110 protein-coding genes and 1 other RNA gene (2 of these 111 running past the window's edge) are annotated in these 111,146 nt (G+C 63.4%); 41 read left to right on the forward strand and 70 right to left on the reverse strand.

The window, feature by feature from the left end:
• The 4 genes from CSQ92_RS19850 to CSQ92_RS19865 all read right to left on the reverse strand — a co-directional run.
• Window positions 1–191 carry the start of a patatin-like phospholipase family protein gene (locus tag CSQ92_RS19850; protein WP_034751717.1) on the reverse strand. Its footprint begins 979 nt before the window's first position, so 191 of the gene's 1,170 nt are visible here — the first part of the coding sequence; it begins with the start codon at window positions 189–191; its stop codon lies off the left edge, out of view.
• Between the two features lie 39 nt (window positions 192–230).
• The gene (gene ggt, locus CSQ92_RS19855) at window positions 231–2,006 is read right to left on the reverse strand and encodes a gamma-glutamyltransferase (RefSeq protein WP_099395160.1); all 1,776 of its coding nucleotides are present in this window, start codon (window positions 2,004–2,006) and stop codon (window positions 231–233) included.
• Between the two features lie 84 nt (window positions 2,007–2,090).
• Window positions 2,091–2,849, reverse strand: a complete 759-nt coding sequence (locus CSQ92_RS19860; protein ID WP_034782099.1) for a 3-hydroxyacyl-CoA dehydrogenase — start codon at window positions 2,847–2,849, stop codon at window positions 2,091–2,093.
• Between the two features lie 172 nt (window positions 2,850–3,021).
• Window positions 3,022–3,435, reverse strand: coding sequence for a hypothetical protein (locus CSQ92_RS19865; protein ID WP_143450405.1), 414 nt, complete (start codon window positions 3,433–3,435; stop codon window positions 3,022–3,024).
• 300 nt (window positions 3,436–3,735) lie between these two features.
• On the opposite strand from CSQ92_RS19865, the gene CSQ92_RS19870 reads away from it, so the two are divergent.
• A complete protein-coding gene (locus CSQ92_RS19870) occupies window positions 3,736–5,793 on the forward strand; it encodes a TonB-dependent receptor domain-containing protein (RefSeq protein WP_083300026.1) in 2,058 nt (685 codons plus the stop codon).
• Window positions 5,794–5,903: 110 nt separating this feature from the next.
• Here the strand turns inward: CSQ92_RS19870 and CSQ92_RS19875 are convergent, their stop codons facing one another.
• The 8 genes from CSQ92_RS19875 to CSQ92_RS19910 all read right to left on the reverse strand — a co-directional run bounded on the left by CSQ92_RS19875 (window position 5,904) and on the right by CSQ92_RS19910 (window position 12,918).
• Window positions 5,904–6,338 (reverse strand): hypothetical protein, encoded by a 435-nt coding sequence (locus CSQ92_RS19875; RefSeq protein ID WP_099395162.1) that lies wholly within the window; start codon window positions 6,336–6,338, stop codon window positions 5,904–5,906.
• A gap of 190 nt (window positions 6,339–6,528) precedes the next feature.
• Window positions 6,529–8,652 (reverse strand): sodium-translocating pyrophosphatase, encoded by a 2,124-nt coding sequence (locus CSQ92_RS19880; RefSeq protein WP_034782095.1) that lies wholly within the window; start codon window positions 8,650–8,652, stop codon window positions 6,529–6,531.
• A 179-nt stretch (window positions 8,653–8,831) separates the two neighbouring features.
• The gene (adk, locus tag CSQ92_RS19885; RefSeq protein WP_034782090.1) at window positions 8,832–9,488 is read right to left on the reverse strand and encodes an adenylate kinase; all 657 of its coding nucleotides are present in this window, start codon (window positions 9,486–9,488) and stop codon (window positions 8,832–8,834) included.
• A gap of 320 nt (window positions 9,489–9,808) precedes the next feature.
• Window positions 9,809–10,567: a 3-deoxy-manno-octulosonate cytidylyltransferase gene (gene kdsB / locus CSQ92_RS19890; RefSeq protein ID WP_099395163.1), complete on the reverse strand. Its 759-nt coding sequence runs from the start codon at window positions 10,565–10,567 to the stop codon at window positions 9,809–9,811.
• Between the two features lie 2 nt (window positions 10,568–10,569).
• Entirely contained in the window at window positions 10,570–10,746 is a 177-nt protein-coding gene (locus tag CSQ92_RS19895; RefSeq protein ID WP_010395789.1) for a Trm112 family protein, read from the reverse strand.
• On the reverse strand, window positions 10,727–11,782 hold the full coding sequence (gene lpxK / locus CSQ92_RS19900; RefSeq protein WP_099395164.1) for a tetraacyldisaccharide 4'-kinase: 1,056 nt from the start codon (window positions 11,780–11,782) through the stop codon (window positions 10,727–10,729). Before lpxK ends, CSQ92_RS19895 begins: the two co-directional genes overlap by 20 nt.
• Window positions 11,783–11,875: 93 nt before the next feature.
• Window positions 11,876–12,316 carry an ExbD/TolR family protein gene (locus CSQ92_RS19905; RefSeq protein WP_034782086.1) on the reverse strand — a complete coding sequence of 147 codons (441 nt, stop codon included), beginning with the start codon at window positions 12,314–12,316 and terminating at the stop codon, window positions 11,876–11,878.
• A complete protein-coding gene (locus CSQ92_RS19910; RefSeq protein ID WP_099395165.1) occupies window positions 12,313–12,918 on the reverse strand; it encodes a MotA/TolQ/ExbB proton channel family protein in 606 nt (201 codons plus the stop codon). The genes CSQ92_RS19905 and CSQ92_RS19910 overlap by 4 nt, the downstream gene beginning before the upstream one ends.
• Before the next feature lie 1,328 nt (window positions 12,919–14,246).
• On the opposite strand from CSQ92_RS19910, the gene xseA reads away from it, so the two are divergent.
• Entirely contained in the window at window positions 14,247–15,608 is a 1,362-nt protein-coding gene (gene xseA / locus CSQ92_RS19915) for an exodeoxyribonuclease VII large subunit (RefSeq protein WP_099395166.1), read from the forward strand.
• Window positions 15,609–15,701: 93 nt separating this feature from the next.
• On the opposite strand, the gene CSQ92_RS19920 is transcribed toward xseA, so the two are convergent.
• The 6 genes from CSQ92_RS19920 to CSQ92_RS19945 form a co-directional block, all read right to left on the reverse strand.
• Window positions 15,702–18,152, reverse strand: a complete 2,451-nt coding sequence (locus CSQ92_RS19920; protein WP_099389392.1) for a TonB-dependent receptor — start codon at window positions 18,150–18,152, stop codon at window positions 15,702–15,704.
• Window positions 18,153–18,259: 107 nt separating this feature from the next.
• Window positions 18,260–19,312: an ABC transporter ATP-binding protein gene (locus CSQ92_RS19925; protein WP_070253514.1), complete on the reverse strand. Its 1,053-nt coding sequence runs from the start codon at window positions 19,310–19,312 to the stop codon at window positions 18,260–18,262.
• Window position 19,313: 1 nt separating this feature from the next.
• Window positions 19,314–20,678: a GH1 family beta-glucosidase gene (locus CSQ92_RS19930; RefSeq protein WP_099395167.1), complete on the reverse strand. Its 1,365-nt coding sequence runs from the start codon at window positions 20,676–20,678 to the stop codon at window positions 19,314–19,316.
• Window positions 20,679–20,713: 35 nt separating this feature from the next.
• Window positions 20,714–21,562: a carbohydrate ABC transporter permease gene (locus tag CSQ92_RS19935; protein WP_070253512.1), complete on the reverse strand. Its 849-nt coding sequence runs from the start codon at window positions 21,560–21,562 to the stop codon at window positions 20,714–20,716.
• Window positions 21,559–22,557, reverse strand: a complete 999-nt coding sequence (locus tag CSQ92_RS19940; RefSeq protein WP_257219295.1) for a carbohydrate ABC transporter permease — start codon at window positions 22,555–22,557, stop codon at window positions 21,559–21,561. The genes CSQ92_RS19935 and CSQ92_RS19940 overlap by 4 nt, the downstream gene beginning before the upstream one ends.
• A gap of 7 nt (window positions 22,558–22,564) precedes the next feature.
• Window positions 22,565–23,854: an ABC transporter substrate-binding protein gene (locus CSQ92_RS19945; protein ID WP_099395169.1), complete on the reverse strand. Its 1,290-nt coding sequence runs from the start codon at window positions 23,852–23,854 to the stop codon at window positions 22,565–22,567.
• Between CSQ92_RS19945 and CSQ92_RS28870 the strand changes: the two genes are divergently transcribed.
• From CSQ92_RS28870 to CSQ92_RS19970, 6 genes are all read left to right on the forward strand, one after another.
• Window positions 23,845–24,192 carry a hypothetical protein gene (locus tag CSQ92_RS28870; RefSeq protein WP_143450406.1) on the forward strand — a complete coding sequence of 116 codons (348 nt, stop codon included), beginning with the start codon at window positions 23,845–23,847 and terminating at the stop codon, window positions 24,190–24,192. The two genes, CSQ92_RS19945 and CSQ92_RS28870, sit on opposite strands and share 10 nt — an antisense overlap.
• A gap of 62 nt (window positions 24,193–24,254) precedes the next feature.
• Entirely contained in the window at window positions 24,255–25,274 is a 1,020-nt protein-coding gene (locus CSQ92_RS19950) for a LacI family DNA-binding transcriptional regulator (RefSeq protein WP_034751748.1), read from the forward strand.
• 329 nt (window positions 25,275–25,603) lie between these two features.
• Complete coding sequence (locus tag CSQ92_RS19955; protein ID WP_034751750.1) at window positions 25,604–26,182, forward strand: superoxide dismutase; 579 nt, start codon at window positions 25,604–25,606, stop codon at window positions 26,180–26,182.
• A gap of 118 nt (window positions 26,183–26,300) precedes the next feature.
• Window positions 26,301–29,273 (forward strand): sensor histidine kinase, encoded by a 2,973-nt coding sequence (locus CSQ92_RS19960; RefSeq protein ID WP_099395170.1) that lies wholly within the window; start codon window positions 26,301–26,303, stop codon window positions 29,271–29,273.
• Window positions 29,274–29,390: 117 nt separating this feature from the next.
• Window positions 29,391–29,762 (forward strand): lysozyme inhibitor LprI family protein, encoded by a 372-nt coding sequence (locus CSQ92_RS19965; protein WP_034782071.1) that lies wholly within the window; start codon window positions 29,391–29,393, stop codon window positions 29,760–29,762.
• 79 nt (window positions 29,763–29,841) lie between these two features.
• The gene (locus tag CSQ92_RS19970; RefSeq protein ID WP_099395171.1) at window positions 29,842–30,717 is read left to right on the forward strand and encodes a Kdo hydroxylase family protein; all 876 of its coding nucleotides are present in this window, start codon (window positions 29,842–29,844) and stop codon (window positions 30,715–30,717) included.
• 49 nt (window positions 30,718–30,766) lie between these two features.
• On the opposite strand, the gene CSQ92_RS19975 is transcribed toward CSQ92_RS19970, so the two are convergent.
• Window positions 30,767–32,365 (reverse strand): CYTH and CHAD domain-containing protein, encoded by a 1,599-nt coding sequence (locus CSQ92_RS19975; RefSeq protein WP_099395172.1) that lies wholly within the window; start codon window positions 32,363–32,365, stop codon window positions 30,767–30,769.
• Between the two features lie 121 nt (window positions 32,366–32,486).
• Here CSQ92_RS19975 and mgrA point away from each other — a divergent pair, with 121 nt between their 5' ends.
• Entirely contained in the window at window positions 32,487–33,527 is a 1,041-nt protein-coding gene (gene mgrA / locus CSQ92_RS19980; protein WP_034782068.1) for an L-glyceraldehyde 3-phosphate reductase, read from the forward strand.
• A 5-nt stretch (window positions 33,528–33,532) separates the two neighbouring features.
• Here the strand turns inward: mgrA and CSQ92_RS19985 are convergent, their stop codons facing one another.
• From CSQ92_RS19985 to CSQ92_RS19995, 3 genes are all read right to left on the reverse strand, one after another.
• Window positions 33,533–34,003: a DUF2244 domain-containing protein gene (locus CSQ92_RS19985; protein WP_052140101.1), complete on the reverse strand. Its 471-nt coding sequence runs from the start codon at window positions 34,001–34,003 to the stop codon at window positions 33,533–33,535.
• A gap of 74 nt (window positions 34,004–34,077) precedes the next feature.
• Window positions 34,078–34,395, reverse strand: a complete 318-nt coding sequence (locus CSQ92_RS19990) for a hypothetical protein (RefSeq protein ID WP_034782067.1) — start codon at window positions 34,393–34,395, stop codon at window positions 34,078–34,080.
• Between the two features lie 123 nt (window positions 34,396–34,518).
• The gene (locus CSQ92_RS19995) at window positions 34,519–34,851 is read right to left on the reverse strand and encodes a hypothetical protein (RefSeq protein WP_099395173.1); all 333 of its coding nucleotides are present in this window, start codon (window positions 34,849–34,851) and stop codon (window positions 34,519–34,521) included.
• A 286-nt stretch (window positions 34,852–35,137) separates the two neighbouring features.
• On the opposite strand from CSQ92_RS19995, the gene CSQ92_RS29110 reads away from it, so the two are divergent.
• The 7 genes from CSQ92_RS29110 to CSQ92_RS20030 all read left to right on the forward strand — a co-directional run bounded on the left by CSQ92_RS29110 (window position 35,138) and on the right by CSQ92_RS20030 (window position 41,785).
• On the forward strand, window positions 35,138–35,455 hold the full coding sequence (locus tag CSQ92_RS29110) for a DUF4148 domain-containing protein (protein WP_180277071.1): 318 nt from the start codon (window positions 35,138–35,140) through the stop codon (window positions 35,453–35,455).
• A 128-nt stretch (window positions 35,456–35,583) separates the two neighbouring features.
• Window positions 35,584–36,996, forward strand: coding sequence for an efflux transporter outer membrane subunit (locus CSQ92_RS20005; protein WP_099395175.1), 1,413 nt, complete (start codon window positions 35,584–35,586; stop codon window positions 36,994–36,996).
• Between the two features lie 73 nt (window positions 36,997–37,069).
• The gene (locus tag CSQ92_RS20010) at window positions 37,070–37,576 is read left to right on the forward strand and encodes a MarR family winged helix-turn-helix transcriptional regulator (protein WP_034782299.1); all 507 of its coding nucleotides are present in this window, start codon (window positions 37,070–37,072) and stop codon (window positions 37,574–37,576) included.
• A 10-nt stretch (window positions 37,577–37,586) separates the two neighbouring features.
• Window positions 37,587–39,743 (forward strand): FUSC family protein, encoded by a 2,157-nt coding sequence (locus CSQ92_RS20015; RefSeq protein ID WP_257219297.1) that lies wholly within the window; start codon window positions 37,587–37,589, stop codon window positions 39,741–39,743.
• Window positions 39,733–39,933 carry a DUF1656 domain-containing protein gene (locus CSQ92_RS20020; protein ID WP_092611384.1) on the forward strand — a complete coding sequence of 67 codons (201 nt, stop codon included), beginning with the start codon at window positions 39,733–39,735 and terminating at the stop codon, window positions 39,931–39,933. Before CSQ92_RS20015 ends, CSQ92_RS20020 begins: the two co-directional genes overlap by 11 nt.
• Before the next feature lie 38 nt (window positions 39,934–39,971).
• A complete protein-coding gene (locus tag CSQ92_RS20025) occupies window positions 39,972–40,868 on the forward strand; it encodes an efflux RND transporter periplasmic adaptor subunit (protein WP_034782060.1) in 897 nt (298 codons plus the stop codon).
• The gene (locus CSQ92_RS20030; protein ID WP_099395176.1) at window positions 40,865–41,785 is read left to right on the forward strand and encodes a LysR substrate-binding domain-containing protein; all 921 of its coding nucleotides are present in this window, start codon (window positions 40,865–40,867) and stop codon (window positions 41,783–41,785) included. The genes CSQ92_RS20025 and CSQ92_RS20030 overlap by 4 nt, the downstream gene beginning before the upstream one ends.
• A gap of 10 nt (window positions 41,786–41,795) precedes the next feature.
• Here CSQ92_RS20030 and CSQ92_RS20035 read toward each other — a convergent pair whose 3' ends face one another.
• The 5 genes from CSQ92_RS20035 to CSQ92_RS20055 form a co-directional block, all read right to left on the reverse strand.
• Complete coding sequence (locus CSQ92_RS20035; RefSeq protein WP_099395177.1) at window positions 41,796–42,332, reverse strand: ester cyclase; 537 nt, start codon at window positions 42,330–42,332, stop codon at window positions 41,796–41,798.
• Between the two features lie 142 nt (window positions 42,333–42,474).
• Complete coding sequence (locus CSQ92_RS20040; protein WP_099395178.1) at window positions 42,475–43,221, reverse strand: SDR family oxidoreductase; 747 nt, start codon at window positions 43,219–43,221, stop codon at window positions 42,475–42,477.
• An 81-nt stretch (window positions 43,222–43,302) separates the two neighbouring features.
• Window positions 43,303–43,527, reverse strand: a complete 225-nt coding sequence (locus tag CSQ92_RS20045) for a hypothetical protein (RefSeq protein ID WP_099395179.1) — start codon at window positions 43,525–43,527, stop codon at window positions 43,303–43,305.
• A 12-nt stretch (window positions 43,528–43,539) separates the two neighbouring features.
• Complete coding sequence (locus tag CSQ92_RS20050) at window positions 43,540–44,211, reverse strand: thiol:disulfide interchange protein DsbA/DsbL (RefSeq protein WP_034782052.1); 672 nt, start codon at window positions 44,209–44,211, stop codon at window positions 43,540–43,542.
• Window positions 44,212–44,357: 146 nt separating this feature from the next.
• Window positions 44,358–45,893: a TonB-dependent receptor domain-containing protein gene (locus CSQ92_RS20055; RefSeq protein WP_099395180.1), complete on the reverse strand. Its 1,536-nt coding sequence runs from the start codon at window positions 45,891–45,893 to the stop codon at window positions 44,358–44,360.
• Window positions 45,894–46,138: 245 nt separating this feature from the next.
• On the opposite strand from CSQ92_RS20055, the gene CSQ92_RS20060 reads away from it, so the two are divergent.
• Window positions 46,139–48,427 carry a M1 family metallopeptidase gene (locus tag CSQ92_RS20060; protein WP_180277072.1) on the forward strand — a complete coding sequence of 763 codons (2,289 nt, stop codon included), beginning with the start codon at window positions 46,139–46,141 and terminating at the stop codon, window positions 48,425–48,427.
• Window positions 48,424–49,308: a hypothetical protein gene (locus CSQ92_RS20065; protein ID WP_099395181.1), complete on the forward strand. Its 885-nt coding sequence runs from the start codon at window positions 48,424–48,426 to the stop codon at window positions 49,306–49,308. Before CSQ92_RS20060 ends, CSQ92_RS20065 begins: the two co-directional genes overlap by 4 nt.
• Here CSQ92_RS20065 and CSQ92_RS20070 read toward each other — a convergent pair whose 3' ends face one another.
• Window positions 49,309–50,199, reverse strand: coding sequence for a LysR family transcriptional regulator (locus tag CSQ92_RS20070; protein ID WP_099395182.1), 891 nt, complete (start codon window positions 50,197–50,199; stop codon window positions 49,309–49,311).
• Between the two features lie 113 nt (window positions 50,200–50,312).
• Here CSQ92_RS20070 and CSQ92_RS20075 point away from each other — a divergent pair, with 113 nt between their 5' ends.
• Window positions 50,313–51,128, forward strand: coding sequence for a DODA-type extradiol aromatic ring-opening family dioxygenase (locus CSQ92_RS20075; protein ID WP_099395183.1), 816 nt, complete (start codon window positions 50,313–50,315; stop codon window positions 51,126–51,128).
• A gap of 112 nt (window positions 51,129–51,240) precedes the next feature.
• Here CSQ92_RS20075 and ylqF read toward each other — a convergent pair whose 3' ends face one another.
• A complete protein-coding gene (ylqF, locus tag CSQ92_RS20080) occupies window positions 51,241–52,161 on the reverse strand; it encodes a ribosome biogenesis GTPase YlqF (protein WP_035825692.1) in 921 nt (306 codons plus the stop codon).
• Between the two features lie 227 nt (window positions 52,162–52,388).
• Between ylqF and CSQ92_RS20085 the strand changes: the two genes are divergently transcribed.
• Both CSQ92_RS20085 and CSQ92_RS20090 read left to right on the forward strand, forming a co-directional pair.
• The gene (locus CSQ92_RS20085; RefSeq protein WP_099395184.1) at window positions 52,389–53,186 is read left to right on the forward strand and encodes a hypothetical protein; all 798 of its coding nucleotides are present in this window, start codon (window positions 52,389–52,391) and stop codon (window positions 53,184–53,186) included.
• A gap of 155 nt (window positions 53,187–53,341) precedes the next feature.
• Window positions 53,342–53,668: a hypothetical protein gene (locus CSQ92_RS20090; RefSeq protein WP_070257584.1), complete on the forward strand. Its 327-nt coding sequence runs from the start codon at window positions 53,342–53,344 to the stop codon at window positions 53,666–53,668.
• A gap of 13 nt (window positions 53,669–53,681) precedes the next feature.
• On the opposite strand, the gene CSQ92_RS20095 is transcribed toward CSQ92_RS20090, so the two are convergent.
• Window positions 53,682–54,608, reverse strand: coding sequence for a histone deacetylase family protein (locus CSQ92_RS20095; RefSeq protein WP_034782036.1), 927 nt, complete (start codon window positions 54,606–54,608; stop codon window positions 53,682–53,684).
• Between the two features lie 219 nt (window positions 54,609–54,827).
• On the opposite strand from CSQ92_RS20095, the gene CSQ92_RS20100 reads away from it, so the two are divergent.
• From CSQ92_RS20100 to CSQ92_RS20120, 5 genes are all read left to right on the forward strand, one after another.
• Complete coding sequence (locus tag CSQ92_RS20100; protein WP_099395185.1) at window positions 54,828–55,736, forward strand: AAA family ATPase; 909 nt, start codon at window positions 54,828–54,830, stop codon at window positions 55,734–55,736.
• Between the two features lie 5 nt (window positions 55,737–55,741).
• Window positions 55,742–56,740, forward strand: a complete 999-nt coding sequence (locus tag CSQ92_RS20105; RefSeq protein ID WP_099395186.1) for a DUF58 domain-containing protein — start codon at window positions 55,742–55,744, stop codon at window positions 56,738–56,740.
• Window positions 56,737–58,758, forward strand: coding sequence for a transglutaminase TgpA family protein (locus CSQ92_RS20110; RefSeq protein WP_099395187.1), 2,022 nt, complete (start codon window positions 56,737–56,739; stop codon window positions 58,756–58,758). The genes CSQ92_RS20105 and CSQ92_RS20110 overlap by 4 nt, the downstream gene beginning before the upstream one ends.
• Window positions 58,759–58,766: 8 nt before the next feature.
• Window positions 58,767–59,927 (forward strand): lytic murein transglycosylase B, encoded by a 1,161-nt coding sequence (gene mltB, locus CSQ92_RS20115; protein ID WP_257219298.1) that lies wholly within the window; start codon window positions 58,767–58,769, stop codon window positions 59,925–59,927.
• A gap of 439 nt (window positions 59,928–60,366) precedes the next feature.
• Window positions 60,367–60,699, forward strand: coding sequence for a hypothetical protein (locus CSQ92_RS20120; RefSeq protein ID WP_034751784.1), 333 nt, complete (start codon window positions 60,367–60,369; stop codon window positions 60,697–60,699).
• A 97-nt stretch (window positions 60,700–60,796) separates the two neighbouring features.
• Here the strand turns inward: CSQ92_RS20120 and cysM are convergent, their stop codons facing one another.
• Window positions 60,797–61,699 (reverse strand): cysteine synthase CysM, encoded by a 903-nt coding sequence (cysM, locus tag CSQ92_RS20125; RefSeq protein ID WP_034782030.1) that lies wholly within the window; start codon window positions 61,697–61,699, stop codon window positions 60,797–60,799.
• Between the two features lie 252 nt (window positions 61,700–61,951).
• Here cysM and CSQ92_RS20130 point away from each other — a divergent pair, with 252 nt between their 5' ends.
• The 4 genes from CSQ92_RS20130 to CSQ92_RS20145 all read left to right on the forward strand — a co-directional run bounded on the left by CSQ92_RS20130 (window position 61,952) and on the right by CSQ92_RS20145 (window position 67,318).
• Window positions 61,952–63,715: an FAD-dependent oxidoreductase gene (locus tag CSQ92_RS20130; RefSeq protein WP_099395189.1), complete on the forward strand. Its 1,764-nt coding sequence runs from the start codon at window positions 61,952–61,954 to the stop codon at window positions 63,713–63,715.
• A 125-nt stretch (window positions 63,716–63,840) separates the two neighbouring features.
• Complete coding sequence (locus CSQ92_RS20135; RefSeq protein WP_099395190.1) at window positions 63,841–65,406, forward strand: phospholipase D family protein; 1,566 nt, start codon at window positions 63,841–63,843, stop codon at window positions 65,404–65,406.
• 230 nt (window positions 65,407–65,636) lie between these two features.
• Complete coding sequence (locus CSQ92_RS20140; RefSeq protein ID WP_034782027.1) at window positions 65,637–66,395, forward strand: PEPxxWA-CTERM sorting domain-containing protein; 759 nt, start codon at window positions 65,637–65,639, stop codon at window positions 66,393–66,395.
• Between the two features lie 77 nt (window positions 66,396–66,472).
• Window positions 66,473–67,318 (forward strand): sterol desaturase family protein, encoded by an 846-nt coding sequence (locus CSQ92_RS20145; RefSeq protein WP_099395191.1) that lies wholly within the window; start codon window positions 66,473–66,475, stop codon window positions 67,316–67,318.
• A gap of 86 nt (window positions 67,319–67,404) precedes the next feature.
• Here the strand turns inward: CSQ92_RS20145 and CSQ92_RS20150 are convergent, their stop codons facing one another.
• From CSQ92_RS20150 to gyrA, 15 genes are all read right to left on the reverse strand, one after another.
• A complete protein-coding gene (locus tag CSQ92_RS20150; protein ID WP_099395192.1) occupies window positions 67,405–68,112 on the reverse strand; it encodes a ComEA family DNA-binding protein in 708 nt (235 codons plus the stop codon).
• 166 nt (window positions 68,113–68,278) lie between these two features.
• Window positions 68,279–69,232 (reverse strand): D-glycero-beta-D-manno-heptose-7-phosphate kinase, encoded by a 954-nt coding sequence (gene rfaE1, locus CSQ92_RS20155; RefSeq protein ID WP_099395193.1) that lies wholly within the window; start codon window positions 69,230–69,232, stop codon window positions 68,279–68,281.
• Window positions 69,229–70,596 carry a UDP-glucose dehydrogenase family protein gene (locus tag CSQ92_RS20160; RefSeq protein WP_070257575.1) on the reverse strand — a complete coding sequence of 456 codons (1,368 nt, stop codon included), beginning with the start codon at window positions 70,594–70,596 and terminating at the stop codon, window positions 69,229–69,231. Before CSQ92_RS20160 ends, rfaE1 begins: the two co-directional genes overlap by 4 nt.
• 79 nt (window positions 70,597–70,675) lie before the next feature.
• Window positions 70,676–71,851 carry a lipopolysaccharide assembly protein LapB gene (gene lapB / locus CSQ92_RS20165; RefSeq protein ID WP_034782020.1) on the reverse strand — a complete coding sequence of 392 codons (1,176 nt, stop codon included), beginning with the start codon at window positions 71,849–71,851 and terminating at the stop codon, window positions 70,676–70,678.
• 46 nt (window positions 71,852–71,897) lie between these two features.
• Entirely contained in the window at window positions 71,898–72,200 is a 303-nt protein-coding gene (locus CSQ92_RS20170) for a LapA family protein (protein WP_034751796.1), read from the reverse strand.
• A 254-nt stretch (window positions 72,201–72,454) separates the two neighbouring features.
• Complete coding sequence (locus CSQ92_RS20175; protein ID WP_008446215.1) at window positions 72,455–72,760, reverse strand: integration host factor subunit beta; 306 nt, start codon at window positions 72,758–72,760, stop codon at window positions 72,455–72,457.
• Between the two features lie 17 nt (window positions 72,761–72,777).
• Window positions 72,778–74,490, reverse strand: coding sequence for a 30S ribosomal protein S1 (gene rpsA / locus CSQ92_RS20180; protein ID WP_071650172.1), 1,713 nt, complete (start codon window positions 74,488–74,490; stop codon window positions 72,778–72,780).
• A 141-nt stretch (window positions 74,491–74,631) separates the two neighbouring features.
• Entirely contained in the window at window positions 74,632–75,300 is a 669-nt protein-coding gene (gene cmk, locus CSQ92_RS20185; protein ID WP_070257574.1) for a (d)CMP kinase, read from the reverse strand.
• Between the two features lie 15 nt (window positions 75,301–75,315).
• Window positions 75,316–76,671, reverse strand: coding sequence for a 3-phosphoshikimate 1-carboxyvinyltransferase (gene aroA / locus CSQ92_RS20190; RefSeq protein WP_099395194.1), 1,356 nt, complete (start codon window positions 76,669–76,671; stop codon window positions 75,316–75,318).
• 18 nt (window positions 76,672–76,689) lie between these two features.
• On the reverse strand, window positions 76,690–77,598 hold the full coding sequence (locus tag CSQ92_RS20195; protein ID WP_170846462.1) for a prephenate dehydrogenase: 909 nt from the start codon (window positions 77,596–77,598) through the stop codon (window positions 76,690–76,692).
• A 4-nt stretch (window positions 77,599–77,602) separates the two neighbouring features.
• Window positions 77,603–78,709, reverse strand: a complete 1,107-nt coding sequence (hisC, locus tag CSQ92_RS20200; protein ID WP_099395195.1) for a histidinol-phosphate transaminase — start codon at window positions 78,707–78,709, stop codon at window positions 77,603–77,605.
• Window positions 78,710–78,753: 44 nt separating this feature from the next.
• Window positions 78,754–79,824 (reverse strand): prephenate dehydratase, encoded by a 1,071-nt coding sequence (gene pheA / locus CSQ92_RS20205; RefSeq protein ID WP_099395388.1) that lies wholly within the window; start codon window positions 79,822–79,824, stop codon window positions 78,754–78,756.
• Between the two features lie 82 nt (window positions 79,825–79,906).
• Complete coding sequence (serC, locus tag CSQ92_RS20210; RefSeq protein ID WP_034782008.1) at window positions 79,907–80,998, reverse strand: 3-phosphoserine/phosphohydroxythreonine transaminase; 1,092 nt, start codon at window positions 80,996–80,998, stop codon at window positions 79,907–79,909.
• Window positions 80,999–81,022: 24 nt separating this feature from the next.
• On the reverse strand, window positions 81,023–81,607 hold the full coding sequence (locus CSQ92_RS20215; protein ID WP_099395196.1) for a DUF2059 domain-containing protein: 585 nt from the start codon (window positions 81,605–81,607) through the stop codon (window positions 81,023–81,025).
• Between the two features lie 105 nt (window positions 81,608–81,712).
• Entirely contained in the window at window positions 81,713–84,382 is a 2,670-nt protein-coding gene (gene gyrA, locus CSQ92_RS20220; RefSeq protein ID WP_099395197.1) for a DNA gyrase subunit A, read from the reverse strand.
• Window positions 84,383–85,037: 655 nt separating this feature from the next.
• On the opposite strand from gyrA, the gene ompA reads away from it, so the two are divergent.
• From ompA to CSQ92_RS20245, 5 genes are all read left to right on the forward strand, one after another.
• Window positions 85,038–85,748 (forward strand): outer membrane protein OmpA, encoded by a 711-nt coding sequence (gene ompA, locus CSQ92_RS20225; protein WP_035825645.1) that lies wholly within the window; start codon window positions 85,038–85,040, stop codon window positions 85,746–85,748.
• Between the two features lie 127 nt (window positions 85,749–85,875).
• A complete protein-coding gene (gene ubiG, locus CSQ92_RS20230; RefSeq protein WP_034751812.1) occupies window positions 85,876–86,571 on the forward strand; it encodes a bifunctional 2-polyprenyl-6-hydroxyphenol methylase/3-demethylubiquinol 3-O-methyltransferase UbiG in 696 nt (231 codons plus the stop codon).
• A gap of 68 nt (window positions 86,572–86,639) precedes the next feature.
• Window positions 86,640–87,344 carry an HAD family hydrolase gene (locus CSQ92_RS20235; protein WP_099395198.1) on the forward strand — a complete coding sequence of 235 codons (705 nt, stop codon included), beginning with the start codon at window positions 86,640–86,642 and terminating at the stop codon, window positions 87,342–87,344.
• Between the two features lie 82 nt (window positions 87,345–87,426).
• Window positions 87,427–87,787: a transfer-messenger RNA gene (ssrA, locus tag CSQ92_RS20240) on the forward strand.
• Window positions 87,788–88,214: 427 nt separating this feature from the next.
• Window positions 88,215–88,517: an HNH endonuclease gene (locus CSQ92_RS20245; protein ID WP_099395389.1), complete on the forward strand. Its 303-nt coding sequence runs from the start codon at window positions 88,215–88,217 to the stop codon at window positions 88,515–88,517.
• Between the two features lie 241 nt (window positions 88,518–88,758).
• Here the strand turns inward: CSQ92_RS20245 and CSQ92_RS20250 are convergent, their stop codons facing one another.
• The 4 genes from CSQ92_RS20250 to CSQ92_RS20265 all read right to left on the reverse strand — a co-directional run bounded on the left by CSQ92_RS20250 (window position 88,759) and on the right by CSQ92_RS20265 (window position 90,668).
• Window positions 88,759–89,271 (reverse strand): hypothetical protein, encoded by a 513-nt coding sequence (locus tag CSQ92_RS20250; protein ID WP_099395199.1) that lies wholly within the window; start codon window positions 89,269–89,271, stop codon window positions 88,759–88,761.
• 75 nt (window positions 89,272–89,346) lie between these two features.
• On the reverse strand, window positions 89,347–89,757 hold the full coding sequence (locus CSQ92_RS28875) for a hypothetical protein (RefSeq protein WP_143450407.1): 411 nt from the start codon (window positions 89,755–89,757) through the stop codon (window positions 89,347–89,349).
• Window positions 89,758–89,800: 43 nt separating this feature from the next.
• Entirely contained in the window at window positions 89,801–90,235 is a 435-nt protein-coding gene (locus tag CSQ92_RS20260; RefSeq protein ID WP_143450408.1) for a hypothetical protein, read from the reverse strand.
• A 160-nt stretch (window positions 90,236–90,395) separates the two neighbouring features.
• A complete protein-coding gene (locus CSQ92_RS20265) occupies window positions 90,396–90,668 on the reverse strand; it encodes a hypothetical protein (protein ID WP_143450409.1) in 273 nt (90 codons plus the stop codon).
• Window positions 90,669–90,712: 44 nt separating this feature from the next.
• Between CSQ92_RS20265 and CSQ92_RS20270 the strand changes: the two genes are divergently transcribed.
• Window positions 90,713–91,132, forward strand: coding sequence for a hypothetical protein (locus tag CSQ92_RS20270; RefSeq protein ID WP_099395202.1), 420 nt, complete (start codon window positions 90,713–90,715; stop codon window positions 91,130–91,132).
• 45 nt (window positions 91,133–91,177) lie between these two features.
• On the opposite strand, the gene CSQ92_RS20275 is transcribed toward CSQ92_RS20270, so the two are convergent.
• From CSQ92_RS20275 to CSQ92_RS20285, 3 genes are read right to left on the reverse strand one after another with little or no spacing between them, the layout of a single operon-like run.
• The gene (locus CSQ92_RS20275) at window positions 91,178–91,627 is read right to left on the reverse strand and encodes an HD domain-containing protein (RefSeq protein WP_099395203.1); all 450 of its coding nucleotides are present in this window, start codon (window positions 91,625–91,627) and stop codon (window positions 91,178–91,180) included.
• Window positions 91,628–91,638: 11 nt separating this feature from the next.
• Window positions 91,639–91,860 (reverse strand): hypothetical protein, encoded by a 222-nt coding sequence (locus tag CSQ92_RS20280; RefSeq protein WP_099395204.1) that lies wholly within the window; start codon window positions 91,858–91,860, stop codon window positions 91,639–91,641.
• A complete protein-coding gene (locus tag CSQ92_RS20285; RefSeq protein WP_143450410.1) occupies window positions 91,857–92,477 on the reverse strand; it encodes a hypothetical protein in 621 nt (206 codons plus the stop codon). Before CSQ92_RS20285 ends, CSQ92_RS20280 begins: the two co-directional genes overlap by 4 nt.
• 174 nt (window positions 92,478–92,651) lie before the next feature.
• Between CSQ92_RS20285 and CSQ92_RS20290 the strand changes: the two genes are divergently transcribed.
• Complete coding sequence (locus CSQ92_RS20290; RefSeq protein ID WP_099395206.1) at window positions 92,652–93,806, forward strand: sensor histidine kinase; 1,155 nt, start codon at window positions 92,652–92,654, stop codon at window positions 93,804–93,806.
• Between the two features lie 60 nt (window positions 93,807–93,866).
• Here CSQ92_RS20290 and CSQ92_RS20295 read toward each other — a convergent pair whose 3' ends face one another.
• From CSQ92_RS20295 to CSQ92_RS20315, 6 genes are all read right to left on the reverse strand, one after another.
• Entirely contained in the window at window positions 93,867–94,112 is a 246-nt protein-coding gene (locus CSQ92_RS20295) for a hypothetical protein (protein WP_143450411.1), read from the reverse strand.
• Between the two features lie 99 nt (window positions 94,113–94,211).
• On the reverse strand, window positions 94,212–95,657 hold the full coding sequence (locus tag CSQ92_RS20300) for an ATPase domain-containing protein (RefSeq protein ID WP_099395207.1): 1,446 nt from the start codon (window positions 95,655–95,657) through the stop codon (window positions 94,212–94,214).
• Complete coding sequence (locus CSQ92_RS20305; RefSeq protein WP_070257556.1) at window positions 95,654–96,070, reverse strand: hypothetical protein; 417 nt, start codon at window positions 96,068–96,070, stop codon at window positions 95,654–95,656. Before CSQ92_RS20305 ends, CSQ92_RS20300 begins: the two co-directional genes overlap by 4 nt.
• 72 nt (window positions 96,071–96,142) lie before the next feature.
• A complete protein-coding gene (locus tag CSQ92_RS29465; protein ID WP_257219299.1) occupies window positions 96,143–96,934 on the reverse strand; it encodes an ATP-binding response regulator in 792 nt (263 codons plus the stop codon).
• Window positions 96,931–97,512, reverse strand: coding sequence for a sensor histidine kinase (locus CSQ92_RS29470; protein WP_257219300.1), 582 nt, complete (start codon window positions 97,510–97,512; stop codon window positions 96,931–96,933). The genes CSQ92_RS29465 and CSQ92_RS29470 overlap by 4 nt, the downstream gene beginning before the upstream one ends.
• A 163-nt stretch (window positions 97,513–97,675) precedes the next feature.
• Window positions 97,676–97,912 (reverse strand): hypothetical protein, encoded by a 237-nt coding sequence (locus CSQ92_RS20315; protein WP_096234241.1) that lies wholly within the window; start codon window positions 97,910–97,912, stop codon window positions 97,676–97,678.
• Window positions 97,913–98,127: 215 nt separating this feature from the next.
• Between CSQ92_RS20315 and CSQ92_RS20320 the strand changes: the two genes are divergently transcribed.
• From CSQ92_RS20320 to CSQ92_RS20330, 3 genes are all read left to right on the forward strand, one after another.
• Window positions 98,128–98,877, forward strand: coding sequence for a hypothetical protein (locus CSQ92_RS20320; RefSeq protein ID WP_099395208.1), 750 nt, complete (start codon window positions 98,128–98,130; stop codon window positions 98,875–98,877).
• 5 nt (window positions 98,878–98,882) lie between these two features.
• Window positions 98,883–99,125: an Imm32 family immunity protein gene (locus CSQ92_RS20325; RefSeq protein ID WP_034781978.1), complete on the forward strand. Its 243-nt coding sequence runs from the start codon at window positions 98,883–98,885 to the stop codon at window positions 99,123–99,125.
• A gap of 76 nt (window positions 99,126–99,201) precedes the next feature.
• Window positions 99,202–100,206 (forward strand): SMP-30/gluconolactonase/LRE family protein, encoded by a 1,005-nt coding sequence (locus tag CSQ92_RS20330; RefSeq protein ID WP_257219301.1) that lies wholly within the window; start codon window positions 99,202–99,204, stop codon window positions 100,204–100,206.
• Here CSQ92_RS20330 and CSQ92_RS20335 read toward each other — a convergent pair.
• The gene (locus CSQ92_RS20335) at window positions 100,193–101,260 is read right to left on the reverse strand and encodes an SDR family oxidoreductase (protein ID WP_099395209.1); all 1,068 of its coding nucleotides are present in this window, start codon (window positions 101,258–101,260) and stop codon (window positions 100,193–100,195) included. The genes CSQ92_RS20330 and CSQ92_RS20335 overlap by 14 nt on opposite strands.
• 99 nt (window positions 101,261–101,359) lie before the next feature.
• Here CSQ92_RS20335 and CSQ92_RS20340 point away from each other — a divergent pair, with 99 nt between their 5' ends.
• Window positions 101,360–102,271: a LysR family transcriptional regulator gene (locus tag CSQ92_RS20340; protein WP_099395210.1), complete on the forward strand. Its 912-nt coding sequence runs from the start codon at window positions 101,360–101,362 to the stop codon at window positions 102,269–102,271.
• Between the two features lie 20 nt (window positions 102,272–102,291).
• On the opposite strand, the gene CSQ92_RS20345 is transcribed toward CSQ92_RS20340, so the two are convergent.
• The 10 genes from CSQ92_RS20345 to CSQ92_RS20390 all read right to left on the reverse strand — a co-directional run.
• Window positions 102,292–103,254, reverse strand: coding sequence for an ABC transporter substrate-binding protein (locus CSQ92_RS20345; RefSeq protein WP_099395211.1), 963 nt, complete (start codon window positions 103,252–103,254; stop codon window positions 102,292–102,294).
• A gap of 54 nt (window positions 103,255–103,308) precedes the next feature.
• The gene (locus CSQ92_RS20350; protein ID WP_052140093.1) at window positions 103,309–104,283 is read right to left on the reverse strand and encodes an ABC transporter permease; all 975 of its coding nucleotides are present in this window, start codon (window positions 104,281–104,283) and stop codon (window positions 103,309–103,311) included.
• Window positions 104,284–104,302: 19 nt separating this feature from the next.
• Window positions 104,303–105,835, reverse strand: a complete 1,533-nt coding sequence (locus tag CSQ92_RS20355; protein ID WP_257219303.1) for a sugar ABC transporter ATP-binding protein — start codon at window positions 105,833–105,835, stop codon at window positions 104,303–104,305.
• 81 nt (window positions 105,836–105,916) lie between these two features.
• Window positions 105,917–106,783, reverse strand: a complete 867-nt coding sequence (locus CSQ92_RS20360; protein WP_099395213.1) for a fumarylacetoacetate hydrolase family protein — start codon at window positions 106,781–106,783, stop codon at window positions 105,917–105,919.
• A gap of 21 nt (window positions 106,784–106,804) precedes the next feature.
• Window positions 106,805–107,560: an SDR family oxidoreductase gene (locus CSQ92_RS20365; protein WP_070282603.1), complete on the reverse strand. Its 756-nt coding sequence runs from the start codon at window positions 107,558–107,560 to the stop codon at window positions 106,805–106,807.
• A gap of 97 nt (window positions 107,561–107,657) precedes the next feature.
• A complete protein-coding gene (locus tag CSQ92_RS20370; RefSeq protein WP_099395214.1) occupies window positions 107,658–107,987 on the reverse strand; it encodes an L-rhamnose mutarotase in 330 nt (109 codons plus the stop codon).
• Complete coding sequence (locus CSQ92_RS20375; RefSeq protein ID WP_218964086.1) at window positions 107,984–108,826, reverse strand: amidohydrolase family protein; 843 nt, start codon at window positions 108,824–108,826, stop codon at window positions 107,984–107,986. Before CSQ92_RS20375 ends, CSQ92_RS20370 begins: the two co-directional genes overlap by 4 nt.
• Complete coding sequence (locus tag CSQ92_RS20380; RefSeq protein ID WP_373606058.1) at window positions 108,823–109,842, reverse strand: aldo/keto reductase; 1,020 nt, start codon at window positions 109,840–109,842, stop codon at window positions 108,823–108,825. Before CSQ92_RS20380 ends, CSQ92_RS20375 begins: the two co-directional genes overlap by 4 nt.
• A 20-nt stretch (window positions 109,843–109,862) precedes the next feature.
• Window positions 109,863–111,086, reverse strand: a complete 1,224-nt coding sequence (locus tag CSQ92_RS20385) for a UxaA family hydrolase (RefSeq protein ID WP_034781960.1) — start codon at window positions 111,084–111,086, stop codon at window positions 109,863–109,865.
• Window positions 111,083–111,146 carry the end of a UxaA family hydrolase gene (locus tag CSQ92_RS20390; RefSeq protein ID WP_034781958.1) on the reverse strand. Its footprint extends 272 nt past the window's final position, so 64 of the gene's 336 nt are visible here — the last part of the coding sequence; its start codon lies beyond the right edge, outside the window; the stop codon is at window positions 111,083–111,085. Before CSQ92_RS20390 ends, CSQ92_RS20385 begins: the two co-directional genes overlap by 4 nt.

The following is a 111,146-nucleotide window of genomic DNA, read 5'->3' on the forward strand; positions in this document are numbered from 1 at the left end:
GCGCGGCAGGCCAGCGCCGTGGCGTTGATGGCGCCGGCCGAGGTGCCGCAGATGATGTCGAACGGGTTGCGCGCCGGCGCCCAGCCCGCTTCCCACAGAATCGCTGAAATCGCCTGCAGCACGCCCACCTGGTAGGCGGCACGGGCGCCTCCTCCCGTCAGTATCAAGCCTGTTTTATTTTGCATTCCCATGCCGGCAGATTAGCAGGGTCTTGATACTTTGTGGAAATTTCAGTCGCCGCGCACCATGCCTTCCCTGCGTGGGTCCGCGCCGCCAAACCAGAAATCCTTGCCATGCGCATTCAGGCGCATGATGCCCTGCAAGCCGGAATTCTGTTCGATGACGCGCACTTCGTGGCCCATGGCTTGCAGCGCCTCGACTTGCGCGGCAGGCGCGCGGCCCTTTTCCAGTTCCGTCGGGCCGTTGCGGCTGCCAAAGTTCGGCAGGTTGATCGCCTGCTGCACGTTCATGCCCCAGTCCATGGTGCCGACCAGGACCTTGGCGACATAATTGATGATGGACGAGCCGCCGGGCGAACCCGTCGCCAGCACCAGCTTGTGCGTGCCCTTCTCGAACACGAGGGTGGGCGACATGGCGCTGCGCGGACGCTTGCCCGCCTCGACCCGGTTGGCAATCGGGCCATCCGCGTCGCGCGAATCGAACGAGAAATCCGTCAGCTGGTTATTCAGCAAAAAGCCGTCGACCATCTGGCGCGAGCCGAACGCGTCTTCCACGCTGGTGGTCATCGACAGGCCGCCGCCGAAGGCGTCCACGGCCACCAGGTGCGAGGTCGACGGGCGCTGCAAGGCGTTGTCCATGCCCCACGCCACCTGCATGCCGGGCGGCGTGCCGGGAATGGCCTTGCCCATGGATTTGTCGCCGATCAGCGAGGCGCGCTGCGCCAGATAGGCTTTATCGAGCATCGAGGCGATACCGTTGCCCGGCAGCGGCACGAAGTCCGTGTCGGCCACGTAGCGGTTGCGGTCCGCGTAGGCCAGGCGCCCCGCTTCCGAGAACAGGTGGATCGCTTGCGCATCGAGCACGCCGTCGACGGGCGCATACGGCCGGATATCCTTCACTTCCAGCATGCCCAGCATCTGCGCGATGGCGATGCCGCCCGACGATGGCGGCGGCATGCCGCACACGGTCCATGCCTTGTAGTCGCTGCAGACGGGTTCACGCACCTTGGCCCCGTAGCCGGCGATATCTTGCGCCGTCAGCTTGCCCGGATTGGTCGGATGCGCCGCCACCTTGGCGGCGATGTCGCGCGCGATGCGGCCCTGGTAAAAAGCGTCGGCGCCGCCACGGGCGATCTCGCGCAGGGTGCGCGCCAGCTGCGGGTTTTTCAGCACGTGGCCGACGGGCCAGGCCTTGCCCTCTTTGTCATAGAAATAGGCGGCGGCGACAGGGTCGCGCTTCAGGGCCTGGTCCCAATTCAACAGGCCGTTGAGGCGCTGGCTGACGGGAAAGCCGCCGTGCGCCAGCTTGATGGCGGGGCCGAACAGGGTCGCCCACGGCAGCTTGCCGTGTTCCTTGTGCGCCAGTTCCAGCATGCGCAGCACGCCCGGCGCGCCCACGGAACGCCCGCCCACCACGCCCGTGGCGCGCGAGACGGGGCTGCCGTCCGCATTCTGGAACAGGTGCTCATCGGCGCTAGCAGGGGCCGTTTCGCGTCCGTCGAACGCCTGCACGCCCTTGGCCGTGGAATACAGCAGGAAGGCGCCGCCGCCGATACCCGACGACTGCGGTTCGACCAGGGTCAGGACCAACTGCGTGGCGATGGCCGCGTCGATGGCGCTGCCGCCCTTTTTCAGCATCTGGTAGCCGGCATCGGCGGCCAGCGGATTGGCGGCGGCGACCATGAATTTCTGCGCTGCCCAACCCGATTTTTCCGCATACGCGGTGGCGATTTCCGGCGCCTTTTGCGGCACCTCGGCAAATACGGGACTGGCAGCCAGGGCTCCCAGCAAGGTCAGGCTCAGCGCCAGCGGCTTCAATGTGATCATGGATTCTCCGATAAAAAAAGGGCGCACAGCCAGGCAAGGCTGTACGCCCCATACGGGGGTATCCTACATCAAATCACGCCAGGCTTATTTCGGTTGCATGCGGATCGCGCCGTCCAAACGAATCGTCTCGCCATTGAGCATGACGTTTTCCACGATGGCTTTCACCAGTTGCGCGTACTCGCCGGGCTTGCCCAGGCGCGAAGGGAACGGCACCATCTTGCCCAGCGCATCCTGCACTTCGGCCGGCATGCCGAGCAGCATCGGCGTTTCGAAAATGCCGGGCGCCACCGTCATCACGCGGATGCCGTTGCGCGACAGGTCGCGCGCCATCGGCAGGGTCAGTCCCACCACGGCCGCCTTCGACGACGCATACGCGGCCTGGCCGATCTGGCCATCGTAGGCCGCCACGGAAGCCGTGTTGATGATGACGCCGCGCTCGCCTTCAACGGTGGCATCCTGCTTGGCCATGGCGTCGGCCGCCAGGCGGCACATATTGAAGGTACCCACCAGGTTGATGTTGACGACCTTCTGGAACAGGGCCAGCGGATGCGGGCCATCCTTGCCCACGGTTTTCACGGCCGGCGCCACGCCGGCGCAGTTGACCAGGCCGCGCAAGGTACCCAGTTGGGTTGCGGCGGCCACCACGGCCAGGCCGTCTTCTTCCGACGTCACGTCGCACTGCACGAACACGCCGTTCAACTCCGCGGCCAGCGCCTGGCCCGCCTCCGTCTGCACGTCGGCCAGCACGACCTTGCCGCCGGCTGCCGTCAGCATGCGCGCCGTGGCCGCGCCCAGGCCCGATGCGCCGCCCGTGATGATGAATACATTGTCCTGAATCTGCATGAAATCTCCTGAGTGATAAGGGCCGTGTTCCCGGCGCCTGATGGTGGATGCACGATGCCATCGTTACGCGCTATTACGCGCTATTACGTTTACGTAAACGTAATGTCGGCGACAATTGTAGCCATTTTTGCGGGCACCGAGCGAAAACTTGCAGCGCTGGCGTATGGAAGGGCTAAAAACACTGGATGAAAGCGCCGTTGCGGTGGCAGATGCGCCCGTTGGCATCGAGCGTGGCATTGCCCGCGCCGTTGTAGCGCGCGCCGGCAGAGTCGCGGCAACCGCCCGTATCGCATGCACCGATGGGCTGCGGCGCGCGCGGCATCGGTACGGCCGGGCTGGGCGACAGGGGCGCCATGGGCACGACGGGCGGCACGGATTGCGGCGGCATGCGGCCGATCACCTGCGCCACGGAACGGCGCGGCTGCACGGGCGGCGCCGGGCGGCATGGTTCCACCGCCAGCTTGCCGCTGTCGCGCGGGTCGAGCTGGCACACGGGCAAGGACTCGGACGCCTGCTGCTGCGCCCAGGCATGACCGCCAGCCGATACCGACATGCCGCAAGCCAGCACCACTATGCTTTTTGTCATCCGCTTCATGCCCTCTCCCAACGCTTCCATCGCCCGCTTTTCATTATTGGCACAGGCCGCGCCAGATGCCAGCAAGGTAACAATTACTCACGCTTGCTGGTGCCGCACACCGCCGATGCGCGTCCGGTAACGGTGTTTTATTTCCTTTCAGTACTTTCTTTCTTGCCAGCATGGCATTACAATAAGAACGATTCTTATTCTCATTAGTGGAGTGAGAGCGCAATTTATTATCTTTTCACTCATTTATACCCGAGCCACCCGGAAGGCAGCCAGGAAATAACAATATCCGGAAAGTTCATCATGACCCAGCGTAGTTCCGTCTTCGTAGCCCCCGTCGCCACTCCCGCCCGCTCCATTCATTCCGCCGCCCTGCTCCTGCCCTGCCTGCTGTCGCTGGCCGTCAGCAATGCCTGGGCCGAAGGCAATGTGGCCGCCGATCCCACCATGAATACGGTGGTCGTCACCGCGTCGGGCACGGCCATCGATATCAAGGATGCGCCGGCCAGTATCAGCGTCATCACGCGCGAGGAAATCGAACGCCAGCCCGTGTATGACTTGAACACGCTGCTGCGCCGTATCCCCGGCGTGACGGGCGGCACCAGCCCTGAAGGCGAGGCGTCGAAGATCAAGCTGCGCGGCTTGCCCGATAAATACACGCTGATCCTGGTCGATGGCAAGCGCGTGGGCAGCTCGGCCGACACGGCTTACCGTCCCGACCTGGGCCGCCAGGACTTGAACTGGATCTCGCCCGACATGATCGAGCGTATCGAAGTGGTGCGTGGCCCCATGTCCTCGTTGTACGGATCGGACGCCATGGGCGGCGTGATCAATATCATCACGCGCAAGGTGCCGGGCAAATGGAACGGTTCGGCCACGGCCAACTACACGCAGCCGCAGGACAGCGACCGCGGCACGGCGCACCAGCTGGGCGTAAACCTGGCCGGCCCCCTCTCGGACACGGTCGGCATGCGCCTGGGCGTGAGCCAGTCGCGCCAGAACGCCGATAAAAAATTCGACAAAGCGGGTGGCATGGGCGGCGAACGCAACCAGACTGTCTCGGGTCAGCTGAGCTGGGCGCTGGACAAGAAACAGAACCTGTCGCTGGACGCCAGCTATGGCAGGCAGGAAGCCAGCGATTCGAGCGCGCATGATGCGGATGGCGAGCCGCTGGTCTACAGCTGGGGCGCCAACAAACTGATACGCAAGAGCGTCAGCCTCGGCTACGAAGGCCGCTGGGACTTCGGCAAGGCGACGGTCAATCTGTACCACAACGATTTCGACAACGAAGTCGTCGGCACGGTGGCGAAATCCAAGGACAGCACCCTGGACGCCAGCCTGGAAAAACGGGTCGGCTGGGGCGGCATCGAGCAAATGCTGGTGATGGGCGGCCAGTGGAAGCACCAGGAGCTGACGAACACGGACACCATCGGCACCGTGCCCACCGATTACCTGGGCAATCCCGTAAGCGGCGCGACCCTGTCGGGCACCACCTCGGCCCTGTTTGCGGAAGACCAGCTGTTCCTGCGCGAAAACCTGACGGCCACGGCTGGCCTGCGCCTCGACCACCACAGCAAGTTCGGCAACCACTACAGCCCGCGCCTGTACCTGGTGTACCACCCTGCCCCGGCCTGGACCATCAAGGGCGGCATTTCGCAAGGCTTCCGCGCCCCGAGCCTGAAGGAAAACTCGCCGGCGGCAGCGACCAACTCGGGCGGACGCGGTTGCGGCAGCCTGAAACCGCTGGGCTACATCACCGGCTCCTGCTACATGGCTGGCAATGCGGACTTGAAGCCGGAAACGAGCACGGCCGGCGAGATCGGCGTGGCGTGGGAACAGAATGGCTGGGATGTAGGCCTGACTTACTTCCACACGGATTTCAAGAACAAGATCGACTATGCGCCGCTGGGCTTTTACCAGAAACGCTGGTGGACCAAGATGACGAATATCCAGAAGGCGCGCACCAGCGGCCTGGAAGCGACGGCCACCATCCCGCTGACGAAAAACCTGAACTGGCGTAACAATGTCACCTACATGGCGGAAGCGAAGAACCTGACCACGGGCGCCAACCTGCTGTCCACGCCAAAACTGTCGTGGTACTCGGCGCTGGGCTGGCAAGTCAACGACCAGCTGTTCGGCGAAGTATCGGCCCAGTACACGGGCAAGGAACTCGATGCCGGCAAGCTGGCCGAAAAAGCCTACACCATCGTCGACACCGTCGTGTCGTACAAGGTCACGCCACAGTGGACCGTGCGTGGCGGCGTGCAGAACCTGTTCAAGAAAGGCCCCATGGCCGATGGACTGGTCGACTATTACGTGCCGGGACGCCGCATGTTCGTCGGCCTGACGTCGCGTTTTTAAGGCCTGGCTGTAAGACTTGATAGCGGCAGCGTGCCGGCGTTGGCCGGCACGCTGCCAGCATGGGCGCCGCCCTTCACCACCCGTTCCTGTTCATGTCGACCTCCCGCGTCTCAGCGTCCGCCCAAGGACGTCACTGCGCGCCATGGCGTCAGGCAATTTTTCACATACGGATAATAGCCCTGCGGCCGCGCGCAGTAATACCACCTCTGCGCCGTCGGTACGCCGCCCTGCTCGATATACACGGGCGGCAGCGGCACGATGAGCGTGCGGCCATACGGATAACGGTAGGGATAGCCATACCACGGGTCGCCATACCAGCCCGGCCCATAGCCCCACGACGATCCCATCCATACGCCCACCTGCGGGCGGCCGTGAAAGTGGCCGTGATGACCATGGTGGCCATGGAATTGGCCGTGCCCGATGTGCGCGCCATGCCCGCCCCGTCCACCGTGTCCGCCAGGCCCGGCCGCGGCGGCGCCGCTGAGCGCCAGTCCCACCACCAGCAGCACCAGCCCCACGCCACGTCTCTTGTACTTGCTGTCCATGACATCCTCCCGCCATGCACCATCAACGGTGACTATCACTCCATTATTGGTCGCTGCGGCCGGAAGTCAAAGGCAGGGTAACAAATGCTCACCGTTGATACGCGAGGGATACGGATGGCAGGAAAGTTTCGCGTGTGCACAGAAAAACAGCCCCGCTGGCTGTGGGGCTGTCGAGCGTGAGTGCGCTGCCTTACTGCGCCGGCAAGACCTGCGCCGGTGTCGCCGGCGCCAGGATGGGCGGCACGGGCGCGTGGATGGGTGCCGGCGCCTTGACCGCCAGCCAGCCCGTGGCCGGCAGCAGCGGCACCAGCAGCAGGGCCACGATATTGATGATCTTGATCAAGGGATTGACTGCCGGACCGGCCGTATCCTTGTACGGATCGCCCACCGTGTCGCCCGTGACGGCCGCCTTGTGCGCATCGGAACCCTTGCCGCCGAAATGGCCATCCTCGATGTATTTCTTCGCATTGTCCCAGGCGCCGCCGCCCGTCGTCATGGAAATGGCCACGAACAGCCCCGTGACGATCGTCCCCATCAGCAAGCCACCGAGCGCCGCAGGCCCCAGCAGCATGCCCACCACGATGGGCACCACCACGGGCAGCAGCGAGGGGATGATCATTTCACGGATGGCCGACGCCGTCAGCATGTCGACGGCCTTGTCGTATTCGGGCCGCGCCGTGCCTTCCATGATGCCCTTGATGTCGCGGAACTGGCGCCGCACTTCCACCACCACGGCGCCGGCCGCGCGGCCCACGGCTTCCATCGCCATGGCGCCGAACAGATACGGTATCAGCCCGCCGATGAAGAGGCCAACGATGACCATGGGGTTCGACAGATCAAAGGTGATGTGCTGGCCCACCGATTCGAGCGCATGCGTGTAGTCGGCAAACAGCACCAGCGCGGCCAGCCCGGCCGAGCCGATGGCATAGCCCTTGGTGACGGCCTTGGTCGTGTTGCCGACGGCGTCGAGCGGATCGGTGATGGCGCGCACGGAGTCGGGCAGGCCCGACATCTCGGCGATGCCGCCCGCGTTATCCGTGATGGGGCCATATGCGTCGAGCGCGACGATGATGCCCGCCATCGACAGCATGGCAGTAGCGGCAATGGCGATGCCGTACAGCCCGGCCAATTGATATGAAACGAGAATGGCGACGCAGACGGCCAGCACCGGGTAGGCCGTGGATTTCATCGACACGCCCAGGCCGGCGATGATATTCGTGCCGTGGCCCGTCGTCGACGCTTCGGCGATGTGGCGCACGGGCTTGAAGTCCGTGCCCGTGTAGTACTCGGTGATGTACACCATCAGGCCCGTGAGGACGATGCCGACGACGGTGGCGCCCAGCATCTTGTAGCGCATGGCGTCATCGGGCCACAGCAGCCACGTGACGACGGCAAAGCCGACCAGCGACAGGCCGGCGGCCCACCACAGGCCCGTGTACAGGGCCGACATGATTTTCGCGCCCGGCTTGGTCTTCACCATCGAGCAGCCGACGATGGAGGCGAGGATGGAGACGGCGCCCAGCAGCAGCGGATAGAGGATGGCCGTGCCGCTGGCCTCGGCCATCAGCAGTGCGCCCAGCAGCATGGTGGCGATCAGGGTCACGACATAGGTTTCGAACAGGTCGGCCGCCATGCCGGCGCAGTCGCCCACGTTGTCGCCCACGTTGTCGGCGATGACGGCGGGGTTGCGCGGATCATCCTCTGGTATGCCCGCCTCCACCTTGCCCACCAGGTCCGCGCCCACGTCGGCGCCCTTGGTGAAGATGCCGCCGCCCAGACGCGCGAAGATGGAAATGAGCGAGGCGCCGAAGGCCAGGCCGATCAGGGGCTTGATCAGGTCGTGCTGGGTCAGGCCGGGCGCGCCCGTCGTCACCAGCAGCCAGTAGAACAGGGTCACGCCCAGCAAGCCCAGTCCCACCACCAGCATGCCCGTGATCGCGCCGCCCTTGAAGGCCACGTTCAGCGCCTGGTTGATGCCCAGTGTGGCCGCCTGCGCCGTGCGCACATTGGCCCGCACGGAGACATTCATGCCGATGAAGCCGCAGGCGCCCGACAGCACGGCGCCGATCAGGAAACCCAGCGCCGTATGCAGGCCAAGCAGCGCATAGATGGCGATCAGGAGCACCACGCCGACGATGGCGATGGTGCGGTACTGGCGCGCCAAATAGGCGGCCGCGCCCTGCTGGATAGCCAGGGCGATTTCCTGCATGCGCGCGTTGCCGGGATCCTGCCTCAGGATCCAGCTGCGCGACACCAAACCGTAAATGACTGCGACCACGCCGCAGGCTACCGCAAACCACAAACTGGCTGCCATATCGTCCCCTTCTGTTTTTATCCGACGTCATTGCCAACAGCTGCAGACCGCACCGGGTAGGCACGCGCAGCCAGGAAAACACGACCTGCAAAAAACCTGAACTACGAAAACGATGTGGCACCGCTGCTGAAAAGCGGGCACAAAAAAAGCGGACACTCAGGTCCGCTTTTCAATACTGCTTATTCCGCCAGGGCGGCAAATGCGCTGTCGCGGATTTGCTCGACCGGGCCGACGCCGGCGATGCGGCGGTATTTCGGTGCGCCTGGCAGGCCGGACTTGGCCCAGTCATTGTAGTAGCCCAGCAAGACCTTGGTCTGGTTGTGGTACACGTCCAGGCGCTTCTTGACCGTTTCCGCCTTGTCGTCGTCGCGCTGGATCAGCGGTTCGCCGGTGATGTCGTCGATGCCGTCGACCTTGGGCGGATTGAATTTGACGTGGTAGACGCGGCCCGAACCCGGGTGGCTGCGGCGGCCATCCATGCGCTCGATGATCGACGCGTCAGGCACGTCAATTTCCAGCACGTAGTCGACATTGATGCCGGCATCTTTCATGGCGTCCGCTTGCGCGATGGTGCGCGGGAAGCCGTCAAACAGGTAGCCATTGGCGCAATCGGCTTCCTGCAGGCGGTTCTTGACCAGGCCGATCATGATGTCGTCCGACACGAGGCCGCCCGCATCCATGACTTTTTTCGCAGCCAGGCCCAGTTCCGTGCCTTCCTTGATCGCCGCGCGCAGCATGTCGCCCGTGGAGATTTGTGGAATGTTGTATTTTTCTTTGATGAAATTAGCTTGGGTGCCCTTGCCGGCACCGGGTGCTCCTAAAAGTATCAGACGCATTGAAAAGTTCCTAAAAAACAGATTTTGGATGGTGGTATGTGTAATTATTTTTAGATGGTGTTGCTAAGGCTATCTTTCCCTACGAAACTTACCACAAAAAAACCCCGGAACGCCAGTTTGCTATCGAATTGCTATGCCCTGATTGATCAAAGCCAGCAATTCGCGCGACGCACGTTTCAAAATGTGGTTTTTTGTGGCAAGCCCCGCATAAAATTTTTCACGCGCACACACGGCGCCTGAAAAACGTTCAGGGCAAGGCGCCCCGCCGCAGACAGTACGCATGTACGGCAAGGCGGGGCAACGCAGCCATGGACGTTTTCTCAGGTGGCGTGACGGTAGTGCGCCTGGACCCTGGCAAGATCTTCCGGCGTGTCGACACCGGCGGCTGGCGCCGAGTCCGTGACATGCACGGCGATGGCCACACCGTGCCACAGCACGCGTAACTGCTCCAGCGCCTCGATGGCTTCCAGCGGCGAAGCGGACAATTGCGGATATTCTTGCAAGAACGCATTGCTGTACGCATACAGGCCGATATGGCGCAGCGGCACGTAGCCAGCCGGCAGGCTGTCTTTCGATTGCGCGAAACCGTCGCGGTGCCACGGGATGGTGGCGCGCGAGAAATACAAGGCGCGGCCATTCTTGTCCAGCACGACCTTCACCACGTTCGGGTTGAACGCATCCTGCACATCGTGCAGCGGATGGGCGCAGGTGGCCATGGGGACGGCAGCGCTGATCTGCGCCGCGCAGGCGGCCAGCAGGCCCGGATCGATCAGGGGTTCGTCGCCCTGCAGATTGACGACGATGGCGTCCAACGGCAAATCGAGCGTGCGCGCCACTTCGGCGATGCGGTCCGTGCCCGACGGATGGTCGCTGCGCGTCATGCACACTTCCACGCCATGCGCGGCGCAGGCGGCGCGGATGCTGTCATGGTCGGTGGCGACGATGACGCGCGCGGCGCCAGACAAGGCTGCCTGCTCGGCCACGCGCACCACCATGGGCTTGCCGCCCAGGTCAGCCAGCGGCTTGCCCGGCAGGCGCGTCGAGGCCAGGCGGGCCGGGATGATGACGATGAACGCCATCGTTATTCCACTGCGTCTTGCAGGGTGCGCGCTTCGTCCGCCCACATGATGGGGATGCCATCGCGGATCGGATAGGCCAGGCGGTCGGCGCGGCAAATCAGTTCCTGCGCCTTCTTATCGTGTTCAAGCGGACCCTTGCAAACAGGGCAGACCAGGATATCAAGCAGTCGAGCGTCCACGACATTTCTCCACAATTTGTTGGGCCAGCGCGCTATCGATGCGCGCACTGACGGGGACGACCCACAGTCTCGGGTCATCTTTAAGATGTTCAATTTGCGCACATTTTACTGCATCCTTCTCGGTGATCAAGATCACATCCGTGTCGAGCGCCGCAAATGGCTGGTCGAGGAAGTCGTGATGGTCGGGCAGAGGCAATTCCATGAAGTCCAATCCGGCCCCGCGCAGCATGGCAAAGAAACGCTGGGGGTTGCCGATGCCGGCCGCCGCCACGATGCGCTGGCCGCCAGCCGCCAGGGTCGCCAAAGGCATGCGCTCGCCGCGGTCGAGCAGGCGCTCGGCCACGCCACCGGCCAACAGCATCTGCACCACCAGCCCGCCCTGCGGCGCGGCCCTGGCTACCAGTGCCGGCGCCAGCTCGGGCGCATTGATCACCGTCACATCGCGCCGGCGGCGCGGCGATTCGCGCAAAGGCCCCGCCGGCAGCAGCCAGCCATTGCCTGCGCCGCGGCCGTCGAACAGCACGATTTCCACGTCGCGCTGCAAGGCGTAATGCTGCAAGCCGTCGTCCGTCACCAGCACGTCGACGTCCGGGTGTGCGGCCAGCAGCGCCCTGCCCGCTTGCGCGCGGTCGCGCCCCACCATCACGGGGCAGCCGCCGCGCTGGAAGATCAGCAGCGGCTCATCGCCCACCTGCTGCGGCGTGGAGGCGGCGCTGACGGCGCGCGGCAAGCGGTCGGCGCTGCCATGGCCGCGCGAAATGACGCCCGGCCGCATGCCCGCTTCGCGCAAGGCTTGCACCAGCCAGATCGTCAGCGGCGTCTTGCCCGTGCCGCCGATAAAAATATTGCCGACGACGACGACGGGCACGGGCAGGCGCGCGGATTTCAGGAGGTTGGCCCGATACAGGCCGCGCCGCACGGCGCTCAGGGCGCCGAACAGCAGGGACACGGGCCACAGCGCGCACGCCAGCGGACCGCGCGTCAGCCAGGCGCGGGTAAGAGTGGTTTCAAGCTTGGCGGGAGAGGATGTGGGCATGCGTGTCAACTAAAATTGGAACCCAAAATCGACACCTGGGGTCGGACCCTGAGGGTCCGACCCCGGCACTTCGGTTGGGGTTGGAGGTTGGCCTTACTTGCCACCCGCCTGCGCCGCAAACGTCAGCTTTTCATAGCCGGCCAGGCGCGCCGCTTCCATCACGTGGATGACCATCTGGTGCATGGCGAACTGGTCGGCGTTGACCACCACCACGGGCGTCTGCGCGGGTGCCTTGCCGCCATTGGCTGCCTTGGCCGCGCTTTGCAGGGCGTCGGCCAGGCCGGCCACGTCGCGGAACGAGACGGGCTCGCGGTTGACCGTGTAATTGCCCTTGGCATCGATGGTGACGTCGATCTGCTGCGGCTTGTCCTTGGCTTGCTCGGCGTCGGCCGTCGGCAAGGTGATCTGCAGCTCCGTAAACTTGCTGTAGGTAGTGCTGACCATGAGGAAGATCAGGATCACCAGCAGCACGTCGATGAACGGGATCAGGTTGATTTCGGGGTCTTCACGCCCCTTGCCTTTGCGGAAGTTCATTTGCGGCCACTGTGGACGATGTCGACGAACTTGACCGCTTGCTGCTCCATGTCAATGACGAAGCTGTCGACGAGGGCGCGGAAATGGCGGTAGAAGACCAGGGTCGGCATGGCGATGGCCAGGCCAAAGCCCGTGTTATACAGGGCCACCGAGATGCCGTGGGCCAACTGTGCGGGATTGGAGCCGCTGGCGTTTTGCGAGCCGAAGATTTCGATCATGCCCACCACCGTGCCAAACAGGCCCATCAGTGGGGCCAGGGTGGCGATGGTGCCCAGGGTCGTCAGGAAACGCTCCAGCGTGTGGGCCACGCCGCTGCCCGCCTCTTCGATCGATTCCTTCATCACCTCGCGTGGCGCGTCGACATTGCGCAGGGCGGCGGCCAGCACCACGCCCAGCGGCGAGTTGTCTTCCAGCTTGGCCACCGTGTCCGGCGTGATATTGCCGCTACGATACACCTGCACCACTTCATCAAACAGCTTGCGGGGCAGGATCTTGACGCGGCGCAAATACAGCAGGCGCTCGATGATCAGGGCCAGGGCGACGATGGAAGCGATCAACAACAGCCAGATGGGCCAGCCAGCGGCTTGAAATATAGCGAGCAAAAGAAACTCCTGGAAAAGGGAAGGCGATGGACCGCCCGAACAGCCTGTATTGTACCGAGCGCCGAAGACCGATTGTACGTCCGCGCAGGAATGGCGCAATGTAGCGCGTTGCCGCGCCGGCGGCAAGTGGCGCCCGCATCGCAGTTGTCCACACGGCGCAGTGGACGCCCACCGCCGGCGCCCGGTTTTGCACATTTTATGTGGATAAGATTGTGAGCAAGCATGAAGTCCATCAGGCAAGTCATTGATTTATATGCAGATTATAGAACTGCGCAAAATACAGGCATAGCAGCTTAACGGCAGTAGTCAATATCAATAAATCAACACCTGAAGAGTTCTGCACATTTACTGTGGACAAGATTGTGCGCAAAGCCCGGGAATTCAATTAAGCCATTGATTTTAAAGGAAATTAAATCAATGAGTAAAAAAGTGGCAGCGGGTGTGCGATACGCGGCATAGTGGCCGTAAAAGTTCTGCACACAATCTGTGGACAAGATTGTGCGCAAGCTCAAAGATAGGCGCCAAGTACATTGATTTATATCGTTTTTATTGCCATGCATAAAAATGTAGCACGGCCTGAAAAGCAGGGTTTTCGGCGTCCGATTTCACTTCAACACGGCAGTTTTTAAGCGTGAAGGCAGTTCCACACATAAAGTGTGGATAAGATTGTGAGCAAGCGGATTGACTCCATGTAAGAGCATTGATTTTAAAGGAGTTTTTTTCAATGCTGAAAAATGAGGCAGTGGAATGCTCTGGTCGTGCAGTGGAAAAGCAGGTGAAAAGGCGAAACGGTTTATGCAGTTTTGCACACATTCTGTGGATAAGATTGTGAGCAAGGCGTACGGCGTGATGCTATACCCTTGATTTATATGGCTATTTTTATGCTGCGCAAAATTCAGGCAAGCCATGCCATGGGCGTTCCGGTGGATAAATCAGGCGCTGTGCCAGAGTTCTGCACATTTTTTGTGGATAAGATTGTGCGCAAGGCCATGCATGGCATACTAAGCGCTTGATTCCTATACACTTTATTTCCGTGCGCAAAAATGTAGCACGGCACTTTTATCGCTCAATGCTGGCTTGTCAGGCAACGTTTGTCCAAGGCAAAAAGTTCCGCACACTTTCTGTGGATAACTTTGTGCGTAAGTGGCAGGGGCTTTACTGATGTGCTTGATATTAAAGGTTTTTTTCCCTGTGCACGCAAATCAGGCATACAGGAATTCATCATGAAATCAAATACTTAGAAATAGAACTTGTTGTTTTGCACGATATATGACATAAGCATGACCTCGCCGATAATATGTGGACAGTTCCCTCCCCCATAGCACCAGATGATGACCGATACTCCAACTGACAGCGGCTTTGCCGCCCCGCCCGTGCTGACCGTCAGCGCCCTGAACCAGGCCGTCGCGCGCCTGCTCGAGCGCTCGTTTCCCCTGACATGGATCGCCGGCGAGATTTCCAACTTCACGCGCGCCGCGTCCGGCCACTGGTATTTCACATTAAAAGATGATGGCGCCCAGGTGCGCGCCGTGATGTTCCGCGGCCGCGCCCAGTTTGCCGGCTTCACGCCGCGCGAAGGCGACAAGGTGGAAGTGCGCGCCCTCGTCACCCTGTACGGCGCGCGCGGCGATTACCAGATCAACGTGGAAGCCATCCGCCGCGCCGGCGTGGGGGCGCTGTATGAAGCGTTCCAGCGCCTGAAGGAAAAGCTGGCCGCGCAGGGACTGTTCGACCAGGAACGCAAGCGCGCCATCCCCATGTTCGCGCGCAGCATCGGCATCGTCACCAGCCCGCAGGCGGCCGCCCTGCGCGACGTGCTGATCGCGCTCAAGCGCCGCGCGCCGCACGTCTCCATCATCCTCTACCCCACGCCCGTCCAGGGGCAGCAGGCGCCGGAAAAGATCGCGCACGCCATCCGCACGGCATCCACAAGGGCCGAGTGCGACGTGCTGCTGGTGTGCCGTGGCGGCGGCAGTATCGAAGATTTGTGGTCGTTCAACGATGAAGCCGTGGCCCACGCGATTGCCGATTGTTCCATGCCCGTGATCAGCGGCGTGGGACACGAGACGGATTTCACCATCGCCGACTTCGCGGCCGACCTGCGCGCTGCCACGCCGACGGCGGCGGCCGAACTGGCGGCCACGCCGCGCGCCGACTGGATGGCTTCCCTGCGCGCCGATGCGGCCGACCTGCGCCGCGCCATGCGCCGCAGCCTCGACGATGCGGCGCAGACCCTGGACCGCCACAGCCGCCGCCTGCTCAACCCGAAGGCGCAGCTGCAGCAGCAGCGTTTGCAGCTGCTGGCCCTGTCGACGGCCATGACGCATGCGGCGCGCGCGCCCGTGAACCAGTCGCAGTACGCACTCGAACGCCTGCGTGCGCGCTGGGCGGCCTTGCGGCCCGACGTCGCGGCGCCGCGCGCGCGCCTGGAAGAAATGCAGCGGCGCGGCGGCGCGGCCATGGCGCAACAGCTGGGACAGCGGCGCCACCGCCTCGACGGCCTGGCGGCGCAGCTGGAGCTGTTGAATCCCCAGCGCACCCTGGAACGCGGCTACGCCATCCTGCGCGATGAAAAGGGAAATATCGTCCGCTCACCGGCGCAACTGCAGGCGCGCCAGAACGTCAATGTGCGCCTGGCCGAAGGCAGCGCGCAGATCGGCATCGCCAGCGTGCAAGCGAGTTTGGAATAAACGCTGGAATAAAAAAGGCCGGGGAAGCTCCCCGGCCCAACACCTACCCTACTGAGTGGACTGCTACTGCGACTGCTCTTTCACCCTACGCCATCAGAACTTCATCGACACGCGCGCGCCAAAGGTGCGCGGCGCGTTGTAGAAGGCGCCGTATATCTGCTGCGTGGGCTGGCATGGCATGCCGACGTCCGTGCAGATTTCATTGACGTCAAGCTTGACCGCCTTGTCCGTAGCGTTCTGCACGAACGCTTCCACCGTATAGGCCTTGTTCGCCGGCTGGAAGCGCAGGCTCAGGTCCAGGGTCGTGTAGGCTTCCTGGCGCTTGACGCCGGCATGGCCCGGCACGTCGCCGTTGAACGCGCCCGCGCCCACATACGACATGGTTTCATAATGCACCGAGGCGCGCGGCGTGAGCTGGCCGCCGGCGACATTGAAATCATGCTCGTACTGGACGGTCGTGGAAAACTTCGGCGCATGCTTCATGGTGCTGCCGCCCACGTTCACCAATGGCGCCGTCGAACCGCAGGACTGGCCATTCGCGCGCGCCGCATCGACGTCGCACGACATGAAGTCGTCATACACGGCTTTCAGCCAGGTGGCGTTGCCCGTCAGACGGTCGACCTTCGTTGGCCGCCACACCCATTCCGCTTCCAGGCCCTTGACGGTGGCGCCGGCCGCATTGAAGTTGGCCAGCACGCTGTTGACCACCTGCGATTCGAGCTTGTCCTTGTACTTCATCAGGAAGGCATCGAGGTTCAGCGTCAGTTCGCGGTTCAGCAGGTCGGACTTGAAGCCGATTTCATAGCTGGTCAGCTTTTCCGGCTTGGTGGTGGCGCCGCCGTCGCCGATGGCAGGCGAATGGAAGCCCGTCGTCACGGAGCCGAACAGCAGGATATCGGAGCGCAGCTTGTACTCGATGCGGCCCAGCCAGGTGGCCTGGCCGTATTTCAGGTCGGCCGTATTGTCACCCGGCGTATTGCCGCAGGTGGCCGCCGTGATGGCGCCGCCAGGACCGATATTGTGCGTGTTGGCCAGGCCCGTGCCCGGCGTGACCAGCTGCGCCAGTTGATCGGGCGTGAGCACGGTGGTGCCCAGCGGCGTGTTGGCAGGCCAGTTCGGGCAAGCCCAGTTCTTGCCACCGACGTCGAATTTATGGTCTTTCGTGTAGCGCGCGCCGGCCGTCAGCTTGATCTGGTCCGTCAACTGCTGACTGACCTGGCCGAACACGGCCTTTGATTTGAGCTGGCGGTCGCCCTGGATGAAGGACATGGCCGAGGCATACTGGCCCACGGTCGGCTGCACGAAGATCACGGCGCCGTTGGCGATATCCTGCTGCACGGCGGCCTGCGAAATCTGGCTGCGGTCGATATCGAAGCGCACCTTGTTCTTTTCATTGAACAGGAACAGGCCGGCCACCCACTGGAACGGCGCATCGTCGTCCGAGCGCGCCTGCAGCTCGTGCGAATAGCTGTCGAACTGCGCCCAGTCGGTGCGGTTTTCCGACTTGAAGCCGGGGAACAGGCCCGCATCGGCATCGTTGCTGTTCTGGCGCTTGTAGCGGCTCCAGCTGCCCAGGTAGGTGAAGTCCAGCGCATCGGTCGGCTTGTAATTGAGCTTGCCCTTGTAGGTCAGGATCGACTGGTCCAGCGTGCCCGGCGTGTCGATCAGGGCCGAGCGCAGCTTCTCGCCCCGTTTCGGTTCGGCCGCCAGGTAGACGTTGCCGGCGCCCTGGTCGAGGAAGTAGTCGGCGATGAACGTGCCGCGCAGTTGCGGCGTGAACTTCCACAGCAGCGAGGCGCGCACGCCCATCTGGTCGCCGGCGCCATACTTGGCCGTGCCCGGCATGACGTTCGAGCCGCGGCGGAAATCCACCGTGCCGTCGTGGCTATCCTTGATGGCGGCGATGCGCAGCGCCACGTCGTCGGAAAACGGGATATTGATCATGCCCTGCGTCTGCAAATGGCGCTTGTCGCCCACCGTGATGCCGGCCGAGCCCATGAACTTGGCCGTGCTTGGCGCGGCCGACACGAGGTTGACGGCACCTGCCGTGGAATTGCGGCCGTTCAGGGTGCCCTGCGGTCCGCGCGCCACCTCGACGTGCGACAGGTCATACATCAGCGCCGTGGCGCCCTGCGGACGCGGCGAATACACACCGTCGACATAAAAGGCGACGGCCGGGTCGCCCAGCTCCGTGTGGTTGGCCGAGCCGACGCCGCGCATGTAGACGTGCACGCCGCCCGAGTCGCCATGCTGCTCGACGACGAGGCTGGGCACCATGGTCGCCAGCGACGCCAGATCCTTGACTTGGTTGTTTTGCAGGGTGTCCTGGTTGAAGGCGGTGACGGCCAGCGGCGTCTCCTGCACGAAGGTATTGCGGCGCGTGGCCGTGACGACGATGCGGTCCATCTGTTCTGAGGCCGGTTTTGCCGCGTCCGCGGCCGCAGTGTCCTGGGCCATGGCGGCGCCGCTGCCCAGCAAGATGAACTGGGCGAAGGTCGCATGCGCCAGGCTGAGGGCGATGGTATTGCGTTTAAGCTGTTGCATTGTTGTTGTCTCCTGTACCGCTGGTTGAATGATGATCACATAGCTCTTTGGCTACTGCTGCACATTTTTTGGGTGTCAATCTGAAGTCATGTCGCCTCCGTGCGGGGTCAATGGGTAGCCACGGCGCGCCCGGCCGTGTCGAATAGAAAGGCATGGCCTTCTTCCGGCGCAAAGCCGATGGCGCTGCCCTGCGCCAGCGCGTGGCGCGCCTCGCCGTGCAGCTTGATGGCCACCGCGTGCGGGCCGCCGTCAATACAGCCATCGAGCGTCGCGTGGATGATTTGCGCATCGCCCAGCTGCTCGATCAGGGTGACGGTGGCGCCGTAGCCCTCCTCGCGCGGCACCAGGCGCAGGTGTTCCGGACGTATGCCGACCAGCATGCCCGCCTCGCCACCAAGCTGGCTGGCCAGCGCCGGGACGGCGGCGCACGGCAAAAAATTCATGCGCAGCGCGCCGATGAAGCCGGCCACGAACTGGCTGGCCGGATGGCGGTACAGGTCCAAGGGCGCGCCCACCTGCTCCAGGTGACCGCCGTGGAAGACGGCGACCCTGTCGCCGAGGGTCATGGCCTCGACCTGGTCGTGCGTCACGTAGATCATCGTGGTGCCCAGTTCCTGGTGCAGCTTGGCCAGCTCGATGCGCGTCTGCACGCGCAGCGAGGCATCGAGGTTGGACAGCGGCTCGTCAAACAGGAATACCTTGGGCTGGCGCACGATGGAGCGGCCGATGGCCACGCGCTGGCGTTCGCCGCCGGACAATGCCTTGGGTTTGCGGTCGAGCAGGTGCGTGATCTGCAAAATCTCGGCCACCTTGCCGACGGCAGCGCGCACTTCGGCTTCCCCCTTGCCTGCCAGTTTCAAGGCAAAACCCATGTTGTCGCGCGCCGTCATGTGCGGATACAGGGCGTAGCTCTGGAAGACCATGGCGATGCCCCGCTCCGCCGGCGCCACGTCGTTGGCCAGCAGGTCGCCGATGCGCAGCTGGCCCGCGCTGATGTCTTCCAGTCCCGCGATCATGCGCAGCAGGGTCGACTTGCCGCAGCCGGACGGTCCCACGAAGACCATGAATTCGCCGTCATGGATATCAAGGTCCAGGCCCTTGACGATTTCCGGGCCGTCGCCGTAGGTCTTGCGGATGCCGCGCAGGGAAATGGCGGCCATGTCAGTGCTCCCCGGCCAGGACGGCCGCATCGGCATGCGCGGCGCGCTGCGCGGCGATGAAGTCGCGGTACCACAGGGCGCTGTCCTTGAAACTGCGCTGCTGCGTGGCGTAATCGACGTACAGCATGCCGAAGCGCTTGGCGTAGCCGGAGTTCCACTCGAAGTTATCCATCAGGCTCCAGTAGAAATAGCCGCGCACGTCGATGCCCTGCGCGATCACGGCGCGCAAGGCGTCCAGGTGCAGCTGCACGTACTCGATGCGCGCCTCATCGTGGATCTTGCCGTCGACGGGCTTGTCGGCAACCGCCATTCCGTTTTCCGTGATGTAGACGGGCGGCAGCCGGTATTCGCGGTGCAGGCCCACGAGCAGCTCCGTCAAGCCTTGCGGATAGGTTTCCCAGCCCATGTCGTTGACCCCGAGCTTGCAGTCGGGCTTGCGCGGCGGCGTCTCGGCGCTCATGAAAGCGCGCGTGTAGTAGTTCACGCCAAGGAAATCGATAGGCTGTTTAATATCCATGAAATCGTTTTCAAAGATGGATAAAGCAGAAGCGTCGGCGTGTTTCAGGGCCAGGGACGGGTAGCGGCCCTTGAAGATGGCGTCCATATACCACTGCACCGAGCGTGCATATTCGAGTTCGGCCAGTTCGCGGTCCTGGGCGCTGTCGGTGGCCGGCGTGGCCGTCCACTGATTGAGCACGATGCCCAGCTTCGCCGGCGCATTCACCGTGCGCATGGCTTGCATGGCCAGGCCGTGGGACAGCAGCAAGTGGTGCGACACTTGCACGGCGGCGGCCGGATCGGCCATGCCCGGGGCGAACTGGCCCGTGCCGTGGCCCAGCACGGCCGTGCACCACGGTTCGTTATGGGTGGCGATGCTGGCGACCTTGTGGCCGAAGCGGCGCGCCACCTCGGCCGCATAGGCGGCGAAGTGGTAGCAGGTGGCGCGATTGAGCCAGCCGCCCTCGTCCTGCAAGGCTTGCGGCAAGTCCCAGTGGTACAGGGTCAAATGGGCGTCGAGTCCCTTGGCGGCCAGGGCGTCGAGCAGGCGCGCATAGAAGTCGAAGCCCGCTTCGTTCCAGGCGCCGGAACCGGCCGGCTGCACGCGCGACCAGGACATGGAAAAGCGGTAGGCGTTCACGCCCAGGCTGGCGATCAGCTCCACGTCCTCGGCATAGCGGTGATAGTGGTCGCAGGCCACGTCGCCATTGCTGCCGTCGATGATCTTGCCATCCGTGTGGCTGAAGGTATCCCAGATGGACGGGCCGCGGCCGTCGATGGCGGCGGCGCCCTCGATCTGATAGGCGCTGGTGGCCACGCCCCAGGTGAAGGTGGCGGGAAAGTTGCTGTCAATATCGTCGTTATGCATGGTGGTGGTATCAGTGTGAGTGGATTAAAAAAGTGCTAGCCTTTGACGGCGCCCTGGGTCAGCCCTTCGATCAGGCGCTTGGAGGCAACAAAAAACATCAGCAGCAGCGGCAGCACGGCAATGGCGGCGCCCGTCATCAGCGCGCCCCACTCCGTGTTGTTCGGCGCCTGCATGCTGCGCAGGGCCAGCGGGATCGTGTAGTTCTCGACCGAGCGCATGACGACCAGCGGCGTGATGAAATTGTTCCACGAGTTGATGAAGGTGATCAGGCCCAGAGTGCCCATGGCGGGGCCGATCAGCGGCAGCACGACCCGCCAGTAGATGGCGAACTCGCCGCAGCCATCGATGCGCGCCGCCTCGATCAGGTCCTTCGGTATCGCCGTGCCGATGTACTGGCGCATGAGGAAAATCCCCAGTGCGCCGGCCGCTCCCGGCACGTACAGGGCGCGCGGCTGGTCCAGCCAGCCGAGGAAATCCATCAGCATGAAGGTGGGGATCATGTTCATGAACGACGGGATGATCATCGACGCCATCACCAGGGTAAACAAGGGCCGCTTGAAGCGGAACTCGTACATGGCGAACGCATAGCCGCCCAGCGAGCAAAAGAACAGGGTCAGCGCCGTCGTCATCAGGGCCACGTACAGGCTGATGCCGATATTGCGCCAGAATGGCAGCCGCTCCTGCAGCAGCTCGATGTTGTTGAGCAGGGCCGTGCCGAACCAGCGCGGCGGCGGCAGGCTGTAGATCTCGGCGCTCGTGTGCGTGGCGAAGACGAACATGAAGTAGAACGGCGCGACCATGATCAGGGCGCCGATGGCCACCATGGCGTAGGCTGTCCAGCGGGTGCTGGCCGCGCTGGCGCGGCGGTTTGTCAATGCGCTCATTTGGCCTCCTTGCCTTCTCTACGCTCGTTGCGGCTGAAGATGCGGTTATTCACCCAGGTGGTGCTGGCGATGATGAGGAACAGCAGCCAGGAAATGGCCGACGCCGTGCCGAAGTCGCCCGAGGAAAACGCCGTCTTGTAGACGAAGATGGCCGTCGTCATCACGGATTGGCTCACGCCGCTCGATTCGGCCACCAGCACGAACGGCTCCTCGAACAGCTGCAGGTTGCCCATGATGGTGAGGGTCACGGCCAGGTAGATCATGGGGCGCAGCTGCGGCAGGGTGATGTACCAGAATTGCTGGCGTTTCGAGGCGCCGTCGATGGTGGCTGCTTCGTACAGATCCTTCGGGATCACCTGCAGCGCGGACAGGTACAACACCAGGTTCCAGCCAAGGTAGCGCCAGAAAATCACGAAGGCGACGGCCGGCTTGATGAACAGCGAGCTGCCCAGCCAGTCGATCGATTCTGCCGGGAACAGGCCGCCCACCAGCGGCAGGCTGGCGCACCATTGGATCAGTACATTGATCTGCCCATAGTCGCGCGAGAACAGAGTATTGAAGACCATGGCGATGGCCACGCTGGAAGTGATGAACGGTAAAAAATAGATGCCGATCACCAGGTTGCGCGAGCGCTTGAAGCTGTTGTGGATGAAGGCCGCCAGCGGAATGGCCACCAGGTGCTGCGGCACGCCCGAGGCCAGCGCCAGCCACACGGTATTGCCCAGCGAGCGCAGGAACCACGGGTCGCTCAAGGCATACTTGTAGTTGTCCAGGCCCACCCACTGCATGGCTTCCACGCCGCTGGCCGCTTCCCACTGGTTGAACGACAAATAGATGGAAAACAGCAGCGGGAACAGGCTGAAGACGGCGAACAGGATGAAGAAGGGGCTGATGAAGATGTACGGCGCCCACTGCTTCATGTTGAAGCGTTTCCTGGCGGGCCGCGCTGCCGCAGCAGCGGGCGCGCCCTCGGTACAAGGCATGGAGGTAGTCATGCTGCTCCTAGCGCCGCGCGCGGTGGGTGATCAGGGCCTTGGCGTCGGCCAGGGCCGTCTTGATATCCTTGTTTTGCGCCAGCACGCTTTCCAGTTCCATGTTGACGATGTCGCGCGCCACGGCGTCGAACTTGTCGACGCGGATGACGGGGATCTTCGCCGCCGTATCGCGCGCCAGCAGGCGCGTCTTCTGGCCGCCGAAATACGCCTGCGGCTCGTCCATCATCGGGTCCGCATAGGCTGCCTTGAGGGCCGGAAAGGCGCCGATCTCTTTCAGGGAATGCAGCTGGATATCCTTGTTGACGGTCATGAACTTGATGAATTCCCAGGCCTGGGTTTTATTCGCCGCCTTTTTCGGAATGCCGTAGAAGGAGCCGCCGTACGACGCCAGCGCGCCGGCCGGCAAGTTCGCCGCGCGCCACTGGCCGGACGAAGCCGGCGCCAGCCACTTGGCCAGGTGGCCGCTGAGCCACGATCCCATCATCTGGCTGGCCACCTTGTCGCGTTTGAAGCCTTCGGCCCACTCGCCCGTCCAGGCCACGGTGCGCGCATCGATGCCGGCCACCCGTGCCGCCTTGGCCAGCTCGAACGCCTTCACGAAGCGGGGCGAGTCGACCAGCACCTGGCCCTTGTCGCCAAAGTAAATGCCTTCGCCATCTTTCAAATTGGCGCGGATATAGATGTCGGCCAGGTCGCTGGCGCCGGCCAGCAGATAGGTGCCGGTGGCGGCCTTGAGTTTCTTGCCGGCGGCGATATACGACTCCCACGATTGCGTCAGGTCGGTTTCCTTGATGCCCGCCTTGTCCATCAGGTCCTTGCGGTAGAACAGGGTGCCCGGTCCCAGGTCGGCCGGCATGGCGCCCAGGGTGCCGCGCGAACTGGTCGCCTGCACAAAGGTGAACGGCACGAACTGGGCGCGGTACTGCCCTGCCCCGTATGGCGCTTGCAGCAAATCTTCCATGCCCTTCGATTCGGCGAAGCTGCCGACATAGCGGAAGTCGATGGCCATCACGTCGGGCAGGCGCGCGCCGGCCGCCAGCGCCGTCGTCATCGAGTTATGGTGGTCGTCGATCTGCAGGCTGACCAGCTTGACCTTCACTTGCGGGTACAGTTTTTCCCACAGGGGCAAGGCCGTCTTGACGGCGCGGTCCAGGTCGGGGAACGAGGCGACGGTAATCGTGGCCGGGGCCAGCGTCGGCAGGGCTGCAGTCGGCGGAACAGCTGCGGGCGCGGCGGCCACACTGGCGGCCAGGGTCAGCGCTGCCAGCGGGGCGGCGCCAAGGATGCTTGACTTCATTATTTCATCTCCGTTTATTGAGCGTCTTCTATCTTGAAAACGTTTTCACAACATGTATCCATTTAACACCGCAAAGAAAATCAAGTCAACCGAAAAAGTTGTCATTTTTATTGAAGGCAGCATGGCAAGCGGCACGCCGTGGCGCGTTTTCTCCTATGAAAAAGCGTAAAAATTCGTCATTTGCGCTGCCGTTGTTTTTTGTGAAAACGTTTTCAATCGTCGGTCGGATTAGCGCGCAAGCGCGTAACCCGACGTGCACGGCCAACAATATGTCGGCTTACGCCCTGCGGGCTAACCCGACCTACGCCGATCCACGGCCCTGCGGGCATTTATGGTAATCTTCCGTTGAAAAGGTTTTCAGAACACTGAGAACCAGCCATCTTGATACCCAGGAATCACCTTGAACGATAGCGCCCACGCTGCTCCCCCTTCCACCCTGCTCGACGTGGCACGCCAGGCCGGCGTGTCGCCCAGCACCGTCTCGCGCATCCTGAATGGCACGGCCAGGGTCTCCGACGACAAGCGCGACGCCGTGCTGGCGGCGATTGCCCACATGAAATTCGCGCCGAACCAGATGGCGCAGGGGCTGAAAAAAGGCCGCTCGATGACCATCGGCATCGTGGTGCAGGACATTTCCAGCCCCTTCTTCGACGAAAGCCTGCGCGGCGTGGACGATGGCTTGAAGGACACGGGCTATGCGTCCGTCATCGTCAGCGGACACTGGAATGCGCAGGAAGAGGCGGACCGCATCCGCCTGCTGCTGGCAAGAAAGGTGGACGGCATCATTTTGCTGTCGGGGCGCATTTCGGACGAGAGCGTGCTCGATTTCTCGCAGCAGCGGCCCATCGTCTCGACGGGCCGCCTGCTGGCCACGAAAAGCGCCATCGGCTTCAAGCTCGACAACGAATACGGCGCCTACCTGGCCGTGCGCCACCTGGTGGAACTGGGCCACCGGCGCATCGCCTTCGTGGCCGGCCCCGCCAACAACACGGATGCGGCCGAGCGCCTGACGGGCTACCAGCGCGCACTGCGCGAAGCGGACATCGCCATCGACCCGAAGCTGATGGTGGAAGGCGATTTCCACGAAGCAAGCGGAATGCTGGCCATGAACCATTTGTTCGATACGCAGCAGCAGTTCAGCGCCGTCTTCGCCGCCAACGACCTGTCCGCCTACGGCGTGCGCCTGTGCCTGTACCGCAAGGGCATCCGCGTGCCCGACGATATCTCGCTCGTCGGCTTCGATGACTTGCCCGGCTCGTCCTACACGACGCCGCCGCTCACCACCATCCATCAGCCCCTGTACGACATCGGCCGCATCGCCACGGAAGCGCTGCTGGGCCTGATCAATGGCGAAGCCGTGCAGGCCGCCATCCCGCCGCTGGAACTGATCGTGCGGGAAACCACTCGCCGCATCCGCTAAGGATTGCACCATGATAAACCTACTGCGCAGCCCACTCTCGGGTCGGCGTTGCTCGCTGTACTTTTTGTACAGCTGCGCTACTCAACCCGATATCGGGCTTGCTCGCTACGGTTTCTCAAGGTGCTGACGCTTCACCATATACCATTATTTTCCTGAACGAGAATCAATACGCTACCAGTATCCGCAACGCATGCGGGAATCTGCAGCAATGGCGCATCCGCTTTACAATAGTGGCTCGTTCAGCAAGAATGCCTGCTTCAAGCAAGCTTGGCTCAACCCTCCGGCCACAGGCTGGAAGACTCCGAACATTCACCACAAAGGGACATCACATGGAACATACTCTGCCACCACTGCCGTATGAAATGGACGCTCTGGCGCCGCATATTTCGAAAGAAACCCTGGAATACCACTATGCCAAGCATCACCAGGCGTATGTCACCAACTTGAACAACCTGATCAAGGGTACCGAGTTCGAGAACCTGTCGCTGGAAGAGATCATCAAGAAATCGTCGGGCGGCATCTTCAACAATGCAGCGCAAGTATGGAACCACACCTTCTACTGGAACGGCATGAAGCCGGCCGGCGGCGGCGCTCCTGCGGGTGCCGTGGCTGACGCGATCAACGCCAAATGGTCGTCGTTCGACAAGTTCAAGGAAGAATTCACCAAGTCGTGCGTGGGCAACTTCGGTTCGGGCTGGACCTGGCTGGTGCAAAAAGCCGACGGCTCCGTCGACATCGTCAACACCTCGAACGCCGGCTGCCCGCTGACCACCGGCGACAAGCCGCTGCTGACCTGCGACGTGTGGGAACACGCCTACTACATCGACTACCGCAACCTGCGCGCCAAGTACGTGGAAACGTTCTGGGGCCTGGTCAACTGGGACTTCGTTGCCAAGAACTTCGCGTAAGCAGTTCCTGTCAACGTAAGGAGAAAAAGCCTGCGCCGCCCCGCGCGGGCTTTTTTTTGCCTGCTGAAAGGCGAGGCGCTGCGCTACAATCAGCATCTTCCCACCCCGCCCTGCCCCGATGTCCGCTCGCCTGCTGCGCCGCCTGTTGATTTTGCCCCTGCTGGCGTGCCACCTGCACGCGTGCGCGGCCGCCCCATCGCCCCTGTTGTCCGACTACACCCACAACGCCTGGGGCGCCCTGCAAGGCGCGCCCGTCGACGTACTGAAATTCGCCCAGGGCAAGGATGGCTGGCTGTGGATCGCCACGGCCACCGGTTTGTACCGCTACGATGGCGTGCGCTTCGACCGCGTCGACAGCGTGTACGGCCACCGCCTGCCGTCGAGCAATGTGCTGGGCCTGGCCACGCCGCCTGACGGCGCCGTCTGGGTCGGCTACCGCCTCGGCGGCGTCAGCGTCTTTCGCCAGGGTGGCGCGCGCACGTACGGGGAAGCGGACGGCTTGCCGCCGGGCGCCGTGTTCCATATCGAGGCAGCGCCCGACGGCGCCATCTGGGTCGGCACGCGCGATGGCGCGGCGCGCCTGGCGCCGGGCGCCGACCGTTTCGTCGCGCAAGCCGCCAACGTGGGCCTGCCCGACAAGCGCGTGTACCAGATCCTGTTCGGGCGCGATGGCACGCAGTGGATGGGCACCATGCACGGCGTCTTTTTCCGCAGGCCGGGCGAGACGCGCTTTTCCCATGCCTGGCCGCGCACCATGCTCACCAGCATGGATGAAGCGCCCGATGGCGCCATCTGGGCTGTGGACGCGCAAAGCAATTACTATCGCGTGCGCACCAGCGCGCCGCGCGGCGACGCGCCCATCCGGCCCGACGCCACGGGCAACGGCATCCGCTTCGACCGCGCCGGCACCATGTGGCTGATGCAGCCCGATGGCATTGAGCGCAAGTTCGATCCTTCCGGCCCCAGCCTGCCGGCCCAGCGCCTGACGCGCCAGAACGGCATCAGCGGCCCGCTGCCGCAAACGTCGTTCCAAGACCGCGAAGGCAATCTGTGGTTCGGCACCTCGACGGGCCTGGACCGGCTGCGGCCGAACCGCCTGAAGACCCTGGCCGTTGCCGTGCCCTTCGACCATCCCGGCATGCTGCCGGGGCCCGATGGCGACGTGTGGATCGGCGACTACGTGGGCGACGTGCGCAGCTTTACCGCCGACGGGGTGAAGAAAGTGATACTGAAAGGGGCGCTGGCGGCCAGCCACTGGGCGCCCGACGGCACGCTGTGGCTGGGCAACGAGCAGGAGCTGCACCATCGCGCGCGCAACGGCGCCATGACGCGCGTGGTGCCGCCCGTGCTGGGACTCGATCCGCAGGCGCTGCAGCAGGACCGCTCAGGCGCCCTGTGGGCCTCGTTTTCCGGCGGCGGCCTGTTTCGCCTGAGCGAAGGAAAATGGATCGCCGACGGCGGCCTGTCCGGCCTGCCGGCGGTGCTGACCACGGCCATGGCGATGGATGGCGCCGGCACCGTCTGGCTGGGCCATGCCGACAATACGCTCAGCCTGGTGGCCGATGGCCAGCGTACGGGCGCCGTCAGGCGGCTCGGCGCGCCCGAGGGCTTGCAGGTGGGCACCGTGCTGCAGCTGTACCGCGATGGCGAGGCGATGTGGGCCGGCGGCGAAAACGGCGTGGCCCTGTACCGCGCCGGCCGCTTCCACACCTTGCGCGGTGCGCAAGGGGCGGCGTTTCGCGGCGTATCGGGCATCGTGCGCCTGCCGGACGGCGACCTGTGGCTGCATGGCGCGGACGGCATCGACCATATCGCTGCCGCCAGCCTGGCCGCGTGGATGCGGGACGGCAGCGCTGTTACCTCGGAGCGCTTCGACGCGCTTGACGGCTTGCAGGGCCATGCCTCGCAACTGCGCCCCGTGCCGTCGCTGATCCATGCGCCCGATGGCAAGCTGTGGTTCTCCACCTCGGCCACCATCGCCATGCTCGACCCGCTGCACATCCGCCGCAACGCCCTGGCGCCGCCCGTGCAGATCCACAGCTTGCTGGCCGATGGCGTGCGTTACGCCCTAGACGATGGCAAGCCGCAGCACCTGCCGCAAGGCAGCAAGACCCTGCAGATCGGCTTCACGGCCCTGAGCCTGTCGATGCCGGAACGCGTGCGCCTGCGCTACCGGCTGGCAGGCGTGGACACGGGCTGGCAGGAGGCGGTGGGACGCCGCGAGGCCTACTACACCAACCTTGCCCCCGGCAGCTACCGCTTCGACGTCACGGCCGCCAACGAAGACGGCGTGTGGAACACGCAGGGAACAGGGCTCGACATCGTCATCGCGCCCACCTTCGTGCAAACGCCGTGGTTCGTGGTGCTGCTGGCGCTGGGCGCCGCGCTGCTGCTGTATGGCGGCTACGTGCTGCGCATCCGCCACCTGACGCGCAATATGCAGGAACGGTTGCAGGAACGCTTGCAGGAGCGCCTGGCCGAGCGCTCGCGCATCGCCCGTTCGCTGCACGACACGCTGCTGCAAAGCGTGCAAGGCCTGATCCTGTCGTTCCATGCGCATGCGGACATGCTGCCCAAGGGCACGCGCGAACGGGCGCGCCTCGATGGCACCCTCAACCTGGCGGACCAGCTGCTGATCGAAGGCCGCGACCAGATCATGGACTTGCGCGCCTCGGCCGAACCCGACGAACTGCGGCTGGCGCTGCAGCAATTCGGCAAGGGCCTGGCCGAGCACCGCGCGCACGCCTTCACGGTGCATGTCAGCGGCACCTGCCGGCGCCTGCAGCCGCGCGTGCATGACGAAATCTATGCCATCGCGCGCGAAGCGCTGTTCAACGCCTCGCGCTACGCCGAGGCGGCAAACATCGTGCTGGAACTCGACTATGCGGAGCAGGCATTCACCCTGCGCGTGCGCGACGACGGCTGCGGCCTCGATGACGCCGTGGCGCAGGCGGGCCAGCGGCCCGGCCACTGGGGCCTGGTCGGCATGCGCGAGCGCGCCGCCGCCATCGGGGCCAGCCTGCGCATCGACAGCCGGCCCGGCGCCGGCACACAGATCGAAGTGAGCGTGCCGGGCCGCCTGGCCTATTGACGGCACGCTTGCGGGCGCGCCCGCAAGCGTCTGCGGCCCGGATGGAAAATGTTGTACGATGCGCAAGAGCGCTGCCGTGCTCGCCTATCCTGCCACACCACTTTCTGAAAGCACTCCATGAAAAAATGCCTGCTCGCCCTATTGCTCTGCGCCTCCGGCTCTGCCTTCGCCAACTCGGCCTGCGACACGCCGCGCAATGACTTCGATGGCCTGTATTGCCTCAACAAGGTGTACCAGGAAGCGGACAAGGAACTCAACGCCAACTACAAGAAACTTAGCTCCCAGCTCGATGCCGGCGGCAAGCAAAAGCTGAAATCGGGCCAGCTTTCCTGGATCAGCGAGCGCAACGAGCGATGCTCGAAAAAGGATGGCTCGGGCTTCTATGTGAACCTCGATTGCGCCACGCGCACCACCATCGAACGCGCGCAATTCCTGCAAGACCGCGTGCGCGAATGCGTGAGCGCCGGCTGCCAGAACAGCAAACTGTGAGCTGAACCTGCGCTAGCGCAAACAGGAGAGGGCGGCAGGCGCCCATACTGGCCGCTCCGATGTCTTCCCCGTTTGTGCCATGAGCAAACTCATCGACATTTCCCTGAACCAGTGGGACGCCAGCGGCAGCGCCGTGCAGCAGGCGGCGGCGCTGCAGGCACTCGAAGATGGGCAAGTGCTGCTGTTGCCCCGCCTGGGTTTCTCCCTGCGACAGGAAGAGCATGCGCTGCTGAACGGCGCGGTGGGTAACGCCAGCAGCGCCAAGAATATCAGCTGGGAACCGGCGCGCGGCGTGCGCGGCCACGGCGATGCCTGCGATGCGGCCCTGCTGGCCGCGCTGATGCAGCGCTACGCGCGGCACACGCAGCGCTTGCTGGGCGGCTTGCTGCCTGGCTATTCCTCGCATCTTCAGCAAGGCAAGGGCAGCTTTCGCCCCGTGGAAATCGCCGGCCGGGCGAGTTCCTGGCGCAAGGACGATACGCGCCTGCATGTCGACAGCTTTCCCTCCTCGCCCACGCAGGGCCGGCGCATCCTGCGCGTCTTCACCAACATCCATCCGCGCGACGCACCCCGCGTCTGGAAACTGGGCGCGCCATTCGAGCAGGTGGCGCAGCATTTTTTACCCGTCGCGAAGCGTCCGCAACCCGTGCTGGCGGCCTTGCTGCAATGGCTGGGCATCACCAAGTCGCGGCGCACGGCCTACGACCACTACATGCTGCAGCTGCACGACGCCATGAAGGCCGACCTGGGCTACCAGGCGCAGGTGGAACAGCACACCCATGCGTTCGCGCCGGGCCAGACGTGGATCGTCTTCAGTGACGCCGTATCGCACGCGGCCCTGCGGGGACAGCATGCGCTGGAGCAAACCTGGCTGCTGCCGGTGCACGCCATGGCCGCCCCGCACAAATCGCCGCTGGCCATCCTCGAACGCCGGTTGCAGCGCCCGCTGGCCTAGCCGCGCCTGGTCTGGCTTGGCCTGGCCTGATACTGCGGCAAGAGCGGGCTCAGGCCGGCAAGCGGGCCGCCTTGAAGCGCCGCCAGGCCTTGTGCATGCGGCCATCGCTGCCCTGCGCCTGCGCGCGCGCCGCCAGATAGCCGCGCACGAAGGCCGCGTGCAGCCGCAAGCCATCCCGGGCGGACTGGGCCGACTGAGCGGAATGGTCAGCCTGGCCAGTCTGAACCTCGGGCAATTGCTGCAGCAGCCGGTCCGCCACCTGCACATCGTTGAGCCAACCCAGTTCATCCTGCAGCAGCGACAGCCGCCCCACATACGGCTGCACGGTGCGCGCGGCAAACAGCGAGGCAAAGAATTCCGTCGCATACCGCGTCTTCTTGGCCGCGATGCGTACCCGATGGCGCTGCTGCGGCGTGGCATGCATCAGGCGCTTGCCGCGCTTCATCAGGCGACGCTGGTCCTTGCGCAGGGTCGCGCGGGCAAACGGCGAGACGTGCGCGTCCAGGCGCCGCAATTGGCGCGCGGAGCAATTGTCTCGCCAGGCGCACGCTTGCAGCCAGCGCTGCAAACCCAGCATGCAGGCCGTGTAGCGCGCCGAGGTGACGGCCTGGGCCGCTTGCACGTGCTTGAGCCGCGCCTGCGCGTGCGCCGCCTCTGTCAGCGCCGCCGCATCCGCGGCCGCCTCGCCATCGAGCTGCGCCAGGGTATTGCCAGCCAACACATCCCAATCGCGCGCCTCACCCAGCGCGCCGCCCAGCCAGCCGAGTTCGCCCTTCAAGGCGTCCGGCAGCGCCAGCAGGGACTTGAACATGCCCAGCGCCGAGCGCAAGCGGCGCAGGCCCACGCGCATCTGGTGCACGCTTTCCACGTCCTCGCCCGCCGCCACGCCATCCTGGTTGCCGCTGACTTGCTCCAGGCAATTGCCGGCGATGGCCAGGAATACCTGCTCCACGGACATGGCCCCGTCCAGCGCCAGGGGCTGCGCCTTGACGGCTTGCAAGGGATAGGATGCCGCCAGCCGGTAACCGCGTTCCGCCTTGCTCATGTGGCCCAGCTGCAGCGGCACGTCCTGCAGCAGGGCCAGCGCCACGTCGAACAGGCTGGCCGCCTGCCCCTGCTTCAACTCCAGTTCGATCTCGCTGACGGGCACGCTGCGAACGGCGCCATCCGCCCCATCCGCGCCGCTTTCAATGACACCCTGGTCCAGCACGCATTCGATCTGGTCGCCCTGCGGCGTGCGCAACTGCCATACGGTGCGCTCGATACGCGTGGTAAACACGGGCTGCAAGGCGTCGCGGATGGCGTCCTGGCGCAGCAGCGTGCGGATAGGCTGCTTGCGGCCGATGGCCGCATCGAGCGCGGCAAGGTCCGGTTGCGGCCCGGGAACTTCGCATTCCCACTCGTGGCGGCTGTGCAAGCCGCCGCTGACAGTGCCGCCCGCCTTCAGGGTTTGCACCCAGCGCCCGTCCACCTGGCGCACGCGCAAGCCCGCCTGCTGGCGGCACAGCTGCAAATCGGGCGTATCGACATAGATATCGTGCATCTGCAGCAGCTGCGGCTCGCCTTGCGCAGACTGCGCCAGCAGCGGGTGCGCGCGCAAACGCAATACATCTTCCTGCGCCAGCAACAATTTCAATTCGATTTCCATGACCGCTCCTTGCGAGACTTCTCAACGCTTATTGTAAGGCGCGTCCCTTCGCGCGCAAGCCGCACGCACGCAGACCTTGATTTTGCGCGAAAATAAGCACTTCATTCAACCAGGAGATGCCATGACCTACCACGCCGCCGAGAACCGCTACGACAGCATGCAATACCGCACCTGCGGGCGCAGCGGGCTGAAACTGCCGCTGCTGTCGCTGGGACTGTGGCACAACTTTGGCGACAGCAACAGCCTCGCTTCCCAGCGCGACATGCTGCGCACGGCGTTTGACCTGGGCATCACGCATTTCGACCTGGCGAATAACTATGGCCCGCCATATGGCAGCGCGGAAAGCAATTTCGGCAAGCTGCTGCGCGACGATTTTTTACCATACCGCGATGAACTGATCATTTCCACCAAGGCAGGCTGGGACATGTGGCCGGGCCCGTACGGCCAGGGCGGCGGTTCGCGCAAATATGTGCTGGCCAGCTTGGACCAGAGCTTGCAGCGCCTGGGCCTCGACTACGTCGACATCTTTTACTCGCACCGCTACGACGCCGACACGCCGCTGGAAGAAACCATGGGCGCGCTGGCCACTGCCGTGCAGCAGGGCAAGGCGCTGTACGTGGGCCTGTCATCGTATTCTCCGCAAAAGACGGCCGAGGCGGCCGCCCTGCTGAAAGAGTGGAAAGTGCCGTGTCTGATCCACCAGCCGGCCTACAATATGCTCAACCGCTGGATCGAGGAAGACGGCTTGCTCGACACCCTGCAGGAGCAAGGCATGGGTTGCATCACGTTCACGGCGCTGGCGCAGGGGCTGCTCAGCGACAAATACCTCGATGGCGTGCCGCAGGATGCCCGCGTCAACCGCCCCGGCGGCGGTTCGCTGCTGCAAAAGCACCTGAGCGCGGAAAACCTGGCCCGCGTGCGCGCGCTGAACCAGATCGCCGCGCAGCGGGGGCAAACCCTGGCGCAGATGGCGCTGGCCTGGGTATTGCGCGATCCCCGCGTCACCTCGACCCTGATCGGCGCCAGCAGCAGCGCGCAAATCCGCGAAAACGTGGCAGCGCTGCAGCAATTGTCATTCACGGCCGACGAGCTGGCCGCCATCGACGTGCAGGCGCGCGAAGGCCATATCAATCTGTGGGAAGGCCCGTCGCGGGCCGTGTAAGGCGATTACGCTGGCGGTGGCAGCAGGGCCAGCAGTTCCTGCGCCACTTGCCGGCGCCGTTCGGGCGTGGCGAACACGCCCACGTCCACATGCGCGCCAGCCTGGCCGACATCCTGGATGCGTATCAACTGACGTGGCCCTTGCGGCATGGCGATGCGCGTGCGCCACGGCGAAAAGTGGTGGCGCCGGCAGCGCCCGGCGCTGACCTGTTCAATGATCAGCTCGCCGTCGCGCAAGGCGATGTGTTCATAGTCGCGCGCATGGCGCAGATAATGCAGCAGTGCAATGGCCACCAGGCCCAGCTCGGCGAACGAAAAGACGGGAATGTACCAGAGGCCGCGCAGCGCAAAGGCGGCGGCTATCACGAGGGAAAACAGGCATAGCAAGCCATAGGCGCGCAGCAGCTGGCGCGCCGTCAAGGCACTGTGGCGCGCCAGCAGCCATTGCGGCTGCTCGCGCGAATGATCGCGTGGCATGGCGCCTCCCGCACTATCGCTCCATCACCGCAGCGGCCCCCGCCGCCGCCAGGTTCAGCCAGATCGCGCCAAGGTCAGGCGCCCATGCGCACCAGCGCGTGGCCCACGTGCTGCCACCAGTGATCGCGCGACTTGACCTGCTTCAGGCAAGACGTGTCGATTTCCGTGGGGAACACGTGATCCTGGCAAGCCTTCGTTTCCAGGGCATAACGCTGGTTTTCCGCCGCCGCCAGGGCCACGACAAGCCAGAACGCCAACGCCAGCAAGACCACCAGCAAACTCCAGGCCAGGTGATTGGTGTTACTTTTTTCGCCAAAAAACTCGCGCGGCCGCGTCTCGCGGTACATCGACATCAAGTCTTTTTCTTTCTCTTCCGACATCTGCGTTTGCATCCTCTGACATCCTATCCTGTGCCGGCCGGCTGGCCATGGCGGCGCGCACGCCGCCTTGACCGCATTTTACGCTGATGGCGCAGGAGAGACAGTAATTCGTGGCGACCGTGCCGCCAGCAGCCGTCAGGGGCGCGGCGCAGCCCCCCGCGGACCGCCGGGTTCGCCCTCGCCCTCCTCCTCTACCGGCCGCACGGGCGCCACGCTTTCCACATGGTCGACGTCGATATCGCCGCCATCGGGCGCCGTATTCTGCGGCTCCACGCCAGCCCGCTCTCCCGTGCCGGCCGCATCGCTGTCGTTCTCGAGCGCTTCCGGGTCCTGGCCCGGCACGCCCTGCATGTCGCTGCCGCTGTCGGAACTGTCGCTGGGCCCAAGCGCGCCCTTGCCATGGCCGCTGCCCAGGATACGGTCGGGCGTGACGGGCAAATTGTCCGGATCGAGTGAACTGCTGCTCATGGCTGGCTCCCCTTGATAAAAAAACCAGCTTACTCCCCTGGCCTGGCCAGCGGCGCACGCCTGCAAGGCATTTTCCCTGCGGAAAATGCGGCGGCGCACAAATATTTTCATAAATTACTTCACAAATGTACTATTCATTGCTATAGTTAATTCAAGTAAGCATCTTCTCATCCAGAAACTGCTTCATCGGCGGCACGGCGCCCACCAGCGCCCTGCCGCCGAACCGACCGGTACGTGGCGATCCGGCCCATCCACCCAGCCATCATGCACATTTTGGAGTCTTATCATGCAAGCCAAATCACTCATCGCAGCATTGTTTGCCATCACCACCGCCACGTCGGCTTTCGCCCAAAGCGCCGCGCCAGTCGCTGCCAGCCAGCAACTCACACGCGCCGACGTCACAGCCGAATACATCCGTGCCCGCAACGCCGGCGAAATCGCCACCAGCGAAGTCGACTACCCGAAAACGCCGGCCACCGCCGCCAGCAACGTGACGCGCGAACAAGTCATGGCCGAGTTCTACGCCGCCCGCAAGGCTGGCCTGATCCCGCAAACGGAAGCGGACTTTGATGTCGCGCAAACGGCAAAACACGTCGTGAAATAAGAAACCAGTCAGCCGGTTTCAGTCAGTCAGTAACACACCTCAGTTGCGGCGCAGCACCCGGGCCACTCCCGGCGCTCACCGCGGCGAGCTGTCAGCATCACCCCAACCCCACCTTCCGGAGTTCCTGCATGTCCCTGCACCGCCGTTTGCTTGCCGCCAGCCTGATCCTTGCCTTGAGCGCTTGCGCCGACATGGGCCATATCGCGCCACAATCGGCCATGCTCGACGCCAACAAGCTGCAAGCGAGCCAGGCCATGGATGCCGCCGCCAGCGCCGCCATCCAATGGCCGCGCACGCAATGGTGGCAAGACTTGCACGATCCCCAATTGAACCGCCTGATGGAGCAGGCGCTGGCCGACAGTCCCACCCTGCGCGGCGCCCAGGCGCGCGTGCGCCAGGCCGAGGCGCTGGCCGGCGCGGCCGAGGACAAGACCCGTCCGCAGGCGGACGCGAATGTCTCCATCAACCGCGAGCTGTATTCGCAGCACGGCAGCACCCCGGCGCCGCTGGCCGGCAACTACGCCTGGCGCAACCAGGCCACCGTCACGGCCTCGTACGACCTGGACCTGTGGGGCCGCAACCGCGCCGCCCTGTCCGCCGCCCTGGGCGACGTGCAGATGGCGTCGGCCGAATCGCAGATGGCGCGCCTGGCCCTGGAAACGGCGCTGGTGCGCACCTACATCCAGCTGTCGTATGAATTCCAGCTGCAGGACGTGATCGAACGCAGCCTGGCGCAGCGCGCCCGCATCCTCGACATCACGCGCCAGCGCAAGGCCGCCGGCATCGGCACGGACATCGACGTGGCGCAGATCGAAACCACCTTGCCGGCGGGACGCCGCCAGCTGGAACAGTCGGCCGAATCGCTGGCCCTGCTGCGCAACCAGCTGGCGGCCCTGGCGGGCAAGGGCCCGGCAGCGGGCGCGGCCTTGAGCCGCCCCGTGCTGCGCCTGGACCAGCCGCTGGCCATTCCCGCCGCCCTGCCGGCCGACCTGATCGGCCGCCGTCCCGACATCGCCGCCCAGCGCTGGAGAGTGGAAGCGGCGGCACAGCGCATCGACGCCGCCAAGGCCGAGTTCTACCCGAACGTCAACCTGGTGGCCTTTGCCGGCTTCCAGGCCTTCGGCTTCAGTCACTTTCTCGACGCCAATTCGCAGGTGCGCGGCGCCTCGCCCGCACTGAGCCTGCCCATCTTCGCCGGCGCCCGCCTGCGCGCCCAGCTAGGCAGCCAGACGGCCGTGTACGACGGCGCCGTGGAGCAATACAACGCCACCGTCATCAACGCCATGTCGGACGTGGCCAACGCCGTCACCCGCGCCCAGTCGCTGGCCAAACAGCACCAGCTGACCGTGCAGGCGCTGGCCACGGCGCAGCGCGCGCGCGACCTGGCGGAGAAGGCTTACAAGGCAGGCATGAGCGACGCCGTCAACATGCTCAACACGCAAGTGGCGCTGCTGGCGGAAGAACAGCAGCAGGCGCAGAATGGGGCACGCGAGCTCGATCTGTACGTTTCCTTGATGAATGCACTGGGAGGCGGCATCTGAGCTTGCAATCCTGGCATTGCCCTAGCCCAACAAGATACAATCGGAACTTTATTCACACATGAAGGAATATGACATGACCGCTTTTGACGCCACCTCCAAGCGGCTGCAAAACATCCGCACGCGCATGCCAGGCTTCCCCATGGAACTGATGCGCCTGTTGCGCATGACGTACCACATTCAAAAAGGCATGAAGGACCTGACCAACGCGGCGCTGAAAAAGCACGACCTGGTCGATGCCAGCTACATGGTGCTGGCCGTGCTGTACGGCACGGACGACGAAACCTCGAACGCCTGCACCCTGGGCATGGCCTGCCATGAAAAGCCGGCCAACCTGACGCGCGTGTGCAACGACCTGGAAACGCGCGGCCTGATCCACCGCGGCACGCGTCCCGGCGACCGTCGCTCGGTGATGATCTCGCTGACCGACAAGGGCCGCGCACTGATCGAAACGGCACTGCCCGATGTGTACCAGGAAACCTCGGCCCTGTATGAAGGGTTCACGGACGAAGAGCTGCAAGTGCTCGACAAGCTGTACATGCGCCAGTTGCGCAACCTGAACAATCTCAACAACCAGAACTGATAGCCTATCGATGACGCCAGCCACAGCAACCAAATTCACACACGGCCCCCTGACCCGGGCGGCCCACTGGCTGGCGCTGGCGCTGCAGGACTGGCGCGCAACGGAAGGCGAACGCTGGATCTACGTCGGCAAGACCCTCATCGCGTCCTTCTGCGCCCTGTGGCTGGCCTACCGCCTGGGCCTCGATTCGCCCAGCACGGCGATGACCACCACCATCATCCTGGCCCTGCCCAGCAGCGGCATGGTGCTGGAAAAAAGCTTTTACCGCCTGTGCGGCACCCTGCTCGGCTGCACGGCCGCGCTGACCCTGATCGGCCTGTTCCCGCAGCAGCCCGTGCTGCTGTTCGCCGGCCTGGCCCTGTGGGTGGGCCTGTGCACGAGCGGCTCGGCCCTGCACCGCAATGCGCAATCGTATGTGTACGTGCTGGCTGGCTACACGGCCTGCATGATCGTCTTGCCCGCCATCGAGCAACCGATGCAGGTGTTCGCGCTGGCCGTCACGCGCGTGGCCGAGGTGAGCCTGGGCATCATCTGCTCGGCGGCCGTCTCCAGCGTACTGCTGCCGCGCCACCAGGGCACGCAGGTGATGCGCACGGTGCAGGCGCGCTACGGCAAATTCCTCACCTTTTGCCAGGACGTGCTGCAGCAAAAACTCACGCCAGCGCAGGTGGAACTGACGCATTTGCAGTTTGCCGCCGACGTCGCGGCGCTGGAACTGGGCCGCTCGGCCGCCCTGTTCGAAGTCACCAGCAAGGTCAGCCACGTGCGCGCGCAAAACCGCAAGCTGCACGCCTTCAACGCCACCTTCATGACGGCGCTGACCACTTTCTACACCTTTCACCGCCTGTTCGACCGCCTGCAGCGCGATGGCGAAACCCAAGTCATGCAGGCCTGCGCGCCCCTGTACGCCATCGTCGCCGAAGCGCTGCAGGCGACGCCTTCGCAAGACTCGCTCGACACCATGCAGCTGCATCTGCAGACGGCCCTGGCGCAGGCCCGCTCGGATATCGACGGCGCGACCATCGCGCATGCGCAGCGCATCGATTTCGACACCGTATGCGAACTGCTGGAGCGCTTCGCGCGCGACATGAGCCGCTTTCACGAAGTGTATTTCAGCCTGGCCCACGACACGCCCCTGGAAATCAGCACGCCGCAGGCGTATGCGCCGAAGACGCCGCCCGCGCTGGTGATCGCCAGCGGCGCGCGCGCGGCCATCAGCCTGGCCCTGCTGGCGCTGGGCGCCTACTTCCTCGCCTGGCCCTACGCCAGCACGGCGATGCTGATGGCGGCCGTGTTCTGCGCGCTGGCCTCGTCCTCGCCGCGCCCCATCATGATGATCCGCCAGGTGCTGGCGGGCTTCCTCATCGCCATGCCGCTGTCGCTCGTCTGCGTGTACTTCGTGCTGGTGCATGGCGACGGTTTCCCCATGCTGGTACTGAGTTTTGCTCCCTTCCTCGCCGTCGGCCTGTACCTGATGACGAATCCCGCCAAGCTGGGCGTGGGCCTGGGCGTGTCGACCTTCATCACGCAGATGGCGCCGACGAATCTGATGCATGTCGATGGCGCGGCCTTCTTGAACACGGGCATGGCCCTGATCGTGGGCCTGATGCTGGCGGCCCTCGTGTTTGCCGTGCTGCTGCCCGAGCACACGATGGGCCACAAGGACCACATCGGCCGTGCCCTGTGGCGCGAAGCGCTGCATGCGTGCACGGCGCCCGCGCGGCGCGTGAAACACCGTTTCGACAACCGCGTGCGCGACTTGCTCAGCCAGCTCAATGCGGCGGCCGGACCGGCGCCGGGCGAGGCTGCGCGCGCCGTCGTGCGCCAGGCCTTGACCTTGCTGGAAATCGGCCACTCGGTGATCGAATTGCGCGAACTGATCGCGACGGCCCGGCCAGGCGCCACGCGCCACGCGCTGCAGCAGTGCGTGGACCACATCGCCGCCTGGCTGCGCACGCGCAGCGACACGGCACTGCAGGCGGCGCTGGCAGCCACCCTGCAGGCGGGCGCCGTGGTGCGCGCGGCCCAGACGGAAGCCGGTGCGACACCAGAACGCAAGCAGGAGCAAGACCTGCGCCTGCACACGGCATTGGCCGACCTGCATTCGATCTATACCTCATTACTCGACCATATGGCGCCTGGCGCCGGAGACCACCATGCCGCGTGAATTCGCCCTGTTCGGAATTCTGATTCCTACCCTGCTGCCCCTGTTCATCCTCAGCATCGGCCTGCAAACCCTGCTCGACCGCCTGCTGGGCTGGCTGGGCGTGTACCGCATGGTGTGGCACCCGTCGCTGGCGCGGCTGTGCATTTTCATCGCCATCTTTGGCGCGCTGGCTTTGTCGCTTTACAAATAAAAAAAACTGTTCAACCCCATCAAGGAAAGGCTGCCGACATGGTAAGCAAACTGACCCGCTATGCAATCACCTTGCTGCTCCTGGCCGCCGCGCTGTGGATAGGCAAGACCGTCTGGGACCGCTACATGGAGTCGCCGTGGACGCGCGACGGACGCATCAAGGCCGACATCGTCAACATCAGCGCCGACGTGGCCGGCACCGTCACGGACGTGCTGGTGCGCGACAACCAGGTGGTGCAAAAAGGCGACGTGCTGTTCGTCGTCGACAAGGAACGCTACACGAGCGCACTGGCGCAGGCCGACGCCGTACTGGCCGCGCAAAGGACGGAACAGGGCCGCCGTGGCAAGGAAGCCCAGCGCCGTGCAGGCCTTGACGCCAGCATCATCTCGACGGAAAGCCGCGAAAGCGCGGCCTTTGCCGCCAGCTCGGCCTCGTCGCAGGTGCAGGCCGCCGTGGCCGCGCGCGCGCTGGCGCAATTGAACCTGGAACGCACCACCGTGCGCGCCCCCGTCAGCGGCTACGTGACGAACCTGAACGTGCACAAGGGCGATTTCGCCGCCGTCGGCGCGGCCAAGCTGGCCGTCATCGACAGCGCCTCGTACTACGTCGTCGGCTATTTCGAAGAGACCAAGCTGGGCATGCTGGCGCAGGACGACAAGGCGGAAATGAATCTGATGAGCGGCGGCACCCTGCATGGCCATATCGAAAGCATCGCGCGCGGCATCACCGACCGCGACGCCGCCACGGGCCGCGAACTGCTGGCCGACGTCAATCCCACCTTCAACTGGGTGCGCCTGGCGCAGCGCGTGCCCGTGCGCATCCACATCGACGAGCAGCCGAAAGGGCAATTGCTGGTGGCCGGCACCACTTGCACCGTGGTGATCACGCCCCATTCTGCGCCGGCGCCGAAGCCCGCGGCCGCGCACCCGGCATGATCCGCAGCGGCGGCGCCGGGCGCCTGGCGGAAATCGCCCTGTTCCTCGACGCCGCGGTGCTGGGCAGTTTTTCCGCAGCGGGCCGCAAGCACGGCCTGTCGCCGGCCGCCGCCAGCGCCGCCATCGCGCGCCTGGAAACGGCGCTGGGTGTCACTCTGTTCGAGCGCACCACGCGCCAGCTGCGCCTGACGGAAGAGGGTTTGCACTACCGCCATTACAGCGAGCAGGCACTGGACTTGCTGGCGCAGGCCGAAGACGGCTTGCACGCAGGCGGCGCCGGCGTGCGCGGCGTGGTGCGCATCTCGGCGCCGTCCGACATCGGCCGCCAGCTGCTGCTGCCCATGCTCGACCGTTTTGCCGCCCAGCACCCGCAGGTGCGCCATGCGCTGACCTTGACGGACGCCACGGCCAGGCTGCTGCAGGACGACATCGACCTGGCCATCCGCTATGGCGAGCTGCCCGACAGCGACATGGTGGCGCGTTTGCTGCACCCTGGCCGGCGCGTCGTGTGCGTGGCGCCCGCGCTGGCCGCCAAAGTGGGCCTGCCGGCCACGCCGCGCGCCCTGGCGATGCTGCCGACACTCGTGCTCACGGCGGGTGACGGCGCGCCGCAGGAGTGGCGCTACCGCGAGGATGGCAAGCGCCATAGCCTGCGCCCGCAGGGCGCCTGGCACAGCAACGACGGCGAAATCATCCGCCGCTGGGCCGTGGCCGGCCATGGCTATGCCTACAAATCCCTGCTCGACATCGGCGGCGACCTGTCCGCCGGACGCCTGCAGACGGTGCTCGACGATTACTTCGGCGACAGCGTTCCCCTGAACCTGCTGTACCGGCGCAGCCGCTTCCAGCCGCCGCGCGTGGCCCTGCTGATCGAATTCCTGCTGCAGCAGTTCGCGGCCCTGCCGGCGCAAGGCTAACGGGCCGTCATCAAGGCGCCAGCACTCCCAGCTGGCGCAGCAGGGTCAGATTATCTTCCAGGTGCCAGTTGTCGCTGATGCGGCCCTGCGCATTGACCTGGTACAGATCGAAGGCATGGAAATCGATGGTTTGCCCCTGTCCCTGCAAGGGTCCCTGCGGCGTGGGGAAGACGCCCGTGAAGCGCCCCGTGAAATGCAGGCGCAGGCTGACCCGGTCGCCGGCCACCAGCATCTCCTCGATGGCCACCTGCAAATCCGGCACGGCCGCATGAAACACGTCAGATGCCTGCAGCGGACCGGCCAATCCCTGCGCACGCCCGGCGGGCAAGCTGCGGTCAATAAAATCGTCGGCCAGCGCCTGGCGCGCCAGGGCCGGATCGCCGCTTTGCCAGAACGCGGCATAGCGGCGCGCCGCCAGTACCACCTTGTCGGTGGAAGCGGCGCCGGCCAGGTGGGCCGGCATGGGCAGGTGCGTGGCGGATTGGGCGGGCGCGGCGGCCAGCAGAGAAAGGGCCAGGATGGCGGGGGCAAGAACAGGTGCGGGCATAATGAATCCAGGTGGGTTGATCGGTGTGCCTGCTGCAATGGCACCCCGCCATTCTGGACTCGCTTGCCCTATTTGATAATTGGCCCCGCGCTTGAATCACTTGATTGCAGTAGTTGAGAATGAGTTGAAAATGCGTGGAAAATCAGCGCCCGCCCGCCACGTCGAGGATGCTGCCCGTCACATAGCTGGCGCCCGGGCCCAACAGGTACAGGATGGCGTCGGCGATTTCTTCCGGCTGGCCGCCCCGCTGCATCGGCACGCCGGACGCCAGGCGCGCCACCCGTCCCGGTTCGCCGCCGGAAGCGTGGATCTCCGTATAGATGATGCCAGGCCGCACGCCGTTGACGCGGATGCCCTCGGCCGCCACTTCCTTCGCCAGGCCGAGGGTCAGGGTATCGACGGCGCCTTTCGAGGCCGCGTAATCGATGTATTCGCCCGGGGAGCCGAGGCGCGCGGCTGCCGACGAGACATTCACGATGCGCCCGCCCTGCCCGCCGTTGGCCGTCGACATGCGCCGCACGGCCTGCTGGCAGCACAGGAAATAACTGATCACGTTGGTGCGCAGCACGCGTTCCAGGCGCTGCACGGAGATATCGGCCAGCCGGCATTTCTGCTCCAGCACGCCCACATTGTTGACCAGCGCCGTGAGCGTCCCCAGGCGCGCATCGACTTCCGCAAACAGCCGTTCCACGTCTTGCGCGTCGCTGACGTCGGCCTGCACGGCGATGGCTTCGCCCCCATCGGCCACGATGCGCGCGCACAGCGCGTCGGCCGCCTGCGCATCGCGCACATAATTGATGCACACGGCATAGCCCTGGCGCGCCGCCAACTGTGCCGTCGCCGCGCCGATGCCGCGGCTGCTACCGGTAATCAAGATCACTTCCTTCATCGTTCCTCCTCGATAGTTGTGGTTCCATCATACGCGGACGAAAAAAAACCCGCGCATGGCGGGTTCTGTATGCAAACACCTTCAGTTCCTGAAGTGCGTCATGGCGTAAGTCAAGTGCTGCCACCAGTGCTCGCGCGACTGCACGGACGCCAGGCATTTCGCGTCGACCTCGTTCTTGAACGCGGGGTCCACGCACACCTTGGTGACCAGCGCATTGCGCTGGTTTTCCACGCTGACGACGGCAATCGCCAGCCACGCCACGAGGGCAAGAGCCAGTGCGCACAAGGTCCAGGGCAGCTGTTTCATGATGCGCTCCGCTTACTTCTTCGCTGGCGCCGGGGCGCGCTCTTTCAGCACGCGCGCCACCAGTTCATCCATCACGCGCAGGGTCGCTGTCTGGGTCTGCGGCTCGGACTGCCCCGGACGCGACAGCTGCGCCGGCGACGTCACGAAACGGCCATCGATGACGATGGTCGGCGCGCTGTCGATCTTGCTGGCGGTGATCAGCTGTTCATTGCGTTTCAGCTTGGTCTGCACGCCGAAGGAATTGAACATGTCCAGGTATTTCGCCTTGTCGATGCCGTTCTTGACCAGCAGGTCGAGGATCGCGTCATCGCGGTTCAGGCGGTTGCGCTCGACGTGGATGGCGCGGAAGATCTTGTCGTGGAACTGGTCCAGCTGGCCCATCGCTTCCAGGGTGGCATAGGCGTGCGCCTGCGGATCCTTCGGGCCATTGAAGGCCAGGTGGATGCGGCGGAAGGCGATCTTGTCGCCCTGCTTCTTGACCCAGTCGTGCATCAGCGGATCGAGCGCGTAGCAATGCGGGCAGGAATACATGAAGTACTCGACCACTTCCACCTTCTTGCCCGTGTCCGTGCGCACTGGCGTCGGGAGCGTGGTAAAGCCGGTATCGGCCGCCATGGCGCCGCCGGTGGCCGCCACCAGGGTGACGGCGGCAAGCAGGGGACGCAAGAAACGCAGAAAACGCATAATAATCCTTCATCATAAATGGTCGTGAACGGGGCGAGATTACCACTTTTTGCGCCGGGCGATGAAGCCCGGGCGGAAAAAAACCGTCTTTATCGCCCCGGTTTGCGCCCGCTTAAGCCGCATTTAAGCCCCGCCGCGCCCGCGCCTCAAAAATGGTAGCGCGCCGACACGCGCAGCTGGCGCGCATCCTTGAGATAAATGCTGGAGCGGCAGCCGGGCGCATCGCCGTAATGGCGGCGGTTGGCCAGGTTGCTGCCGGCCAGTTCCAGCTCCCAGGCGCCCAGCTTGCGCACATAGCGCCCGTCCACGGTGCCAAACGCGGGCACTTGCGCCAGGCAGCTGTTGGCGAAATCGGGACCGTAGCGCAGCGCGCGCAGCCATTGCACGCCCATGTCGGCACTGGCGCCGGCCTGCCCTGTCCAGTACAGGCGCAGGCTGGCCAGGGTTTTCGGCACGAGGGCGATATCCGGGCCGTCATAGGCGTAATCGTCATAGCGCGCATGCACTTGCCGCAGTTGCCCGTCGAGGCGCCAGTCGCGCGCCAGCGCCATGCTGGCCTCGATGGCGATGCCGTCGCGGCGCGAGGGGTCGAGGTTGCCCGCAAAGCCCAGCTGGCCCAGGCTCTGGTCGAAAACGATCTGGTTGCTCAGGCGCTCGCTGAACACGCGCACGGAAGCGCTGCGCGCCGCGTCGCCGAAGGTGGCGCCCACTTCCATTTCGCGCCGCAGCTGTCCCGCCAGGGGGCGGTAGCCGGCGCGGGTATAGCCATCGTCGTCGATGCGGTAGCTGCGCGCGGCCTTGGCGTACACGCTCAGTTGAGGGCGCAATTGCAGGCTGCCCTGCACGTCCCAGGCATTCTGGTTTTCCCAGTCGCTGCCGCCGGCGGGCATGTCGGCAGGATCGAGCTGGAACTGTTCATGCCGCAGTCCCAGCAACAGGCGCGGCGCATACAGGCCACCGAAGGCCAGCTCCTCGCGCAGCAGCAGCGCGCGCGAATACTGGCGGCGCTGCCCATCGCCATCGCTGCCCGAGCGCCGCTGCCACTGCATCAGGTCCAGGCCCACTTCCGTATCCGTGCCCACGCCGCCCACCTTGCCGTAATGGCGCAGGCGCGGCGCCAGCTGCCGGCGGCGGCTGCTGTATCTCGATTCGCTGCTGCCCTCCTCGCCCGCATAGTGGGCCGTGGCGCGCTTTTCCCGCTGCGACAGTTCCACGCCCAGCTCGAAACTGCCCACATAGCGCTGCACGAAGGCGCTGGCGCGCCGCACTTCATAGCGGTACAGGTCTTCCGGGCGGGCCGCCAGCATGGCCAGGAACGGCGCCTCGGGCGCGGGATAGCTGGTGTCCTGGTTCAGCTGGTCGGCGCTGAAGCCGAAGCGGCCCTGCCGCACCTTCCATTCCGCGCCGCCGTTGAAGCCGCGCTGGTGAAACACGCTGCCATCGCGGTAATTGCCATTGCGCAGTCCGTCCATGGCCACATCGAGCGTCATGCCGCCCTGCTCGCGCGACAAGGCGCCGCGCACGCTGTGCTGGCCGCCCTGCGCCAGCTCGGCGGACAAGTCGCCATGCGTGACGCCGGCCGCGCCGCCATCCACGCCATCCTGCGCGCACGCCGGCATGGCCAGGGCGCACAGCAGCAAGGCGCGCGCGGCAATGGTCAGGACGGGAGGGGCAGGCATCATGGCGGCAGGCTTGAGGCGTCATCGCGGCGCGGACGCACGCTGGTGGGACGGGGGGACGGCAAAAGCGAATCATTATACGCACGGCGCGCGGCGCCGCAAGCGCCGGCCCGATGGTACTTTCCTTATGCCAATATTTTATTGGTGATTTGGCATTTTTGTAGGTATATTAAGCTGCGCCCGGCGATCCTGGGCGCAGCCGACTGCATTTAAAAATCAACAATAAGAAGTCACTGTGGGAGTCACGCATGGAAAGTCGTAGCACAACGCGCCAGGGGCCGCCAAGTCCCCGCGGCACGCGCCGCAGCATTGGTTTTTTCCCCATCTCGGGCAAGCTCAAAGCCCTCTCCATCGCCGCCCTGCTGCTGGCCGGCCTGGCCCTGCAGGCCGACCTGTTCGCCCAGCCGGGCCAAGGCAAGCCGGCCAGCGCGCCCACGCCGCTGGCGCCGTCCGCCGACGGCATCGCCCTGGCGTCGCCGCACGCGTCGGCCGTCAGCACGCCCAGCGCCAGCAACGCCTGGGGCGGTGCGCGCACGGGCGCGCAAGCGACCCTGTCGGACCGCGTGGTCGATTATCAGATCGAAGCGACGCTCGATCCCGTCAAGCACACCATCGACGGCCAGCAGAAACTACGCTGGCGCAACCGCAGCGCACAAGCCGTCAGCAGCGTCTACCTGCACCTGTACCTGAACGCGTTCGAAGGCGAGCATTCGACCTTCTTCACCGAGAAGCGCAAGCTCGATACGGGCTTCCGCTCGGGCGTCGACACGCGCGACGGCGAGTGGGGCTACATCGAACTGCGCAGTATGACGCAGAACGGCGCCAAGGCGCCCTGGCATTTCGTCCAGCCCGACAACGGCCCGGCCACCGACCGCACCGTGGTGCGCGTCGACTTGCCGCAGGCCGTCGCGCCGGGCGCCGAGACGACGCTCGACATCCGCTTCTTCGACCAGCTGCCGCGCGTCATCGCGCGCACCGGCTATTTCGGCAGCTTCCACCTGGTGGGGCAGTGGTTCCCCAAGATCGCGGTGCTGGAATTGCCCGGCGAACGTGGCGCCACCGCACCGCGCTGGAATGCGCATGAATTCCACCTCAATTCGGAGTTCTACGCCGATTTCGGCAACTATGACGTGAAGCTGACCGTGCCCAAGGAGTACACGGTGGGCGCCACGGGCGAGCTGCAAGGCGCGCCGCAGGAAAAGAACGGCATGCTCACGCATCACTATGTGCAGGGCGACGTGCACGATTTCGCCTGGACGGCCGACAAGCGCAGCGCGCAGCCACTGACGGGCAGCTGGAGCGGCCCCGGCAGTCCGCCGGTGGCCATCAAGGTGCTGTACCCGCCCGAATACGCATCGAACGCGGCGCCGGCGCTGCAGGCGGCCAAGGATTCGCTCACGTATTTCTCGCGCACCCTGGGCCCGTATCCGTACAAGACCCTGACGGTGGTGATCCCGCCGTTCAATGCGGCCGAAGCGGGCGGCATGGAATATCCGACCTTCATCACGGCCTCGAGCTACGCCAACCTGCAGCCGAAGACCATACCCGAATTCGGCCTCGATTTCGTCACCATCCATGAATTCGGCCATGGCTATTTCTACGGCATCCTGGCGTCGAACGAGTTCGAGGAACCCCTCCTCGACGAAGGCTTGAACGAGTACTGGGACCAGCGCATGCTGCGCGCGCGCGGCCAGCACATCCACGCCACCACGCCCCTGCTCAAGCGCCTGGGTTTCGATCCCGTCTTCAAGGTCTTCGAATTCGAGCGCATGGCCGCACCGCGCCAGGATGCGGCAGATCCGCTGGGCCAGAATGCGTGGGACCGCCTGCAGGGCGTGGGGCCCGTCTACAGCCGCACGGCCATCACCATGCGCGACCTGGAAGCGCGCATCGGCAGCGAAGCCATGGAACGGGGCTTCAAGGCCTACTACGAACAGTGGAAATTCCGCCACCCGAGCGTGGCCGACCTGCGCGAAACGCTGGCCGAGGCGACGGGCCAGCGGCGCATCGTGGAACAGGTCTTCGCGCAGCAAGTCTATGCCAGCGCGAATATCGACGACCGCATCGGCACCTTCACCAGCGAAGAGCAGACGCCGCTGGCCGGCATGGCGCTGGTGAACGGCAAACGCGTGGAGCATACGGCCGAAGCGCTGGAAAAAGAGGAAAAAAAGGTACGCGATGCGTGGGACAAGGCGCATCCGGACGCCAAGCCGGGCACGGGACCGTATCCCTACCTGACCAGCGTGGTCCTGCGCCGCCGCGGCGCGCCCGTGCCGCAGGTGCTGCTGGTGAAATTCGCCGACGGCAGCTCCGAACGCGTGGTGTGGGATAACGAGCAGCTGTGGCAGCGCTACACCTGGAGCAAGCCCGTGAAGGCCGTCTCGGCCGAACTGGACCCCGACCGCGTGCACTATCTCGACGTCAACAAGCTCGATGACAGCCGCACCCTGAAGGCAGACAAATCCGCCTCGCAGCGCTGGAGCTTCGACCTTGCGGCCGCCTTCCAATACCTCCTTTCCCTGATTGCCATCGTATGAGCGCCACTTCCACGACACGGGCCAGCGGCCTGACCCTGACCACGCGCGCCAGCCGCGCCGCCCTGCAATGGCGCTTGCTGCTGCTGTGGACCGGCCTGCTGCTGATCCCCCCCATCCTTGCCGTCATTCCCCTCTGGCGCACCTTGAGCGCCAGCCTCGATAACGCCGTGCATGCGGCGGCCCTGGCGCACAGGCTCGACCTGATGACCCTGGCCGACCTGGTGGCCAATGCGGGACGCAACGGCGCCGCCATCAGCCAGGCCGCCATCACGGGCATCGTGCTGGCCTTGCTGCTGTCGCCGCTGCTGAGCGGCCTGGTGGTGACGGCCGCGCGCGCGCCTGCGCCACCCGGCTTCGGTCCCCTGCTGACGGGCGCCTTCAGCGAATACGGCCGCATGCTGCGCATGCTGCTGTGGAGCATCGTGCCGCTGGGCCTGGCGCTGACGATCGGCGCCGGCGCGCTGAAACTGGCCGACAAGCACGCGGCGAAAGCCATCCTGGAAGCCGATGCGGACCTGGCCCGTCACCTGGCCTTGCTGTTGACGGGTTTGCTGTTCCTGCTGGCCTGCGCCACGCTCGACGCCGGCCGCGCGGCCCTGGCCGTCGACCGTCGCCGCACCTCGGCCGTCAAGGCATGGTGGCGGGGCCTCGGCATGCTGCGCCGGCGTCCGCTGGCCAGCCTGGCCATCTACCTCGTCATCACCGTGCTGGGACTGGCGCTGTATGCGCTGCTGGGCGTGGCGCGCCTGAACCTGGCGGCGCCCGGCCCGCTGGCCATCGTGGCCGGCTTCTTGGTGACGCAGCTGGCGGCGCTGGTGCTGGCATGGATGCGCAGCGCGCGCCTGTTCGCGCTGATCGACGTCAAGCGCTCGCTCGCGTAATCAACTCCCCAGGCGCCCTTCATCGGCGAGAAAGTCGATGAAGGTACGCACCTTCGACGACAGGTAGCGGCGGCTCGTGTAGACGGCATACACGCTGCCGCCCGCCAGCTTGAAATCATCGAAGAGGCGCACCAGCCGCCCCGCCGCCAGGTCCGCATCCGTCTGCCACGACGGCAGCAGCGCGATGCCCATGCCGTCGAGCGCGGCCGCGTGCAGCAGGCTTTCGTTATTGCATTGCAGGACGGGCGAGAACTTCACCGTCTCGCGCCCCTGTGCCCCGTCGAAGGCCAGTTCATTGCCGTTTGCCAACAAGGAATAGCTGATCATGGCGTGCCGCGCCAGGTCCTGCGGCAGGTGCGGGTGGCCCGCGCGCGCCAGGTAGGCGGGCGCGGCCACCAGGTGGAATTCGATGCTGCCGATGGGCCGCGCGATCAGGGCCGGCGACGGCGCCTGGCTCACGCGCAGGGCCAGGTCGAAACCTTCTTCCACCAGGTTCACCACGCGGCCGCTGAGGTCAATGTCGAACGTGACTTCCGGAAAGCGTTCGCGGTAGGCGGCCAGGGTGCGCGTAAAGATGGCGTTGGCGAACCAGACGGGGGCGCTCAGACGCAGCATGCCGCGCGGCACCACCGTCGTGCGGCCGACCGTCGCTTCCACCTCGTCGAGATTGTCGAGCATGTCGCGGCACTGTTCGAAATACACCTTGCCGATTTCCGTCAGGCTCAGGTGGCGGCTGCTGCGGTTCAGCAGGCGCGCGCCCAGATGGCGCTCCAGGTGCATCACATGCTTGCTGACCATGGCCGGCGACAGATCGAGGCGCTCGCTGGCGCGCACAAAACTGTCGAGCTCCACGACGGCGCGAAACACGCGCATGCTGCGCAAGGTATCCATGACTATCCAATCATCAACAAATTGGAAATGATATATCAATAATAGCGATCTTGATCAACTGACTGCGCATGACTATCATGGTCCCATCGTTAGCCATTCCCCCAGGAGCCGCCATGCAAGAGCACACCTTCCCCACGTATTTCCTGTCGCACGGCGGCGGCCCGTGGCCGTTCATGAAAGACCAGTTCGGCGGCCGCTACGACGTGCTGGAAGCATCGTTGCAGGATATTCCGCGCCAGATCGGCGCGCGGCCGACAGCCGTGCTGGTGGTCACGGCACACTGGGAAGGGCCGCAATTTCTCGTCTCGGCCAGCCCACGGCCGGGCATGATCTACGATTATTCGGGCTTTCCGCCGCATACGTACCAGATCCAGTACCCGGCGCCCGGCGCACCGGAACTGGCGGCGCAGGTCAAACAGTTGCTCGACGCGGCTGGCCATCCGGCGCGCCTCGACCACGAGCGGGGTTTCGACCACGGCACCTTCAGCGCCCTGTTCCCCATCTACCCGCAGGCCGACATGCCGCTGGTGCAGCTGTCGCTGAAACACGGCTACGACCCGCTCACGCACATCGAGGTGGGCCGCGCGCTGGCCAGCCTGCGCCGGCAAGGCGTGCTGATACTCGGCAGCGGCCTGTCTTACCATAACCTGCGCCAGTTCGGCCAGGCGGGCGCCGTCGCCTCGCACCAGTTCGACGCCTGGTTGCGTCAGGCCATGGCCTTGCCGCCAGAACAAAGGCTGGCGCAGTTGCTGGCCTGGGACCAGGCGCCGGGCGCGCGCCAGGCCCATCCGCAGGAAGACCATCTGCTGCCGCTGATGGTGGCGCTGGGCGCAGCCGAGCAGGAAGCGGCGCAGGTGGTGTACCACGAGGAGGATTTCTTTGGGGCGCTGGCGGTGACCAGTTTCAGGTTTGGCAACGCAGCCCAATGAAACCCGAACGCGGAAATGCCGGGGTCGGACGGGGACGCCGAGTCCCTCAGGGTCCGACCCCAGTCGTCGCTATTGGGTTAAAAAAAAAGCCGCTAACTAGCGGCTTTTTTACTTACGTGCCGCGCTTGCCGCGCGCCGCATTCTTCGCCTTCTCGGCGGCGATCTCCGCTGCCTTGGCCGCTTTTTCCGCCATCTCGGCCGCGTGCTGGGCCAGCAGGGCCGCGCGCGTGTCCGGCGTTTCCAGCGAAATGCGTCCGAGGATGCCGCTACGGTAGTCGAGCAGCAGGGTGTGCGACGCTTTCTCGAAATCGTAGTCGCCGCCCTTGATGCGGAAACCGCGCTTGGCGGCGATGCCTTCGACCACGCCGATGGCGTCGACTTCATCGACCTTGGTGCCGTAGCGGGTTGCCAGCAAGTCCGGGTAGCGCTTGAGCAATTCCTCGGCCAGGAATACGGCCACTTCCTCTTCGATCAGCGCGTTCGAGCCGATCGCGTGGCTGGCCGCCAGCATCAGGCCGTCGCTGGGGATGGCGATCTTTGGCCACAGCATGCCGGGCGTGTCGACCAAAATCGTGTTCTTGTCCAGGTACAGCTTTTGCTGCATTTTGGTGACGGCCGGCTCGTCGCCCACCTTGGCCACGCGCTTTTTCAGCAGCGCGTTCATCAGGGTCGATTTGCCCACGTTGGGGATGCCCATGATCATGATGCGCAGCGGCTTCGTCGGCACGCCGCGGTGCGGCGCCAGCGATTTGGCCAGGTCCGGAATGCGCGCCACGTCGCCCGGCTTCTTGGTCGTCATCGCATATGCGGTCACGCCTTCCTGGGCATTGAAATACGCTACCCAGGCGGCAGTGGCGGCAGGATCGGCCAGGTCGGTCTTGTTGAGGATTTTCAGGCAAGGGCGCTGGCGGAACAGGCGCAGCTCGTCCACCATGGGATTGCAGCTGGCTGCCGGCAGGCGCGCGTCCACCACTTCAATCACCAGATCGGTGTTTTCCATGGTCTCGGCCGCTTTCTTGCGGGCCGCGTTCATGTGTCCTGGGTACCATTGTATCGCCATGCTCTTGCTTTCAAAATCGTTCGGTCAATCCGCTATTTTACGTGGTTGCCGCCACGACGTCCCATTTTCCGCCGCCAGCGCCAGCCGTGCGACACGAACGAGACAATTGGTGATAATTTGGCAGTTACATGAATGATAAGATTCGCAGTCCGTCCAGCCTGGCCGGTTCCCCATCGCACGCTTAACCTGACACGCATTCCATGCACTTTTCCCGCTTTTGCCTCCTCGCCTCCCTTTACGCCTGCCTGCTGCCTGCCATGGCCCAGGAAAAACCGGCGGCACCAGGCGACGCGGCGAACCAGGAAATGCAGCAGATCGTCGACGTGCAAAGCACGCGCGATCCCGACCTGCGTCCCTACCGCACCATGCTCAAGGGGCTCGATGCGTATGCCGACCACCAGCGCCTGGCGCCGGGCGCGCCGCTGCGCTTCATGCTGATTCCCGCCACGCCCCAGGCCAGGCTCGATGGCGTGACCCTGCACCTGTCGGCCGATAATCTGTCGATCCCCGTGCCGCTGGCGGCGGACGGCGGCTTCACCTTGTCGCGCGACAAGACCGCCTACGATGCGAATGCCGACTTGATCAGCAACAAGAAGCGCGACACCTTGCGCTGGCGCGCCGACATCCACACGCCGGGCCTGCCACAGAATGTGCGCCGCCTGGGCGACCTGCGCCTGGAATGTGAAATCCGCTGGGCCGTCGAGCAGGATGAATTGTCCTTTGTCCGGCGCAACCTGTTCCGCCTGGCGGGCGGACCGTGCCACTCGTCGCTGATCCACGTGCCGTTTCCCGTGGCCCGCAAGCTGCTTGCCGTGCAGGCGCGCTCGGGCGAACGCACGCTGGACATCCGCGTCACGGAAGACCGGCAGCGCTATGTGCCGCCGCTGCATGACGTGAATTGGGACGACAATACCCTGCTGACCCTGACCTACGCCGACGACGGCAAAATGGCCGGAGCCGCCCCGGCTGCGCCCTTGCAGGCGGCGCAGCGCCAGTAAGGCGCGCCCGGAAAGCCAGGTCAATTATTTCCACATGGATTCTTATATTTACTGAAAGAAACAAAAAAGTATGCTCTAATATCGCCTCTTAAATGAAAAGCAATTATTTCCAGGCTGGCTCCCGCCAGGGAAATATGCGATGGGGATAGTTCGATATGATGATGGAACACACGGGCACGGCGCCCAAGCGCGTGCCGCGCAATGACTGGAAGAAAGAATGCCGGCAATTGCAGGGACAAGTGGCGCAGCTGGAAGAGCGGTTGAAGCGCCAGAGCGCCGACAGCTATGGCTTGCAAGTGCTGTATGACCAGCTGGTCAATGAAATCAAGCACCACCGCGACATGTTGCAGCTCGACAGCTTCGACGCGGATAAATCATCGCTCGTCTACACGCAAGCCTGGCGCCGCTTCATGGCTGGCGACGCGCTCGACTACCAGACGCACCGCCACACGAATTCCCGCAGCCGGCCCACCTTGCTGTAGTAACCCTGCCCCCTTACAGCTCCGCCAGCGCCTTCACATGCGCGGCCACGCTGCGGCCCAGGGACGACAGGTTGTATCCCCCTTCCAGGCAGCTGACGATGCGGCCCTTGCCATACTGCCTGGCCACGGCCATCATTTGCTGCGTCATCCACGTGTAGTCGGCCTCCACCAGGCCCATGCCGCCCACGTCGTCTTCGCGGTGGGCATCGAAACCGGCGGAAATGAAAATCATCTGCGGCTGCTGCCGGTGCAGCGCGGGCAACCAATGGTCGAGCACCAGCTGGCGCACGGCATCGCCTTTCGAGCGGGCCGGCACGGGCACGTTGACGCGCGTGTCCGTATACGATTCCACGTCGCTGTACGGATAGAACGGGTGCTGGAAAAAGCTGACCATCAGGATGCGCGGGTCGTGCGCCACGGACTCGGCCGTACCATTGCCATGGTGCACATCGAAGTCGACGATGGCGACCCGTTCCAGCCCGCGCACGTCGAGCGCATGCTTGGCGGCGATGGCGATATTATTGAACAGGCAAAAACCCATGGGTTCGCTGGGACGCGCATGGTGGCCAGGCGGGCGGATCGCGCAAAAGGCGTTGCTGATCTCGCCGTCGATGACGGCATCCGTGGCTGCCACGGCCGAGCCTGCCGCCGCGAGCGCCGCGTCGTAGCTGTGCGCGTTGAGCAGGGTGTCGCCGTCGAGCGGGTAATAGTCGCCCGCCGGCGGCACGTTGTCGCGCACGAGGCCGATGGCCGTGGCGCTGTGGTTGCGCTCGATATCGGACAATTGCGCACGCACGCCGTCGCGGTGCTCGACCAGGTCGCTGATATGCGCCAGGATCAATTGATCGTTGATGGCCTGCAAGCGGGCCGGCGATTCGGGATGCCAGTCGCCCATTTCATGGCGCTGGCAATCGGGATGGGTATAAATGGCTGTGCTCATGCGCTGTACTGGTTACCTCTGTCTCTGTCCATTCTCTGTGCATACTGGAACACTGCATGGCATTCCTGTTCGCCCTGCGCGTTCTCGCATAAAATCACTGGCTGGTCTGTGCCGCCGCTGCACTAATCTACCACGTGCGCGGCACGGGCGGGCGGCACGGCTTGACCTGGCCAAAGCGATTGTAAATTAAATAATCCGTCTTACTGTGATAGAAATAGCATGTTTTCGAAAATACACCAGGCCGCACGGCAGATCGGCGAAGTTCTCGTCGGCAAACACTTGCAGATCCGCCAGGCCCTCGCCTGCGTGCTGGCAGGCGGCCACCTGCTGATCGAAGACGTGCCCGGCGTGGGCAAGACGACCCTGGCCCACGCGCTGGCCATCTCGCTGGGCCTGCAATGGAAGCGCCAGCAATTTACCAGCGACCTGTTGCCTGCCGACGTGGCCGGCATGAGCGTGTATGACCGGGGCAGTGGCAGCTTCATCTTCCACCCTGGCCCCCTGTTTACCCAGGTGCTGCTGGCCGACGAGATCAACCGCGCCACGCCGAAGACGCAATCGGGCTTGCTCGAAGCGATGGAAGAGCGGCAAGTGAGTCTCGATGGCCTCACGCGCGCCCTGCCGCAGCCCTTTTTCGTCATCGCCACGCAAAACTGCGCGCACCAGCTGGGCACCTTCCCCCTGCCCGAGTCGCAGCTCGACCGTTTTCTCATGTGCGTCACCCTGGGCTACCCCGATGCGGCCGCCGAACGGGAACTGCTGCTGGGCGCCGACCGCCGCGCCATGCTGCAAACCTTGCCGGCCGTGATGAACGCGGAAGAATTGCTGCAGGCGCAAGCGGACCTGCGCGCCATCCACGCCTCGCCTGCCGTCGTCGACTACGTGCTGGCCCTCGTGCATGCCACCCGTGCGCCGGGCGTGTTTGCCGATGGCCTGAGCCCGCGCGCCGCGCTGGCCTTGCTGCAGGCGGCGCGCGCCTGGGCCGCCTTGGCCGGACGCGACTACGTCACGCCCGACGATGTGCAAGCCGTACTCATTCCCGTCTGCGCCCACCGCCTGCATGCCGCGCAAGGGTCCACGGACAGCCGCAGCCTGCTGCAGCAATTGCTGCTGGCGACACCCGTCTGACAGCCGTGCGCCTGCGCAATATCCGATGGCTGCCGGCGCGCCCCTGGCTGGGCGCGCAGCGCGTGCACATCCGTCCCTCGCGCGCGGGCCTGGCCTTTGCCGCGCTGCTGCTGGCGCTGTGGATCGCCGCCGTCAATTACCATCTGGGCCTGGGCTACGCGCTGACGTATTTCGCGGCCGCCTGCGCCATCGCCGACATGCTGTTTGCCAGCCGCAACCTGGCGGGCCTGGCGCTGGCCGCCACGCCGGGTGAGCCCGTGTTCGCGGGCAGCCAGGCCACGTTCACCTTGCGCCTGATCAACCGCAGCACGCGCCCGCGCCATGCGATCCGGCTGGCCGTGATCAATTCCACTGCAGCGCCCGGCCAGGCAGATATCGCCGCGCACGGGGAAACGGCCGTCAGCATCGTCGTGGCGGCGCGGCAACGCGGCTGGCTCGATGCGCCCTCCATGCGCCTGTCCGGCAGTTTCCCGCTGGGCCTGTTTATTGCCTGGTGCCATTGGCAACCCGAAGCGCGCTTGCTCGTATATCCGCAGCCCGAGCAGAACGCGCCGCCGCTGCCCGTGCCGGCCGGCACGGTGCAACAGGCGCAGCAAACACAACAATCACGCTCCTCCGGCGGCGCCCTGGAACTGGCGGGCGTGCACGCCTACCAGCCCGGCGATCCCTTGCACCGCCTGGCCTGGCGCCAGATCGCCCGGCATGATGGCGAGCATTTATTCAGCAAGCAATTCCAGCCTGCCGCCGACGCACAGTCGGGCGCAGCCCGTGGCAGCATCGTGTTCGATCATGCCGCCCTGCACGCGCTGGCGCCGGAAGCGCGCCTGTCGCGCCTGGCCGCCTGGGTGCTGCAGGCGGAACGCACAGGCTTGCCGTATGGTTTGCACCTGGGCACGCTGACTCTGGCGCCTGCCTTGGGCGCCAGCCAGCGCGACGCCTGCCTGCGCGCGCTGGCCCTGCATGATGTGCCGCACGATTTGCCACAGGATGAGGCCATGGCATGAGGCAATGGCTGGCCAACTTGCCGCGTGACAAGGCCGACATCCTGCTGCTGTTGCTGGCCGCCGCCATGGTGCTGGCGCCGCACGCGCTGCACCTGCCCCCGTGGCTGTCGGCCGCCGCTGCCGCGCCGCTGCTGTGGCGCGCCATCATCACCGTGCGGGGCCGGCGCCAACCGCAGCTAGCCGTGCTCGCGCCGCTGGCTTTGCTGGGCATCGCCGCCGTCTACGCCAGCTATGGCACGCTGCTGGGACGCGATGCGGGCGTGGCCATGCTGGTCCTGCTGCTGGCCTTGAAATCGCTGGAAATGCATGGCCGGCGCGACATCTTCGTCTTTGTCTTCCTCGGTTTTTTCCTCCTGCTGGCAAACTTCTTTCATGCGCAAGGCATCCTCAGCGCCGCCTGGATGCTGGCCACCGTCATCGTCTTGCTGGCCTGCCTGTTGTCGGCCCAGTACGGCGCCGTGCAACCGCGCCTGGCGCAAAGGCTAGGCTTGCTGGGACGCATGCTGGCGCTGGCCATTCCCCTGTCGGCCGTGATGTTTCTTGCCGTGCCACGCATCGACGGCCCCCTGTGGGGGACGGCACAAGAAGGCGCGCAAGCGCGCACAGGCTTGTCCGACAGCATGCAGCCGGGCGCCATCGCCTCGCTGGCCCTGTCAAGCGAACCCGTCTTCACTGCCGATTTCAGCACAGCTATCCCGCCGCAAAACCAGTTGTATTGGCGCGGCGTGGTGCTGGGCGACTACGATGGCGCCACCTGGACGCGCAGGGGCACCGGCCGGCGCACGCCTGCCGGCGACAGCCGGATAGACATCGCGCTGGAAGGCCAGCCCAGCCAGTACGAAGTGACGTTGCAAGCGAGCGGCCAGCGGCGCATCTTCGCGCTCGATGTGCCGCGCAGCATCGAGCGCTTGCCCGGCAATCCCTACGTCGTGTCGTCCGCGCTGGAAGTGCTGACCGTACAACCCATTACTTCGACCGTGCGTTACCGCGCCAGTTCCCAGCCCAGCTACCGGCTGCAGGCAGGCTTGTCGGTCGCGCAGCAACAGCCATGGCTAGCCTTGCCTGCTGGCAGCAATCCGCGCAGCGTGGCCTGGGCCCGCGCATTGCGCGGCCATGGCGCGCAGGCGCTGGCGCCCGCCGACGCCATCGCTGCCGTGTTGCAGCACTTCCGCCGCGCGCCCTTCCGCTACACCTTGCAGCCACCGCTGCTGGGCAAGCATGGCGTCGATGACTTCCTGTTCACCACGCAGGCGGGCTTTTGCGAACATTACGCCGGCAGCTTTGTCGTGCTGATGCGTGCCATGGGCATACCCGCGCGCGTCGTCACGGGCTACCAGGGCGGCCTGCGCAACGGGACAGGCAACAGCTTGAGCGTGCGCCAGTCAGACGCCCATGCCTGGAGCGAAGTGTGGCTGGCGGGCCGGGGCTGGGTGCGCATCGATCCCACCAGCGCCGTCGCGCCCCTGCGCACGGAGCGCAACCTTGATGCCGCCCTGCCGCCGGCCCCGTCGCCGCTGACGGCATGGCGCGCCCTGGCCGGCCTCGATGGCGGCGCGCACGGGGCGGTCGCCGCGTGGCGCCAGCAATGGCAGCAAGCCGAGCACGCCTGGAGCAGCTGGGTGCTCGACACCTCGCCGCAACGCCAGCGCGCCATCCTCGATGGCTTGAAAAACGTGCCAGCGAAAAAGCTGGCACTCGCTTGTGCCGTATTGGCCCTGCTGTGCGCCCTCGCGGGCGTACTGGTCTGGTGGTGGCAAGCCCGGCAAGGCGATCCGCTCGACATCCTGTACGCGCAATTTTGCCACCAGCAGGCGCGGCGCGGCTACAGCCGTGCGCCGCATGAAGGCCCGCACGGTTATGCTGCCCGGCTGGCCGCGGGCAAGGCCACACAAGAGGCGCACGCCGCCATCGCACAGTTTCTGGCAATCTATGCCGCGATGAAGTATGGTAATGCCAACCCAAACGAACAACTCCGCGCGCGGCGCAGCTTGCGCCGCCTGTTAACCCAATGCCGATGAGACGCTCCTTGTTACCGATCAAATACTCCGCCCTGTCCCTGCTCCTCTCCCTTCCCCTGTGCCTGTCCACCGCGCACGCTGGCGAAAACAGCAACATTTCCGCTGCCGACCGCGCACGTGCCGTGCGCGCGGCCAAGGCCCAGCCCATCAAGAAGGTGGCCGGCAAACCGGCGGCGAAGAAAGCACCGGCGAAATTCGACTTCGAAGGCGAATTTGTCGACTATGCCAATTGGAAAGAAGTACGCGCCTTCCTCGACGACATGTCCGCCAAGCACGGCTTTGAACGCGCCGAACTCGATACCCTGATCGGCAAGGTGCGCTATGTCGAGTCGACCGTGCAACTGATGAAGCCAGCCCCGCCGGGCAAGCCTAAGAACTGGCAAGCGTACAGCGCCCGCTTCATCGAGCCGGTGCGCATCAATGCGGGCGTGAAATTCTGGGAAGAGAACGCGGAAGCGCTGGCGCGCGCCGAACGCGAATATGGCGTGCCGGCCGAGATCATCGTCGGCATCATCGGCGTGGAAACCGTGTACGGACGCAATACGGGCCGCTTCCGCGTGCTCGACGCGCTGACCACCCTGGCGTTTTCCTATCCGGAAAGCCCGACGCGGGCCGCGCGCATGGAGTTTTTCAAGGGAGAACTGGAAAACGCGCTGCTGTACGCGCGCAAGGATGGCATCGATCCCTTGACCCTGCTCGGTTCGTATGCGGGCGCCATCGGCCTGCCCCAGTTCATGCCTAGCAGCATCATGAAATATGCGGTGGACTTCGATGGCGATAGTCACATCGACCTGCGCAATTCGACGGCCGACGCCATCGGCAGCGTCGCGCATTTCCTCGTCGAACACGGCTGGCGGCGCGACGATCCGGCCATCAGCACGTATCCCGTCGCCGTTTCGGCCAGCCGCGCGTGGGAAAAGTTCATCGGCCAAGGCTTGCAGGCGAAGTACCGGCTGGCGGAATTGCAGGAAGCTGGCGTGAGTGCCGCCCCGTCCACGCCCCAGAACATGTTGTTTGGCTTGATCGACTTGCAAAATGGTTCAGAAGCAACTGAGTATCACTTGGCAACCAATAACTTCTTTGCTATAACTCAGTACAACAGAAGTTATTTTTATGCCATGTCAGTGATTGACTTGGGCAAGGCCATCAGTCAAGTGCGCGCACGCTAACCGAAAGTCAGTGTAAAGTTATAATATTACTTGTAAGAAAGCGTAAGCGATATTGAAGCGACCAGAAAACAGGTCTATGGTAAGGGCCGATAACATGTGCCAGCCTTGCTCGCCAGCCTTTGTGCGGCACGGAATACGGAAATGGTTTTATACTTAACTTTTGTCAAAGTACAATTTTTGTTCTATCATAGAGCATAATAAAGAATAAATAGGTGTTGCAACTAGACAACACCGATTCTGTACCAGGCAAGATTATCGGGCTTTCCCGCCTGAAATTGAATCCTGTTGTACAATTGTGTATATATCATGAAAAACTGTATCCCGGATCGTACCGTGTGTGAATTCGTTCCTTTTAGTAAAGAATGAACATGAACGCAGCAAGAGCGAGCTCCGAGTGTTTTTTACTTTGCAGTGCAACTACAGAAGGAACAATAACATCATGACAAACCAAGTCGGCATTGATATGAACAGCGATTCGGACTCCGACGATCTGCTTCAATACAACCCAAACAGATTGCTCGATACCCTGATCGAAAACCTGCGCCTGAAAAACGATGCAGCTCTGTCCCGCGCGCTGGAAGTAGCGCCACCAGTCATCAGCAAAATCCGCCACCACCGCCTGCCGGTCGGCGCATCGCTGCTGATCCGCATGCACGAAGTCAGCGACCTGAGCATCCGCGACCTGCGTTACCTGATGGGTGACCGCCGCAACAAATTCCGCATCAGCGACAAGCAATTCAAGCCAAAAGAAGGCGAAACTCCACAAGGCTGATCCTGCCAGTTTCGCAGGTTTTCCCTCCCCGCCATGGGGAGGGGGTATTTCCAGCAGTTCTCAGGCCGTTCTGGCCGATATCAATTCAATTACACCATTACGCAGGGAAAACACCTGTGGACAGATAGCGGTCGCCACGGTCGCAGACGACAAACACGATCGTCGCGTTTTCCACCGTTTGCGAGATGCGCAGCGCGATTTCGCAGGCGCCGGCTGCCGAGATGCCGCAGAACAAGCCCTCTTCCGCGGCCAGGCTGCGCGCCATGCGCTCGGCCACGCCCTGGCTCACGTATTCCACCTGGTCGACGCGCGACTTGTCGTAGATCTTCGGCAAGTATGCTTCCGGCCATTTGCGGATGCCGGGAATCTGCGAACCTTCCTCGGGCTGGGCGCCGATGATCTGGATGGCGGGATTCTGCTCTTTCAAATAGCGCGACACGCCCATGATGGTTCCCGTCGTGCCCATGGCGCTGACGAAATGCGTGATCCGGCCTTCCGTGTCGCGCCAGATTTCCGGTCCCGTGCTTTCATAGTGGGCGCGCGAATTGTCTTCGTTGGCAAACTGGTCGAGGATCACGCCGCGGCCATCCTTCTGCATCTGCTCGGCCAGGTCGCGTGCATATTCCATGCCGCCCGTCCTCGGCGTCAATAAAATGTCGGCGCCGTAGGCAGCCATGCTCTGGCGGCGCTCCACGCTGAGGTTATCCGGCATCAAGAGCAGCATCTTGTAGCCGCGCAAGGCGGCGGCCATGGCCAGTGCGATGCCCGTATTGCCGCTGGTCGCCTCGATCAGGGTATCGCCCGGCTTGATGACGCCGCGCTCTTCGGCGCGCTTGAGCATGGACATGGCAGCGCGGTCCTTTACGGAGCCGGCCGGATTATTACCCTCCAGCTTGCCAAGGATGACGTTGTTGCGCGCAAGCGCATCGGCACCCGGCAAGCGCGTCAGTTGCACCAGCGGGGTATTGCCTATCGTATCTTCAAGTGTCTTGTAAGCCATCGTGTCTGTTTGAGTGGATTCAACAAAGACCCATTCTAATATGAGATGCTGGACGGTGTATCGCTCATCGGCGCCGGCATCCGGGCCTGCGGGCGCGTCCGGCTGCGCCGCCACATGCCGCATGACGCCTGCCGCGCCGCCATTTCCGGGCGTGCGCCAGGGATATTGCGGCAGGCGCGCGCCGCATGCGCTAGACTCGTCACTGTTAGTTATTTTTGTTATTTGCTTATTCAGTCTTCGAACGGACTCGCCATGGCCAGCAGCACACCCGAATTCATTCCCGAAACGACGCAGGACGATCCCGTCCAGTTCGCCACGCTCGACTTGCAGGGCCGCAGCCACCAGATCTCGCCCGTCTTCAATGCGCCCGAACTGCAGCGCTTGCAGCGCTATGGCACGCGGCAACACTTTGCCGATGGCGATACGCTGTTCGAGGCGGGCAGCAGCAGTTTCGGCATGCTGGTGATACTGTCGGGGCGGGTCAGCATCAAGCGCCACGAGGTGCTGGGGCAGGCGTCGCAGCTGCGCGAAGTGGGTGTCGGCCACTTCATTGCCGAGGTGGCGCAATTGTCCGGCCGCCCTACCCTCGTCAACGGCAGCGCCGTGGGCGCGGTGGAATTGCTCGACATCAGTTCGGAATCCTTGCGCGCGCTGATCGTGGCCGAGGCGGAGATGGGCGAACGCATCGTGCGCGCCCTGATCCTGCGCCGCGTGGCGCTGATCGAGTCCAATTCGGGCGGCCCCGTGCTGGTGGGACCGCGCGGCAATGGCAATCTGTTCCATCTGCAAAGCTTTTTATCGAGCAATGGCCATCCGCACACAGTACTCGACCCGGCCACCGATGCGGCCGCCGCCGCGCTGGCCGAGCGCTACCAGCCCACGCCGCAGGAATGGCCGCTGGTGGTCTGTCCTGATGGCAAGATCATGAAGAATCCCGGCAATGCGGAACTGGGACGCTGCCTGGGCATGCTGCCCGATTTGTCCGGCGACAAGATTTTTGACGTGCTGGTGGTGGGCGCCGGTCCTGCCGGCCTGGCCACGGCCGTGTATGCGGCATCCGAAGGCTTGAGCGTGCTGGCCCTGGAACAGCGCGCGTATGGCGGCCAGGCGGGCGCCAGCGCGCGCATCGAAAATTACCTGGGCTTTCCTACCGGTATTTCCGGCCGTGCGCTGGCAGGACGCGCCTACGTGCAGGCGCAAAAATTCGGCGTCGAGATCGCCACTCCGGCCAGCGCCGCCAACTTGCTCTGCGACACCTGGCCGCTGCGCGTCAATCTGTGCGACGGCACGCAGGTGCGCGCCCGCACGGTGGTGCTGTCCTGCGGCGCGCGCTACCGCCGTCCCTCGCTGGCGAACCTGAAAACGTATGAGGGACGGGGCGTGTATTACTGGGCCTCGCCCATCGAAGCCAAGCTGTGCCGGCAGGAAGAGATCATCCTGGTCGGCGGCGGCAATTCGGCCGGCCAGGCGGCCGTGTTTCTCTCCGGCCACGCCGCCAAGGTCCACATGGTGATCCGCGGCGAAGGGCTGGCGGCCAGCATGTCGAGCTACCTGATCGAGCGCATCGCCGCCACGCCCAACATCACCCTGCATACGCACACGGAAATCATCGCCCTCGAAGGCGACGACGATGGCTTGACGGAGGTGCGCTGGCGCAACAACCGCACGGGCGAGGAAGCCGATTGCGCCGTGCGCCGCGTGTTTCTCTTCGTCGGCGCCGATCCGAACACGGACTGGCTGCACGACTGCGCCGTGGCCGTCGACGAACAGGGTTTCATCCGCACGGGCTTCGACGTCACGCGCGCCGAATGCCGCGCCCATGGCCACGGCGACGTGGTGTATCCCCCCGATTTGCCGGACCGGGCAGCGCTGGAAACGAGCGTGCCGGGCGTGTTCGCCATCGGCGACGTGCGGGCCGGCTCGACCAAGCGCGTGGCCGCCGCCGTCGGCGAAGGGGCGGCCGTGGTGTCGCAGATTCACGGCTTCCTGGCGCGGCTGCCGGCGGGCTCAGCCTGAAAATCGTGCATTGTAGAAACTGCTACAATCGGCTGTTGCCATCCAGCTGAAAGAGTCCGCATGCCCCACACCGCCAAGCTTTCCTCGCGCCGCAGCATGTCCGCGGCCCGCTGACGGTGCGCCGCATGCTCGTCAAATTGCTGCTGCTGGCCACCTTGTTTGCCGTGCTCAGCATCGCCGCCCTGTACAGCTATGGGCGTTTCGCCGAGCGGTCGCTGGGCGCGCCTGGCACGGCCTTGCCCGTGGCGGCAGATGCCACCCTGCTCGACCGGGTGCTGGCGCCGCAACTGGCGCAACGCCCGGGCCACAGCGGCACGGCCCTGATCGACGACAATCTGGAAGCCTTCGCCCTGCGCGCCCTGAGCGCGCGCGAAGCGGGACGCAGCCTCGACCTGCAGTACTACATCTGGCATAACGACGTCACGGGACGGTTGCTGGTGCGCGAACTGCTACGCGCAGCCGACCGCGGCGTGCGCGTGCGCGTGTTGCTCGACGATATCAATGCGCGGGGCCAGGACGCCGCCATCCTCGCGCTCGACAGCCACCCGCTGATCGACGTGCGCATGTTTAACCCGGGCCGCAACCGCGACGGCATCTGGTTGCGCGCCGTGGAAATGGCCTTGCGCGCCGTCAGCCTGAACCGGCGCATGCACAACAAGGCATGGATCGTCGATGGCAGGGTGGCCCTCGTCGGCGGGCGCAATATCGGCGATGAATACTTTGATGCCGCCGAGCAAGTCAATTTCCAGGATGCCGACTTGCTGCTGGTGGGCCCCGCCGTGCGGCAGACGAGCGATATCTTCGACCGCTTCTGGAACAGCCGCGCCGTCATTCCCATCAGCGCCTTGCACGCCGATAAGAACGCCGGCGCGCCGGAATTGCAGGCTGTGCGTGCCCGCCTCGACGCGCTCACGGGCGAACTGGGCGCCTCGCCCTACCTGCGGCAGCTGACGGATACGGGCCAGCTGCAAGCCCACCTCGACGGCCGGATACGCCTGCACTGGAGCGGGCAAGTGCAAGTGCTGTCGGACCCGCCGGAAAAAGCCGCGCCCGTGGCCAGTTTGCAACGCAGCGAGCACTGGCTCATGCACAGTTTGCTGCCCCTGCTGACGGACGCGCGCGAAGAAGCGCTGCTGACCTCGCCTTATTTTGTGCCCGGCACGGCGCTGACGCAGACCCTGGCCGAAAAAGTCGCGGCCGGCGTCAAGGTCCAAGTACTGACCAACTCGCTGGCCGCCACCGACGTGGCCCTCGTGCATGCGGGTTATGCGCGCTACCGCCAGGAGCTGCTGGGTGGCGGCATCGAGCTGTATGAATTGAAGACCCTGCACCGCAAGCGCATCAGCCTGATGGGTTCGAGCCGCGCCAGCCTGCATACCAAGGCCGTGGTGGTCGACGGCCAGCGGGGCTTCGTCGGCTCCTTCAACCTCGATCCCCGCTCGGCCCAGCTCAATACGGAGATGGGCGTGCTGTTCAACGACCCCGCACTGGCGACCGACATGCGCACGCTGTTCCTGCACTCGACGGCTAGCGACACCAGCTATCGTTTGCTCCTCGACAACGGAGCCCTGCGCTGGTCCGACGCCACAGAAGAGCCAGCCAAGGTGTGGACGCACGACCCGGAAGCAGGCATCTGGCGCCGCATGCTGGTGTGCGTAATGCGCTGGCTGCCGATCGAGTCGCAGCTGTAGGCGCGCATGGCATGTAAAAACTTTAATCCTGGCAAGATTGCCATCTAAAAATATTTGTTGTTTTCAAAACATGTTAGATGCCGTTTTACCAAACGCTGCTATAATCGCTTCAACGAGACACCACCGCTGTCTCCGCAATACCTTTCTCGCCCTTCCGCGATTGAATCCAACGTTGGCCAAAAGCTCGCCGACAGACTGCAACACTACCCTGTCACTTTTGGAGCTTTATCATGCGTAAAACATCTATCTTGCTGGCGCTGGCCGCCGCTTCCCTGTGCGTCACTGCTGCCCAGGCCGCCACAACCAACCTGGTCAAGAATGGCGATTTCGAACTGACCAGCAACGGCACCTCGAAACAGCTGAACGAAGGCAGCTACGCCCGCGCGGACCGCACCTACCTGAGCGACTGGTCCAGCAAGGGCTATAACTTCGTCTTGAACGGTAACAACATCGACGACACCAACGCCGCGACGGCGCTGGCCTTGTGGGGCCCGAATTCGTATAGCGGCGCGGGACCGAAAAACGGCCTGGGTGTCAGCCCCACGGGCGGCAATGTGCTGGCTGCCGACTGGGATTATTTCCCTGGTCCCGTCACGCAGCTGGTCAGCGGCCTGGTGGCCGGCCATGCCTACACCCTGAGTTTTTCGTATGGCGCGGGCCAGCAAGTGGGCTTCCGCGGCGATAACCTCGTCAATTACTGGGACGTTGCGCTGGGCAGCAGCAAGCAGCAGACGGCATCGCTGGCCAATGTCAGCCAGGGCTTCACGGGCTGGCACCAGGCCAGCATGACCTTCACGGCCACGAACAGCAGCGAATTGCTGTCGTTCATGGCCAAGGGCAGCCCGACGGGCGCGCCACCGTTCATGCTGCTCGATGGCGTATCGCTGGTGTCGGCCGTGCCGGAACCATCGACCTGGGGCATGCTGATCGGTGGACTGGGCTTGCTGGGCTTCATGGCGCGCCGCCGCAAGGCTGTTGTTGCAGTCTGAGCCGCCAGCGCGCATAACAGAATCCGGACCAGCCCAGCTCTGTCCGGATTTTTTTTGTTCTTATCTGATGGAATGAAATGAGCCTGCTGCATACCTTGCAAACCCACTTGCCCGGCATCGCCATCGATGTGCTGCGCCTGGTCCTGTGGCTGGTGCTCCTGGTCGTGATTTTCGTGCCGCTCGAGCGCTTCTTTGGCGAGCGTCACGCGGGGCGTTCCCGCACGGAACTGTTCAGCGACCTGGGCTTTTATTTCATCAGCAGTCTGCTGCCGGCCGCCTTGCTGGCCGCGCCGCTGGCCCTGATCGCCATCGCTGGCCAGCGCTTGCTGCCGGATGCCATCCCCGCCGCCCTGTCTGCCCTGCCCCTGTGGGGCAAGATACTGCTGGGCTTGCTGATCGGCGAAGTCGGCACTTACTGGGGCCATCGGCTCAGCCATGAAATTCCATGGCTGTGGCGCTACCATGCCGTGCACCACAGCACGGAACAGCTGTATTTCCTCGCCAATACGCGCACCCATCCAGTCGACATGGTCGTCACGCGCCTGTTCGGCCTGACACCCCTGTATCTGCTGGGCCTGGCCGGCCCAAGTGCGGCAGGCAGCGCCGCCCCCGTGCTGCTGTTACTGATCGGCACCGTATGGGGCTTCTTCATCCACGCCAACCTGCGCTGGCGCTTCGGCCCGCTGGAATGGCTGGTGACCACGCCCGCCTTCCACCACTGGCATCACAGCAAATTCGAGCACATCAACCGCAACTACGCCTCTACCTTACCCGTGCTGGACCGGCTGTTCGGCACATATCACCTACCGCGCGCCTGGCCGGCCGCCTGCGGCATCGAGGCCGCCATGCCGCAGACGCTGGCGGGGCAACTGGCTGCGCCATTCCGGCGCACTGGCAAGCCGGAAGTCCAGGCTGCGGAATAAAAAAAACCCCGCGCGGCCGGTACCACGCGGGGTTTTCTTCTCGTGCTGCGCGGCACCACCACGCAACACGCTTCACAACGACACGCTTACTTTTTCTCGGCTTCGGCCTTCTTCGCGTCGGCAGCAGCCAGTTTGGCTTCCTTCTTCGCAGCCGCTTCCGCAGCCTTGGCTTCTTTCTTGGCGGCCGTTGCCGCTTTCTTCGCGGCCGCGGCTTCCTTCTTCGTTTCGGCAGCCGTTTTCACGGGGACGGCATCGGCCGCTGCAGCTGCAGGAGCAACGGCTGCTGCAGGCACTACCTTGGCGGCGGCTTCTTTTTTCGCGGCAGCGGCGGCGGCCTTGGCTTCTTTCTTGGCAGCAGCAGCTTCCTTCCTCGTTTCAGCAGCTGTCTTGGCTGGCGCCGCAGCGGTGTCGGTCGCAGCAGCTGGCTTCGGTGCGGCTTCTTTCGCTGCAACTTCCTTCACAGCAGCGTCCTTTTTTGCCGGGGCAGCTTTCGCCGCCGGAGCGGGCGCCGCTGGCGCGCCGGACTTGGCCTGGCCATTCACCTGCAAGCCCGCTTCCGACAGCTTCACGGAACTTTTCGGGCCGATGCCCTTCACGCGTGCTTCGAAATCAGCCCAATCCTTGAAGGCGCCGCCCTTGGCGCGTTCATCGATGATGGCTTTCGACGTGACGGGGCCGATGCCCTTGACGCTGTCGAGTGCCGCCTGATCCGCCTTGTTGACATCGACCTGGGCAAAGGCAAAGCCCATCGTCGCGATCAGGGTGGCGATGGCCAGCAGTATTTTTTTGAACATGGGTATCTCTCCGTAATGTGGTTTCAAGATGACTCGAACGCAAAGGAGGAACAGCGCCTTAACGGCTTTAACGGCTGTGGCGTGATACGGTTGACAAGACAGGACAGCGAAACGGCGGGGAAACCTGCGCCAGATCAAACAGGCCGGCGCAGGTGATACAGCATATTTACTGCGGGAACAGCTCTTCTCGGGTGACGGTGGCCGTGCCCAGCTTGCCGACGACGATGCCGCCGGCGCGGTTGGCCGTGCGCACGGCGTCGCCCAGGCTCATGCCGGCGCCCAGCATGGCCGCCATGGTGGCGATCACCGTGTCGCCGGCGCCCGAGACATCGAACACTTCGCGCGCATCGGTGGGCATGTGCACCACCTCATCGGCCGTGTACAGACTCATGCCCTCTTCCGAGCGCGTCAGCAGCAAGGCGTCCAGGCCCAGTTGCGCGCGCATCTGCTGCGCGCGCTCCGTGAGTTGCTCTTCCGTGTTCCAGCTGCCGATCACGCGGCGCAATTCCGACTTGTTCGGAGTGAGCACTGACGCACCCGAATAGCGGCTGAAATCATCGCCTTTCGGGTCGACCATGACGATCTTGCCGGCCTTTCTCGCCGCCTTGATCATCTCGGCCACGTTCATCAGGCTGCCTTTGGCGTAATCGGACAGGACCACCACATCGTAGTGCGGCAAGAGGGCATTAAACTGCGCCAGTTTGTCGCGCAGCACCGTATCGCTGGGCGCATCTTCGAAGTCGATGCGCAGCATCTGCTGCTGGCGGCCGATCACGCGCAGCTTGATGATGGTGGAAATGGCCGCATCGCGCTGCAGATAGCTGTGGATGCCGCCGCCTTCGAGCAGGCGCTCGACCTGGCTGCCGGCCTCGTCGTCGCCCACCACGCCCAGCAAGCTCGTCTTCGCGCCCAGCGCGGCCGCGTTGCGCGCCACGTTGGCCGCCCCGCCCAGGCGCTCTTCGCGCTTCTCGATGCGCACGATGGGCACGGGCGCTTCCGGCGAGATGCGGCTGACATCGCCGAACCAGTAGCGGTCCAGCATCACATCGCCCACCACCAGCAGGCGTACCTGGGCCAATGCGGCCGGCGCCGTCAAGGCGACCACCTCTTGGGCGCTCATGCGCGCGTCAGGATCGAGCGACCGATCCCGTGGTATTCGATGCCATTCTCGGCCATGACGGCCGGCTCGAACAGGTTGCGCCCGTCAAAGATCACTGCCTGCTTCAGGCGCGCCTTGATCTGCTCGAAATCGGGGCTGCGGAAGGCTTTCCATTCGGTCACGATGACCAGCGCATCGGCGTCCTGCAACGCATCCTTCGGACTGTCGGCAAAGCGCACCTTGGCCAGTTGCTCCGGCGTCAAGTCCAGCTGCAGCACGCGGCGTGCCTCGGCCATGGCGACGGGGTCATACACGGCCACGGTGGCGCCGCGTCCCAGCAAGTCCGCCAGCAAGACACGGGCCGACGCTTCGCGCATGTCGTCCGTATTCGGTTTGAAGGCCAGGCCCCACACGGCGAAATGCCGGCCCGTCAGGTCGGCGCCGAAGCGAGTGACCACTTTGCGGCCCAGCACCTGCTTCTGCTGGTCGTTGACGGCTTCGACGGCGCGCAGGATCAGCAGTTCCTGTCCATGGCCGCGCGCCGTGCGCTCGAGCGCCTGCACGTCTTTCGGGAAACAGGAACCGCCATAGCCGCAGCCGGCGTACAGGAAGCTGTGGCCGATGCGCGGGTCGGAACCGATGCCGTGGCGCACGGCCTCGATATCGACGCCCACCTTGTCGGCCAGGTTCGCCAATTCATTCATGAACGAGATGCGCGTGGCCAGCATGGCATTGGCCGCATACTTCGTGAATTCAGCCGAGCGCACATCCATCCAGTAGGTGCGCTCGTGGTTGCGGTTGAACGGCGCATACAGGCTTTTCAGCAATTCGCGCGCGCGCTCGCCGTCCGGCGTCGCATCGACACCGATGACGATGCGGTCGGGGCGCATGAAATCTTCGACAGCAGCGCCTTCCTTGAGGAATTCCGGGTTCGACGCCACCGAGAACGTGGCGGCCACGCCCCGCGCATCGAGTTCGCCCTGGATGGCGGCGCGCACTTTTTCAGCTGTGCCCACGGGCACGGTCGACTTGTCGACGATGACCTTGAAGTCCGTCATGTACTTGCCGATGCCGCGCGCGGCCGCCAGCACGTATTGCAGGTCGGCCGAGCCGTCTTCATCGGGCGGCGTGCCGACGGCGATGAATTGCATCACGCCGTGCGCGGCAGCAGCCTCGACGTCGGTGGAAAAGGTCATGCGGCCGGCGGCGCGGTTGCGCGCCACGACTTCTTCCAAACCAGGTTCATGGATGGGGATGCCGCCGCTGTTGAGCAAGGCGACCTTCTGTGCGTCCAGGTCGAGGCAAAAGACGTCGTTGCCCAGCTCCGCCAGGCAGGCGCCGGTCACGAGGCCAACATAGCCGGTGCCGATAATGGTGATTTTCATGGATGTACCGTATGGATAAAAAGCAGGTCTTACATAGAAGTACACGCCACATTGCTCAGGGCAAGGTGACGTGTACGAATCAGTTCATGACATTGAGTTCTTCTGTGCGGCGTGGTGGGTAAGTCTCCCACTTGTTGCAGCCAGGGCAGTGCCAGTAGAACTGGCGCGCCTTGAAGCCGCAGTGGCTGCACTGGTAGCGGGCCAGCTTCTGCGTGTAGCCGTGCACGAGGTTTTTCACCATCGACAGCTCGGACCAGATGGCGGCCGGCGCATCCATCATGCGCGCTTCCAGCAGTTTATCCAGGCCCAGCAGGGTCGGCGTGCGGCGCAGCTCGGCGCTGACCAGCTGCTTCGCCGCTTCCACGCCGTCGAGCTCGATGACGGCCTTGAAGACGACTTCGATCAGGTCGATCGACGACGCCTCTTCCAGGTAGGAGCGCAGCAGGTTGACGCCTTCCTGCGCACGGCCGACCTTGGTATACCCGTCCATCAGGCGCTGCGCCACCAGGGCCACGTGCGGCACGCTTTGCTGCTCCACGCGGCGCCAGGTGGTCAGCGCACCTTCCACGTCGCCGCGCGCCAGCAGCACGTCGCCCGTCAGGATGGTGGCACGCACGCTCTTGCGGTCCGTCTGCAAGGCTTTTTCCAGCAGCGGCATGGCGTCGTCCGGCTTCATGTGCACGAGGGCATCATGCGCCAGTTCGCAATAGAACTGGGCGATTTCCTTCTGGCGCGCGCCGGCGCCCGATTCCTGCAAGCCCACGGCCGCTTCGATGGCGCGTGGCCATTCCTTTTCGCGCTGGTAGATTTCCAGCAGCGCGCGGCGCGCCTGGGCCGCATATTGCGTGTCGACCAGGCTGTTGAAGGTTTCTTCCGCGCGGTCCAGCAAGCCTGCCTTCAGGTAGTCCATGCCCAGCTCATAGGCGGCATGGCCCTGCTGTTCCAGCGGCAGGTCCGGGCGCGCCAGCAAATTCTGGTGCACGCGGATGGCGCGCTCCGTTTCGCCGCGGCGGCGGAACAGATTGCCCAGCGCAAAGTGCATATCGGCCGATTCCGGGTCCAGCTTGACGACTTCGATGAAGGCATCGATGGCCTTGTCATGCTGTTCATTGAGCAGGAAATTCAAGCCCTTGAAGTAATTGCGCGGCAGGCTGCGCGATTCGGACACCAGTTGATGAATGTCCACACGCGCGGCAATCCAGCCCAGCGCGAAAAACACCGGGATACCCAAGAGCCACCAGAGTTCAAAATCCATGCGATTGTTTTTATTCGAGTAAGAGAGATAGGAGCGATGGCGCCGCTTACTGCGCGCTCACGCTGTCCGGTTGCGGCTGGACATTGCTGGCCACGCCAACGGTCTGCAGCGCGGCAATGGTGGTTTTTTGCTTGGTCGCTTCGCGGCGGTGACGGAACACGGTCGGCGTCAGGGCCAGTACACCCAGGCTGGCGCCAGCGACAAAAAAGCCCAGCAGCATCAGGACCAGGGGGCCGCGAATTTCATAATTGAGGAATACATGCAAGTCGACAACCTGCGCATTCTTCAGCGCAAAACTGAAGAACAGGACGAAAAGAACACAGCCAACGATGGTGGAGATGATTTTCATCGATAGGTCCAGAGTGAACAAAAAAAATGCCCGTGCCACATGACACAAACGTAGAGCGCTGATCAAACCGTAGCGAGCGTCAGCGAGGCTCGGCGCCCCCTTTGGTCCGAGAAGCGCAACCGTACTGAAGTACGGTGAGCATCGCAGGCCGCAAAGCGCGACGCGCAGCAGCTGATGTCAGGCATTCTCAGCATATTAACAAAAAAAAGCGGCATCCAAGGACGCCGCTTTCTATGTCGCCTTCCAGCAGACGATTAATCCTCGATAATCGGTTGCCCGACCATCGCGTCCACCCGCTCGCGCAACTGTTTGCCCGGCTTGAAGTGGGGTACCCGTTTTTCGGGAACCATCACCTTGTCGCCGGACTTCGGGTTGCGGCCGATGCGCGGGGGCCTGCTGTTCAGGGCAAAACTGCCAAAACCGCGGATCTCGATACGCTGACCAGTCGCCAGGGCGTTGGTCATCGCATCGAGAATGGTCTTGACGGCATACTCCGCATCTTTCGCCACCAGCTGAGAATAACGCTCAGCGAGGCGGTTGATCAGCTCGGACTTTGTCATCTGCCGTATCCGCAGTCTTAGTTCTTGTTATCGAACTTAGCTTTCAACAAGGCGCCCAGGCTGGTGGTGCCCGAAGCTGCGTTGTTGTCGGTAGCTGCCATTTTTTGCATAGCTTCCTGGGTTTCAACGTTGTCTTTCGCTTTGATCGACAGTTGGATACCACGGGCTTTGCGGTCGATGTTCAACACCATTGCTTCGACGGTGTCGCCGACTTTCAGGTGCGTACCGGCATCTTCAACGCGGTCGCGCGAGATTTCGGAAGCGCGCAGGTAGCCTTCAACTTCTTCGGACAGTTGGATCACGGCGCCTTTAGGCTCAACCGATTTAACGGTACCGGTTACCAGCGAGCCTTTGTCGTTCATGGCTGCGAAGTTGTTGAATGGGTCACCTTCCAGTTGCTTGACGCCCAGGGAAACGCGCTCGCGCTCAACGTCGATGGCCAGAACGATGGCTTCCAGTTCGTCACCTTTCTTGAAGCGACGCACGGCTTCTTCGCCGGTTTCGGTCCAGGACAGGTCGGACAGGTGCACCAGACCGTCGATGTTGCCGGCCAGGCCGATGAACACGCCGAAGTCGGTGATCGATTTGATCGCGCCGCGGACTTTGTCACCTTTCTTATGGGTAACACCGAAGTCGTCCCATGGATTGGCTTTGCACTGTTTCATGCCCAGCGAAATACGACGACGCTCTTCGTCGATTTCCAGAACCATTACTTCTACTTCGTCGCCCAGCTGGACAACTTTGTTAGGAGCAACGTTTTTGTTCGTCCAGTCCATTTCGGAAACGTGTACCAGACCTTCGATACCCTGTTCCACTTCAACGAACGCGCCGTAGTCGGTCAGGTTCGTTACTTTACCGAACAGACGGGTGCTTTGTGGGTAACGACGGGACAGACCGGTCCAAGGATCGTCGCCCAGTTGTTTCACGCCCAGCGAAACACGGTTTTTCTCTTGATCGTATTTCAGGACTTTGGCGGTGATTTCCTGGCCAACCGTCAGTACTTCCGACGGGTGACGTACACGGCGCCATGCCAGGTCGGTGATGTGCAGCAGGCCATCGATACCGCCCAGATCCACGAACGCGCCGTAGTCGGTGATATTTTTGACGACGCCGGTCACGACCGTACCTTCTTTCAGCGTTTCCATCAGTTTCTGACGCTCTTCGCCCATCGAAGCTTCGATGACGGCGCGGCGGGACAGAACCACGTTGTTACGCTTGCGATCCAGCTTGATCACTTTGAATTCGAGGGTTTTGCCTTCGAATGGGGTGGTGTCTTTGACAGGACGGGTATCAACCAGCGAGCCCGGCAGGAATGCGCGGATGCCGTTGGTCAACACGGTCAGACCGCCTTTGACTTTACCATTGACGGTACCGACGACGATTTCGCCCGATTCCATCGCTTTTTCCAGAGCCAGCCACGAAGCCAGACGCTTGGCTTTATCGCGCGACAGGATGGTATCGCCGAAACCGTTTTCCAGCGATTCGATCGCCACGGAAACGAAGTCACCAACTTTGACTTCCAGTTCGCCGTGGTCGTTCTTGAATTCTTCGACAGGGATGAATGCTTCGGATTTGAGGCCGGCGTTCACGATCACGAAATTGTGGTCGAGGCGCACGACTTCAGCGGAAATAACTTCGCCGGAGCGCATATCTTGACGCGACAACGATTCCTCGAAGAGCGCAGCAAAACTTTCCATACCGGTAGATTCGTTAGTTGTAACAGTAGACATAGGGTTCACACAGGTTATCCAGCAGAGATCGCACGATGCGACTTAAACTGGGTTAGGTTTTTGACACACCCGGACAGGCCAGGAGCCGTCAACGGGCACCACATAGCACGCACTACACATCAATACACGCTATTTTGCTGCTTATTTTGCAACTGCGGCATACCATTTCAACACGGTTTCGACAGCTTCATCCGCTGTCATGGCCGAGGTATCGAGGACATGCGCCCCTTCCGCGGGGACCAGCGGCGCAATCGCACGGTGAGTATCACGTTCGTCCCGCGCCTGCAAATCCATCAGAAGGTCTTCCATATTAGCAGAAAAACCCTTGTCTATCAATTGCTTGTAGCGCCGTTGCGCGCGCGCCTCGACGCTGGCCGTCAGGAAGACCTTCAATTGCGCATGCGGGAAGATCACCGTGCCCATGTCGCGCCCGTCGGCCACCAGGCCCGGCGTCTTGCGAAAGCCCAGCTGCAAGCCCACGAGGGCATGGCGCACCGTTGGCAATACGGCAATCTTCGACGCCGTATTGCCCACCTCTTCGGCACGGATCTGCTCGGTGACGTTTTCATGCGCCAGCAGGATCTCGCCACCCGCAAAATGGCAGGGCAAGTGTTCGGCCAGCTTGGCCAGCGCGTGCTCGTCGCGCAAGTCCGTGCCGCGGCGCAGCGCGCTCAAGGCCGTCAGGCGGTACAGCGCGCCCGAGTCCAGGTAATGAAAGCCCAGCTTGTCGGCCACGCGGTGCGCCACCGTGCCCTTGCCGGAAGCGGTGGGGCCGTCGATGGCGATGACTGGGATGTGGGAGGTCGGCATAGTATGAGCAATCAATTAAATCAGGGTGTCTTTTGCAATCCCCGCAAACGCGGCGAAATACTCGGGGAAGGTCTTGGCCACGCATTTCGGGTCATTGATGCGCATCTCATTGCCGCGGCGCGCGGCGCCGTCCAGCGAGGCGAGCGAGAAGCACATGGCCATGCGGTGGTCGTCATACGTGTCGATGGTGGCGGCAAGAATCTCGGCCGGCGGCGTCACGCGCAGGTAATCGGCGCCCTCTTCCACTTCCGCGCCGAGTTTACGCAATTCCGTTGCCATGGCGGCCAGGCGGTCCGTTTCCTTGACCCTCCAGCTGGCGATATTGCGCAAAGTGCTGGTGCCGTCCGCGTACAGGGCGGCCACGGCGATCGTCATGGCCGCGTCGGGAATATGGTTGAAATCCATGTCGACGGCTTTCAATACGCCGTTCGAACGGGCTTCGATCCAGTTCTCGCCCATGGTGATGGTCGCGCCCATCTGCTGCAAGGCTTCGACGAAGCGCACGTCGCCCTGGATGCTGTCGCGCCCCACGCCTTCCACGCGCACGGGACCGCCGCCGATGGCGCCGGCCGCCAGGAAATACGAGGCCGACGACGCATCGCCTTCCACGTGGATCGTGCCCGGGCTTTGATATTGCTGGCCCGGCTGCACGGTGAACGACTGCCAGCCGTCATGCTCGACCATCACGCCGAAACGGCGCATCAGGTTCAGCGTGATCTCGATGTACGGCTTCGAAATCAGCTCGCCCGTCACATCGATGGTGACAGCATGGTCGCGCGCCATCAGCGGCGCCACCATCAGCAAGGCCGTCAAAAACTGGCTCGACACGTTGCCGCGCACGGCGATGCGCTGCGCGTGGATGTGGCCACGGCGGATGCGCAGCGGCGGGAAGCCCTGCTCGCCCGTGTATTCGATCTGCGTGCCGACGGCGTTCAGCGCGTCGACCAGGTCGCCGATGGGGCGCTCGTGCATGCGCGACACGCCATGCAGGGTATAGTCGCCGCCGATCACGGCCAGCGCCGCCGTCAGCGGGCGGATCGCCGTGCCGGCGTTCCCCATGAACAGGTCCGCCTCGTGGTGCGGGAACACGCCGCCGCAGCCTTCCACGTGGTGGATCTGATGCGCCGTGGCCGGATCGCCCGTCAGCTCGTCCTGCGTCCATTTCACGCCCAGCGACGTCAATGCCGTCAGCATGACGAAGGTGTCGTCGGAGGCGAGCAAGTCGACGATCTTCGTCGTGCCCTTGGCCAGCGCGGCCAGCAGCAGCACGCGATTGGAAATGCTTTTCGAGCCGGGCAAGCGCACCGTGCCTTCGGCATGCATCACCGGCTTCAAATCGATATGGTGGGGGTAGTGCTTGGTCTGGGTCATGCTGGAATCCTTGAGTATTTATCGTGAGGGCAAGGCTGGCACTTCCGCCGTTTCAATCGCCTCGATCCATTGCTGCCGCGCGTGCTGGGCGTTCGCATACACGCCTTCGATGGCGGCGCCGTCATTCGCGGCCAGATGGGCGCGCAAGGTCGTCAACTGCGCCAGGTAGGCATCCAGTTCGTGCAGCAGCGCCGGCTGGTTGGCCAGGCTGATGTCGCGCCACATTTCCGGCGATGAGCCAGCGATGCGCGTAAAGTCGCGAAAGCCGCTGGCCGCGTATTGGAACAGCAGGCCCGCGTGCGGTTTGTTGGCGATGTCGTCGACCAGCGCAAAGGCCAGCAGATGCGGCAGATGGCTGACGGCGGCAAACACCTTGTCATGTTCTTCGGGGCTCAAAGTGTGCAGGATGGCGCCGCAGGCGCGCCACGCGGCCGCCACGCGGGCCACGTCAGCCGCGGCGTTTTCCGCCAGCGGCGTGAGCACCACTTTCTTGCCCTGATACAGATCGATGATGGCCGCGTCGGGGCCATTCGTCTCGCGCCCCGCGATCGGGTGGCCGGGCACGAATTGCCCGACTTTTCCACCCAGCGCCGCGCGCGCGGCCGCCACCACGTCGCTCTTCGTGCTGCCCGCATCGGTGACGATGGTGCCCGGCTGCAGGTGTGGCGCGATGGCTGCCAGGATGGCGCCCGTTTGCGCCACGGGCGCGGCCAGCAGCACCAGATCGGCGCCATGCAAGGCTTGCGCCATGTCGCCGCCGATTTCATCGATGATGCCCAGTTCGAGCGCGCGCACCATCGACGCCTGCGAGCGGCCCATGCCGACCACGGTGGCCGCCACGCCCGCATGTTTCAGCGCGCGCGCGAACGAACCGCCGATCAGGCCTACGCCAAAGATGACTACCTTGTTCAGTGCAGGCGTCGTCATATCGTCAGGCCAGCGCTTTCGTCAGCGCGGCGATGAAGATGGCGTTTTCCTGCGGCAGGCCGATGGAAATGCGCAGCCATTGCGGCAAGCCATAGCTGCCCACGGGACGCACGATCACGCCCTGCTTGAGCAGCGCCAGGTTCACGCGCGCGCCGGCGCCATCGTCGTCGCCCACCTTGACCAGCACGAAATTGCCATGCGACGGCACGTATTCCAGGCCCAGTTGCGTAAACGCTTCCGTAAACTGCTGGTAGCCGGCCGCGTTGTTGCGCGCGCTTTGCTCGAGGAAGTCCTTGTCGTTCAAGGCGGCAATCGCAGCCGCCTGCGCCAGCGAGTTGACGTTGAACGGCTGGCGGATGCGGTTCATCAGGTCCGTCAGCACAGGCTGGGCGATGGCGAAGCCGATGCGCAGGCCGGCCAGGCCGTAGGCCTTCGACAGGGTGCGCGAGACCACCAGGTTCGGATACTGGCGCACCCACGCCGTCGACTCGTACTGGTCGTCGGCCGACAGGAATTCGTTGTAGGCCTCGTCCAGCACGACGACCACATGCGCCGGCACTTTCTGCAGGAAGGCCTCGAGCTGCGCCGCCGTCAGGAAGGTGCCGGTCGGGTTATTCGGGTTGGCGATGAAAACCAGACGCGTGTCGTCGGCAATCGCCGCCGCCATGGCGTCCAGGTCATGGCCGTAGGCTTGCGCCGGGACGACGATGTGGCGCGCGCCCAGGCCTTGCGTGGCCAGCGCGTACACGGCGAACGAATACTGCGAGTACACGACGGATTCGCCATGCTGCACGAAGGCGTGCGCGGCGATTTCCAGGATGTCGTTGCTGCCATTGCCCAGGGTGATCCAGTCGGCCGGCACGTCATAGCGCTTCGACAGCACGGCTTTCAAGTCAAAGCCGTTGGCGTCCGGGTAGCGGCCCAGGTCATCGATGGCGGCGATCATCGCCTGCTTGGCCGATTCCGGCATGCCGTACGGGTTTTCATTCGACGCCAGCTTGACGATGGCTGCCTCGTCGAGGCCGAATTCGCGCGCGACTTCCGCGATCGGTTTGCCGCTCTGGTAAGGGGCGATGGCGCGGACGTATTCTGGACCGATATTTTTAGACATGGTGTTCTTTAAAAAAGTGGGTGATTGTAAGAATAGCTACAGTTTCACAGGCTGACAGGATACGACCCCAGCACCTTGAAAAACGCCGCATTTCCCTGTAACTCGGCCAGCGCCTGGGCGACGGCCGCGTCGTGCACGTGGCCTTCCACATCGACATAGAAATAATACTCCCAGCTGCCCATGCGCGCCGGGCGCGACTCGAAGCGCGTCATCGACACGCCGTGTTTCGCCAGGGGCGCCAGCAACTGGTACACGGCGCCCGCCTTGTTCGGCACGGCCAGCACCAGCGACGTCTGGTCCTTGCCCGACGGCGCGGTCTGCAGGGTACCGACGACGGCAAAGCGCGTGCGGTTGTGCGGGTCGTCCTGGATATGGCCCTTGACCACGCCCAGCTTGTACTGCGCGCCGGCCAGTTCGCTGGCAATCGCGGCCACCGTGCCGTCTTCGCCGGCCATGCGGGCCGCCTCGGCGTTCGATGCCACGGCATGGCGCGCGATGTGCGGGTAGTTCTGGTTCAGCCACACCTGGCACTGCGCCAGCGCCTGCGAATGGGCGCAGATGGACGTGACGCCGTCCATGTTGCCACTCTTCGTCATCAGGCTGTGGTGCACGGCGATCGCCACCTCGCCGCTGATGATGAGGCTCGTCTGCAGCATCATGTCCAGGGTGCGGTTGACGGCGCCTTCCGAGGAATTCTCGATCGGCACCACGCCGAAGTCCGCCGTTCCCGCTTCGGCGGAACGGAACACTTCATCGATGGATGCGCACGGCAAGCCTTCGACGGCGCTGCCGAACTGCTGATACACGGCCTGTTCGCTGAAGGTGCCGGCCGGGCCCAGATACGCCACGGTGACCCGCTTTTCCAGCGAGCGGCAGGACGACATGATTTCGCGGAAGATGGTCTGTACTTCGCGGTCGCCCATGGGGCCGGGATTACGCTCAGCCACGCCGCGCAGCACCTGCGCCTCGCGCTCGGGACGGAACACGGGCGCCTGCGTCTCGGCCTTCACATGGCCCACTTGCTGGGCGATTTGCGCGCGGCGGTTCAGCAGCTCGAGGATTTGCGCGTCGATCGCATCGATCTGTTCGCGCAGCGGTTTCAATTTATCGGTCATGGTGGTTTGTTTCGTCAGCTGTACTTCAATCATGGCCGCGCGGCCTGCGCCGGCGGCGGGCCGGCGCGGTCGTCTAGGCGACTCAGCGTCCGGCAAACTCGTTCAAATAGTTGACCAGGGCTTGCACGCCCTCGATCGGCATCGCGTTATAGATCGATGCACGCATGCCGCCGACGGACTTGTGGCCCTTCAGTTGCAGCAGGCCGCGCTGCTTGGCGCCGGCCAGGAATGCATCGTTCAGACTTTCGTCGCGCAGATAGAACGGGATGGTCATGCGCGAGCGGTATGCGGGGTCGACCCGGTTCTGGTAGAAGTCGTCCGCATCGAGCGCCGCGTACAGCAGCGCCGCTTTCTCAATATTACGCTGTTCCATGGCTGCAACGCCACCCTGGCGTTTGAGCCACTGGAAAACCAGGCCGGCGATATAGATGCCGTAGGTGGGCGGCGTGTTGTACATCGACTCATGTTCGGCAACGATGGTCCAGTCGAAGGCCGACGGGCAGATCGGCAAGGCCTTGCCCAGCAAGTCTTCGCGCACGATGACCAGGGTCAGGCCGGCCGGGCCGATATTTTTCTGCGCGCCGCCGAAGATGACGCCGTATTGCGACACGTCGATCACGCGCGACAGAATGTGCGAGGACATGTCTGCCACGATGGTGGTCCCTGCCGGCACGTCTGGCGCCTGCTGGAATTCCACACCGTCGATGGTTTCATTGGTGCAGATGTGCAGGTAGGCGGCGCCTGGCGTCAGCTTCCATTCGGAGACTGGCGGCACGCCCGTGAAACGGGCAGCCTTGGACGACGCGGCCACGTTGACGTTCGCATACTTGGCCGCTTCCTGGATCGACTTGCCCGACCACGAACCCGTGTGCACGAAGTCCACGGTGGCCGGCTGCTGCGCGGCCAGGCCCGCCAGGTTCATCGGGATGATGGCGTTCTCGCCCAGTCCACCGCCCTGCAGGAACAGGATTTTGTAGTTCGCGGGCACGGCCAGCAGCTCGCGCAGGTCGGCCACTGCCTGCTTGTAGATGGAAATGAATTCGGGACCACGGTGGCTCATTTCCATCACCGACATGCCGCTGCCATGCCAGTCCTGCATCTCGGCGGCCGCTTGCGCCAGCACTTCCTTGGGCAGGACGGCGGGGCCGGCGGAGAAGTTGTAGATATGGGTCACGATACGGTCCTTAGTAAAATGAAATTATTGGGGCGACTGCGTGGCCGCCCGCATGACCTGGTCAAGCACGGCGTTCACGCGGGGGATCAGCACGCGCTGGCTGATGGCCATCGATTCGGCGGACAGTTGCGGCATGGTGGCCAGCATCTTGCGGCCCAGCGGCGTCTTGTAGAAGGCCGCCAGCTGCTCGACTTCCGGCACCGTGTAAAAGCGCGCGTACAGGGGCACCATTTCATCGCCCAGTTCATCGATCAGGGTCGGGTCGGCCAGCACCTGCGTCAGGGTGGCGATGGCCAGGGGAATTTCCTCTTCGGCGCTGGCCAGCGCGCGCGCCTTGCGCTGCTCGTCCATCTTCGGGTTGCCGTTGATTTGCTGCTGCGCTGACTGGCGGATCATGGCGGGCACCGATTGCAGCATCTGGTCGAAGATATTGCGCGTCAGTTGCGGGAACTGCATCGCGTCGAGCATGCGCCGCACGGCCACTTTCATGGCGGGGCTGGGCGCCGCCTGGCGCGAAGGCGTGGCTTGCGTGCTCTGGGCCAGGGCCGGCAGGGTCGCAAGGAAGGCCAGCGAAAACGCGGCAAAGAAGGTGGCAACGATTTTTCTCATGGCATGCGGGACTTTATAAAAGCGGGGAACAAATGGGACACGCAGGCTGGCGCCGCAACTGGCGCGCCAATAGCAATTGGGGCTCCCGAAAGAGCCCCAATCATCTTACTCCGGCTGGGCCGGATCGACCGGATCGGCCGCCGCCGGCGCGGCCTCCGTGCCCGCCTCCGTCGTCAGTTCGACTTCGTCGATATCCGTTTCCACCACGCGCTGCAGGCCGGACAGCTTGGTGCCGTCTTCCACGGCGATCAGGGTCACGCCCTGCGTCGCGCGGCCCATCTCGCGGATTTCCGACACGCGGGTGCGGATCAATACGCCACCGGTGGTGATCAGCATGATTTCATCGCTGGTATCGACCAGGGTCGCGGCAACCACTTTACCGTTGCGCTCGCTGGTCTGGATGGCGATCATGCCTTTCGTGCCACGGCCATGGCGCGTGTACTCGGTGATCGGCGTACGCTTGCCGTAGCCGTTTTCCGTTGCCGTCAGCACCGATTGCTGCTCGTTCTCGGCCACCAGCAGGGCGATCACGTGCTGGCCTTCTTCCAGGTTCATGCCGCGCACGCCGCGCGCCGTACGGCCCATCGGACGCACATCGTTTTCATCGAAGCGCACTGCCTTGCCCGAATCGGAGAACAGCATCACGTCGTGCTGGCCGTCGGTCAGCGCCGCGCCGATCAGGAAGTCGCCGTCGTCCAGGTCGACCGCGATGATGCCGGCCTTGCGTGGATTGCTGAAGTCCTTCAGCGGCGTTTTCTTGACGGTACCGAGGCTGGTCGACATGAAGACGTAATGGTCTTCCGGGAACGTGCGGTTCTCGCCCGACAGCGGCAGGATCACGGTGATCTTTTCGTTGTCCTGCAGCGGGAACATGTTGACGATCGGCTTGCCGCGCGAATTGCGCGAGCCTTGCGGCACTTCCCACACCTTCAGCCAGTACATGCGGCCACGATCCGAGAAGCACAGGATGTAGTCGTGCGTGTTGGCGATGAACAGCTGGTCGATCCAGTCTTCCTCTTTCGTCGCCATGGCCTGCTTGCCGCGGCCACCGCGCTTCTGCGCGCGGTATTCGGTGATCGGCTGGGCCTTCATGTAGCCGGTGTGCGACAGGGTCACGACCATGTCCTGCGGCGTGATCAGGTCTTCCGTTTCCAGGTCGGTCGCGTTCAACTCGATCTGCGAGCGGCGCGCGTCCTTGTTGCCAATGCCGTATTCGTTCTTCGCCGCCGTCATTTCATCGGTGATGATGACGGTCACGCGTTCAGGCTTGGCCAGGATGTCGAGCAAGTCGGCGATATGCTCCATCACGTCCTTGTACTCGTTGACGATCTTGTCCTGCTCCAGGCCGGTCAGGCGCTGCAGGCGCATCTGCAGAATTTCCTGCGTCTGGTCGTCCGACAGCTTGTACAGGCCATCCGTTTGCATGCCATAGTGTTTCGGCAGGTTTTCCGGACGGTAGGCATCGATGCCGCCTGGCGTCGTGCCGTCGCCCGTGCGGGCCAGCATTTCGCGCACGACGGACGAATCCCATGCCTTGGCCATCAGCTCGACCTTGGCGATCGGCGGCGTCGGCGCGGCCTTGATGATGGCGATGAAGTCATCGATGTTGGCCAGCGCGACAGCCAGGCCTTCGAGCACGTGGCCGCGTTCGCGCGCCTTGCGCAGTTCGAACACGGTACGGCGCGTCACCACTTCGCGGCGGTGCGACAGGAAGCACTGCAGCATCTGCTTGAGGTTCAGCAGCTTCGGCTGTCCATCGACCAGGGCCACCATGTTCATGCCGAAGGTATCTTGCAACTGGGTCTGCTTGTACAGATTGTTCAGCACCACTTCCGGCACTTCGCCCCGTTTCAGCTCGATCACCACGCGCATGCCCGACTTGTCGGATTCGTCGCGGATGTCGGAAATGCCGTCGAGCTTCTTGTCGCGCACGTTTTCAGCGATGCGTTCCAGCAAGGACTTCTTGTTGACCTGGAATGGCAGTTCGTCGACGATGATGGCGATGCGGCCGCCATCCTTGCCGTATTCTTCGAAGTGGGTCTTGGCGCGCATGACCACGCGGCCGCGGCCCGTGCGGTAGCCGTCGCGCACGCCGGACACGCCATAGATGATGCCGGCCGTCGGGAAGTCCGGCGCAGGGATCAGCTCGATCAATTCATCGATCGTGCAATCGGGGTTCCGCAGCACGTGCAGCGCGCCGTCGATGACTTCGGTGATGTTGTGTGGCGGAATGTTCGTCGCCATGCCGACGGCGATACCGGACGAGCCATTGATCAGCAGGTTCGGGATACGCGTCGGCAAGACCGTCGGTTCCTTTTCCTTGCCATCGTAGTTGGGCTGGAAGTCGACGGTATCCTTGTCGATATCGGCCAGCAGTTCGCCGGCGATCTTGTCCAGGCGGCACTCGGTGTAACGCATCGCCGCGGCGCCGTCGCCGTCGACGGAACCGAAGTTGCCCTGGCCATCGACGAGCATGTAGCGCAGCGAAAAATCTTGCGCCATGCGCACCAGCGTGTCGTAGATCGAGGCATCGCCGTGGGGATGGTATTTACCCATGGTTTCGCCGACCACGCGGGCGCACTTGACGTAAGGGCGGTTCCACACGTTATTCATTTCATGCATCGCGAACAAGACGCGGCGGTGCACTGGCTTCAAGCCATCGCGCGCATCGGGCAAGGCGCGACCGACGATCACGCTCATGGCGTAATCGAGGTAGCTCTTGCGCATCTCTTCTTCGAGGGAAATAGGAATTGTTTCTTTTGCGAATTGATCCATTGGCGGTTCGACTGATCTCAGGCTGTGGTTAACTTATCTGTTACGCAATGTATGACGCAATACTGCATATCCTGGGTGGCTGTCGTCGTGGACGCCGCGCCGCGCGCTGCTGGCGCGGCCCGGCTTCCATGTCGCAGAGTGCCAGACAAATCGGCGGGCTGGCGGCACGGCCAGTACGGGTACCGCAAGGGTACGTCCTGGCCATGCAGTGCCGCCGTGGGCATTTGCTCGACACTCTTAACAGTCAAGCGCACGATTTTAGCATGCGCGCCCAGCTACCTGTACAAATTGGCCATACCAACAAGATTGGCAGTTTGCACCGGGGACGTGCACGTTGACCTGTCGATAATGCACAATGGCAATATCAGTTCAAGATACCTGCCCTTAAAAGAGGCAAAAAAAGCGATCAATTGTTACAGGCGCGTTACAAATGGGCATTTTCGTTGCGCAAAAACAACGCACGGTCTAAAATCGGGCAAGCTTTGATTTAACCACGGTCGTGTGCCCCTGATGCGTGTGGCAAAATGACTGGGAAGTTAATTGCTAGTTTCGCAATCTGAAACGAGCGCATATGGTCTACATGATAAAATCTTGGCACGTAGCACCAGTAGCGCAGTGTTGTTCTGCGGATATCACCCCCCGAAAGGAAAAAAGAATGAATAAATTTGTAACGCTGTTTTTCGCTGCATCCGCAGTGATTGCTGGCTCGGCTTCGGCCCAAACCCCAACCTCCCCACCATTCGCGCCAGTTACCACTGACATCAAAGCACCAAGCCCAAAAAGCGCTTACGTGCAAGATGCCCGCGGCGTAATCGTGCGTGACCCATTCGGCCTGTGCTGGCGTACCGGCTACTGGACACCTGCTGACGCAGTGCCAGGTTGCGACGTACCACTGTGCGTAGAGCCAGAAACCCTGCAAGACGGCAAATGCGTGGCTCCTCCAGCACCAGTCGTACCTGCTCCAGCACCAGCACCTGTCGTGCCAGTGCCAGTCGTCGTTGCTCCTACCTCGGAAAAAGTCAGCTTCGCCGCTGATGCATTCTTCGATTTCGACAAAGCTACGCTGAAGCCAGAAGGCAAAGCCAAGCTGGACGAGCTGTCCGCACAACTGGGCGGCATCAACCTGGAAGTCATCATCGCTGTGGGTCACACCGACTCCGTCGGCACCGATGCTTACAACCAAAAACTGTCGGTACGTCGTGCTGATGCTGTCAAAGCCTACCTGGTCACCAAAGGCGTTGAAAGCAACCGCGTGTACACCGAAGGCAAAGGCGAGAAACAACCTGTTGCTGATAACAAAACTGCCGAAGGCCGTGCGAAAAACCGTCGCGTGGAAATCGAAGTTGTTGGTACCCGCAACAAGTAATAGCTGATCCCCTGGACTTGCCGCAAGTCATCGCGCAAGTCAAGAACAGCATGAAAAACCCCGCTACGGCGGGGTTTTTTTTCGTCCGTGGCTGCCCAATTGTAAAATTGCCGCTATTATTCGACCTATGAACGCCGACCCTCTTGAAATCCAAAAATTCAGTGAGCTGGCCCACCGCTGGTGGGACCCCACTTCCGAGTTTCGTCCCCTGCACGAAATTAACCCCCTGCGCCTGGAATGGATCAACGCGAAAGTGCCGCTGGCCGGCAAGCGCGTGATCGACATCGGCTGCGGCGGCGGCATCCTGGCCGAATCGATGGCCCGCAAGGGCGCCGACGTGACGGGCATCGACCTGTCCGACAAGGCATTGAAAGTTGCCGACCTGCACAGCCTGGAATCGGGCGCCAAGGTGCGCTACAAGCTGATCGCCGCCGAAGCCATGGCCGAGGAAGAGCCGGGCCAGTACGACGTCGTGACCTGCATGGAAATGCTCGAGCACGTGCCGGACCCCGCCGCCATCGTCAAGGCCTGCGCCGCACTGGTGAAACCGGGCGGCCACGTGTTCCTGTCGACCCTGAACCGCAACCCGAAAGCGTATCTGTTCGCCATCCTGGGCGCCGAATATCTGCTGCGTCTGTTGCCGAAAGGCACGCACGACTATGACAAATTCATCACCCCGGCGGAACTGTCGCAATACCTGCGCAGCGCCGGACTGGACGTCAACAGCATGCGCGGCATGGGCTACAATCCATTGACCAAGATTTACTCACTTAATAGCGATACCAGCGTCAATTACCTGGTGGCCTGCACCCGGCCGCTGTAACCATCACGCACAATACAAGGCGGCTGCGGCCGCCATTTTTCATTCCCACTTGACACACTTTGCCCGCCATGATCACAGACCATCTGCCAGCACCGCGCGCCATCCTGTTCGACCTCGACGGCACCCTGGCCGACACCGCGCCCGACCTGGCAGCGGCCATCAACCTGCTGCGCGCGCGCGCCGGCCTGGCGCCGACCCCGTATGACATCCTGCGCCCCACGGCCTCGGCCGGCGCGCGCGGCATGATAGGCGCGTCATATGGCGTCCAACCGGGCGAAAGCGGCTACGAAGCCCTGAAAGACGGCTTCCTGAACAATTACGAAGCGGCCCTGGCCGTGGAAAGCCGCTTATTCGACGGCATCCCCGCCCTGCTGGAAGGCCTGCAAGCCCTGGGCCTGGCCTGGGGCGTGGTCACCAACAAGGCCGCCCGCTTCACCGAGCCGCTGGTCGGCCAGATCGGCCTGGGCGCCGCCGGCTGCGTGATCTCGGGCGACACCATGGCGCACCCGAAACCACACCCTGCCCCCCTGCTGGAAGCGGCGCGCCGCCTGGAGTTGGTGCCGGAAGACTGCTGGTACGTGGGCGACGACCTGCGCGACATCCAGGCCGGCCGCGCCGCCGGCATGCGCACGGTCGCCTGCGCCTGGGGCTACTGCGGCCCCGTCGAGCCGCAGCACTGGAACGCCGACCATTTGCTGGACACGCCGCAAGCCTTGCTCGAGCTGGTCAGCGCCGTGGTGAAGGCGGCGCAGGCGCGGCAGCTGGCGGCATAAATGGCCTGCGCTTGATCTGGCACGCCGGCAAGCGAATGCATCATGCAAGAGTGGGCAGATTGCGCTACAATGAAGGTTCTGTGGGGACGACCTGGTTTCGACGTGGGTTGCAAAGCAGCGCAGGGCATACCGAGGGCGGGCTACCTCGTAAATACAACCTGAAAAAACTTAACTGCAAACGATAACTCGTACGCACTGGCAGCTTAATCGCTGTTAGCTCTAGAACACCTCGTCCCTGGGGTGGGCCGTCAAAAGCTCTAGAGTCATTTACAGGGACTCGTCGTATGCTGGGTTACTTAGCGTCCGACTAAATAATAGGTAACTCGCTTGCCCATAACGTGCACATCCGTGCTGGCTGAGTTAAATTAAATGATAGTGCTAAGTATGTAGAACTGTCTGTAGAGTGCTTGCGGACGCGGGTTCGATTCCCGCCGTCTCCACCACTGAATAAATAAAAGGGCTTCCCCGTTTTGGCGGGGAGGCCCTTTTTATTTATTCCATGCGTGCAGAATGCGGGCATGGAATCCGCGTCCGGTACGGGCGCGGGGGTTTTGCGGGACTTCGGCGAGCGCAGCTCGGCGCCGCAAAACCGGGTTGCGCTTGCAAGCGCAACCCTCTCCGATTCCTCTGACTAGCTCTTGCGCCGCAGGCGATTTCCTAGCAACAACATCAACTGCTCAGGCCGTGTACGAATGAAGGACCTGCCCCTCTATGTGCTCTGGGCGTTGGATGCCGGCTGCAAATCAGGCGGCCGGATCAACAGCGGAAATTGTGTTCGGTCTTTACTGATTAAATCTGGCGGCTGTCTGTCCTGCAACATCAGGGGCCAATGATATAGTGGCGGGAATGTACTCACTGAAGAAAACTGCCATGAAAAACGACACAAACGCTCGCCCGCAAGCAACCCAAGCGCCTGCCAGGCTCAGCAAAGGGGACTTCGTCACCGCACTGCGCAAGCTGCTGCAAGATGAAGGAAAGGCCGGCAAGTCCAGCGTGGACGTACGCGCTGCGAACCTGCACACCGACGTTGGCGTTTATCCGGCGCGCGGCCACTCGATGCCGACCTGTTGCACGGTAATGTATGAAGAGATGCAGCCGGGTGACGAGATACTGTTGACGCCACCCGGCGGCAAAGGACCTACGCTCCTGGTACGGTATAAATTCCCGCGCTGAGAATCGCGGCCTTAGGCTACTGGTGGCGATTCGCAGCGCTAATGGGCTCCGTCCGCTTCCGCCCCACGGCGGACATGGAGCGTCCGAGCAGGCCGGGTTTCATAACAGCGACCTCGGCAGCCCAGTCTCATTGTGTTTTTGGGTCATGACGATTGATGCTGCCTGGACTGCAACAGTTTCAGCGTCGTTACCGCCATCAGTATTGCGGAATACGGCCACTTGGACAGCAAAACCTCATGCATCAATGCAGCCGCACCGAAGGCGTCGAATTGAACGGTTCAGATCTCTTATGGAACATGAAATACGCAAATGGCACAAAGTAGAACACTAGCCAGTGGCCGGAGAAACCTCGCACTTGATTTACCTTGAAAGTGGAATACTCCACGGCGGTCAGTTCGCGAATGAAATTTCCACGGTTCAATAGCACAAATTTCCCGTCAACGATCGAAGGATTACCGCCCGCCGCGTTCATCATGAAGAGTGCAAAATTCACCAATGCGTAAGCAGCTATACAGAGTCCCAGTCCGACCACCCACTTCGGAAAAGCTGCGCGTAGTTCAGCGAACGTTGGTTTGGGGCCGAGTGACTTTCGACTGGAGAAGACAAACGGAATGAACACAAGGAAAATGCCGCCGTGCAGCCACCAGATCGCAGGAAAATTATCAGATACATTGACTCCCATCAATGCCGCAATGTGCACAATCAGTGCGGTTGCAAAGCCAATTAGTGAGGTAAAGCCAAGAATTTGGTTCATAGAATCGGATTACATATATCGTAAAGATGTCGGTCTGCAACTAAATCCGTAAGTAATGCAACTTCATAAAGTATATTAACTGTCCGGCTTGCGCCCTGTGAAAAACGGCCAGGCAAACACCACAATGCCTGCAACAACACATCCGGCCAGGCTAACGGCGACACCAAAAATGTACCACGCCACATCGACTCCGTGACTGTAGAGCGTTCCGACAAATAGTCCACTCACCAGCCAGACTAACACCGCTAATTTAAGCAGAAAATATTTTACTTTACCGATGGGACGATTCAGCCGCATTTGTTGAATAGCGGCCATGCCCATGAATAAACACGCCACACCAGCCGCAATTATCAACCGTGAAACCGAATGCTCCATGTCGCAACCTGACTTGTAGTTGAGCCAGCGGGCCCAGAGATTAAAAGATCGAGGGCTTAAATCCAGCAGCCAATTATCGCTTGCCACTACATCGCCGGCTTGAGTCTGCACTACGGAACCCGTGCGGCCAGAGAGCGGAGGCGCAGCGTTCACTTTACAAATTCCCGTCCTTAGCGCCATGGGTCGAAGTACTCGCAAGCAGAAGCCTTGCCTCCCTTATTGGAGTACCAAACCGAAATACGGTACCTGACGTTGACAGCACCACAACCCAGCCAGCCTTGATTGTTATTTGATCAAATGGATTGGATTGATCCGAAACAAACGTCCAAACAGGTTCATGATTTTGCAGCGATTCCAAAACGACTACGCCGATTGAGCCGTGTTCCATAGCCTCTCCGCACTTGACTATGTACTGTCCACCATACAGCTCTTCTTGCGCCAGAATCGCGACATTGAGCCAACTGCCAAGCTCCTGTTCTTCATGTACTTTGGCCATCCAGGTTTCGTGTACTTCGTAGATATCACCGTTGGTGCACACGAGGCCATTGTAGCTTCGCACCTCTTGGTTCTTCCACTTTTCTGCCATCACTGTGATTGATTCCATATTTAGAAATGGGCGACTGCACGCCCTGAATTAAACAACTTGTATTCTTGCCCGTAACGGAATGCAAGAAGCAGCGCAAGCTTATTCCACATCCGCTCTTGGCCGGTTAATTGTCTGCACTTTGCCAGCAAAAATTTCAAGACGCCTAATGCGCTGCAGCGCGGCGGCTCCCCCCAGAATTAAAACCAGCCATGCCCGGGCACCAGCTTAACGCTAATACAATTAATAAATATGCTATATTTACTAACACTAAAAATCTAGACTCAAGTCCGCGTCCGTTGTTATCGGTCACGCCGACCAGGCCAACCCGAACATCAATGGCGGCGGCGAAAAAAATAGCGAGCAGGATTACAGGCATGGCCAGCGAGTTATCTTCAGCAAAGGCAAGATTATCCAAGTCACCAAGCAGAAGCGCCATCTGGCCGAACGCGATCTCGAAGCATTGGCAAAGAAATCCCAACCATGAAAATTGCTCGCCTGCTTTCCTCCAGTTTTCTCGTGCTGGCTGTGGCCCTCGTCGCTTCTGGTCTTTTCGGCTTCTCCCGTTTTGCCTGGTACACCGGCGCATACCATGATGAGCGCATGATCTTGTTCGATCACGGCTTCTATCCTTTTGCGTGGGGTATCGCGCTGCTGCTGATGGGGCAAATCGCCCGCTTGCAGCATCGTCGACCGGCCATGCTGCTCGCCGCTGGCGCCGCCCTGGTGCTGCTTCTCTGGAAGCGTGCAACAGCGCCCGCTCCTATCGCCAATCAGCAACTTTTCCCTGATCCAGCTTTACTGGAGGGACTGATTGTTACCGCTGTCGTGGTTATCGTCCTGGCGCTGATAGACCGCCCCGTCGAGCAGGCCATCCGCAAGGCTCTTGCCCGTACCCCGTGATCCCAGGAGGCGGAGCCACTCGGATACGCTCTCGGCATGAAAGAATCATTGCTGCGATATGAGCTGCTGAATAGCCCTCCGATACTTTGCCACCCGCTCCAAATCCTTCTGCGTCGGATTCTCTATCCTCGACAAGTCGCTATTCTCGGCCAGATCAGCCAGCTTGACGGCCTTGCCGACGGGGTTCAAGGCCGCGCGGGCGATGAACGCTTCGTAGGACTCGCCTTCGATCTTGGTCACGGCGCGCACGCCGTCGATGACTTCCCGGGAAAATCCTTCGCGCGCCAGGTCGTCGAAGGTGACTTTGCCGTCGCTGTCTTCCACCACATCATGCAGCACGGCGACAATCTGCTGGGCGCCGGGGGCGACGCGCAGCATGACGCGCAAGGGGTGGAGGATGTACGGCGCGCCGCCCTTGTCCGTCTGGCCGGCATGGGTGGCGGCGGCGATTTCAATCGCGCGCTCCAGGGTGGCGCGTCTTGCGTTTTCACTCATGTTCACTCTTTTCATTCCACGTTGATCGGTGACCCCGTTGCGCGCCAGCCGCGGCGCTGCAAATGGCAAACGCTGGTGCACAGCACGGCTGGCAACAATAAATTGAGGACCGGCACGAGCATCAGCAAGCACAGCAACAGTCCCAGGGCAAAAATCGCCGGGCGCTGTTCGCGGCGCAACGCCGCTTGCTGTTCCGCGCCGAGCACCTCTTCAGCTGCCGCGCCGTAGATCATCTGGACTTCCAGGCCAGCAAGTACGGGATCAGCACGCACATGGCCCACACGGGGATCAGCAGGGAAAGCAGCAGCAACAGGCGACGCCGCCAGGCGGGACGCGCGGCGGACAGCTCCAGGCCGGCCGGTGCTTGCCACGCTGCATAGCGGCGCGCCGCCACAGCCTTGGCGCGCTCCAGCAACAGCCAGCGCAGCGGCAAGCGCGCCGTGCCGATGGCGCCGACGATAAAAACCATCACATAGAAAAAGGCAGCCAGCGCCAGCAAGGCCAAGGCGATCTGGCCGATCGACAGCATGGCCTTGGCGGCACTACCCAGGCCGCCGGCGATATTGCCCATCTGCGAAAGCGTGGCAGGCCCATTGGCCAGTGTCCCGACGCCATCCATCACGCCCAGCCCCAGCAAGCCGGTAACCGACACCAGCGCCAGCATGGCGCTCAGCTCGACAAAGAAGCGGCCGAAGTACCCATACAGTCCCAGCCACAGGGCCACGACGGCCATGCACCACAGCGCGGAGCGCCACCATAGCCCCGCATGACGCGCATCACGCAATCCCAAGCCGATGCAGGTGAAGGCTTCCCGCCAGGCCAGCAGCCAGGTTTGCAATGTTTGTGTCACGCTCAGGCGTACTCCGCAATGAAGGGGCGGATACGTCGATCCGGATGTTGCCGATTGTACATGGACAAAGCCGGCACCCGCGCCACCGGGAGCGAAGGACAAGGATGCGCAATCCCCCATCCCCCGCCGCAACGGCGTACACTGGCCCCTCTTCCATCAACGCATTGGTCCACCGTGAAACTATCACGCTTTATTACCGGCCATCTGGAGCCGATCCTGGAAGAGTGGGAACTGTTCGCCAGGTCGCTCCCCATTCCTGGCGCCGCCATCTCGAAGGCAGAATTACGCGATCATGCCAAGCAGATGCTGCAAACCATCGTGCGTGACATGGACGTCATCGAGAACGCGGCGCAGCGAAAGAAAAAATCGACCACGGGCGTATCGGAAATCACGGGCAAGGAAACGGCAGCCGCCACGCATGGCTCGCTGCGCCAGCAGATCGGCTTCACGCTGCCGCAGCTGACGGCGGAATTTCGCGCGATGCGGGCCAGCGTTCTGCGGCTGTGGATGGCACAGGTGTCGGTGACGTCGAAAACGGCAACGGACGACATCTTGCGCTTCAATGAAGCGATAGACCAGGCGCTGCAGGAATCGGCCATACGCTATTCGCAGCAGAGCGACCGCACCCGCAATACTTTTCTCGCCATCCTCAGCCACGATCTGCGCAGTCCGCTGAGCACCATGACGATGGCTGGTGCGCTGCTAAGCCGGCCGAGCGCGACCTCGTCTTCCACGGTGCAGATCGGCGCACGGGTTGCCCGCAGTGCAGCGACCATGACAACCATGGTGAACGACCTGCTGGAATTCGCCAGGACGCAGCTGGGGGGCCACATGCCCGTTTCACCCACCTTGGGCGACCTGGGGGAAATCTGCAAGACAGCCGTCGAGGATGCCTCGGCGGCTCACCCGGAATGCAAGTTTGAACTGAATACCACGGGTGAGATGATCGGCGACTTCGATGCGCCCCGCCTGGCCCAGCTGTTTTCCAATTTGCTCAACAATGCTGCGCAATATCGCACCGACGACCAGCCAGTGACCATCACAGCCTGCGGCGATGCCGATACGACCGTGGTGCAAGTCAAGAATTTCGGCCGCCAGATCCCGGAAGCCTCGCTGAAGAGCATTTTCGATCCCCTGGTGCAACTGGCCATTTCCGACGAACACAAAGCGCCGAATGCCACCAGCATCGGGCTGGGTCTGTTTATCGCGCGTGAAATCGCCAGCGCGCACGGCGGCACCATCGGCGCCGAGTCCAGCCTGGAATGCGGCACGGTGTTTACCGTGCGCCTGCCCAGGGTGTCGCTGAACGACAGGGGGAACGGCGGCTAGGGGCTAAACCGGCAGAGGGCTGCTTTCCTTGCTGCCCCCTTCTGCCGGGACGGGCCTATCCTATCTGCGGCTGAGCGGCACATACTCGCCCGGCAAGCTGGCCGCTTCCAGCGCATCGGCAAACGCCAATAAAAACTTGGCCGGACCATGTTCCGACACCAGCAGGGAGGCCCCCTTGTGGCGCAGCAGTTTCAATACTTCCTGCTGGTGCGCCTGGTATTCCTGCGAATGGCCATAGAAGGTCTGATACATCTCCAGCGTTTCCATGGCTTTCGCGGCCAGGATGAATTCGGCTTTGTCCATCATATCTCCTCTTGATCGGCTCGGAAACACAGAAGACGCATTGCTCCCCTGTGCGCACGGCCATCACCCGCATGGCCGCACTTCCATCATACGCCTCATCGCCTAAGCCCGGTAAGGCTCGCCCGACAGGATGCCCTGGTACTGGCTGAGGGTAGCGCCGATCTTCAAGCCCCCGGCGTCGATATCGTAGAAGCGGATATCCTTGCTGTGGCCGCTTCCGCGCACCTTCACCACCGATACGACGCGCTTGAACTGGCCTTCGAGTTCGATGTAGCGCTGCATGACGATGGCGTCGGCCAGGAAGGCGTTGCCATAGGAGCTGAACCGCAGCATGGTGTACTGGTCTTCCAGCTCGGCCGTCATCAGCACGGACACGCCCATGTCCGTCAAAGCCGCCACCAGGCGGTACAGCGATTCGCGGAAATCCTCGCGGAACATGGACGCCAGCGCCATTTCAAAGCCGGACAGCGAGTCGATGACCACGCGCTTGGCCTTCATGCGCGTGATCATGCTCAGCAGGTCGTGCAGGATTTCATCGAGCGACAGGTCGAGCGTACGCGTGTTGATCACGCCGATCTGGCCGGAATCGACGAGGGCATTCAACTGATGGCTGAGCAGCTGGTTCGGGCTTTTCTCGAAGGCGGCGATCACGCCGGGCTCGCCGCAACGCACGCCTTCCGCGAGAAATTGGGTGGCCAGCACGGTCTTGCCGGAACCTGACGGTCCCACCAGCAGCAGCGAATAGCCGGCCGGCAAGCCGCCCCCCATCATCTGGTCGAGCTCCGGCACGCCCAGCGACAGGCGCTCATTACCGGAAATGCTGACCTTTCCCGTGCCACTGGCCTTCAGCACGGCGCGGGAAAAGATTTCCACGCCATCGTCATTGATGCGGAAGGTATGCGCGCCCAGGCTTTGTGACTGGCCGCGCATCTTGACCACCTGGATCTTGCGCACCATGGCGTCGCGGTGCACGAGCTGCGACAGCCACAGGATGCCATCGGCGACCGTGAACACGGCGCTGGACTCAGCCTCGGGCGCCAGGTATTCGCCGATCAGGAAAGTCGTGGCCAGCCAGCTGGTCATTTGCGCGCCCAGCTGCTGCACAAAATTCTGCAGGCCGGCAGCGCCCGTGTCCATGGACTTTGCCGACTGCACCACGGAACGGAAGGAGTCGACGAAGACGAGGCTGGGCGAGAACGCCTCGACCTCTTCGGCGATGCGCGCCAGCACGCGGTCGAAATCGCCCTCCAGCAAGTCAGCCGACAGATTGACGAACTTGATCGACTGGTTGATCTTGTCCACATCGAAGAAAGGAAACTGCTGCTGATAGCGCAGCATCTTCAGCGGTGGTTCGCCCAGGACCGTGAAAAACAGCGCCTTGCGCTCCGGCGCGGCGAGGGAAAACATGATCTGGTGCGCCAGCGTCGTCTTGCCGCTGCCGGGCGTGCCCGCTACCAGATTGAAGGAAAACTCCGGTATTCCGCCGCCCAGCAGTTCGTCCAGCCCCGGCACGCCAGTGGCCAGGCGTTGGATGGTGACTTTGTTCATTCGTTCGGCTCCGTTCCAGCATTATTCACAACGTCATCACCCCAGGCCTTGAGGAGGATGCTATTCGTTAAGAGTTCGCCAATTAATAAAATAAGGGTGTTGATGAAGTGCATCATCATCGCCGTGCTCGCCGCGCAGGCGGCGGTCTCTGCCTGTCCCTGCAAGCTGGCGCGCAAGGCTCTCATGGCAGCTTCCAGCGCTTGCGGCGGATGGGGCGTCAGCCAGTTGAACTGTTTCTGACTCTGGTGCAGGCTGCGGGCATACATCGACTCCACGCCCCGCTCACCAATGATCTGATTCAACTCAGTGGCCAGCTGCTCCCAAAGGCGAATACTGACGTCTACCACCGCACCTGGGTCGCGTAACAGCGCGTGCTCTATCCTGCGCTGCCGCTGTTCATGGACTGTGGCCATAATCGGATCTTTTCTCTGCGGTTTTCGGTGCATGGACCATGTTAAAAAAAAGCATCGGGACTCCTTCGCCCGTCAGCGGGGAACCTTTGCCGTGATTATTTTCGACAAGGCGTCGATATTGATGGGTTTTACCAGGTAATGGTCAAACCCTGCCTGGCCGGCACGGTCGAACTCGCCAAGCTGGCTGTATCCGGACGCGGCGACAAAGCACGGCAGCGGCGGCGGCAGGGCCGCGCGTGCAGAGCTGATCACTTGAAAGCCATCCATGCCCGGCAAGCCGATATCGCATACGATCACATCGTAGGGCGCATCGAGCGCGGCGCGCAAGCCACTGGGGCCGTCATTGCGCACATCGACATGGTGGCCATCCTGCGTCAGCAGCAGCGCCAGCAGTTCCGCCGCATCGGTATTATCCTCGATCAACAATATGCGGCGTGGCGATGCATGCGCCGCATGCTCCACTTGCAAGTCCTGCGACGGTGGCGCCAGCGACGACAGGGGCAGCTGCAAGACAAACTGGCTGCCGAAGCCGACCCCTGCGCTGAACACGTCCACGGTTCCCCCATGCAGCTGGGTAATGATCCGCACCAGCGACAGGCCGATACCCAGGCCGCCCTGCGCCCGTTCCAGCGAGCGGAATCCCTGCGTAAACAGGTCAAAAATGAAGGGCTGGATATCGAGGGCGATACCGGCGCCATCGTCGGTGACGGCAATTTCCACCAGATTATCGTGGCGCCTGACGACGATGTCGATGTGGCCAAACTCGTGCGTGAATTTGCTGGCATTGATGAGCAAGTTGGCAAACACCTGTGTCAGACGTACCAGGTCCCCTTCGATCACCAGCGGTTCGTCCGGCAGGCTCACGTCAGCACTTGCTGGCGTTGGCTGATGCTGGCCTGGCCAACTTCCATGGCGCTGGCGAGGATGTCGCTCAGCAGGATGGGCGCCAGCTGCAAGGTAATCTTCCCGCTGCTGACGCGCGAAGCATCGAGCAAGTCGTCGATCAGCCGCGCCATGTGCGCCACCTGGCGGCCGATCACGCCATGCACGTGCGCCAGTTGGGGATCGAGGTCGACCTTCTTGGCCAGCAAGTCATTGGCCATCGCCAGTGGCTGGAGGGGATTGCGCAACTCATGCGCGAGCATGGCCAGGAATTCCGTCTGGCGCAAGGTCGTCGCCTCGGCGGACGCTTGCATGTCCTGCGCGCCAAACGTTGCCAGCACGAGGTTTTGATTGGCTTCGCGCAACTGCATGATCAACAGGCCGAAGGCGTCGGATTTATCCTTTTCCTGCACCTGCATCTTGGCCATGATCAACAATTGATTGATCGTCTCGCGCAGCAGCTTGACCTCACGGCTATGCAAGGCATGCAGATTGTGCTCAGAGGGCAACTGCTGGGCGGGCGCATCCTCAGGATCCGGCGAGAGTGCTGTGTGGTGCATGGTGACGGTGTACGGCCTGTGGGGGCCGGCCTCAAGGACAACTCTTCGTTCCGCGGCGTTCACTCAGACATCGCCGCGCACGCCAGCTCTATTGCTGCATACGGTGTATTGCTTTCTATCCGAACACGATACTCTATTTCCCTTACTAAATGAAAGCATTAGATTACTTATCGTCAACAGTGCGCAGGGGTAGCACGTAATTGGCCAGCTGCCAGCCCATGGCCAGGGCAGATTGCTCCGCTTCGTGCTGCGTATCGCGATTTTCCAGATTGGCTTGCCGGACATCTTCAAAGCCGCACTTGCTCAGCACCAACTGTCCCTGCCAGCACCCCTCGGGCAGTTCGCAGGCGTAGGCCGAGATCAGGAACCCGTTATGGGTGGTGGGATTCGCATAAGACATGAGGCCTCCGTGGGATTGCCAGCGCCGCCGTGAACCAGAACCACGGCTGTCATTGCAGTATAGCCAGACTTAGTGTAACCGCAATGCGGCCCGAATTTCATTTAAATCAAATACATACGCATCAGGCCGCTTGATATGGCCCGCACGCACGCATTGGCAGCGTTTGGCATCCCGTGCAAAAATATGTGCTTCGATACCCTCCCGCGCATTGCCCTATGGACCAATACCATTTCCTCGTCGGCGAATTCACCAAGGATAGTCCCTTCATTCCCGCCGCGGCCAGCGCGCAGCTGTTCGCCTGGTTCGCGCACATCGGCGAACCCGTCGAGCGCTACGGCAGCAAGAGCGGTAAGGTCGTCAAGTTTTCGCAGCGAAACTACGAGAAAACCCTGTTGGCGCCCGATACCAGCAGCATCGAGTTGTTTTCACCTCGGATCTTGCCACCCGACGAGGCCGACGAGGTCACGAACTGCGACGCGCTCGCCGTGTATGAGCCGACAGTTTCGCTGCTGCTGGCGATGCGCGCCAGCAAGCTGCCGTTGCAACAGCTGTTCGACGGCGCGGCAAGCATACCCGGCTTGCTGAATCATTGCGAGTATGTGTACGGCTATAGTGAAACCCTGGGCTACGGCACCGGCTACGCACGCGGTTACCGGCAGCTCGATGCAGCCCATCCGATGACCTTTGGCACTCCTTGCCCGGCCAACAACTGGGCCGCCATCAAGCGGCGCGGGTTGCAAGCTTCGCACCTGCGCGATGTATATCCCGTCAATATCTTCAACCACGGAAAACTGGCTGCGCTGCCGCCGCCAAGACTGCAGGCATTGCGCCAGAGCATGCAAGCCCATGGCCGCAGCGAAGAGAAGCATGGGCGGATCCACTGGTTTTTATCGAACGAGGAACTGGACGCCGCCCGCGCCGCACTGAACGCACACGCCATGCTGGGCGCCTACATCAACAATTGATACCCATGACCACACATTTATCGCTGCACTGCTATCTGCAGGACGAGGCCGCAGAACGCCCCAAACGCTGTTCCGACGTCACCATACAGGCCGACCCGGCCACCCTGCGCGCTATCGCCCACTTCCTGCTGGCCAGCGCCGACACCTTTGATCAGGCGCCAGAGCGCGCCGGCATGCATGCCCATCTGCAAGATGAATGGGACGGCTGGCAGGACGACTTCCCCGACCTCGTCGTGGTAGCGGCCTAGGTGGCAACCTAGCCCGGCGCCTGCGTCGGCGCGCGTCGGGTAACATACGCCACCTTTGCCATACAGAGAACACTCGATGCTCCATTCCCGATACGCCCTGCCGTCGCTGCGCACGGCCGTGCTGGCCGCCGCGCTGGCCAACCTGTCCGCCTGCGCCAGCCCGCCCGCGCACGAAACGCTGTTTCTCGCCACCACCCTCACGCCCGCGCATTCCTTCACCAAGGGCATCGAAGGCCCGGCCGTGGATGCGGATGGCAATATCTATGCCGTCAACTTTGCGCGCCAGCAAACGATCGGCAAGGTCAGCCCCGGCGGCATGGGCGAGGTGTACCTGAGCCTGCCCGGCACCAGCATCGCCAACGGCATCCGCTTCGGCAGCCGCGGGCAGATGTATTTGGCCGACTACATGGAACACACGATCTACCTGGTCGACCCGGCCACGCGCGCGCTGACCATCCACGCGCGCGAACCGCGCATGACGCAGCCGAACGATATCGCCATCACGCAGGACGACGTGCTGTATGCGAGCGACCCGAACTGGAAAGAAAACACGGGCCGCGTGTGGCGCATCGCGGCCGATGGCACGGTGACCCTGGCGCTCGACACCATGGGTACGGCCAATGGCATCGAGGTCAGCCCCGACGGCAAGATTTTGTATGTGAATGAAAGCGTGCAGCGCAATATCTGGATGTATGACATCGGCGCGGACGGCAGCCTGAGCGGCAAGCGCCTGCTGATCAAGTTCGACGATTTCGGCACGGATGGCATGCGCGTGGATGTCGACGGCAATCTGTACGTGACACGCTATGGCAAGGGCAGCGTGGTGAAACTGTCGCCACAGGGACGCATCCTGCGCGAGATCAGCGTGCCCGGCGCCAAGCCCAGCAACATCACCTTCGGCGGCCCCGATGGCCGCACGGCGTACGTGACGGAAGTGGTGCAGGGACGGCTGCTGCAATTTCGCGTCGACCGCCCAGGGCTTGAGTGGCAGCGGGCACAGCAGCACAAGAGTAATGCGGCGGCAGCGGCGGCAGCGGCAGCCGCGCCACCGGCCGCAGCGGAGCAGGTCAGCGCGGAATGACGCGCTCCGCCTTCAGGCGCTCGAACAGGGCGATGAAGGCATCCTGCGTATCCTGGTAATCGAGAAAACCCGCCTTGCGGCTCTTGCCCATGTCCGTCATCACTTCCATCGGCCGTCCCAGGTCGGCATCCGTATGCCACCAGGAAGCGAGGCGGCTGATGTCGGCTTCCACCAGGCCGTGCTGCTGCGCGATGGCGCGCCACTGCGCGGGCGCATCCTGCATGCGCCCGGCCAGCGGCGCCATCGTCCCGGGCAAGTCCGCCGCCTCGACGCCAAAGTAAGCGGCCAGGCGCGGCCACAGCCACTTCCAGCGGAATACATCGCCATTGACGATATTGAAGTCTTCGTTGCGCGCGGAGGGACTGTCGGCCGCCCATGCCAGGTGGCGCGCGATCTGGCCCGCGTCCGTCATGTCGGACAAGCCGTGCCATTGTGCGCTTGAGCCGGGAAAGACGAAGGGCTGGCCGCCGGCCTTGCACAGATTCGCATACACGGCCAGGGTGAGGCCCATGTTCATGGCATTGCCCAGCGCATAGCCGATGATGGTGTGCGGGCGGTGCACGCTCCACGTAAAACCGTACTGCGCGGCCGCGTCGAACAGCCGGTCTTCCTGCTCATAGTAAAAATTGTCAACGTCCTGGCGACCCTGCTCTTCACGGAACGGCGTGACGGGAACGCTGCCCTTGCCATAGGCATCGAACGGTCCCAGGTAATGCTTGAGACCCGTCACCAGCGCCGCATGGCGCAAGTGGCCAGTGGGGCCCAGGGCAGCCAGCACATTGGCCACCATGGCGCCATTGACGCGGATGTTTTCCTGCTCGTTTGCCTGGCGTGCCCAGGCCGTGAAAAAGACGTGGCTGGCGTCCAGGCCCGCCAGGGCGGCGCTTACCGCCGCGCCATCCGTGGCATCGAGCGGCAAGCATGCGCAGCCTGCGGGGACTGGCGTGCGGCCGCGCGAGACGCCCGTCACCTGCCAGCCCTGCGCCAGCAAATGCGTGGCCAGGCTGCTGCCGATAACGCCGCTGGCGCCGATAATCAATGCGTGCTTGTTCATGCGTACTCCCATGCCTGTGTAAAAAAACCATGATATATCGGACAGAAATTCTTATCCGCGATAGTATTTCACCCTATTCGTGAATAAAATTCCTCAATCATGTTTTCATCGGAACATTTGAAGGGCATCACGCCCTTTCTCGCCACGGCGGATGCTGGCAGCTTTACGAGGGCGGCCGAGCAGCTGCACCTGAGCAGTTCAGCCGTCAGCAAGAGCGTGGCGCGGCTGGAGGAGCGGCTGGGCGTGATCCTGTTCGAGCGCAGCACGCGCCGCCTGAAATTGAGCGAGGCGGGCCGCGCCTACTACGCCACCTGCAAGCGCGTGCTGCAGGAACTGGCCGATGCGGAAGACGTCCTGGCCGAACACGCGACGGAACTGGCAGGCAAGGTGCGCATCGGCGTGCCCGCCTCGTACGGCCGCCTGCGCGTCATGCCGGCGCTGCTGGCCCTGTGCGCGCAGTATCCCGGGCTGCAGCCATCGATCGCCTTCAGCGACCGCTTCGTCGACCTGTTCGAAGAGCGCATCGATATCGCCGTGCGCATCGGCGCGCCATCGCACTGGCCCGCCGCGCTGGGCCAGATGCAGCTGGGGGCGGAACGCCTGATCCTGTGCGCGGCGCCCGCCTACCTGGCGCGGCGCGGCACGCCCGCCTCCATCGCGGAACTGGAGCGGCATGACTGCATCGCCTATGGCCGTGGCGACGGCTCGCCCATGCCGTGGCTGTTCCCGGATGAGGACAAGGGCGGCCAGCTGGAATACCGCGTGGCCGCGCCGCGCATGACGGTGGGCGACGCCGAGGCGCGCACGTCCGCCGTGCTGGCGGGCCTGGGCGTGGCGCAGCTGGCCACGTGGCTGGTGGAAGAACACCTGGCGTCAGGCGCCATCGTCGCCGTGCTGCCGCAGCTGGCCACGCCAGGCCTGCCGTTGTATCTGGCATGGCCGCTGGCGCGCCAGTTGACGCCGAAGACGGGCACCCTGCTGCAGGAGTTGCGCCAGCGCCTGACGATCTGAGGATCTGAAGACGTGAAAAATCAGTACAACACGTTCTTCGCTTCCGGCAGTTCGACATTGGCCTTGGTGACGATCACCACGCCCGTGTTGACGAACGGCGCGACCTTCTTGCCTTCGATCAGGCTGACGAGGGTTTTCACGCCCAGCGCGCCCATCGAGTACGAGCCTTGCACGGCGGTCGCATACAGGGTGCCGTCCTTGACGAAGTTTTTCAGGTCTTCATTGCCGTCGAAGCCCACGGCGATCACCTTGCCGGCCTTGCCCGCCTGCGCGATGGCGCGGCCCATGCCCACGGCCGTCGGTTCATTGGCGCCGAAGATGCCCTTCAAGTCAGGATTCGAGGCCAGCACGTCGGTCGTCTGGTTCAGCGCCGTGGCCATCTGCGACTGCGAGTAATACGTGCCGACGATCTGCAGCTGCGAGTTCTTTTCGATATAGCGCTTGAAGCCGCCCACCCTGCCCGTTTCGGAACCGGCGCCCGCCACATACGACATCACGGCGATCTTGCCCGTCTTGCCGACCTGCGAAATGAGGGCCTTGGCGCTTTGCTCGCCGGCCGCTTCATTGTCGGTCGAGAGGAAGGACTGGTAATAGCGCTTGCCGCTGTCGGCCACCAGCGAATCGATCAGCACCACGGGAATCTTCGCTTCCCACGCCTTCTTCAGGGCCGGCACCAGCGCGTCCGGGTCGGACGCGGCCAGCACGATGCCGGCCACTTTGCGCGTGACGGCGTTTTCCACCATGCTGACCTGGTCGGCGATGGCCGATTCCGAGGCCGGCCCCTGGAAGGTCAGGCTGTAACCCTTGGCATCGGCGGCGCTGGCCGTGGCGCCCTTCTTGACGTTTTGCCAGTAGTTGGAATTGGTGGTCTTGACGATCACGGCGATCTCGCCCGAGGCGGCGAAGGCGGCGCTGGAGCTCAGGGCAAATACTGCGGTCGACAGACCGAACAGGATGGTGTTGAAGGCTTGGATGGTTTTCATTGTCGTCCTCATTTAATTATAGATTTATAGGTAAGACTGCGTTGCTGCACTGCCTCAGGCGCGGTTGCGCTTCTGATCGATCCAGACGGTCAGCAAGATGACCAGTCCGATAATGATTTGCTGGATAAAGCTCGATACCCCGTTCATGTTCAATCCGTTGCGCAGGATGCCGATGACGAAGGAGCCGATGACGGTGCCGGAAATGGTGCCGATGCCGCCGATCAGCGAGGCGCCGCCGATCACGGCGCTGGCGATCGCATCGAGTTCGTACATCACACCCTCGTTCGGCTGCGCAGTCACCAGGCGCGACATCAGCACGCAGCCCGTCAGGCCCGACAAGGCACCGGACAAGGTGTACACCAGCAGGGTCACCCGCCCCACCTTCACGCCCGACAGGCGCGCCGCTTCCGCATTCGAACCGACGGCATAGATATGCCGGCCAAAGGTGGTGCGGCTGAGCATGATGGACACGGCCACGGCGATCACCACCATCAGCACCACCGGATACGGAATGCCAGGGAAGACGACTTCGGGAAAGGTGCCGCCCGTGTCGCGCTCGATGCGCCACAGCACGCCGTTGCCCAGTTCGCCGAACGAGTCGCCGAGGCCGGAAATGGCGCGCGCGCCCGTCACCTGCAGCGCCAGGCCACGGGCGATCAGCATCATGCCCAGGGTGGCGATGAAGGGAGGCAGTTTCAATTGCGTGATGCAAAAGCCGTTGACGGCGCCGCACATGGCGCCCACCACGACGCCGCCCAGCATGGCGAGCGGCACGGGTACGCCGCTCTTGACGAGCAGCGCGGCGGCCACGCCGGCCAGCGCCAACACGGAGCCGGAACTCAGGTCGATGCCGCCCGTGATGATGACGCAGGTGGCGGCAATGCCCAGGTAGGCGATCGACGTCACCTGCAAGGCCACGCTCATGCCGTTGCTGACGGAGAAAAAGGCGTTGCTGGTCAGGGAAAACACCAGCAGCAACAGCGACAGGCTGCCCAGCGCGGCAAATTTTTGTATCAGTTCTTTATTCATTTTTTTAAGCTTTCTGTTTTTAATGGGCTGCCGCCTGGCCAGGTGCGGGACTGGCTACGCGCCCCGACGCCAGTTGCATGATCTCTTCCTGCGACGACTCGCGCGTATTGACGATGCCGCTGATGCGCCCTTCATGGAACACGGCCACCCGGTCCGTCATGCCCATGATCTCGGGCAGCTCGGACGTGATCAGCACCACGCCGATGCCTTCCGATGCAAGCTTGTCGAGCAGCTGGTAGATGGCGAATTTGGCCCCCACGTCGATGCCGCGCGTGGGTTCGTCGAAGAAGATGATTTTCGATTCGCGGTACAGCCATTTGCTGATGACGATCTTTTGCTGGTTGCCGCCCGAGAGGTTGCGCGCGATCTGTTTCGAGGTCGGCGTCTTGATGCCCAGCGCCGCGATGTACTGCTGCGCCACCGCTTCTTCCCTGGCGAAATCGATGAAGCCGAAACGGTTCGCCAGCCCCGATACATTGGTCAGGGTGAGGTTGGCCGCCACCGACATGCGGATCGCCAGGCCGTGGCTCTTGCGGTCTTCCGACAGGTAGGCGATGCCGTGTCCGATGGCGTCGATGGGGCTGGTGATCGTCACCGCCATGTCGCCCAGGTGGATCGCGCCGCTGGTCAGCGGATCGGCGCCGAAGATGGCGCGCGCCACTTCCGTGCGCCCCGCGCCCATCAGGCCGGAAAAGCCGAGGATCTCGCCGCGCCGCAAATCAAAGCTCAGCGGGCCGAAGACATCCTTGCGGTGCAAATCGGTCACGCGCAGCAGCACGTCAGCGGTCGGTGTCGAGACGCGATCGGGAAATTTTTCATCGAGGGTGCGGCCCACCATCTTGGCCACGATGGCGTCCAGGCTCGTGGCGGCAAAATCGTCGGTGCAGACGAATTTCCCGTCGCGCAGCACCGTCACCCTGTCGATGATGTGCTGCATCTCTTCCAGGCGGTGCGAGATGTAGACCACGCTCACGCCGTTGCGCTTGAGTTCATTGATGATGTCGAACAGCTGGCCCGTCTCGCTTTCCGTCAGCGACGACGTGGGCTCGTCCATGATCAGCACTTCCGTATTGAGCGACAGGGCCTTGGCGATTTCCACCATCTGCTGCTGCGCGCAGGACAGGTTCTTGACCAGCTGGCGCGGGTCGATGCGCAGCTTTAAACGGTCCAGCAACGCCTGCGCGTCGGCACGCATTTTTTTGCGGTCGATGAAGATGCCGCGCACCGGTTCGCGCGCGAGGAAAATATTCTCCGCCACGCTCAGGTGCGGAATCAAATTCAGTTCCTGGTGGATGATGGCGATGCCGGCCGCCTCCGCATCCACGCTGCAGGCAAAACTGCATACCTTGCCCTTGTAGACCAGTTCCCCCTCGTCGGCCTGGTACACGCCGCTCATCACCTTCATCAGGGTGGACTTGCCGGCGCCGTTTTCGCCGCACAGCGCATGCGCCTCGCCCTTGCGCAGGCTGAAACTGACGTTGTCGAGCGCCAGCACGCCGGGAAAGCGCTTGCTGACCTTGTTCAGCGCCAGTATCTCTTCGGATTCATTCATGGTGTGTCTCCTCCACTCCACTGCCATAGGCCGGTGCGCCGATGTCTGAGCACCTTGGCGGCACGCCGGTCTGCTACTTCATTAACTGTCGATCAGTTGCGGATTCCAGGCATGCACGGTCTGGTGCTGCTCACCGAGGCCGTTGATCCCCAGGCGCATGGTGTCGCCCGGCTTCAGGTACACGGCCGACGGTTTCTGGCCCATGCCCACGCCCGGTGGCGTGCCGGTGCTGATGATGTCGCCCGGGTACAGGGTCATGAAGCGGCTGATATAGCTGACCAGATTGGCCACGCCGAAGACCATCGTTTTGGTATTGCCGTCCTGGACACGCTTGCCGTTGACTTCCAGCCACAGGCCCAGGTTTTGCGGGTCCGCCACTTCGTCGGCCGTCACCAGCCAGGGGCCGATCGGGCCGAAGGTATCGCAGCCCTTGCCCTTGTCCCACTGGCCGCCGCGCTCCAGTTGATACTCGCGTTCGGACAAGTCATTGACGACGCAGTAACCGGCCACGTGCGACAGTGCATCGTCTTCACTCACATAGCGCGCGGTGGTGCCAATCACCACGCCCAGTTCCACTTCCCAGTCGCTTTTCTTCGAGTCCTGCGGCATCACCACGGCATCGTTGGCGCCGATGATGGCGCTGGTGGCTTTCATGAACAGCACCGGTTCGGCCGGCACAGCCATGCCCGATTCGGCGGCATGGTCGGCATAGTTCAAGCCCACGCACAAAAATTTGCCCACGCCTTTCCACGGCGGCGCGATGCGGCCGGGATGGTCCACCACCGGCAGGCTGGCGATATCGATGGCGGCCAGGGTCGCCAGGCCATCCTTGCCCAGGGTCGCGCCCGTGATATCCGACAGCACGCCGGAGAGGTCGCGCACGGCGCCGTCAGCATCGATCAAGGCAGGTTTTTCAGCGCCCTTGGCGCCATAACGCATCAGTTTCATGTGGTTCTTTCGTTGTAGTGATTAATTTGACCAGCCACCGTCGATCACATGGACCATGCCGGTGGTAAAGGCGGATTCATCGGAAGCCAGGTAGACGGCCAGGGCGGCGATTTCCTCTGCCCTGCCCACTCTTCCCATCGGCTGGCGTGCCACGAAAGCGGCTTGCACTTCATCGATGCTCACGCCCGTCGCTGCCGCCTGCGCGGCAATGCGTTCCTTCAGCGAAGGCGACTCGATGGTACCGGGGCAGATCGCATTGCAGCGGATGCCGCGCGTGACAAAGTCCGCCGCCACCGATTTCGTCATGCCTACCACGGCCGCCTTCGAGGTACCGTAGATAAAGCGGTTCGGCGCGCCCTTCACGCTGGACGCCACGGACGACATATTGACGATGGAGCCGGCGCCCCTGGCCAGCATGCCGGGCAGCACGGCGCGCATCAGCCGGTACATGGAGCGGGCGTTGATGTCGAAGGAACGGTCCCAGGCCGCATCGTCGCAGTCGAGGATGGTGCCGCCGTCGACGAAGCCGGCGCAGTTGAACAGGATATCGACGGAGCCGATCTCGTCGGCCAGCGCGGCGATCGCCGCGCCATCGGTCACGTCGAGCCGGCGGATGGCGCAACCAGTCGCCTCCTTCAGCGCGTCGAGCTGGGACTGGTTGATATCGGTGGCGATCACGGTGGCGCCTTCGCGCACGAACGCTTCGGCCGTGGCGCGGCCGATGCCCTGGCCGGCGGCGGTGAGCAGGGCGATTTTGCCTTGTAGTCTGGCGGTCATGTTGTCTCCTTTGTTTTATATTTATTACCCCAACACCTGAACTGCCGGGGTCAGCCCCTCAGGGTCTGCCCCCCAGTCTTCGCTTTGGGGCCTACGACTAATCCATATGAAAAACCTGTTCCATCATCGCCCAGTGCTCGCCCTCGGCGCGCGAGGCCAGCGGCTGCTGGCAAGGGGCGCAAAAGGTCCACCAGCGCTGCGTTTCGGGGTCGGCGGCGATGGCCGCTATGTCGGCTTCGAAGTCCTCGCCGTGGTATTCCCAGTAACCGAACAGCAGGTTTTCCGGCTGGCGCAGGAAGATCGAATAATTGCTGACATGCGCGGCTGCCAGTTTGGCCAGCACCTGCGGCCAGACGGCGGCGTGCAGGGTTTTGTATTCGGCGATACGCTCCGGCGCGATGCCGATGACCATGCCCATTCTTTTCATGGCGTTTCCTCGTTGATACCGTAAAAGCGCTGTGCGTTGAGGCCGAAGATATCGTTCCTGTCCGCTTGCCCCAGATGCGCCAGCAGCGCTTCGCTGGCGGCCAGCCACGCCGCATAGCCGCCGGCCAGGTCCACCACGGGCCAGTCGCTGCCCCAGATCACGCGCCGGGGGCCGAATACTTGCAGCACATGTGCGGCATAGGGATGCAAATCGTCCACGCACCAGCCGGGCCGCGCTTCCGTCACCAGCCCGGACAGCTTGCAATGCACGTTCGGCAGCGCGGCCAGCTGCGCCATGTCTTCGCGCCAGGTGCCGAAGGCGGCATCGGCTATCGGCGGCTTGGCCGCATGGTCGATCACGATGGGAAGCCGCGGATAGTCGCGCGCGCATTGCAGCAGCGCGGGCAGGTGGCGCGGCAGCACCAGCGCGTCCAGCCGCAAACCGTGTTCCACCATGGCGTTCAAAGCTGGCGTCAGCGCGGGATCGGCGATCCATGCATCGTCATCGAGATCCTGCAGCATGGGACGCAAGCCTTTGAGCTTGCCGTGCGACGCCAGGCGGGCGATATTGGCCGGCGCGTCGGGCGCCGGCAGCTCCGTCCAGCCCACGACGGCGCGGATAAAGCTGCTTTCTTCGGAGAGCGCCAGCAGCCAGTGCGTATCGTCTTCGGACGGCAGCGACTGCACCAGCACTGTGCCGGCGATGCCATGCGCAGCCAGCAGGGGCGCCAGGTCGGCGGGCGCAAAATCGCGGTGGATGGCGGCCAGGGATGGCGGCGGCCAGCTGCCGGCACGCGCGGCCAGCTGCCAGAAGTGCTGGTGGGCGTCGATGCGCATCATGCGGCCACTCCCGCAGGCAGCGGCGCGCGCGCATCGAGCAAGTCCGCGTCCCGCAGCGCCAGCCACAGGGCGTCGGGCAGCGGCGTGGCGAACCAGTCCAGATTTTGCCGCAGCTGCGCCAGGTCCTGGCCGCCCGGGATGCAGGAAGCGACGGCGGGATGGGCGAGCGGAAACTGCAGCGCGGCAGCTTGCAAAGGCACGCCAAAGTCACGGCAGACGGCGTCCAGGCGCGCCACGCGCTTGAGTATCGCGGCCGGCGCATCGGCGTAATTGAATTTGCCGTTCCCGGCCAGCACGCCCGAGTTGAACGGGCCGCCGATCACGATGGCGTTGCCGCGCTCCACGCAGGCGTCCAGCAATGGCGACAGCGAGGCCTGTTCCAGCAAGGTGTAGCGGCCGGCCAGCAGGGTGCAATCGAGGGCGAATTCCACCATCGCGCGCAGCACGATCTCGCATTCGTTGACACCGAGGCCCACGGCTTTCACCTGGCCGCTGGCGCGCAGTTCATCGAGGGCGCGAAAGCCGCCGCCGGACGTCAGCTGGCGCCAGTAGTGCTGATCGCGTTCGCCATGCGTGGCCTTGCCGATATCGTGCACGAACAGGATGTCGATGCGATCGAGCCCCAGCCGCTGCAGGCTGTCGTCGTGCGAACGCAGCACGCCGTCATACGTGTAGTCGTAATGGGGGCGGAACGGCAGCGGCGCGGCAAAACCGTCATCGCCTGGGCGCACGGAGGCGTCGGGCCGCATCAACCGTCCCACCTTGGTGCTGACAACAAAATGATCGCGGGGCCGCCCGCGCAGCGCCGCGCCGAGACGGTGTTCGGACCGGGTGTAGCCGTAGAACGGCGCCGTGTCGAAGAAACGCACGCCGGCATCCCAGGCACCATCGAGGGTGGCGCGCGCCTGCGCGTCGCTGACCGGCTGGTACAGGCCGCCCAGCGGCGCGCAGCCCATGCCGATGCAGGGCAGCGAGAGGCCGCCGCGCGGCAAGGTACGGCGTCGCGTGGTATCCATGACATCCATCGCCGCGGCCCTCATGCTGCGCGCAGCGGGAAGCAGCCTGGCCCCACCGCCTCGAATTGTTTATAGGTCAGCACGAATTCCTGGTGGCCCAGGTCTTCCGAGCGGCTCAGTGCTCCATTGGCCACGTTCAGCACGGCGGCGACGATCTCCGCGCCCACTTCTTCCAGCGTGGCCTCGCCCGTGAGGATCTTGCCGGCGTTGATATCCATGTCGTCGGCCAGGCGCTCGAAGGTCTGCGGATTGGCGCACACCTTGATGACGGGCGAAATCGCCGAGCCCACCACGGAGCCGCGGCCCGTCGTGAACAAGGTGATGTGGGCGCCGCAGGAAATGAGTTCGACGATTTCCGCGTTGTCCGACACGTTAGGGAAACCGAAGCGCGGCTCGCCGTCCGGCACCACGTCGAGCAGGTACAGGCCGCCGCCGGCCGGCTGATCGCCCGGTTTCAGAATGCCGACGATGGGCGAGGAACCGCTCTTGGCGTAGGCGCCCAGCGACTTTTCTTCCTGCGTGGTGAGGCCGCCATCGGCATTCCCCGGCGAGAAGCTGCCATGGCCCATGATGGTGTAGTAGCGGGCCGCCTTGGCCACGGTGTCGACGATGGCGTTGCCCAGGTCCGGGCTGACGGCGCGCCGCTGCATGTGGTATTCGCAGCCGACCAGTTCACCCGTCTCCTCGAAGATGCAGGGGCTGCCGGCCGCGATCAGCGTGTCGAACGCCACGCCGACGGCCGGGTTGGCGCTGATGCCGCTGGTGCTGTCGGAGCCGCCGCAGATGGTGGCCACCACCAGTTCATCGATCCCCATCGGCACGCGCTCCTGCTGCGCCAGGTGCTCGAGGGCCCAGCTGATCCACTCGACGCCGCTGCTCACGCTGGGGCGCGTGCCGCTGTTTTCCTGGATGGTAATCGTATGCACGGGGCGGTCGCTGTCGGCCACGGCGCTGGAGAGGCCATATTTGTTGAAGCCTTCGCAGCCCAGGGACACCAGCAGCACGGCGCCCACGTTCGGATGCGTCAGCAGGCGGCGCATCACCTGGTCCGCGTATTCATTGGGGAAGCAGCCCGTAAAGCCGATCAGGTGCACGGGCTGGCCGGGAAAGGCGTTGACCATCAGGCGCGCCACGTGGTGCGCGCATTCGACCATATAGGCCACCACCACGATATTGCGGATGCCCTTGCGGCCATCGGCGCGCAGATAGCCCGACAGGGCCGGTGTCGTTACGGGAGCGTTCATGCTTGGTCGTCCTTGTCCAGGAAATGGTGGCCGTCCTGGCCCAGGGTAAACGTGGGGATG

Origin of the sequence: Janthinobacterium sp. BJB446 (genome assembly GCF_002735655.1) — a bacterium.
GTDB classification, from domain to species: Bacteria; Pseudomonadota; Gammaproteobacteria; order Burkholderiales; family Burkholderiaceae_D; genus Janthinobacterium; species Janthinobacterium lividum.

What these genes read in the sequence shown, in the direction of transcription:
- CSQ92_RS20045 (WP_099395179.1), bottom strand. Translation starts at nt 43,527, where the DNA reads ATGAAACAGCTGCCCTGGACCTTGTGCGCACTGGCTCTTGCCCTCGTG.
- CSQ92_RS19985 (WP_052140101.1), bottom strand. Translation starts at nt 34,003, where the DNA reads ATGCCACGCGATCATTCGCGCGAGCAGCCGCAATGGCTGCTGGCGCGC.
- ggt (WP_099395160.1), bottom strand. Translation starts at nt 2,006, where the DNA reads ATGATCACATTGAAGCCGCTGGCGCTGAGCCTGACCTTGCTGGGAGCC.
- CSQ92_RS20085 (WP_099395184.1), top strand. Translation starts at nt 52,389, where the DNA reads ATGCACTTTTCCCGCTTTTGCCTCCTCGCCTCCCTTTACGCCTGCCTG.
- adk (WP_034782090.1), bottom strand. Translation starts at nt 9,488, where the DNA reads ATGCGTCTGATACTTTTAGGAGCACCCGGTGCCGGCAAGGGCACCCAA.
- CSQ92_RS20110 (WP_099395187.1), top strand. Translation starts at nt 56,737, where the DNA reads ATGAGGCAATGGCTGGCCAACTTGCCGCGTGACAAGGCCGACATCCTG.
- CSQ92_RS19975 (WP_099395172.1), bottom strand. Translation starts at nt 32,365, where the DNA reads ATGGAAATCGAATTGAAATTGTTGCTGGCGCAGGAAGATGTATTGCGT.
- CSQ92_RS20250 (WP_099395199.1), bottom strand. Translation starts at nt 89,271, where the DNA reads ATGAACCAAATTCTTGGCTTTACCTCACTAATTGGCTTTGCAACCGCA.
- CSQ92_RS29110 (WP_180277071.1), top strand. Translation starts at nt 35,138, where the DNA reads ATGCAAGCCAAATCACTCATCGCAGCATTGTTTGCCATCACCACCGCC.
- CSQ92_RS20005 (WP_099395175.1), top strand. Translation starts at nt 35,584, where the DNA reads ATGTCCCTGCACCGCCGTTTGCTTGCCGCCAGCCTGATCCTTGCCTTG.
- CSQ92_RS20040 (WP_099395178.1), bottom strand. Translation starts at nt 43,221, where the DNA reads ATGAAGGAAGTGATCTTGATTACCGGTAGCAGCCGCGGCATCGGCGCG.
- CSQ92_RS20060 (WP_180277072.1), top strand. Translation starts at nt 46,139, where the DNA reads ATGGAAAGTCGTAGCACAACGCGCCAGGGGCCGCCAAGTCCCCGCGGC.
- CSQ92_RS20245 (WP_099395389.1), top strand. Translation starts at nt 88,215, where the DNA reads ATGAAAAACGACACAAACGCTCGCCCGCAAGCAACCCAAGCGCCTGCC.
- CSQ92_RS19990 (WP_034782067.1), bottom strand. Translation starts at nt 34,395, where the DNA reads ATGCAAACGCAGATGTCGGAAGAGAAAGAAAAAGACTTGATGTCGATG.
- cmk (WP_070257574.1), bottom strand. Translation starts at nt 75,300, where the DNA reads ATGCCGACCTCCCACATCCCAGTCATCGCCATCGACGGCCCCACCGCT.
- mgrA (WP_034782068.1), top strand. Translation starts at nt 32,487, where the DNA reads ATGACCTACCACGCCGCCGAGAACCGCTACGACAGCATGCAATACCGC.
- ompA (WP_035825645.1), top strand. Translation starts at nt 85,038, where the DNA reads ATGAATAAATTTGTAACGCTGTTTTTCGCTGCATCCGCAGTGATTGCT.
- CSQ92_RS19955 (WP_034751750.1), top strand. Translation starts at nt 25,604, where the DNA reads ATGGAACATACTCTGCCACCACTGCCGTATGAAATGGACGCTCTGGCG.
- rpsA (WP_071650172.1), bottom strand. Translation starts at nt 74,490, where the DNA reads ATGTCTACTGTTACAACTAACGAATCTACCGGTATGGAAAGTTTTGCT.
- CSQ92_RS20020 (WP_092611384.1), top strand. Translation starts at nt 39,733, where the DNA reads ATGCCGCGTGAATTCGCCCTGTTCGGAATTCTGATTCCTACCCTGCTG.
- CSQ92_RS20035 (WP_099395177.1), bottom strand. Translation starts at nt 42,332, where the DNA reads ATGCCCGCACCTGTTCTTGCCCCCGCCATCCTGGCCCTTTCTCTGCTG.
- CSQ92_RS20135 (WP_099395190.1), top strand. Translation starts at nt 63,841, where the DNA reads ATGCTCGTCAAATTGCTGCTGCTGGCCACCTTGTTTGCCGTGCTCAGC.
- CSQ92_RS19970 (WP_099395171.1), top strand. Translation starts at nt 29,842, where the DNA reads ATGAGCAAACTCATCGACATTTCCCTGAACCAGTGGGACGCCAGCGGC.
- CSQ92_RS20320 (WP_099395208.1), top strand. Translation starts at nt 98,128, where the DNA reads ATGGACCAATACCATTTCCTCGTCGGCGAATTCACCAAGGATAGTCCC.
- CSQ92_RS20055 (WP_099395180.1), bottom strand. Translation starts at nt 45,893, where the DNA reads ATGATGCCTGCCCCTCCCGTCCTGACCATTGCCGCGCGCGCCTTGCTG.
- CSQ92_RS20145 (WP_099395191.1), top strand. Translation starts at nt 66,473, where the DNA reads ATGAGCCTGCTGCATACCTTGCAAACCCACTTGCCCGGCATCGCCATC.
- CSQ92_RS19860 (WP_034782099.1), bottom strand. Translation starts at nt 2,849, where the DNA reads ATGCAGATTCAGGACAATGTATTCATCATCACGGGCGGCGCATCGGGC.
- CSQ92_RS20305 (WP_070257556.1), bottom strand. Translation starts at nt 96,070, where the DNA reads ATGGCCACAGTCCATGAACAGCGGCAGCGCAGGATAGAGCACGCGCTG.
- CSQ92_RS20275 (WP_099395203.1), bottom strand. Translation starts at nt 91,627, where the DNA reads ATGAGTGAAAACGCAAGACGCGCCACCCTGGAGCGCGCGATTGAAATC.
- CSQ92_RS19875 (WP_099395162.1), bottom strand. Translation starts at nt 6,338, where the DNA reads ATGGACAGCAAGTACAAGAGACGTGGCGTGGGGCTGGTGCTGCTGGTG.
- CSQ92_RS20175 (WP_008446215.1), bottom strand. Translation starts at nt 72,760, where the DNA reads ATGACAAAGTCCGAGCTGATCAACCGCCTCGCTGAGCGTTATTCTCAG.
- lapB (WP_034782020.1), bottom strand. Translation starts at nt 71,851, where the DNA reads ATGGATTTTGAACTCTGGTGGCTCTTGGGTATCCCGGTGTTTTTCGCG.
- CSQ92_RS20215 (WP_099395196.1), bottom strand. Translation starts at nt 81,607, where the DNA reads ATGAGAAAAATCGTTGCCACCTTCTTTGCCGCGTTTTCGCTGGCCTTC.
- xseA (WP_099395166.1), top strand. Translation starts at nt 14,247, where the DNA reads ATGATGACCGATACTCCAACTGACAGCGGCTTTGCCGCCCCGCCCGTG.
- CSQ92_RS20235 (WP_099395198.1), top strand. Translation starts at nt 86,640, where the DNA reads ATGATCACAGACCATCTGCCAGCACCGCGCGCCATCCTGTTCGACCTC.
- CSQ92_RS19935 (WP_070253512.1), bottom strand. Translation starts at nt 21,562, where the DNA reads ATGAGCGCATTGACAAACCGCCGCGCCAGCGCGGCCAGCACCCGCTGG.
- CSQ92_RS19905 (WP_034782086.1), bottom strand. Translation starts at nt 12,316, where the DNA reads ATGAACTTCCGCAAAGGCAAGGGGCGTGAAGACCCCGAAATCAACCTG.
- CSQ92_RS19880 (WP_034782095.1), bottom strand. Translation starts at nt 8,652, where the DNA reads ATGGCAGCCAGTTTGTGGTTTGCGGTAGCCTGCGGCGTGGTCGCAGTC.
- CSQ92_RS20370 (WP_099395214.1), bottom strand. Translation starts at nt 107,987, where the DNA reads ATGAAAAGAATGGGCATGGTCATCGGCATCGCGCCGGAGCGTATCGCC.
- CSQ92_RS20070 (WP_099395182.1), bottom strand. Translation starts at nt 50,199, where the DNA reads ATGGATACCTTGCGCAGCATGCGCGTGTTTCGCGCCGTCGTGGAGCTC.
- CSQ92_RS20315 (WP_096234241.1), bottom strand. Translation starts at nt 97,912, where the DNA reads ATGTCTTATGCGAATCCCACCACCCATAACGGGTTCCTGATCTCGGCC.
- CSQ92_RS20010 (WP_034782299.1), top strand. Translation starts at nt 37,070, where the DNA reads ATGACCGCTTTTGACGCCACCTCCAAGCGGCTGCAAAACATCCGCACG.
- CSQ92_RS20015 (WP_257219297.1), top strand. Translation starts at nt 37,587, where the DNA reads ATGACGCCAGCCACAGCAACCAAATTCACACACGGCCCCCTGACCCGG.
- lpxK (WP_099395164.1), bottom strand. Translation starts at nt 11,782, where the DNA reads ATGCCCACATCCTCTCCCGCCAAGCTTGAAACCACTCTTACCCGCGCC.
- CSQ92_RS19945 (WP_099395169.1), bottom strand. Translation starts at nt 23,854, where the DNA reads ATGAAGTCAAGCATCCTTGGCGCCGCCCCGCTGGCAGCGCTGACCCTG.
- CSQ92_RS20280 (WP_099395204.1), bottom strand. Translation starts at nt 91,860, where the DNA reads ATGATCTACGGCGCGGCAGCTGAAGAGGTGCTCGGCGCGGAACAGCAA.
- CSQ92_RS20365 (WP_070282603.1), bottom strand. Translation starts at nt 107,560, where the DNA reads ATGACCGCCAGACTACAAGGCAAAATCGCCCTGCTCACCGCCGCCGGC.
- CSQ92_RS20050 (WP_034782052.1), bottom strand. Translation starts at nt 44,211, where the DNA reads ATGCGTTTTCTGCGTTTCTTGCGTCCCCTGCTTGCCGCCGTCACCCTG.
- CSQ92_RS19925 (WP_070253514.1), bottom strand. Translation starts at nt 19,312, where the DNA reads ATGGCCGCCATTTCCCTGCGCGGCATCCGCAAGACCTACGGCGACGGC.
- CSQ92_RS20265 (WP_143450409.1), bottom strand. Translation starts at nt 90,668, where the DNA reads ATGGCGCTTCTGCTTGGTGACTTGGATAATCTTGCCTTTGCTGAAGAT.
- CSQ92_RS19930 (WP_099395167.1), bottom strand. Translation starts at nt 20,678, where the DNA reads ATGCATAACGACGATATTGACAGCAACTTTCCCGCCACCTTCACCTGG.
- CSQ92_RS20375 (WP_218964086.1), bottom strand. Translation starts at nt 108,826, where the DNA reads ATGATGCGCATCGACGCCCACCAGCACTTCTGGCAGCTGGCCGCGCGT.
- CSQ92_RS20075 (WP_099395183.1), top strand. Translation starts at nt 50,313, where the DNA reads ATGCAAGAGCACACCTTCCCCACGTATTTCCTGTCGCACGGCGGCGGC.
- CSQ92_RS20340 (WP_099395210.1), top strand. Translation starts at nt 101,360, where the DNA reads ATGTTTTCATCGGAACATTTGAAGGGCATCACGCCCTTTCTCGCCACG.
- CSQ92_RS29470 (WP_257219300.1), bottom strand. Translation starts at nt 97,512, where the DNA reads ATGCACCACACAGCACTCTCGCCGGATCCTGAGGATGCGCCCGCCCAG.
- CSQ92_RS20030 (WP_099395176.1), top strand. Translation starts at nt 40,865, where the DNA reads ATGATCCGCAGCGGCGGCGCCGGGCGCCTGGCGGAAATCGCCCTGTTC.
- CSQ92_RS19940 (WP_257219295.1), bottom strand. Translation starts at nt 22,557, where the DNA reads ATGACTACCTCCATGCCTTGTACCGAGGGCGCGCCCGCTGCTGCGGCA.
- CSQ92_RS20295 (WP_143450411.1), bottom strand. Translation starts at nt 94,112, where the DNA reads ATGATGGACAAAGCCGAATTCATCCTGGCCGCGAAAGCCATGGAAACG.
- CSQ92_RS20065 (WP_099395181.1), top strand. Translation starts at nt 48,424, where the DNA reads ATGAGCGCCACTTCCACGACACGGGCCAGCGGCCTGACCCTGACCACG.
- CSQ92_RS20170 (WP_034751796.1), bottom strand. Translation starts at nt 72,200, where the DNA reads ATGAAAATCATCTCCACCATCGTTGGCTGTGTTCTTTTCGTCCTGTTC.
- CSQ92_RS20330 (WP_257219301.1), top strand. Translation starts at nt 99,202, where the DNA reads ATGCTCCATTCCCGATACGCCCTGCCGTCGCTGCGCACGGCCGTGCTG.
- CSQ92_RS20385 (WP_034781960.1), bottom strand. Translation starts at nt 111,086, where the DNA reads ATGAACGCTCCCGTAACGACACCGGCCCTGTCGGGCTATCTGCGCGCC.
- CSQ92_RS19995 (WP_099395173.1), bottom strand. Translation starts at nt 34,851, where the DNA reads ATGAGCAGCAGTTCACTCGATCCGGACAATTTGCCCGTCACGCCCGAC.
- pheA (WP_099395388.1), bottom strand. Translation starts at nt 79,824, where the DNA reads ATGACCGATAAATTGAAACCGCTGCGCGAACAGATCGATGCGATCGAC.
- rfaE1 (WP_099395193.1), bottom strand. Translation starts at nt 69,232, where the DNA reads ATGAGCGCCCAAGAGGTGGTCGCCTTGACGGCGCCGGCCGCATTGGCC.
- CSQ92_RS20160 (WP_070257575.1), bottom strand. Translation starts at nt 70,596, where the DNA reads ATGAAAATCACCATTATCGGCACCGGCTATGTTGGCCTCGTGACCGGC.
- CSQ92_RS20345 (WP_099395211.1), bottom strand. Translation starts at nt 103,254, where the DNA reads ATGAAAACCATCCAAGCCTTCAACACCATCCTGTTCGGTCTGTCGACC.
- CSQ92_RS20140 (WP_034782027.1), top strand. Translation starts at nt 65,637, where the DNA reads ATGCGTAAAACATCTATCTTGCTGGCGCTGGCCGCCGCTTCCCTGTGC.
- aroA (WP_099395194.1), bottom strand. Translation starts at nt 76,671, where the DNA reads ATGACCCAGACCAAGCACTACCCCCACCATATCGATTTGAAGCCGGTG.
- CSQ92_RS20355 (WP_257219303.1), bottom strand. Translation starts at nt 105,835, where the DNA reads ATGAATGAATCCGAAGAGATACTGGCGCTGAACAAGGTCAGCAAGCGC.
- CSQ92_RS20090 (WP_070257584.1), top strand. Translation starts at nt 53,342, where the DNA reads ATGATGATGGAACACACGGGCACGGCGCCCAAGCGCGTGCCGCGCAAT.
- CSQ92_RS20360 (WP_099395213.1), bottom strand. Translation starts at nt 106,783, where the DNA reads ATGAAACTGATGCGTTATGGCGCCAAGGGCGCTGAAAAACCTGCCTTG.
- CSQ92_RS19865 (WP_143450405.1), bottom strand. Translation starts at nt 3,435, where the DNA reads ATGACAAAAAGCATAGTGGTGCTGGCTTGCGGCATGTCGGTATCGGCT.
- CSQ92_RS19965 (WP_034782071.1), top strand. Translation starts at nt 29,391, where the DNA reads ATGAAAAAATGCCTGCTCGCCCTATTGCTCTGCGCCTCCGGCTCTGCC.
- CSQ92_RS20380 (WP_373606058.1), bottom strand. Translation starts at nt 109,842, where the DNA reads ATGGATACCACGCGACGCCGTACCTTGCCGCGCGGCGGCCTCTCGCTG.
- CSQ92_RS20095 (WP_034782036.1), bottom strand. Translation starts at nt 54,608, where the DNA reads ATGAGCACAGCCATTTATACCCATCCCGATTGCCAGCGCCATGAAATG.
- ylqF (WP_035825692.1), bottom strand. Translation starts at nt 52,161, where the DNA reads ATGAACGCGGCCCGCAAGAAAGCGGCCGAGACCATGGAAAACACCGAT.
- CSQ92_RS20120 (WP_034751784.1), top strand. Translation starts at nt 60,367, where the DNA reads ATGACAAACCAAGTCGGCATTGATATGAACAGCGATTCGGACTCCGAC.
- cysM (WP_034782030.1), bottom strand. Translation starts at nt 61,699, where the DNA reads ATGGCTTACAAGACACTTGAAGATACGATAGGCAATACCCCGCTGGTG.
- CSQ92_RS20195 (WP_170846462.1), bottom strand. Translation starts at nt 77,598, where the DNA reads ATGACGACGCCTGCACTGAACAAGGTAGTCATCTTTGGCGTAGGCCTG.
- CSQ92_RS20150 (WP_099395192.1), bottom strand. Translation starts at nt 68,112, where the DNA reads ATGTTCAAAAAAATACTGCTGGCCATCGCCACCCTGATCGCGACGATG.
- CSQ92_RS19920 (WP_099389392.1), bottom strand. Translation starts at nt 18,152, where the DNA reads ATGCAACAGCTTAAACGCAATACCATCGCCCTCAGCCTGGCGCATGCG.
- CSQ92_RS19870 (WP_083300026.1), top strand. Translation starts at nt 3,736, where the DNA reads ATGACCCAGCGTAGTTCCGTCTTCGTAGCCCCCGTCGCCACTCCCGCC.
- kdsB (WP_099395163.1), bottom strand. Translation starts at nt 10,567, where the DNA reads ATGGCGTTCATCGTCATCATCCCGGCCCGCCTGGCCTCGACGCGCCTG.
- hisC (WP_099395195.1), bottom strand. Translation starts at nt 78,709, where the DNA reads ATGTCTAAAAATATCGGTCCAGAATACGTCCGCGCCATCGCCCCTTAC.
- CSQ92_RS20335 (WP_099395209.1), bottom strand. Translation starts at nt 101,260, where the DNA reads ATGAACAAGCACGCATTGATTATCGGCGCCAGCGGCGTTATCGGCAGC.
- ubiG (WP_034751812.1), top strand. Translation starts at nt 85,876, where the DNA reads ATGAACGCCGACCCTCTTGAAATCCAAAAATTCAGTGAGCTGGCCCAC.
- CSQ92_RS19960 (WP_099395170.1), top strand. Translation starts at nt 26,301, where the DNA reads ATGTCCGCTCGCCTGCTGCGCCGCCTGTTGATTTTGCCCCTGCTGGCG.
- CSQ92_RS20025 (WP_034782060.1), top strand. Translation starts at nt 39,972, where the DNA reads ATGGTAAGCAAACTGACCCGCTATGCAATCACCTTGCTGCTCCTGGCC.
- CSQ92_RS20130 (WP_099395189.1), top strand. Translation starts at nt 61,952, where the DNA reads ATGGCCAGCAGCACACCCGAATTCATTCCCGAAACGACGCAGGACGAT.
- CSQ92_RS20100 (WP_099395185.1), top strand. Translation starts at nt 54,828, where the DNA reads ATGTTTTCGAAAATACACCAGGCCGCACGGCAGATCGGCGAAGTTCTC.
- CSQ92_RS20270 (WP_099395202.1), top strand. Translation starts at nt 90,713, where the DNA reads ATGAAAATTGCTCGCCTGCTTTCCTCCAGTTTTCTCGTGCTGGCTGTG.
- CSQ92_RS20350 (WP_052140093.1), bottom strand. Translation starts at nt 104,283, where the DNA reads ATGAATAAAGAACTGATACAAAAATTTGCCGCGCTGGGCAGCCTGTCG.
- gyrA (WP_099395197.1), bottom strand. Translation starts at nt 84,382, where the DNA reads ATGGATCAATTCGCAAAAGAAACAATTCCTATTTCCCTCGAAGAAGAG.
- CSQ92_RS20300 (WP_099395207.1), bottom strand. Translation starts at nt 95,657, where the DNA reads ATGAACAAAGTCACCATCCAACGCCTGGCCACTGGCGTGCCGGGGCTG.
- CSQ92_RS20325 (WP_034781978.1), top strand. Translation starts at nt 98,883, where the DNA reads ATGACCACACATTTATCGCTGCACTGCTATCTGCAGGACGAGGCCGCA.